Source organism: Flavobacterium sp. YJ01 (assembly GCF_029320955.1).
GTDB lineage: Bacteria > Bacteroidota > Bacteroidia > Flavobacteriales > Flavobacteriaceae > Flavobacterium.
Genome location: NZ_CP119757.1, coordinates 2,076,172 through 2,191,514, shown reverse-complemented (window position 1 = coordinate 2,191,514; position 115,343 = coordinate 2,076,172). Strand labels below are relative to the sequence as shown.

Annotated in this window: 98 protein-coding genes and 2 tRNA genes (2 of these 100 only partly in view); 66 read left to right on the top strand and 34 right to left on the bottom strand. The window is 33.2% G+C overall.

Annotated elements, in window-relative coordinates:
* The 27 genes from P0R33_RS09610 to P0R33_RS09480 all read left to right on the top strand — a co-directional run.
* Positions 1-420: the 3' portion of a DUF3341 domain-containing protein gene (locus tag P0R33_RS09610; protein ID WP_276175231.1), read on the top strand. It extends 105 nt beyond the left edge of the window; the window shows 420 of its 525 coding nt (coding positions 106-525); its start codon lies off the left edge, out of view; it ends in the stop codon at positions 418-420.
* A gap of 8 nt (positions 421-428) precedes the next feature.
* The gene (locus tag P0R33_RS09605; RefSeq protein WP_276175230.1) at positions 429-974 is read left to right on the top strand and encodes a cytochrome c; all 546 of its coding nucleotides are present in this window, start codon (positions 429-431) and stop codon (positions 972-974) included.
* 27 nt (positions 975-1,001) lie between these two features.
* Positions 1,002-2,396, top strand: coding sequence for a quinol:cytochrome C oxidoreductase (locus P0R33_RS09600; RefSeq protein ID WP_276175229.1), 1,395 nt, complete (start codon positions 1,002-1,004; stop codon positions 2,394-2,396).
* A 19-nt stretch (positions 2,397-2,415) separates the two neighbouring features.
* A complete protein-coding gene (locus P0R33_RS09595; protein WP_276175228.1) occupies positions 2,416-3,606 on the top strand; it encodes a cytochrome c oxidase subunit II in 1,191 nt (396 codons plus the stop codon).
* Positions 3,607-3,636: 30 nt separating this feature from the next.
* Entirely contained in the window at positions 3,637-5,439 is a 1,803-nt protein-coding gene (locus P0R33_RS09590) for a cbb3-type cytochrome c oxidase subunit I (RefSeq protein ID WP_276175227.1), read from the top strand.
* Between the two features lie 110 nt (positions 5,440-5,549).
* Positions 5,550-6,575 (top strand): Holliday junction branch migration DNA helicase RuvB, encoded by a 1,026-nt coding sequence (gene ruvB, locus P0R33_RS09585; RefSeq protein ID WP_276175226.1) that lies wholly within the window; start codon positions 5,550-5,552, stop codon positions 6,573-6,575.
* 11 nt (positions 6,576-6,586) lie between these two features.
* The gene (locus tag P0R33_RS09580; protein WP_276175225.1) at positions 6,587-7,936 is read left to right on the top strand and encodes a cytochrome P450; all 1,350 of its coding nucleotides are present in this window, start codon (positions 6,587-6,589) and stop codon (positions 7,934-7,936) included.
* Positions 7,933-8,856: a tRNA epoxyqueuosine(34) reductase QueG gene (gene queG, locus P0R33_RS09575; RefSeq protein WP_276175224.1), complete on the top strand. Its 924-nt coding sequence runs from the start codon at positions 7,933-7,935 to the stop codon at positions 8,854-8,856. Before P0R33_RS09580 ends, queG begins: the two co-directional genes overlap by 4 nt.
* 504 nt (positions 8,857-9,360) lie before the next feature.
* Positions 9,361-18,297: a gliding motility-associated C-terminal domain-containing protein gene (locus P0R33_RS09570; protein WP_276175223.1), complete on the top strand. Its 8,937-nt coding sequence runs from the start codon at positions 9,361-9,363 to the stop codon at positions 18,295-18,297.
* Positions 18,298-18,345: 48 nt separating this feature from the next.
* The gene (locus tag P0R33_RS09565; RefSeq protein WP_276175222.1) at positions 18,346-19,257 is read left to right on the top strand and encodes a type IX secretion system membrane protein PorP/SprF; all 912 of its coding nucleotides are present in this window, start codon (positions 18,346-18,348) and stop codon (positions 19,255-19,257) included.
* Between the two features lie 89 nt (positions 19,258-19,346).
* Entirely contained in the window at positions 19,347-21,275 is a 1,929-nt protein-coding gene (locus P0R33_RS09560; protein ID WP_343592232.1) for an OmpA family protein, read from the top strand.
* A 316-nt stretch (positions 21,276-21,591) separates the two neighbouring features.
* Positions 21,592-22,017: a CBS domain-containing protein gene (locus P0R33_RS09555; RefSeq protein ID WP_276175220.1), complete on the top strand. Its 426-nt coding sequence runs from the start codon at positions 21,592-21,594 to the stop codon at positions 22,015-22,017.
* A gap of 154 nt (positions 22,018-22,171) precedes the next feature.
* Positions 22,172-24,463: an NADP-dependent malic enzyme gene (locus tag P0R33_RS09550; protein ID WP_276175218.1), complete on the top strand. Its 2,292-nt coding sequence runs from the start codon at positions 22,172-22,174 to the stop codon at positions 24,461-24,463.
* 78 nt (positions 24,464-24,541) lie between these two features.
* The gene (gene ruvA, locus P0R33_RS09545) at positions 24,542-25,123 is read left to right on the top strand and encodes a Holliday junction branch migration protein RuvA (protein ID WP_276175217.1); all 582 of its coding nucleotides are present in this window, start codon (positions 24,542-24,544) and stop codon (positions 25,121-25,123) included.
* Positions 25,124-25,147: 24 nt separating this feature from the next.
* Entirely contained in the window at positions 25,148-32,401 is a 7,254-nt protein-coding gene (sprA, locus tag P0R33_RS09540) for a cell surface protein SprA (protein ID WP_276175216.1), read from the top strand.
* Between the two features lie 85 nt (positions 32,402-32,486).
* Entirely contained in the window at positions 32,487-32,867 is a 381-nt protein-coding gene (gene gcvH / locus P0R33_RS09535) for a glycine cleavage system protein GcvH (RefSeq protein WP_276175215.1), read from the top strand.
* Entirely contained in the window at positions 32,860-33,243 is a 384-nt protein-coding gene (locus P0R33_RS09530) for a VanZ family protein (RefSeq protein WP_276175214.1), read from the top strand. Before gcvH ends, P0R33_RS09530 begins: the two co-directional genes overlap by 8 nt.
* Before the next feature lie 117 nt (positions 33,244-33,360).
* Positions 33,361-34,104 (top strand): deoxyribose-phosphate aldolase, encoded by a 744-nt coding sequence (deoC, locus tag P0R33_RS09525; protein WP_276175213.1) that lies wholly within the window; start codon positions 33,361-33,363, stop codon positions 34,102-34,104.
* Positions 34,105-34,120: 16 nt separating this feature from the next.
* Complete coding sequence (locus tag P0R33_RS09520) at positions 34,121-36,244, top strand: energy transducer TonB (protein ID WP_276175212.1); 2,124 nt, start codon at positions 34,121-34,123, stop codon at positions 36,242-36,244.
* Between the two features lie 158 nt (positions 36,245-36,402).
* Entirely contained in the window at positions 36,403-37,305 is a 903-nt protein-coding gene (gene cyoE / locus P0R33_RS09515) for a heme o synthase (RefSeq protein ID WP_276175211.1), read from the top strand.
* Positions 37,306-37,307: 2 nt separating this feature from the next.
* Entirely contained in the window at positions 37,308-37,895 is a 588-nt protein-coding gene (locus P0R33_RS09510) for a cytochrome c oxidase subunit 3 (protein WP_276175210.1), read from the top strand.
* 42 nt (positions 37,896-37,937) lie between these two features.
* Positions 37,938-38,924 (top strand): cytochrome c oxidase subunit 3, encoded by a 987-nt coding sequence (locus P0R33_RS09505; RefSeq protein ID WP_276175209.1) that lies wholly within the window; start codon positions 37,938-37,940, stop codon positions 38,922-38,924.
* Between the two features lie 19 nt (positions 38,925-38,943).
* Positions 38,944-39,294, top strand: a complete 351-nt coding sequence (locus P0R33_RS09500) for a cytochrome C oxidase subunit IV family protein (RefSeq protein ID WP_276175208.1) — start codon at positions 38,944-38,946, stop codon at positions 39,292-39,294.
* Positions 39,295-39,372: 78 nt separating this feature from the next.
* Positions 39,373-40,014, top strand: a complete 642-nt coding sequence (locus tag P0R33_RS09495) for a hypothetical protein (RefSeq protein ID WP_276175207.1) — start codon at positions 39,373-39,375, stop codon at positions 40,012-40,014.
* A gap of 11 nt (positions 40,015-40,025) precedes the next feature.
* Complete coding sequence (locus P0R33_RS09490; RefSeq protein ID WP_276175206.1) at positions 40,026-40,712, top strand: SCO family protein; 687 nt, start codon at positions 40,026-40,028, stop codon at positions 40,710-40,712.
* A 3-nt stretch (positions 40,713-40,715) separates the two neighbouring features.
* Complete coding sequence (locus P0R33_RS09485; RefSeq protein WP_276175205.1) at positions 40,716-41,300, top strand: DUF420 domain-containing protein; 585 nt, start codon at positions 40,716-40,718, stop codon at positions 41,298-41,300.
* Positions 41,301-41,376: 76 nt separating this feature from the next.
* Positions 41,377-41,553, top strand: coding sequence for a hypothetical protein (locus P0R33_RS09480; protein ID WP_343593192.1), 177 nt, complete (start codon positions 41,377-41,379; stop codon positions 41,551-41,553).
* 17 nt (positions 41,554-41,570) lie between these two features.
* Here P0R33_RS09480 and P0R33_RS09475 read toward each other — a convergent pair whose 3' ends face one another.
* Positions 41,571-42,977, bottom strand: a complete 1,407-nt coding sequence (locus tag P0R33_RS09475; RefSeq protein WP_276175203.1) for a DUF4403 family protein — start codon at positions 42,975-42,977, stop codon at positions 41,571-41,573.
* A gap of 177 nt (positions 42,978-43,154) precedes the next feature.
* Here P0R33_RS09475 and P0R33_RS09470 point away from each other — a divergent pair, with 177 nt between their 5' ends.
* From P0R33_RS09470 to tsaB, 7 genes are all read left to right on the top strand, one after another.
* Entirely contained in the window at positions 43,155-43,856 is a 702-nt protein-coding gene (locus P0R33_RS09470; protein ID WP_276175202.1) for an ABC transporter ATP-binding protein, read from the top strand.
* On the top strand, positions 43,849-45,093 hold the full coding sequence (locus P0R33_RS09465; RefSeq protein WP_276175201.1) for an ABC transporter permease: 1,245 nt from the start codon (positions 43,849-43,851) through the stop codon (positions 45,091-45,093). The genes P0R33_RS09470 and P0R33_RS09465 overlap by 8 nt, the downstream gene beginning before the upstream one ends.
* Before the next feature lie 2 nt (positions 45,094-45,095).
* The gene (locus P0R33_RS09460) at positions 45,096-46,361 is read left to right on the top strand and encodes an ABC transporter permease (RefSeq protein ID WP_276175200.1); all 1,266 of its coding nucleotides are present in this window, start codon (positions 45,096-45,098) and stop codon (positions 46,359-46,361) included.
* A gap of 38 nt (positions 46,362-46,399) precedes the next feature.
* Complete coding sequence (locus tag P0R33_RS09455) at positions 46,400-47,521, top strand: efflux RND transporter periplasmic adaptor subunit (protein WP_276175199.1); 1,122 nt, start codon at positions 46,400-46,402, stop codon at positions 47,519-47,521.
* 86 nt (positions 47,522-47,607) lie between these two features.
* Positions 47,608-49,059: a TolC family protein gene (locus tag P0R33_RS09450; protein ID WP_276175198.1), complete on the top strand. Its 1,452-nt coding sequence runs from the start codon at positions 47,608-47,610 to the stop codon at positions 49,057-49,059.
* A 6-nt stretch (positions 49,060-49,065) separates the two neighbouring features.
* Positions 49,066-50,358, top strand: coding sequence for an efflux RND transporter periplasmic adaptor subunit (locus tag P0R33_RS09445; RefSeq protein ID WP_276175197.1), 1,293 nt, complete (start codon positions 49,066-49,068; stop codon positions 50,356-50,358).
* 36 nt (positions 50,359-50,394) lie between these two features.
* On the top strand, positions 50,395-51,066 hold the full coding sequence (tsaB, locus tag P0R33_RS09440; protein ID WP_276175196.1) for a tRNA (adenosine(37)-N6)-threonylcarbamoyltransferase complex dimerization subunit type 1 TsaB: 672 nt from the start codon (positions 50,395-50,397) through the stop codon (positions 51,064-51,066).
* 4 nt (positions 51,067-51,070) lie between these two features.
* Here tsaB and P0R33_RS09435 read toward each other — a convergent pair whose 3' ends face one another.
* The 3 genes from P0R33_RS09435 to P0R33_RS09425 all read right to left on the bottom strand — a co-directional run bounded on the left by P0R33_RS09435 (position 51,071) and on the right by P0R33_RS09425 (position 53,399).
* The gene (locus P0R33_RS09435) at positions 51,071-51,883 is read right to left on the bottom strand and encodes a mechanosensitive ion channel domain-containing protein (protein WP_276175195.1); all 813 of its coding nucleotides are present in this window, start codon (positions 51,881-51,883) and stop codon (positions 51,071-51,073) included.
* Positions 51,884-51,969: 86 nt separating this feature from the next.
* Positions 51,970-52,356: a YtxH domain-containing protein gene (locus P0R33_RS09430; RefSeq protein WP_276175194.1), complete on the bottom strand. Its 387-nt coding sequence runs from the start codon at positions 52,354-52,356 to the stop codon at positions 51,970-51,972.
* Between the two features lie 143 nt (positions 52,357-52,499).
* Entirely contained in the window at positions 52,500-53,399 is a 900-nt protein-coding gene (locus P0R33_RS09425) for a NifU family protein (RefSeq protein ID WP_276175193.1), read from the bottom strand.
* 143 nt (positions 53,400-53,542) lie between these two features.
* On the opposite strand from P0R33_RS09425, the gene P0R33_RS09420 reads away from it, so the two are divergent.
* Complete coding sequence (locus P0R33_RS09420) at positions 53,543-54,532, top strand: type IX secretion system membrane protein PorP/SprF (RefSeq protein ID WP_276175192.1); 990 nt, start codon at positions 53,543-53,545, stop codon at positions 54,530-54,532.
* A gap of 10 nt (positions 54,533-54,542) precedes the next feature.
* Positions 54,543-55,061, top strand: coding sequence for a gamma carbonic anhydrase family protein (locus P0R33_RS09415; RefSeq protein ID WP_276175191.1), 519 nt, complete (start codon positions 54,543-54,545; stop codon positions 55,059-55,061).
* Between the two features lie 85 nt (positions 55,062-55,146).
* Here P0R33_RS09415 and P0R33_RS09410 read toward each other — a convergent pair whose 3' ends face one another.
* From P0R33_RS09410 to P0R33_RS09390, 5 genes are all read right to left on the bottom strand, one after another.
* Entirely contained in the window at positions 55,147-55,860 is a 714-nt protein-coding gene (locus P0R33_RS09410; RefSeq protein WP_276175190.1) for a LytTR family DNA-binding domain-containing protein, read from the bottom strand.
* A gap of 142 nt (positions 55,861-56,002) precedes the next feature.
* Positions 56,003-57,109, bottom strand: coding sequence for a sensor histidine kinase (locus tag P0R33_RS09405; protein WP_276175189.1), 1,107 nt, complete (start codon positions 57,107-57,109; stop codon positions 56,003-56,005).
* A complete protein-coding gene (locus P0R33_RS09400) occupies positions 57,110-57,439 on the bottom strand; it encodes a DUF4907 domain-containing protein (RefSeq protein WP_276175188.1) in 330 nt (109 codons plus the stop codon).
* Complete coding sequence (locus P0R33_RS09395; protein ID WP_276175187.1) at positions 57,429-58,436, bottom strand: kelch repeat-containing protein; 1,008 nt, start codon at positions 58,434-58,436, stop codon at positions 57,429-57,431. Before P0R33_RS09395 ends, P0R33_RS09400 begins: the two co-directional genes overlap by 11 nt.
* Positions 58,437-58,450: 14 nt before the next feature.
* The gene (locus tag P0R33_RS09390) at positions 58,451-59,290 is read right to left on the bottom strand and encodes a DUF6268 family outer membrane beta-barrel protein (protein WP_276175186.1); all 840 of its coding nucleotides are present in this window, start codon (positions 59,288-59,290) and stop codon (positions 58,451-58,453) included.
* 231 nt (positions 59,291-59,521) lie between these two features.
* Between P0R33_RS09390 and P0R33_RS09385 the strand changes: the two genes are divergently transcribed.
* Positions 59,522-60,850, top strand: coding sequence for a DUF4270 family protein (locus tag P0R33_RS09385; protein ID WP_276175185.1), 1,329 nt, complete (start codon positions 59,522-59,524; stop codon positions 60,848-60,850).
* A complete protein-coding gene (locus P0R33_RS09380) occupies positions 60,851-62,086 on the top strand; it encodes an aromatic hydrocarbon degradation protein (protein WP_276175184.1) in 1,236 nt (411 codons plus the stop codon).
* 4 nt (positions 62,087-62,090) lie between these two features.
* Here the strand turns inward: P0R33_RS09380 and murI are convergent, their stop codons facing one another.
* From murI to P0R33_RS09340, 8 genes are all read right to left on the bottom strand, one after another.
* Complete coding sequence (murI, locus tag P0R33_RS09375) at positions 62,091-62,867, bottom strand: glutamate racemase (RefSeq protein ID WP_276175183.1); 777 nt, start codon at positions 62,865-62,867, stop codon at positions 62,091-62,093.
* A gap of 147 nt (positions 62,868-63,014) precedes the next feature.
* A complete protein-coding gene (locus P0R33_RS09370; protein ID WP_276175182.1) occupies positions 63,015-63,518 on the bottom strand; it encodes an OmpH family outer membrane protein in 504 nt (167 codons plus the stop codon).
* A gap of 14 nt (positions 63,519-63,532) precedes the next feature.
* Positions 63,533-64,561, bottom strand: a complete 1,029-nt coding sequence (locus P0R33_RS09365; protein WP_276175181.1) for an OmpH family outer membrane protein — start codon at positions 64,559-64,561, stop codon at positions 63,533-63,535.
* Between the two features lie 42 nt (positions 64,562-64,603).
* Positions 64,604-67,354 (bottom strand): POTRA domain-containing protein, encoded by a 2,751-nt coding sequence (locus P0R33_RS09360; RefSeq protein WP_276175180.1) that lies wholly within the window; start codon positions 67,352-67,354, stop codon positions 64,604-64,606.
* A complete protein-coding gene (locus tag P0R33_RS09355) occupies positions 67,287-68,027 on the bottom strand; it encodes an isoprenyl transferase (RefSeq protein ID WP_276175651.1) in 741 nt (246 codons plus the stop codon). The genes P0R33_RS09360 and P0R33_RS09355 overlap by 68 nt, the downstream gene beginning before the upstream one ends.
* Position 68,028: 1 nt before the next feature.
* Complete coding sequence (locus P0R33_RS09350; RefSeq protein ID WP_276175179.1) at positions 68,029-68,721, bottom strand: DUF6089 family protein; 693 nt, start codon at positions 68,719-68,721, stop codon at positions 68,029-68,031.
* A 173-nt stretch (positions 68,722-68,894) separates the two neighbouring features.
* Positions 68,895-69,779 carry an NAD kinase gene (locus P0R33_RS09345; RefSeq protein ID WP_276175178.1) on the bottom strand — a complete coding sequence of 295 codons (885 nt, stop codon included), beginning with the start codon at positions 69,777-69,779 and terminating at the stop codon, positions 68,895-68,897.
* A 97-nt stretch (positions 69,780-69,876) separates the two neighbouring features.
* Entirely contained in the window at positions 69,877-70,536 is a 660-nt protein-coding gene (locus P0R33_RS09340; RefSeq protein WP_276175177.1) for a CBS domain-containing protein, read from the bottom strand.
* Between the two features lie 116 nt (positions 70,537-70,652).
* Between P0R33_RS09340 and P0R33_RS09335 the strand changes: the two genes are divergently transcribed.
* From P0R33_RS09335 to P0R33_RS09305, 7 genes are all read left to right on the top strand, one after another.
* The gene (locus P0R33_RS09335) at positions 70,653-71,366 is read left to right on the top strand and encodes a pyridoxine 5'-phosphate synthase (protein ID WP_276175176.1); all 714 of its coding nucleotides are present in this window, start codon (positions 70,653-70,655) and stop codon (positions 71,364-71,366) included.
* A gap of 23 nt (positions 71,367-71,389) precedes the next feature.
* Complete coding sequence (locus tag P0R33_RS09330; protein ID WP_276175175.1) at positions 71,390-72,154, top strand: alpha/beta fold hydrolase; 765 nt, start codon at positions 71,390-71,392, stop codon at positions 72,152-72,154.
* Between the two features lie 54 nt (positions 72,155-72,208).
* Positions 72,209-72,553 (top strand): phage holin family protein, encoded by a 345-nt coding sequence (locus tag P0R33_RS09325; RefSeq protein WP_276175174.1) that lies wholly within the window; start codon positions 72,209-72,211, stop codon positions 72,551-72,553.
* Positions 72,554-72,666: 113 nt separating this feature from the next.
* Positions 72,667-73,989 (top strand): trigger factor, encoded by a 1,323-nt coding sequence (locus tag P0R33_RS09320; protein WP_276175173.1) that lies wholly within the window; start codon positions 72,667-72,669, stop codon positions 73,987-73,989.
* Positions 73,990-74,277: 288 nt separating this feature from the next.
* Positions 74,278-74,952 (top strand): ATP-dependent Clp endopeptidase proteolytic subunit ClpP, encoded by a 675-nt coding sequence (gene clpP, locus P0R33_RS09315; RefSeq protein WP_276175172.1) that lies wholly within the window; start codon positions 74,278-74,280, stop codon positions 74,950-74,952.
* 169 nt (positions 74,953-75,121) lie between these two features.
* Positions 75,122-76,354: an ATP-dependent Clp protease ATP-binding subunit ClpX gene (clpX, locus tag P0R33_RS09310; protein WP_276175171.1), complete on the top strand. Its 1,233-nt coding sequence runs from the start codon at positions 75,122-75,124 to the stop codon at positions 76,352-76,354.
* Positions 76,355-76,462: 108 nt separating this feature from the next.
* Positions 76,463-77,098, top strand: coding sequence for a murein L,D-transpeptidase catalytic domain-containing protein (locus tag P0R33_RS09305; protein WP_276175170.1), 636 nt, complete (start codon positions 76,463-76,465; stop codon positions 77,096-77,098).
* A gap of 140 nt (positions 77,099-77,238) precedes the next feature.
* Here the strand turns inward: P0R33_RS09305 and P0R33_RS09300 are convergent, their stop codons facing one another.
* Entirely contained in the window at positions 77,239-78,204 is a 966-nt protein-coding gene (locus tag P0R33_RS09300; RefSeq protein WP_276175169.1) for a helix-turn-helix domain-containing protein, read from the bottom strand.
* A 141-nt stretch (positions 78,205-78,345) separates the two neighbouring features.
* On the opposite strand from P0R33_RS09300, the gene P0R33_RS09295 reads away from it, so the two are divergent.
* The 7 genes from P0R33_RS09295 to serB all read left to right on the top strand — a co-directional run bounded on the left by P0R33_RS09295 (position 78,346) and on the right by serB (position 82,510).
* Positions 78,346-78,756, top strand: coding sequence for a VOC family protein (locus P0R33_RS09295; RefSeq protein WP_276175168.1), 411 nt, complete (start codon positions 78,346-78,348; stop codon positions 78,754-78,756).
* A gap of 14 nt (positions 78,757-78,770) precedes the next feature.
* Complete coding sequence (locus P0R33_RS09290; protein ID WP_276175167.1) at positions 78,771-79,175, top strand: SRPBCC domain-containing protein; 405 nt, start codon at positions 78,771-78,773, stop codon at positions 79,173-79,175.
* Positions 79,176-79,208: 33 nt separating this feature from the next.
* A complete protein-coding gene (locus P0R33_RS09285) occupies positions 79,209-79,613 on the top strand; it encodes an SRPBCC family protein (protein ID WP_276175166.1) in 405 nt (134 codons plus the stop codon).
* Positions 79,614-79,730: 117 nt separating this feature from the next.
* Positions 79,731-80,141 (top strand): VOC family protein, encoded by a 411-nt coding sequence (locus P0R33_RS09280; RefSeq protein WP_276175165.1) that lies wholly within the window; start codon positions 79,731-79,733, stop codon positions 80,139-80,141.
* A gap of 1 nt (position 80,142) precedes the next feature.
* Positions 80,143-80,580, top strand: coding sequence for an SRPBCC domain-containing protein (locus P0R33_RS09275; RefSeq protein ID WP_276175164.1), 438 nt, complete (start codon positions 80,143-80,145; stop codon positions 80,578-80,580).
* Positions 80,581-80,686: 106 nt separating this feature from the next.
* Positions 80,687-81,127, top strand: coding sequence for a VOC family protein (locus P0R33_RS09270; RefSeq protein WP_276175163.1), 441 nt, complete (start codon positions 80,687-80,689; stop codon positions 81,125-81,127).
* A gap of 153 nt (positions 81,128-81,280) precedes the next feature.
* Complete coding sequence (gene serB / locus P0R33_RS09265; RefSeq protein ID WP_184157770.1) at positions 81,281-82,510, top strand: phosphoserine phosphatase SerB; 1,230 nt, start codon at positions 81,281-81,283, stop codon at positions 82,508-82,510.
* A 462-nt stretch (positions 82,511-82,972) separates the two neighbouring features.
* Here serB and P0R33_RS09260 read toward each other — a convergent pair whose 3' ends face one another.
* Entirely contained in the window at positions 82,973-83,215 is a 243-nt protein-coding gene (locus P0R33_RS09260; RefSeq protein WP_229354462.1) for a redox-active disulfide protein 2, read from the bottom strand.
* Positions 83,216-83,236: 21 nt separating this feature from the next.
* On the bottom strand, positions 83,237-84,748 hold the full coding sequence (locus P0R33_RS09255; protein ID WP_276175162.1) for a GH3 auxin-responsive promoter family protein: 1,512 nt from the start codon (positions 84,746-84,748) through the stop codon (positions 83,237-83,239).
* Positions 84,749-84,990: 242 nt separating this feature from the next.
* On the opposite strand from P0R33_RS09255, the gene P0R33_RS09250 reads away from it, so the two are divergent.
* Positions 84,991-85,785, top strand: coding sequence for a DUF2797 domain-containing protein (locus P0R33_RS09250; RefSeq protein ID WP_276175161.1), 795 nt, complete (start codon positions 84,991-84,993; stop codon positions 85,783-85,785).
* A gap of 165 nt (positions 85,786-85,950) precedes the next feature.
* Positions 85,951-86,997, top strand: a complete 1,047-nt coding sequence (locus tag P0R33_RS09245) for a glycosyltransferase family 9 protein (RefSeq protein WP_276175159.1) — start codon at positions 85,951-85,953, stop codon at positions 86,995-86,997.
* A gap of 91 nt (positions 86,998-87,088) precedes the next feature.
* On the opposite strand, the gene P0R33_RS09240 is transcribed toward P0R33_RS09245, so the two are convergent.
* The 3 genes from P0R33_RS09240 to sppA form a co-directional block, all read right to left on the bottom strand.
* Positions 87,089-89,692: an AsmA-like C-terminal region-containing protein gene (locus P0R33_RS09240; protein ID WP_276175158.1), complete on the bottom strand. Its 2,604-nt coding sequence runs from the start codon at positions 89,690-89,692 to the stop codon at positions 87,089-87,091.
* Positions 89,693-89,859: 167 nt separating this feature from the next.
* A complete protein-coding gene (locus tag P0R33_RS09235) occupies positions 89,860-90,807 on the bottom strand; it encodes an alpha/beta fold hydrolase (protein ID WP_276175157.1) in 948 nt (315 codons plus the stop codon).
* 12 nt (positions 90,808-90,819) lie between these two features.
* The gene (gene sppA, locus P0R33_RS09230; protein WP_276175156.1) at positions 90,820-92,577 is read right to left on the bottom strand and encodes a signal peptide peptidase SppA; all 1,758 of its coding nucleotides are present in this window, start codon (positions 92,575-92,577) and stop codon (positions 90,820-90,822) included.
* 138 nt (positions 92,578-92,715) lie between these two features.
* Here sppA and folK point away from each other — a divergent pair, with 138 nt between their 5' ends.
* Positions 92,716-93,849, top strand: coding sequence for a 2-amino-4-hydroxy-6-hydroxymethyldihydropteridine diphosphokinase (gene folK / locus P0R33_RS09225; protein WP_276175155.1), 1,134 nt, complete (start codon positions 92,716-92,718; stop codon positions 93,847-93,849).
* A gap of 110 nt (positions 93,850-93,959) precedes the next feature.
* Here the strand turns inward: folK and P0R33_RS09220 are convergent, their stop codons facing one another.
* The 3 genes from P0R33_RS09220 to P0R33_RS09210 form a co-directional block, all read right to left on the bottom strand.
* The gene (locus P0R33_RS09220; RefSeq protein ID WP_276175154.1) at positions 93,960-96,905 is read right to left on the bottom strand and encodes a T9SS type B sorting domain-containing protein; all 2,946 of its coding nucleotides are present in this window, start codon (positions 96,903-96,905) and stop codon (positions 93,960-93,962) included.
* A 106-nt stretch (positions 96,906-97,011) separates the two neighbouring features.
* Positions 97,012-97,554: an RNA methyltransferase gene (locus tag P0R33_RS09215; RefSeq protein WP_276175153.1), complete on the bottom strand. Its 543-nt coding sequence runs from the start codon at positions 97,552-97,554 to the stop codon at positions 97,012-97,014.
* Between the two features lie 75 nt (positions 97,555-97,629).
* Positions 97,630-98,061, bottom strand: a complete 432-nt coding sequence (locus P0R33_RS09210; RefSeq protein ID WP_276175152.1) for a DUF1573 domain-containing protein — start codon at positions 98,059-98,061, stop codon at positions 97,630-97,632.
* Positions 98,062-98,218: 157 nt separating this feature from the next.
* Between P0R33_RS09210 and mutS the strand changes: the two genes are divergently transcribed.
* The 4 genes from mutS (at position 98,219) to P0R33_RS09190 (ending at position 101,763) form a co-directional block, all read left to right on the top strand.
* Positions 98,219-100,825, top strand: coding sequence for a DNA mismatch repair protein MutS (gene mutS / locus P0R33_RS09205; RefSeq protein ID WP_276175151.1), 2,607 nt, complete (start codon positions 98,219-98,221; stop codon positions 100,823-100,825).
* A gap of 160 nt (positions 100,826-100,985) precedes the next feature.
* A tRNA-Gly gene (locus P0R33_RS09200) sits at positions 100,986-101,058 on the top strand.
* A 14-nt stretch (positions 101,059-101,072) separates the two neighbouring features.
* A tRNA-Leu gene (locus P0R33_RS09195) sits at positions 101,073-101,158 on the top strand.
* Between the two features lie 221 nt (positions 101,159-101,379).
* Positions 101,380-101,763 carry a DUF1508 domain-containing protein gene (locus P0R33_RS09190; RefSeq protein WP_276175150.1) on the top strand — a complete coding sequence of 128 codons (384 nt, stop codon included), beginning with the start codon at positions 101,380-101,382 and terminating at the stop codon, positions 101,761-101,763.
* Positions 101,764-101,884: 121 nt separating this feature from the next.
* On the opposite strand, the gene P0R33_RS09185 is transcribed toward P0R33_RS09190, so the two are convergent.
* Both P0R33_RS09185 and P0R33_RS09180 read right to left on the bottom strand, forming a co-directional pair.
* Entirely contained in the window at positions 101,885-102,100 is a 216-nt protein-coding gene (locus P0R33_RS09185; RefSeq protein ID WP_091492463.1) for a hypothetical protein, read from the bottom strand.
* Between the two features lie 354 nt (positions 102,101-102,454).
* The gene (locus P0R33_RS09180; RefSeq protein WP_276175149.1) at positions 102,455-103,684 is read right to left on the bottom strand and encodes a glycosyltransferase N-terminal domain-containing protein; all 1,230 of its coding nucleotides are present in this window, start codon (positions 103,682-103,684) and stop codon (positions 102,455-102,457) included.
* A 133-nt stretch (positions 103,685-103,817) separates the two neighbouring features.
* On the opposite strand from P0R33_RS09180, the gene P0R33_RS09175 reads away from it, so the two are divergent.
* The 5 genes from P0R33_RS09175 to P0R33_RS09155 all read left to right on the top strand — a co-directional run bounded on the left by P0R33_RS09175 (position 103,818) and on the right by P0R33_RS09155 (position 107,553).
* Positions 103,818-104,948, top strand: coding sequence for a DegT/DnrJ/EryC1/StrS family aminotransferase (locus tag P0R33_RS09175; RefSeq protein ID WP_276175148.1), 1,131 nt, complete (start codon positions 103,818-103,820; stop codon positions 104,946-104,948).
* A gap of 47 nt (positions 104,949-104,995) precedes the next feature.
* Positions 104,996-106,012, top strand: a complete 1,017-nt coding sequence (gene galE / locus P0R33_RS09170; RefSeq protein WP_276175147.1) for a UDP-glucose 4-epimerase GalE — start codon at positions 104,996-104,998, stop codon at positions 106,010-106,012.
* An 82-nt stretch (positions 106,013-106,094) separates the two neighbouring features.
* Complete coding sequence (locus P0R33_RS09165; RefSeq protein ID WP_276175146.1) at positions 106,095-107,000, top strand: EamA family transporter; 906 nt, start codon at positions 106,095-106,097, stop codon at positions 106,998-107,000.
* Positions 107,001-107,050: 50 nt separating this feature from the next.
* Positions 107,051-107,242 carry a hypothetical protein gene (locus tag P0R33_RS09160; protein ID WP_276175145.1) on the top strand — a complete coding sequence of 64 codons (192 nt, stop codon included), beginning with the start codon at positions 107,051-107,053 and terminating at the stop codon, positions 107,240-107,242.
* A complete protein-coding gene (locus P0R33_RS09155) occupies positions 107,227-107,553 on the top strand; it encodes a hypothetical protein (protein ID WP_276175144.1) in 327 nt (108 codons plus the stop codon). The genes P0R33_RS09160 and P0R33_RS09155 overlap by 16 nt, the downstream gene beginning before the upstream one ends.
* Before the next feature lie 97 nt (positions 107,554-107,650).
* Here the strand turns inward: P0R33_RS09155 and fabD are convergent, their stop codons facing one another.
* Both fabD and P0R33_RS09145 read right to left on the bottom strand, forming a co-directional pair.
* Entirely contained in the window at positions 107,651-108,523 is an 873-nt protein-coding gene (gene fabD / locus P0R33_RS09150) for an ACP S-malonyltransferase (protein WP_276175143.1), read from the bottom strand.
* 72 nt (positions 108,524-108,595) lie between these two features.
* A complete protein-coding gene (locus tag P0R33_RS09145; RefSeq protein ID WP_276175142.1) occupies positions 108,596-108,958 on the bottom strand; it encodes a DUF983 domain-containing protein in 363 nt (120 codons plus the stop codon).
* 96 nt (positions 108,959-109,054) lie between these two features.
* Between P0R33_RS09145 and P0R33_RS09140 the strand changes: the two genes are divergently transcribed.
* Entirely contained in the window at positions 109,055-109,915 is an 861-nt protein-coding gene (locus P0R33_RS09140) for a helix-turn-helix domain-containing protein (protein ID WP_276175141.1), read from the top strand.
* Positions 109,916-110,077: 162 nt separating this feature from the next.
* Here P0R33_RS09140 and P0R33_RS09135 read toward each other — a convergent pair whose 3' ends face one another.
* The 4 genes from P0R33_RS09135 to P0R33_RS09120 all read right to left on the bottom strand — a co-directional run bounded on the left by P0R33_RS09135 (position 110,078) and on the right by P0R33_RS09120 (position 113,956).
* The gene (locus tag P0R33_RS09135; protein ID WP_276175140.1) at positions 110,078-110,611 is read right to left on the bottom strand and encodes a YceI family protein; all 534 of its coding nucleotides are present in this window, start codon (positions 110,609-110,611) and stop codon (positions 110,078-110,080) included.
* 250 nt (positions 110,612-110,861) lie between these two features.
* Entirely contained in the window at positions 110,862-111,578 is a 717-nt protein-coding gene (locus P0R33_RS09130; protein WP_276175139.1) for a pirin family protein, read from the bottom strand.
* Between the two features lie 530 nt (positions 111,579-112,108).
* On the bottom strand, positions 112,109-112,468 hold the full coding sequence (locus tag P0R33_RS09125; RefSeq protein ID WP_276175138.1) for a hypothetical protein: 360 nt from the start codon (positions 112,466-112,468) through the stop codon (positions 112,109-112,111).
* A 6-nt stretch (positions 112,469-112,474) separates the two neighbouring features.
* Complete coding sequence (locus P0R33_RS09120; protein ID WP_276175137.1) at positions 112,475-113,956, bottom strand: XRE family transcriptional regulator; 1,482 nt, start codon at positions 113,954-113,956, stop codon at positions 112,475-112,477.
* 197 nt (positions 113,957-114,153) lie between these two features.
* On the opposite strand from P0R33_RS09120, the gene aceB reads away from it, so the two are divergent.
* Positions 114,154-115,343, top strand: partial view of a malate synthase A gene (gene aceB / locus P0R33_RS09115; protein ID WP_276175136.1) — the 5' portion only. The gene runs 412 nt beyond the window's last position; the window shows 1,190 of its 1,602 coding nt (coding positions 1-1,190); it begins with the start codon at positions 114,154-114,156; its stop codon lies off the right edge, out of view.

Genomic DNA, 115,343 nt, shown 5'->3' with positions numbered 1-115,343 from the left:
CCATTCCCAGTTCACGGATTGGATAAAGCAATGGGATTAGCACCAACTAGATTAGCAATATGTGCTTTTTTATACGGATGTGTTGGTATCTCTGTTGCAACAACAATGATGTCTTATATCATGATTCATGATTGGCCTCAAGATATTGGAGGTAAACCAAGTTTTAGTTTTATTCAAAACATGCCTTCATTCGTACCGATTATGTTTGAGATGACTGTATTTTTTGCAGCCCACTTAATGGTAATTACTTTTTACATGAGAAGTAGATTATGGCCATTTAAAGAAGCAGAAAATCCAGATGTAAGAACAACGGATGATCACTTCTTAATGGAAGTTTCAGTAAATGATAACGAGACAGAATTAGTTTCTTTTTTCGAAGCAACTGGTGCTGTTGAAGTTAAAGTAATAGAAAAGAATTAATTGTAGCTATGAAAAGGATATATAAAATAACACTTTTAGTTGGTATAACTATTTTAGTTTCTTCTTGCCACAATAATTCGGCACCGAACTATCAGTATTTCCCAAATATGTATGAGTCTGTTGCTTACGAGCCATACACAGAAGCAAAAATATTTAAAGGAGGAAAAGAAGGACAGCTTCCTGTTACAGGAACTATTAATAGAGGTTTTGAGCCTTATGAATATGAAAATTCAACTGCTGGTTACGAATTGGCAAAAGCTAATTTGAAATCTCCTTTGGATTCTATTGAGAGAAATTCTGGAAAAGGAAAAGAACTTTTCGAAATTTACTGTATCAGCTGTCATGGTGCAACTGGTAACGGTAAAGGTAAATTGGTTGAAAGAGAAAAATTTCTTGGAGTACCTAGCTATAAAGACAGAGAAATCACTGAGGGAAGTATCTTTCACGTTGAGACTTATGGTTTAAATGCAATGGGTTCACATGCAAATCAATTAAGTGCTCACGAACGTTGGTTAGTTGCTGACTATGTTCTGAAACTAAAAAGCCAATTATAATTGTTGAACAAACTGATCGTAATAGATATGTATACATTTTCAAGTAAATTAAAAACTTTTTCTATCATCTTAATGGCCGTTGGTTTATTAGGAATTGGGTATGGTTTTTTAAGTGCACCAAAAGATATTCAAGAAGTTGAAAAAATACTAGCTGCAGATGAACATGGTTCTCATGATGCTGCACATGAAGAAAAAGCGGAGGCATCTCACAAAGAAGCAGGTCATCATGAAGCTGCTGAAGCATCACATGACACACACAAAGCAGCTGGACATGCTGAAGTTTCTGGTGCAAATGAGCACGAAAAACATTTAGAACATGTATTGCACCAATTGCAAAATAAACCTTGGTCTGCTGTATATGTAGCTTGTATTTTCTTTTTACTGCTTTCAATGGGAGTTTTAGCTTTCTATGCTATCCAACAAGTTGCTCAAGCAGGTTGGTCTCCGGTTTTGTTTAGAGTTATGCAAGGTATTACAGCTTACTTACCAGCTGGTTCAGTAATTTTCTTTATACTTTTAGTATTATGTGGATTACATTTTAACCATATTTTCGTTTGGTTAGGTGAAGGTGTAACAGATCCTAAGAGTCCAAACTACGATGCTATTATTGCAGGTAAGTCTGGATACTTAAACTTCCCTTTTTGGATTGTAAGAGCGTTCATCTTTTTACTAGGATGGAATATTTACCGTCATTTTTCTAGAAAAAACTGTTTAGCGCAAGACGAGGCAAATGATGATCTTTATTACAAAAAGAATTTCAAAGCTTCAGCTGGATTTTTAGTATTCTTCATTGTTTCTGAGTCTATCATGTCGTGGGATTGGATTATGTCTTTTGATCCACACTGGTTTAGTACTTTATTTGGATGGTATGTATTTGCTTCTTTCTTTGTAAGTGGTATCACGACTATTGCTTTGGTAACAATATATTTAAAATCAAAAGGATATTTAGAATATGTAAACAATAGCCACATTCATGATTTAGCTAAATTCATGTTTGGAATTAGTGTATTCTGGACTTATTTATGGTTTTCTCAGTTTATGCTTATATGGTATGCTAATATTCCAGAAGAGGTAACTTATTTCGTAACAAGAATTCAATTATATAACTTACCTTTCTTTGGAGCGGTTGTTATGAATTTTGTTTTCCCATTATTAATATTAATCAATACTGACTTCAAACGTCTTAACTGGGTTGTTGTAATGGCAGGTATTGTAATATTATTAGGTCATTATGTTGATTTCTTTAATATGATTATGCCTGGTACAGTAGGAGACAAATGGTTTATTGGAGTTCCTGAAATTGCATCGATTCTTTTCTTCTTAGGTCTATTTATATTTGTTGTATTTACTGCATTAACTAAATCTCCTTTGCTTGCAAAAAGAAATCCTTTCATTGAAGAAAGTAAACATTTTCATTATTAATATTTAAAGAAGTAAACAGATGACAAGTTTGTTGGTAATTATAGTTTTAGTTTTATTAGCAGTTGCATTATGGCAATTGACCAAGATTTTTGATCTTACGCAAGTAGGAACATCTTCGGACGATTCTCAGGTTGCATCAGATAATGACAATAACGTTCAGGGATATATTATGTTTGGCTTTTTGGCTTTCATCTATATCTTTACTATTTATGGTTTACTAAAATGGGGTAATTTAGCGCTTCATACTCCTGCATCAGAGCATGGACTTTTAGTAGATAGTTTAATGAATATTACTTGGGTTTTAATTTTTACTGTTCAAGTTATTACGCAAGGTTTACTATATTGGTTTTCTTTTAAAAACAGAGGGCATAAAGATAGAAAAGCATTATTCTTCGCAGATAGTAATAAATTAGAAGCAATTTGGAGTATTATTCCTTCTGTAGTTTTAGCTTGTTTAATTCTTTATGGATTATATGCTTGGAATAACATTATGTTTGTTGATAAAGATGAAGATGTTATTGAAATTGAACTATATGCTCAGCAGTTCAAATGGACTGCAAGATATGCAGGTGCAGATAATACTTTAGGTAAAGCAAACGTAAGATTAATTGAGGGTGTAAACACTTTAGGAGTTGATATGTCTGATAAAAACTCTCAAGATGATATTGTAGTTTCTGAATTACATATTCCTAAAGGAAAAAAAGTTCACTTTAAAATGCGTTCTCAAGACGTTTTACACTCAGCATACTTTCCTCACTTTAGAGCACAAATGAACTGTGTTCCTGGTATGGTTACTGAATTTGCTTTTGTTCCAACTTACACTACAGCAGAGTATAGAGAACTACCATTTATGGTTGAAAAAGTTGCGCATATCAATAAACTTAGAGCTGAAAAAAGTGTTGAGTTAGTTGCAAAAGGCGGTACAGCTTTAGATCCTTACACATTTGATTACTTATTATTATGTAATAAAATTTGTGGAGCTTCTCACTACAATATGCAAATGAAAGTTGTGGTTGATACTCCTGAAGATTATAAAAAATGGTTAAGTGAGAAAACTACTTTAGCTCAAGATATTAAAGCGGCGGCTGCTGCTGAAAAACCAGCTGAAGGAACTGCACCAGCTACAGATAGTGCTGCAAAAGTAATCGATACTGTTAAGGCGGTTGTTGATACAGTAAAAGCTGCAGTAGCTAAAGTTGCAATGAAATAATATTATTTAGAAAATTTAAAGTACACATATATGTCAGCAGAAGCGCACGATCACGATCACGGACACGATCACGAGCACGAACATCATCATAAAGATACGTTCATTACTAAATATATTTTTAGTATTGATCACAAAATGATTGCTAAGCAATACTTGATTACTGGTATTATTATGGGAATCATTGGTATTGCAATGTCTTTGCTTTTCAGAATGCAATTAGCGTGGCCAGAAGAGTCTTTTAAGATATTTAATGTTTTATTAGGAGATAAATTCGCACCTGATGGTGTAATGGCAAATGATATTTATTTAGCTTTAGTTACAATCCACGGTACCATCATGGTATTCTTTGTACTGACAGCAGGTTTGAGTGGAACTTTTAGTAATTTACTTATTCCACTTCAAATTGGAGCACGAGATATGGCTTCAGGATTTATGAATATGATTTCATACTGGTTGTTTTTCTTATCAGCAGTTATCATGTTATGTTCTTTATTTGTTGAGTCAGGACCAGCATCTGCAGGATGGACTATTTATCCTCCTTTAAGTGCATTACCACAAGCAATTCCGGGATCTGGAACAGGTATGACTTTATGGTTAGTTTCGATGGCTATTTTCATCGCATCTTCTTTGATGGGATCTTTAAATTACATTGTTACAGTAATCAATTTAAGAACTAAAGGAATGTCTATGACTAGACTTCCATTAACTATCTGGACATTTTTTGTAACAGCTATTATTGGTGTTATTTCATTCCCGGTATTATTATCTGCAGCTTTATTATTGATTTTTGATAGAAGTTTTGGTACTTCATTCTTCTTATCAGATATTTATATTGCTGGAGAAGTTTTACATTACCAAGGTGGTTCTCCTGTATTGTTTGAGCACTTATTTTGGTTTTTAGGTCACCCTGAGGTTTATATCGTAATCTTACCAGCGATGGGACTTGTTTCTGAAATTATGGCTACTAATGCACGTAAACCAATTTTCGGATATAGAGCGATGATTATGTCAGTTCTTGCAATTGCATTCTTATCAACTATTGTTTGGGGGCACCATATGTTTATTTCAGGTATGAATCCTTTCTTAGGATCTGTGTTTACTTTCACAACTTTATTGATTGCAATTCCATCTGCTGTAAAAGCGTTTAACTGGATTACAACTTTATGGAAAGGTAACTTACAATTCAATCCTGCAATGTTATTCTCTATCGGAATGGTTTCTACTTTCATCACTGGAGGTTTAACAGGAATCATTTTAGGAGATAGTACTTTAGATATTAACGTTCACGATACTTACTTCGTAATTGCTCACTTTCACTTAGTAATGGGTATTTCTGCACTTTACGGAATGTTTGCTGGTATTTACCACTGGTTCCCTAAAATGTACGGAAGAATGTTAAACAAAAATTTAGGTTATATTCACTTTTGGATTACAGCGGTTTGTGCTTATGGAGTTTTCTTCCCAATGCACTTTATCGGATTAGCTGGTTTACCAAGACGTTACTATACAAATACTAACTTCCCATTATTTGATGATTTACAAAATGTGAATGTTTTAATTACAACATTTGCTCTTGTAGGAGGTGCATTCCAATTAGTATTCTTATACAACTTCTTTAGTAGTATTTTCTACGGTAAAAAAGCAACTCAGAATCCATGGAAATCTACAACTTTAGAGTGGACTACTCCAGTTGAACATATCCACGGAAACTGGCCAGGAGAAATTCCTCATGTATACCGTTGGCCGTATGACTATAGTAACCCAAATCATGATGTAGATTTTGTTCCTCAAAATGTACCTATGAAAGAAGGTGAAGAAGTTTTACACCACTAAAATATTATAAAAAAGACCGTCAGAAATGACGGTCTTTTTTGTTTAGTTAAAGTTTTAAACGTTCAGTTTTACAATTTTACAAAACTAATTAGTTTCTATATCTTTGTAGAATGAATGAAAATCTAGATCCTACAACAAAAGGTTATAATTCGGAAGAATTAGATCTTGAGAAAAGACTGCGTCCACTATCATTTGATGATTTTGCTGGACAAGATCAAGTTTTGGAAAATTTGAAAGTCTTTGTTGCTGCGGCTAATCAGCGTGGCGAAGCGCTTGATCATGCTTTATTTCATGGACCTCCAGGTTTAGGAAAAACGACGTTGGCAAATATTCTTGCTAATGAATTAGAAGTTGGGATAAAAATTACCTCTGGTCCAGTTCTAGATAAGCCGGGAGATTTAGCTGGTTTGCTAACCAATTTAGATGAAAGAGATGTTTTGTTCATTGATGAAATTCATCGATTAAGTCCAGTTGTCGAAGAATATCTATACTCAGCTATGGAGGATTTCAAAATAGATATTATGATTGAATCGGGACCTAATGCGAGAACTGTTCAAATTAATTTGAACCCATTTACATTGATCGGTGCGACAACTAGATCTGGATTGTTAACCGCACCAATGCGTGCGCGTTTTGGGATTTCATCTCGATTGCAATATTATACAACTGAACTTTTAACTACTATTGTAGAAAGAAGTGCCTCTATATTAAAAACGCCCATAGATTTAGAAGCTGCAATTGAAATTGCAGGAAGAAGTCGTGGAACTCCTCGTATTGCAAATGCATTACTAAGAAGAGTTCGTGATTTTGCGCAAATTAAAGGAAATGGTAGAATTGATTTAGAAATTTCTAGATATGCTTTAAAGGCGCTTAATGTAGATGCTCATGGTCTAGACGAGATGGATAATAAAATCTTATTAACGATTATCAATAAATTTAAAGGTGGTCCAGTTGGACTTTCGACTTTGGCTACTGCAGTAAGTGAAAGTAGTGAAACTATTGAAGAAGTCTACGAACCGTTTTTGATTCAGGAGGGTTTCATTATGAGAACTCCTCGCGGACGAGAAGTTACTGATAAAGCCTATAAGCATCTTGGAAAAATAAACACCAATAATATTCAGGGTGGTTTATTTTAATTTGAAATAAAATGTCTGCTATCAAAAAATACAACTATCCTCAAAAACTTTCTATTTTTAGATTTTTTGTTGATGCTGAGGGTATTCGTAAAAATCCGATACCTTATCATAAAAGATATTTTAAAAATTTTGGTGATTCGTTTTCTATAAGAATTGGAAAGTCACAACATATTATTTTGTCGAGAGATAATGAAGTGGCGCAATATATCTTGCAGAAAAATCAGAAAAATTATTATAAGTCTAAATTCCAATCTGTATATCTTTCTAAATATTTAGGAAAAGGGCTTTTGACTGTTGATGGTGAATTTTGGTTAAAACAAAGAAGACTTATTCAGCCTGCATTTCATAAACAAAAAATGAATCAGTTAGTCGAAAATATGAAGTCGACTATTATTGCTGAGTTGGAAGAACTTGTTATAGATAAAGAAATAGATCTTTTTCCTGTAATGAGTGAATTAGCGTTTAATGTTGTGGCTAAATCGTTGTTTCAATTTTGTATTGCCCAAGAAAAATTAGATCGGATTAAATGCATAATTGAAGCTGTACAAAATTTTTTAATTAAAGAAATTAGACTTCCTCACAAAGCGTGGTGGTTTTCATTTAGTGGTCAAGTAAAAAGACATCTTGAGCTTGCAAAAGAAAATGATGAAATTATTAAAGAAATTATTTTAGAACGTGTTGCTTCAAAAGATGAAATAAATGATTTGCTTAATATGTTACTCGAAACTCGTTATGAAGATACTGGTGAGGGAATGTCGGTTGAGCAATTGATAGATGAAATAAAAATTCTTTTTATAGCAGGTCACGAAACCACTGCAAATGCTTTAACCTTTACATTGCATTTATTAGGGAATCACCCTGATGTGCAACAAAAGGTTTTTGAGGAGATTAACAAAATAGAATCAGAAACTGTTGACGTGGTAGAACAGCTTCAAAAAATGATTTACACGAATGCTGTTTTAAATGAGTCTATGAGATTATATCCGCCTGCATGGATTACAGATAGACAGAATGTTGAAGATGATAGTTTAGGAGAGTTTAATATAAAAAAGGGAACATTAATTGGTGTTTCTTTTTACGAATTGCATCGAAATCCAAAATATTGGGAATCTCCAGATAGTTTTAACCCAGAACGGTTTTTAGGAGAACAGAAAAAGCATTCTATGCAATACTTTTATCCATTTGGAGCTGGACCCAGGATGTGCATTGGTGCAGGTTTTGCTATTTATGAAATGTCACTTGCACTTGCATATATCATTAAAAAATACAAAATTAAATCTGTCAATACCCAAGTTGATTTTAATCCATTAATTACATTGAAACCTGTCGGTGTTAAAGTGGTATTTTCCGAAAGATCATGATTAATTCTAAAGAGAAATATTCGAAATTTATTAAAGAAGAAGCGAAAAGACTTGGTTTTTTATCTTGCGGAATATCGAAAGCAGGTTTTTTGGAACAAGAAGCGCCAAGACTTGAAAATTGGCTTAAGAATAATCGTAATGGACAAATGGCTTATATGGAAAACCATTTTGATAAACGATTAGATCCGACATTATTAGTTGATGATGGAAAAAGCGTAGTTTCTCTTTTGCTAAATTATTTTCCTGAAGTTTCTCAAAATGAAGAAAGTTTTAAAATTTCAAAGTATGCTTATGGACAGGATTATCACTTTGTTATTAAAGATAAATTAAAAGAATTTTTACATTCTATTCAGGAAAATATAGGAGAAGTTTCAGGTCGTGCCTTTGTTGATTCTGCACCGGTTTTGGATAAAGCTTGGGCGGCGAAAAGCGGTTTGGGATGGATAGGAAAAAATAGTAATTTAATAACTCAAAAAGTCGGTTCTTTTTACTTTATAGCCGAGCTTATTATAGATTTAGAGTTAGAATATGATTATGCTGTTACTGATCATTGCGGTTCTTGTACAGCTTGTATTGATGCTTGTCCGACACAGGCAATTGTGGCGCCATATATTGTAGATGGCAGTAAATGTATTTCTTATTATACTATCGAATTAAAAGAAAATCTTCCTTATGAAATGAAAGGAAAATTTGATGAATGGATGTTTGGCTGTGATACTTGTCAAGATGTTTGTCCATGGAATAGATTTTCTAAACCGCATTCAGAACCTCTTTTTAATCCAAATCCAGAATTGCTTTCCTTTGGCAAAAAAGATTGGATAGAAATTACAGAAGAAACATTTAAACTTGTTTTTAAAAATTCTCCAATTAAAAGGACAAAATTTGAAGGCTTAAAGCGAAATATCAAATTTTTGCAATAGGATTGTTGAAGTGTAACTTATTGGTTTTTAGTTATTTATGTTTTTGTTTATAAGTTTTAACTTATTTTTCAGCTTCTTGTTTTATTGAGTATTTGTCAATAAATACTGTCAAAATCACTTTTATTCATAATTCTTTAAGAATTTATGACCTCTTCATTATCAAATAATTATATTTTTTTGTTATAAATAACACTGAACAGTTGTTAAATACTGCTTTTTGACGAGTTTCTTTGCCGTTTATCGACTATTGTATTTGATACTTCATGATTTATTTACTTTCGTTCCTCCAAAACTACATTTTATAAACTTAAAACACGATTTTGTGTATTGAACCTATCATGACTATGGTCCAAACGCTACAATGTTCATTTAGAGATCATTCCAAGGTCTTTAATGATTTTTCGAAATCCAATCATTTCAGTTTTTCGTATTTCACTAATACGCTAAAAATGATCATCCATTTTTTAGTGTATTATTTTTCTGTTCCACAAACTCAAGTTGTCTATGCGTAACTTTACTTTTAAAAGGTTTAATTTATTTAAACTGGTTTTTCTTATTTCATTATTTTTTATTACAGCTCAAACTAGGGCTCAATTCCCTTATTCGCAATCGTTTAAAAACTCTACAGCGCCAGGTGTTTTATTTGGCGGAGAACCAATAGCTTTTTTAACTGGCGGAGCCGGTCTAAGAGATGGTTATAATGATGCAAACGGTTCTGGATATTTGCGACTAACAAATAGACAAGGGAGCCAGAAAGGAATTGTTTATTCAGATATGTATTCGTTCCCATCTGCGTACGGAATGACTATTACATTTGAATACTATACCCATAGTGGAAACGGTGCCGATGGTATCGCTTTTATTTTGTTTGATGCAACTGCTTCTCCTGTTGCTGCAGGTGCTTTTGGAGGTTCCTTAGGTTATGCGCAACGAAATTCAGAAACTGGTTTTTCTAAAGGTTATTTGGGTATTGGAATTGACGAATATGGAAACTTTTCTGCCAATAATGAAGGAAAAAGTGGTGGAGCTCCGGGAGGTTTTTTACCAAGTAATGTTACTTTGAGAGGTGCTGGAACGGGAACATCGGGATATCCGCATTTGATTTCTGTGAGAACAACCGATTTAGCAAGTTCTTTTAATGTTGCAGGTGGAGATAGAGATGCTACTGACAATTCGAAATCTGGTTTTAGAAAAATGGAAGTTGTTCTAAAACCGCGATCAGGTGGTGGTTTTTTTATTGATGTTTACTTAACTCATGGTAGTGTAAGAGAGTTAATAATTAATAATTATGAATATAAAACTGAGGCACCATCTAATTTGAAATTTGCTATTTCTTCTTCTACTGGAGGATCTAATAATTTTCATGAAATCCGTAATTTAAATATTACAGTTGATAAATCAACGCTTTTAACTCCAGTGGCTAATTCAGATACTTTTACAGGTTGTATCGGATTACCAGCAACTTCTGGAGATATTACTGCAAATGACAACGGATCAGTAAATACTTTAGGTACAATTAATAAATCTACGGTTGACTTAGATCCAGCAGTGACAGGAGTTCAAATTTCTAAGACAGTTGCTGATAAAGGGACTTTTACATATAATTCATCAACGGGAGCTGTAACTTTTACACCCCTAAACAATACTGTTGTTGGTCCGGTTCAAATCAATTACACTTTTAATGATACTTATGACAAGACTTCTAATTCTTCAACAATAACATATAACACATATACAGCTATTGCTAATAATACGATTACGGCTCCGGCAACTAGCACTTTTTGTACGGCACCGAATGATCCAGGTGTTATAACAGGTTCTACCGCTTCTGGAGGTGGTTCGGGATTAAGTTACCAATGGGAAAGCAGTATAAACAATATAGATTTTAATCCTATTTCAGGAGCTACAAGTGTAAGTTATGATCCGCCTAGTACAAGTGCAACTGCTTATTACAGAAGGGTTGTTTCTTCTACAACTTGTAAAGATGTGAGTAATACCGTTTCTATTGTTTTTGGACAGGCTAGTACTCCAACTGCAACGGCGGCAACAGCAATAACATGTAATAGCTTCACAGCAAATTGGAATGCTGTAGCTAATGCAACTTCTTATGGATTAGCGGTTTCTAGAAATTCAAATTTTAATACTCCCGAAGGAGATTTAGATGGAAGAAATCTTAATTCATCTTCAACTTCTTTTAACGTTACTGGTTTAATTTCAGGTCAAACTTATTATTTTAGAGTTTTATCTTATAATTCATGTGGAGCTGGGCCAACAGCTTCTAATGTAATTACGGTAATTGTTGGAAATGGATCAGTAGCTGGGACAGTATCTGCTGCACAAACAATTTGTTCAGGAACTGCTCCACAAGATTTGACATTAACGGGTTACACAGGAACTATTCAATGGCAGTCATCTGCAAATAATAGTACGTTTAATGATATTATTGGAGCTACAAATGCTGTTTTAACAAGTGCTCAAATGGGAACGCTTACTGCAAATACATATTATAGAGCAGTTGTAAAAAGTGGCTCATGTACGGCAGCAAATTCAGCATCAGTTTTAATTACAATAAGCCCAGTACCAAGTTTGGGAACGATATCGCAAGCTGCAATAACTTGTGAAGGCGCTCCTGCTAGAATAAACTTAAAAGGATTATTGCCAAATACGACATCTACTATTGCGTATTCTATCGATGGAGTTGCACAAACGCCTGTTACTGGTGTAGCCGCAGATGGTTCTGGTAATGGCTTTTTTGAAACTGGGGTTTTAACAGCAGTAAATAATGGTAAGACATTAAGAGTAACAACTGTTACTACAACAAGCGCAACACCAAGTTGTACCAGTACTGTTAATAGAGATGTTACATTAAGTATAAACGCATCTTCAGTTGGAGGAGCAATTGCATCAGTTGCTGCAATTTGTTCAGGAACTTCGCCAGCTAATTTGGTGTTAAGTGGCAATAACGGTTCAGTTTTAAGATGGCAAAAATCAACAGATTCAGGTTTTTCAACTCGAACTGATATTAATATAACTTCAACAACATTAACAAGCGCAAATATCGGAAACTTAACAGCAAACACTTACTTTAGAGCAGTTGTTCAGAATGGAGATTGTGCTGCCGTTTTTTCAGATGCTGTTTTGGTAACTGTTAACGCTTTGCCAGCAGTTCTTTCTTTAACAGGAAGTACTATCTGCGTTTTACCAGGCGGAAATGGAACAATCACTTCTTCAACTTCAGCAAGCGGAATAAGTTATCAATTATACAATTCAAGCAATGCAACAGTTCAATCTGCAAAATCAGGAAATGGAGCGGCTTTGACTTGGACAAATCTTGTTGCAGGAAATGGCTATTATGTAATTGGAAGAAACACGACAACTTCTTGTGCATCTACAAGTGCTACAGTAAATGTTGCTACCAATCCTAATCCAGATGCTCTTGTTTTAACAGGAAGTACAATTTGTGTTTCGCCAGGCGGAAACGGAACGATTACGTCTTCAACTTCAGCAACAGGAATAAATTATCAGTTATATAATTCTAGTAATACAGCAGTTCAGTCTGTAAAATCAGGTAACGGATCTGCATTAACTTGGACAAATCTTGCAGGAGGAACTGGCTATTATGTAATTGGAACAAATACAACAACTACTTGTTCTTCTACTAGTAACAGTGTGAACGTTGCTACTACTTTAAACCCAACAGCACTTGCATTAACAGGAAGTGTGATTTGTGTTTCACTTGGAGGAAATGGAACTATTTCTTCTACAACTTCAGTAAATAATGTAAGTTATCAGTTATTTGATTCAAGTGATGTAGCGGTCCAATCTGCAAAATCAGGTAACGGGTCAGCATTAACTTGGACAAATCTTAATGCAGCAAACGGATATTATGTAGTTGCAACTAATGCGGCAAATTGTACTGTAAAAAGTAATGTTGTCAATATAACAACTAATCCAAATCCGACAATTTCTATTGGAGGTACATTAACGGCTTGTTTAACAACTACTTTAACGACGACAACTAATGCAAGTTCGCCAACTTATGTTTGGTACAAAGATAATGTTGTAATTTCTGGACAAACTTCATCTTCATTAGTGGTAAATTCTGATGGAGATTATAAAGTAAAAGTTACAAATACATCAACAGGATGTGAAGCTACTTCTGCTGCTTCAACAGTAAAAGTTAGTGATACTGAAAAACCAGTTAAACCAGTTTTAGCTGATATTACAGCAGAATGTTCAGCAACAGTAACAGCTCCAACAACAACAGATAATTGTAGCGGAACCGTAACAGGAACAACTAGCGATCCATTGACTTATTCGACTCAGGGGAATTATACTATCAATTGGAGTTTTAATGATGGAAATGGAAGCATAGAAACTGCGACTCAAAAAGTAATAATTAAAGACACTCAAAAACCATCAATTATCTGCCCTGCAACAATTGTGGTTTCTGCTGACGCAAATTCATGTACAGCTACAGGTGTAATTTTAGGAACTCCTGTAACATCTGACAACTGTGGAGGAACTGTAACAGTGACTAATAATGCACCGTCAAGTTTTCCAATCGGAAATACAACAGTAACTTGGACTGCTACAGATGCAGCAGGAAATACGCAAACTTGTACGCAGACAGTAACAGTAAACGATACTCAAAAACCATCAATTACTTGTCCAGCAACAGTTGTGGTTTCTACTGATGCAAATTCATGTGTTGCAACAGGTGTAACTTTAGGAACTCCTGTAACATCAGATAATTGCAACGGAACTGTAACAGTGACTAATAATGCACCGACAAGTTTTTCAATCGGAAATACGACAGTAACTTGGACGGCTACAGACGCAGCAGGAAACACTCAAACTTGTACTCAAGTAGTAAAAGTTGTAGGTCCGATTATAGCTGATAAAGATACAGCTTCGATAAATGGATATAATGGAGGAACTGCTGTTTCAAATGTTTTATCAAACGACTTGCTTAATTGTAATGCAGTAGTTAGAAATGAAGTTGTTTTAAGTTTGGATTCTACTTTACCTTCAGTTTTAACTTTTGATACTGCAAGTGGAGAAGTTAAAGTTAAACCAAATACACCAGTAGGAGTATATACATTTGATTATAAAATTTGTGAAGTTGCAAATACTTCAAATTGCAATTCTGCAACTGTAGAAATTACGGTTACAGCACCGGTAATTTTAGCGGTAAAAGAAAATTTAGGTCCGATTAACGGAAGCATTGGAGGAACAACGTCATCGCTTATCGCGTCAGATAAACTGAACGGCGTTCAGGCAGTAATCGGCACAAATGCAGGAGAAGTTACCTTGACTGGAACAGCTCCAGCAGGATTAACCGTTAATGCAGACGGAACGGTGACTGTAGGCAAAGGCACAAAAGCGGGAGACTACGATGTGGAATATACAATCTGCGACAACAATAATGCAGGAAACTGCTCAACGGCTACTTCGACTGTAACTGTAACGGTAGCGGATCTAGTTGCAAACTTGGACAATGCAGGTTCGGTAGTGGGAGGAAATGCTTCTCAAACGCTTATCAATGTTTTTGAGAATGACACTAAAAACGGAGCAAAATTAGATCCGTCGGAAGTTAAGCTTACGCTGGGCACAGATCCGAAAGGATTTTTAACGATTGATGCAGACGGAAAAGCGGTTTTGGCAGCCAATTCACCGGCAGGAAATTATGAAATCACTTATGAAATCTGCGAGCTTCTGAATCCAGGAAACTGCAGCGCAAATAAAGTTCAGGTTACAGTTACGGCACCGGTAATTTTAGCGGTAAAAGAAAATTTAGGTCCGATCAACGGAAGCATCGGCGGAACAACAGCATCGCTTATCGGTTCAGATAAACTAAACGGCGTTCAGGCGGTTATCGGCACAAATGCTGGAGAAGTTGCCTTAACGGGAACAGCGCCTTCAGGACTTACGGTCAATTCAGACGGAACGGTAACGGTAAGCAAAGGCACAAAAGCGGGAGACTACGATGTTGAATATACAATCTGCGACAACAACAATGCAGGAAACTGCTCAACGGCTACTTCGACTGTAACTGTAACAGCGGCTGTATTAGTTGCGAATTTGGACAATGCAGGTTCGGTAGAGGGAGGAAATGCTTCCCAAACGCTTATCAATGTTTTTGAGAATGACACTAAAAACGGAGCAAAATTAGATCCGTCGGAAGTTAAATTGACACCAAGCACAGATCCGAAAGGATTTTTAACAATCGATTCAGACGGAAAAGCAGTTTTAGGCGCGAATGCTCCTGCGGGAAATTATGAGATCACTTATGAAATCTGCGAGCTTCTGAATCCTGGAAACTGCAGCACGAATAAAGTTCAGGTTACGGTTACTGCACCGTTAATTTTAGCGGTAAAAGAAAATTTAGGTCCGATTAACGGAAGCATTGGGGGAACGACTGCATCGCTTATTGGATCAGATACATTAAACGGTGTTCAGGCTGTTATCGGAACAAATGCAGGAGAAGTTACCTTGACTGGAACAGCTCCAGCAGGATTAACCGTTAATGCAGACGGAACGGTGACTGTAAGCAAAGGAACAAAAGCGGGAGACTACGATGTGGAATATACAATTTGCGACAACAATAATGCAGGAAACTGCTCAACGGCTACTTCGACTGTAACTGTAACAGCGGCTGTTTTGGTTGCAAACTTGGACAATGCAGGTTCGGTAGTGGGAGGAAATGCTTCCCAAACGCTTATCAATGTTTTTGAGAATGACACTAAAAACGGAGCAAAATTAGATCCGTCGGAAGTTAAGCTTACGCCGGGCACAGATCCGAAAGGATTTTTAACGATTGATGCAGACGGAAAAGCAGTTTTAGGCGCGAATGCTCCTGCGGGAAATTATGAGATCACTTATGAAATCTGCGAGCTTCTGAATCCTGGAAACTGTAGCACGAATAAAGTTCAGGTTACGGTTACAGCACCGGTAATTGACGCGGTTGTAGACTCAATAACGCCAATCAATGGAAACATTGGCGGAACAACAGTATCATTAATTGCAAATGACAAATTAAATGGAAATCCTGTAATTGCAGGAACAGCTGCGGGAGAAGTTACATTTAATATTGTTGGAACACTTCCAGCAGGATTAACATTAAACCCAGATTATACTATTACTGTTGCACCAAATACGCCAGCAGGAAATTATAATGTAGAATACCGTATTTGCGATAATACGAATCCATCAAATTGCGATTCAGCAATTACTGTGGTAACAGTTACAGGCGGAAATCTTGTAGCAAATCAAGATATTGTTGCTTCAGTAGTTGGTTCAAATGTTCCTCAAACATTAATTAATGTTTTTGCGAATGATACTAAAAATGGAAATGCATTAGTGCCGTCAGATGTAAATCTTTCAGTTATAGCTGCAGATCCAAAAGGATATTTAACAGTTGATGCAAACGGAAATGCAATATTAGCTCCAAATGCACCAGCAGGAGATTATGAATTGACATATACAATTTGCGAAAAATTAAATCCATCAAATTGTAATTCAAATGTTGTAAAAGTAACTGTTGATCTTCCAGTTATTGATGCAGTTGTAGATTCAGTAAATCCAATCAATGGAAACATTGGCGGAACAACAGTATCATTAATTGCAAATGACAAATTAAATGGAAATCCTGTAATTGCAGGAACAGCTGCGGGAGAAGTTACATTTAATATTGTTGGAACACTTCCAGCAGGATTAACATTAAACCCAGATTATACTATTACTGTTGCACCAAATACGCCAGCAGGAAATTATAATGTAGAATACCGTATTTGCGATAATACGAATCCATCAAATTGCGATTCAGCAATTACTGTGGTAACAGTTACAGGCGGAAATCTTGTAGCAAATCAAGATATTGTTGCTTCAGTAGTTGGTTCAAATGTTCCTCAAACATTAATTAATGTTTTTGCGAATGATACTAAAAATGGAAATGCATTAGTGCCGTCAGATGTAAATCTTTCAGTTACAGCTGCAGATCCAAAAGGATATTTAACAGTTGATGCAAACGGAAATGCAATATTAGCTCCAAATGCGCCAGCAGGAGATTATGAATTGACATATACAATTTGCGAAAAATTAAATCCATCAAATTGTAATTCAAATGTTGTAAAAGTTACGGTTGCAGCATCGACAATGATAAAAGCGAATGATGATGAAGCTGGGCCAGTAAATGTGAAAAAAGGAACAGATACTTCACTTAATATCTTTAATAATGATATTTTAAACGGAGTAAAACCAACACCAACAAGTGTTGTCTTATCAACTGTTGTTGCAAATCCGAATTTAATTCTAAATGCTGATGGTTCAGTAAGTGTTGTTGCAAATACGCCAAACGGAATTTATGAATTGACATATCAAATTTGCGAAGCAGCAAATACATCAAATTGCAGTCAAGCTGTAGTTAAAGTTACAGTATTAAATAGCGCTGATCCTGCTCCTCCAACAACAAACGGAATTACATTAGGAGATGATAATAATGTTACTGCTGACGGAATTAACGGTGCTCTAGAATTTGTTAATGTTTTAGATAATGATTTTATAAACGGACAGCCAATCAATCCTGCAGATGTAACTATCAAACCATTAGGAAACAATTCTTATTTTGAGTGGAATGCAGACGGAACTGTAAATGTTAAGCCAAATACACCTGGTGGAAATTATGCAATTACTTATCAGGTTTGCGAAAAAGCAAATGCATCAAATTGTTCAACAGCAGTTTTAAATGTTTTTGTTGAAGTTCCAGCAATTGCTATTATCAAAAAAGCAGAATTTAATGATGAAAACAATAGCGGTTTTGCCAATGCAGGAGAAACAATAACCTATACGTTTACCGTAACAAATACAGGAAATGTTCCGCTAAGCAATGTAATAGTAAAAGATCCATTAACAGGAATAGTGGTTTCTGGACAAGCAATTTCTTTGGCAGTTGGAGAATCTAACAGTTCTAATTTCTCAGCAGTTTACACGATAACACAAGAAGATATTAATCTTACTAAAGTAACAAATCAAGCTACTGCGCAAGGAAGCAGTTCAAAAGGAGTTGTTGTAGAAGATTTGTCTGACCATTCAAGTAATACTGGAGATAATCCAACTGTAACAGAATTAGATGGTTGTGCAATCAAAGTATTCAAAGCTTTTTCACCAAATGGGGACAACAAGAATACAAGATTCTACATTAGAGGTATCGAATGCTATCCGAATAATACAGTTGAAATTTATAACCGTTGGGGAGTATTGGTTTACAGTATAGACGGATATAATAACAATGACAGAGCTTTTGTTGGATATTCTAACGGACGTTCTACGATCAAACAAACAGAAGGTCTTCCGGTGGGAACTTATTTCTACATCTTGAAATATCAAGATAATGCTAATGCACCACATCAGGAATCAGGATATTTATACATCAACAAATAATATAAGATTACGGCTTAGTAAAGCTAGGCCGTTTTTAAAGCTTTAAAAATGAAAAGATTAATCATATTTTTTATGTTTTTTTCGATTGTGTCAAATGCGCAGCAGGATGCACAGTTTACGCAATATATGTACAATACAATCGAAGTCAATCCAGCTTACGCAGGTTCAAGAGGAGTTATGAGCGTTTTTGGTTTATACCGTACGCAATGGGTTGGGTTAGAAGGTGCGCCTCAAACAAGTACTTTTTCTGTAAATACTCCTTTAAATAATAGCGATTTAGGACTTGGAGTTTCTTTGGTTAATGACAAAATCGGACCAACAACAGAAAACACTTTATCTGCCGATTTATCATATACAATTCCAACTTCAGAATCATGGAATTTGTCTTTTGGTATAAAAGGAACAGCAAACCTATTCAATTTAGATGTAAATAAATTGAGTATGGAAGATCAAGATGATCAGCAATTTCAAAATCTAAAAAACAAGTTTTCTCCAAATGTTGGTGCAGGACTTTATTTTCATTCAGATCGCGCTTATATCGGATTGTCTGTTCCAAATTTTATCGAAACAAACCGTTATGATTCAGATGACACGGCTATCTTCAAAGAAAAAATCAATTATTATTTAATCGCAGGTTACGTATTTAATCTAGATCGATTAGAGTATATTAAGTTCAAACCAGCTTTAATGACCAAAATGGTCGAAGGAGCTCCTTTGCAAGTTGATGTTTCGGGTAATTTTATGTTCAATGATAAATTTGTTTTAGGTCTTGCTTATCGTTGGAGCGCTTCTGTAAGTGCAATGGCAGGATTTCAAGTTACAAAAGGAATGTATTTAGGTTACGGTTACGATCATGAAACAACTCAATTAAAAAAGTACAATTCTGGATCTCATGAAATCTTCTTAAGATTCGATTTCTTTAATAATTATAATAAAATGATATCTCCAAGGTTCTTTTAATGAAAACTATGAAACTCAAGAAAATAATTTTAATCGTTTTACTGTGTAACTTTTTTTCAAATGTGAATGCTCAAAATCCATTCACAAATATGAACGTAAAATATGCAGACAAAAAATATGAAGAGTACGCTTACGCGGATGCTATAAAAGCGTACGAAAGTGTAATTGAAAAAGAAAGTGCAAACGAAGGAGTTGTAAAACGTCTGGCGAATTCGTATTATTTTAATGGAGAATTGACAAGTGCCTTAAAATGGTACGATCAATTATTTCAAATTAATGCAGACCAAGAAGCAGAATATTTTTATCGTTACGCACAATGTTTAAAATCTTCTGGCAATTATCGTAAATCTGACGAAGTTTTAGAAAAATTCAATCAAAAGGCTGCGTTAGAAAAAAGATCCAATTTAATCAGAAATGATAAAAATTATCTTGAAGTAATAAAAGAAAACTCTGGAAGATTTCAAATAGCAGATGCAGGAGTTAATTCTCGTTTTTCAGATTATGGAAGTACGGTTTATAACAACAAAATAATTTTTACTTCTGCGCGCGATACAGGAGGAGTTGTGAAAGCTAATTTTCAATGGACAAACAGATCTTTCTCAAGATTATACAGCGCTGTTTTAATGCCTGATGGAAGTGTTGGAACACCAGAACTTTTTATAAAAAGAAAAAAAGATAAGTTCAATGAGTCAACTCCAATTTTTACAAAAGATGGAAGAACAATGTATTTCACGAGAAATAATTTCACTGATGGAAAAAGAGGACAGAATGATAAAAATGTTACGCTTTTAAAATTATACAAAGCAGATTTGATTGATAACGAATGGAAGAACATCAGAGAACTTCCTTTTAATAGTGATCAGTACAGTACTGCGCATCCTGCTTTAAGTATGGATGAGAAATTTTTATATTTTGCCTCAGATATGCCCGGAACATTTGGTCAGTCTGATATTTTTAAGGTTGCAATTAATGAAGATGGCACTTTTGGAAAACCAGAAAATTTAGGTCCAGAAATTAATACAGAAGGCAGAGAAACCTTTCCTTTTATTTCTGGAGAAAATGAACTTTATTTTGCTTCAGATGGACGTCCCGGTTTAGGCGGTTTGGATATTTTTGCTTCTAGAATAAAAGCAAACGGAAGTTATGATGAAGTTTTAAATGTTGGTGAGCCTGTAAATAGTAAACAAGATGATTTTGCTTTCAGTATCGACAGCAGAAGCAGAAGTGGTTATTTTTCTTCGAACAGACAAAATACTTTAGGTTTAGACGATATTTATAGATTTACAGAAACTAGAAGATTAATTTGTGAGCAAAATTTATCAGGAACTGTTACTGATGCTGAAACAAATGCTGTTTTAGCAAATACAGCTTTGACTTTGTTTAATGATAAATTTGATCCAGTAGGAACAATTGTTACAGACGAAAAAGGAAATTATGTTTTTCCAACCGTAAAATGTGGCAAAAAATATACTATTAGAACTTCTAAAACAGATTATAATGCCAAAGAAGCTTCTGTAAATATTTTGAGAGATCAAGAAACCACTTTAATGATAGCATTAAATAAAGTATTTGTTCCTTTAACGGCAAAAACAATAGCAATAAAAAAAGTGGCTATTAGTCCTGTAAAATTGGGATCAATGAAAGTTGGAGTAGATGTCGCAAAACTTTTAAATCTTCCGATGAACTTTTTTGATTTAGGAAAAGCTACTATCAAAAAGACATCAGAACCGCAATTGATGAAAGTAGTAAATCTTTTAAAAGAATATCCAGACATGAAACTTGATATTCGTTCACATACAGACAGCCGTTCTTCTTCAGAAAGCAATCAAATTCTTTCGGATATGAGAGCGTTGTCAACAAAAAAATGGTTAGTGCAAAAAGGAATTAGTGAAGACCGATTATCAGCAAAAGGTTACGGAGAAACACAATTGGTAAATAAATGTGCAGATGGCGTAAAATGTACCGAACAACAACACATGCAAAATAGAAGAAGTGAGTTTATTATTGTAGCAATGTAAAATGACTTTCTTAAAAATTATAAAAACCCTTTTCTAAAATTTAGAAAAGGGTTTTTATTTTTTAAATATTTATAGAAAAATATTTCTCCACTAAACAATTTCAACTGATTGATGTTGAAAAATTTGTAAACGTTAAAAAAACTAATTTTCATCAAAAAACAATTCTAAACAATTTCATTCTTTACACTATAATTCCGAAAATTTAAATTTTTGTATATTATGTTTAAAATGAGTAAGTTGTGTTTTTAAAAAATCGATTTCGTTGCAGATTGTGTTGGTTTTTGTTTTAACTTTATAAACCTAAAAATTTTTCATTATGACTGTAGATCAAATACTTAAAGCAAAAGGAAGAAATGTTTATTCGATTTTCTCTAATTTAACAGTTTATGATGCCTTAAAGGTAATGGGAGAAAAGAATATCGGAGCAATTTTAATTATTGATGATAATGTTTTAAAAGGCATATTGTCAGAAAGAGATTATGCCCGTAAAATCGTTTTAAAAGATAAATCTTCTAAAGAAACTTTGGTAAATGAGATTATGGAAAGCAATGTTTTTACAGTAAAACTTTCAGATAATCTTGAAGATTGTATGCAATTGATGAGTGAAAAAAGAATACGACATCTGCCTGTTGTAGAAGATGAAACGGTTGTTGGAATAATTTCAATCAGCGATGTAGTGAAGGCGATTATAGAAACTCAAAAAGATACCATTCAGCATTTGAATTCTTATATTTCTCAATAAAAAGGATATAAAAGCAATAAAAATTTAAAAGGAGTCCAATTTCTATTGGACTTTTTTTATTTCTCAAAATCAATTTTCAGAAAAGAAAATACTAAAAATACGCCATTTTAAAACAAGACTTATATCTTTGTAAGCTAGAATAAAAGCTAAAATAATGAACAAAGAGAGTAAAAAAAGAGAAGCGTTACTGTACCATTCAGAGCCGACTCCAGGAAAAATTCAGGTAGTTCCAACAAAAAAATATGCAACCCAGAGAGACTTATCATTGGCTTATTCGCCAGGAGTTGCAGAACCGTGTTTAGCAATTGCAGAAAACATTGACGATGTTTATAAATATACAGCAAAAGGAAATTTAGTAGCCGTAATTTCAAACGGTACAGCGGTTTTAGGACTTGGAAATATAGGTCCAGAAGCAGGAAAACCTGTAATGGAAGGAAAAGGTTTATTGTTTAAAATTTTCTCTGATATCGATGTTTTTGATATCGAAATAGGTACCGAAAATGTTGAAGAATTTATTCAGACTGTAAAAAATATTGCTCCAACTTTTGGAGGTATTAATCTAGAAGATATTAAAGCTCCAGAATCTTTCGAAATAGAAAGAAGATTGATCGAAGAATTGGATATTCCAGTAATGCACGACGATCAGCACGGAACTGCAATTATCTCTTCTGCAGCTTTAATTAATGCTCTTGAATTAGCAGGAAAAAAAGCAGAAGATGTAAAAGTGGTTGTTTCTGGCGCAGGATCTGCAGCAATTGCTTGTACAGATTTATATGTTTTATTGGGCGTAAAAGTAGAAAACGTTTTAATGTATAACAGTAAAGGACTTTTAACAAAAGACAATCCTTCACTATCAGATTTACAATTAAAGTATGCTATTGACGGACCTAAAATTGCTTTGGCAGACGCTGTAAAAGATGCTGATGTTTTCATCGGATTATCTTCAGGAGATATTCTTTCGCCAGAAATGTTACTTTCTATGGCAAAAAATCCTATCGTTTTTGCAATGGCAAATCCAAATCCGGAAATTGATTATAATTTAGCTGTAGAAACGCGTAAAGACGTTATTATGGCGACAGGACGTTCGGATTTTCCTAATCAGGTAAATAACGTTTTAGGTTTTCCATATATTTTTAGAGGAGCATTAGACGTTAGAGCGACTAAAATTAACGAAGAAATGAAAATGGCAGCTGTAAAAGCTTTAGCCATTTTAGCGAAAGAACCAGTTCCAGAACAAGTTAACGTAGCATACGGTGCAACAAAACTTGGATTTGGACAAGAATACATCATTCCTAAACCATTTGATCCTAGATTGATTACGGTTGTAGCGCCAGCAGTTGCAAAAGCGGCTATGGAATCTGGAGTTGCAAAAAATCCAATTACAGACTGGGCGGCTTATGAAGATGTACTTCGTGAACGTATGGGGAATGATAATAAAATGGTTCGTTTAATTACAAACCGCGCTAAACTTGATCCAAAACGAATTGTTTTTGCAGAAGCAGATCAATTAAATGTATTAAAAGCGGCACAAATAGTTTACGAAGACGGAATCGGTTTTCCGATTTTATTAGGAAACAAAGAACAGATTTTAGAATTAAAAGAAGAATTAGGTTTTGATGCTGATCTAGAAATCATTGATCCAAAAACAGATGAAGAAGCAGAAAGACGAAATCGATTTGCAAAATCATTCTGGGAAACAAGAGTACGCAGAGGAGTTTCGAAATTAGACGCTGAGAAATTTATGCGCGAAAGAAACTATTTTGCAGCAATGATGGTTAATGAAGGAGAAGCAGATGCATTAGTAACAGGTCATTCAAGAAGTTATCCTTCTGTTGTAAAACCAATGATGCAGCTTATTCCGAAGGCACAAAACGCCTCTCTTATTGCAACGGCAAACATGATGCTAACTTCTCGCGGGCCAATGTTTTTATCAGATACTGCAATTAACATTAATCCATCTGCTCAAGATTTGATTAATATTGCAATTATGACTTCTAAAACGGCAAGGATGTTTGGTATTGAGCCAGTTATTGCAATGGTTTCTTTCTCTAACTTCGGATCTTCAACAAGCGAAAGTGCTTCAAAAGTAAGAGAAGCGGTAGCTTATCTTCATAAGAATCATCCTGAGATGATTGTTGATGGAGAAATTCAGGCAGATTTTGCTTTAAATCAAGAAATGCTTGAAGAGAAATTTCCATTCTCTAAATTGGCTGGTAAGAAAGTAAATACATTGATTTTCCCTAATTTAGAGTCGGCAAATATCACTTACAAATTATTGAAAGAACTGTATAAAGTAAATTCAATTGGACCAATTATGATGGGAATGGGCAAACCAGTTCACATTTTTCAATTAGGAGCAAGTGTTGAAGAGATGGTAAACATGGCTGCAATTGCAGTTATTGATGCACAGGAAAAAGAAAGCAAAAAGAATAAAATAGCACAATAAACGTGCTAACAAGGATTGAGCAAATTTGTCGTAGTTTTATGGCATTTTTGTTATATTTGATACTAAGAAATTACATTTATGATAGCACATTTGCAAGGCAAATTAGTAGAAAAAAATCCTACAGAGGTTGTGATTGATTGTGGAGGTGTTGGTTATCAGGTAAATATATCCCTGCATACCTTCTCCTTGATTCCAAATTCTGAAAATATAAAATTGTATACGCATCTTCAAATCAAAGAAGATGCGCATACTTTATATGGTTTTGCCGAAAAATCAGAAAGAGAGATTTTCAGAATGTTACTTTCTGTTTCAGGAATCGGAGCAGGAATTGCCCGAACGATGCTTTCGTCGATCGAGCCAAAACAAATTATTAATGCTATTGCGTCGGGAGATGTTGGTATAATACAATCTATCAAGGGTATAGGAAATAAAACTGCACAAAGAGTTATACTTGATTTAAAAGATAAAGTGTTAAAGTTGTACGATTTGGATGAAGTTTCGGTAGTTCAAAACAATAGAAATAGAGATGAAGCGTTATCTGCTTTGGAAGTTTTAGGTTTTGTTCGAAAAGCTTCTGAAAAAGTAGTAGAAAAGATTGTAAAAGAAGATCCAGAAGCTACTGTAGAAACAATCATTAAAAAGGCTTTAAAAAGCTTATAAATTCATTTTATATAAAAGAATTCTATGCGTAAAATTTGTATTTTGTTGCTGGTTTTGCTCTGCGGTACAGTTTTGCGTGCGCAGGTAAACCCGCCAACTCAAGATACAACTAAAACTCAGTTTTCAGTTGGTAAAATTGAGCTTGAAGATCCTCCAAGTGTAATGTCGGCTTATCGATACGATCCAATTACAGATCGTTATATCTACACCAATTCAGCTGATGGTTTTTCTATAAACTATCCTTTAATTTTAACTCCAAAAGAATATGAAGATTTAGTTCTAAAGGAATCCAGAAGGAATTATTTTAGAAAAAAATCTGATGCAATTGATGGTAAAAAAACAGGTGCCGAAGCTGCAAAAAAAGATTTGCTCCCTAGATATTATGTAAATTCAAGTTTGTTTGAAAGTATTTTTGGAAGTAATACAATAGACGTAAAACCTACAGGATCAGTAGAAATGGACTTAGGTTTACGGTATACTAAACAAGATAATCCTTCTTTTTCTCCTAGAAACAGATCCAGCCTAACTTTTGATTTTGACCAAAGAATCAGTATGAGTTTGATGGGGAAAATTGGAACACGTCTTGAAGTAAATGCAAATTATGATACACAATCAACCTTTGCTTTTCAGAATTTATTTAAACTAGCTTACACACCTTCAGAAGATGACATTGTTCAGAAAGTTGAAGTTGGTAATGTCAGTATGCCATTAAATAGTACCTTGATTAGAGGTGCTCAAAGTTTATTTGGTGTCAAAACACAATTGCAATTTGGTAAAACAACCATAACAGGAGTTTTCTCAGAACAGAAATCTCAAACCAAAAGTATAGTCGCAGAAAGTGGAGGGACAGTACAGAACTTCGATTTGTTTGCATTGGACTATGATAATGATCGTCACTTTTTCTTATCTCAATACTTCAGAAATAAATACGATGCATCTTTAAGAAACTATCCTTTAATTGACAGCCGAGTTCAAGTAACAAGAATTGAAGTTTGGGTAACTAATAAACAAAATAGAGTTACAACGAGTAATAATAACTTAAGAAATATTATTGCACTTCAGGATTTGGGAGAAGCTCAGATATCTGGTGTGCCTGATAATGAAGTGGTTGTAATTACTAATCCTACAGGGTTTTTTAATGCAAATACTTTAGATTCTCCAACAGATAATACAAACAACAAATATGATCCTGCATCGATAGGAAAGGCAGAGGGCTATTTGAATAATAATATTAGAGAAATTGTTACTGCAAAAACTGGATTTAATAATGCAAACGTTGCAGAAGGTACAGATTATTCTATTTTAGAAAATGCTAGAAAACTAACCACACAAGAATATACTTTTAATCCGCAACTAGGTTATATCTCATTGCAGCAACGTCTGGCAAATGACGAAATTTTAGCTGTAGCTTTTGAATATACAGTTGGAGGTAAAGTTTATCAAGTTGGAGAATTTGGTAGCGATGGTGTAGATGCAACCTTAGTTACTGGAAGTAATACGAATGGAAACCAAGCTATTGTTACACAAAGTTTAGTTTTAAAAATGCTGAAAAGCAGTTTGACAAACGTTAATAATCCGGTTTGGAATTTGATGATGAAAAACGTTTATCAGATTCCGCAAGCTTATCAAATTAAACAGGAAGATTTTAGACTTAATATTCTTTATACAGATCCTTCGCCAATAAATTATATTACGCCAGCAACAGGAAGTACTTTTCCGCCAAATCCTGCGCCGAATGATGTGGTAGAAAATACACCTTTACTTAATGTATTTAATTTAGATCGCTTAAATTACAATAACGATCCACAGACTGGCGGTGATGGTTTCTTCGATTATGTTCCAGGAGTAACTGTAGACGTTCAGAATGCTCGAATTATTTTTACTACAAAAGAACCTTTTGGAGAGCTTTTATTTAGAAAATTAAATACAGGATCTGGAGAAAACTATAACGATCCAACGACGTACAACGCGAATCAGCGTAAATATGTATTCCGAACCATGTATAGGAGTACACAAGCAGGTGCATTACAAGATAGCGATAAAAACAAATTTTTATTAAGAGGAAAATACAAATCTTCGGGCAGTAATGGTATTCCAATTGGAGCATTTAATGTTCCTCAAGGATCTGTTGTTGTGACCGCAGCAGGAAGAGTTTTGGTTGAAGGAATCGATTATAGTGTCGATTATCAATTAGGGAGAGTACAGATTTTAGATCCTTCCCTTCAAGCTTCAAATACGCCTATTGAAGTTTCTTTGGAAAACAATTCAATTTTTGGACAGCAGACCAGAAGATTTATGGGATTGAATGTTGAGCATAAAATTTCAGATAAATTTGTTGTTGGAGGAACTTTCTTAAAAATGACAGAGCGTCCGTTTACACAAAAATCTAGTTATGGACAAGAGTCTGTAAATAATACTATTTTTGGTTTCAACGGAAATTACGCAACTGAAGTTCCATTTTTGACAAGGTTGGCTAACAAGCTTCCAAATATTGATACCGATGTTCCTTCCAATCTTTCTATTCGTGGAGAAGTTGCCTTTTTGAAACCCGATGCGCCAAAAGCTAGTGATTTTGAAGGAGAAGCAACTATTTATATAGACGACTTTGAAGGTTCTCAAACGACAATCGATATGCGATCTGCTTATGGTTGGAGTTTGGCTTCAACACCTTTTATAAATTCTGCTACAGATAATACCTTTAATGCAGGATCAAATACATTAGCATACGGTTACAAACGTGCAAAATTAGCTTGGTATACCATCGATCCAATCTTTTATACGTCTAAGCCATCAGGAATTTCTAATGATGATTTGTCTCTTAATACAACAAGAAGAATTTATAGCAGAGAACTTTATCCTAATACAGATATTGCTCAAGGACAGATTCAGGTTGTAAATACGCTTGATTTATCTTATTATCCATCAGATAGAGGACCTTACAACAATAATCCAGATTTTGCGACAATGAGTCCTTCTACAAATTTTGGAGGTATTATGCGTGCTTTGAATTCCACAAATTTTGAACAAGGAAACGTTGAGTACATTCAATTTTGGGTACTAGATCCGTATGTTGGAAATGGAGAAGCTCAAGCAAGCAATACAGGAAAAATCTATTTTAACTTAGGTGAAATTTCCGAAGATATTTTAAAGGACGAAAGAAAACAGTACGAAAACGGATTAGGCCCAGGTCAAATCATGGTAAATCCACAGCCGCAATGGGGAGATGTGCCAGCATCGCAATCTCTGATTTACGCATTTGATACTAATCCAGAAAATCGTAGAAATCAAGATGTTGGTTTAGATGGTCTTCCGAGTTCGAGAGAAGGAGCAATCTACACCAATTATGCTGGTGAAAATGATCCTGCAGCAGATGATTATACTTATTATCTAAATACAGACGGCGGCATTTTAGATCGTTATAAAAATTACAACGGTACAGAAAACAATTCAGCAGTTAGTGTAGATGATCCAAATCGTGGTTCTACAACACTTCCTGACGTAGAAGATATTAACCGTGATAATACCATGAGTACAATTAATGCTTATTATGAATATAGTATTGATTTAAGACCAGGTATGCAGATTGGAGAAAATTACATTACAGATATTCGTGAACCAGAAGACGTTGGGAATGTAGAATTGCCAAACGGATCGACTACACGCGCAAGATGGATTCAGTTTAAAATTCCGGTTTCTCAACCTAAAAATACAATTGGAAATATTACAGATTTTAGATCGATTCGTTTTATGAGAATGTTCATGACTGGATTTAACGATCAGATGACGGTTCGTTTTGGAGCATTAGATTTAGTAAGAGGAGAATGGAGAAGATATACTGGTACATTAGATGCTAATGATACAACTCCAGATGATGACGGAACTGAATTTGATGTTGCGGCAGTTAATATTCAGGAAAATGGAACAAAATGTCCCGTAAATTATGTTATTCCACCAGGAGTTCAAAGAGAACAGCTTTATAATAATAACACGATTATAAATCAAAATGAACAGTCTTTAGCGGTAAGAATTGCAGGTACTGGATTAGAATATCGAGATTCGAGAGCTGTTTTCAAAAATGTGAGTGTTGATATGCGTCAGTATAAGAAATTGAAAATGTTTCTTCACGCAGAATCACTTGTAAATGAAACTCCGCTTGAGAATGACGAAATGGTAGGTTTTATTCGTTTTGGTAACGATTTTACGCAAAACTTCTACCAAGTTGAGATTCCATTAAAAGTTACGGCAACTGGTGGTTCTTGTACGATAAGTCCAGATCAGGTTTGGTTAGACCAAAACAATATTGATTTGGCATTGTCTTTATTAACAGCAATGAAAATTAAGGCGATGACTATAGATCCTACTTCTTCAAAAAGAGATATTAACGGTATCTATTATCCTGATGATGATCCAGAAGCAAGCGGAGGTGATGGTGACAGTAAATTAAGATTGGGTATTAAAGGTAATCCGAATTTTGGTTTAGTTCGAAATTTAATGGTTGGAGTAAAAAGTACTGCTGAACATAAAAATATAAAAGGGGAAGTTTGGTTCAATGAACTTCGTATGTCCGATTTGGAAAACAAAGGCGGGATGGCGGCTTTATTGAATATTGATAGCAATATGGCCGATTTTGCAACCTTATCTGCTTCTGGAAAAAAGAGCACAATAGGTTTTGGTTCGCTAGAACAAGGCGCAAATGAAAGAGATAGAGAAGATATTCAGCAATATAATATCGTTACCAATATGAATCTTGGAAAATTGCTGCCTAAGAAATGGGGAATCAATCTTCCGTTTAATTATGCAATTGGAGAAGAAGTTATTACGCCAGAATATGATCCATTTAATCAAGATATTAAGCTAAGCCAGTTAATAGCTGAAACTACTGATCCAGCTGAAAAAGATAATATAAGAACTCGTGCGGTTGATTATACAAAACGTAAAAGTATCAATTTTATCGGAGTGCGAAAAGATAGAGCTTTAGAGCAAAAACCTCATGTTTATGATGTAGAGAATTTTACATTCTCGCAATCTTACAATCAAGTAGAAAGACATGACTATGAAGTGGAAAATTATAACGACGAACAATCAAATACGGCTGTAAATTATGCTTATACATTCCAGCCGAAAGAAGTGGTTCCGTTTAAAAATACCCAATTCATGAAAAAAAGTGATTATTGGAAAATGTTAAGTGATTTTAATTTTAATTATTTGCCATCTAATATTTCCTTTAATAGTAATATTTTAAGACAAAGTAATCGTCAGCAATATAGACAGGTTGAATCTGTAGAAGGAATTGCACTAGATCCGCTTTATAGAAGAAATTTTGCATTTAATTATCAATATGGTTTTGGATTTAATTTGACAAAATCATTGAAATTGAATTATACAGCAGCTTCTAATAATATTGTAAGAAACTTTTTGAATGATGATAATACGCCAAAAGAAGACTTTAATATTTGGGATGATTATTTTGATATTGGAACACCAAATCAGCATTTACAGCAATTGATTGTAAATTATGATATTCCAATTAATAAAATTCCAATTTTTAGTTTTATAAAGGCAAACTATTCGTATACCGCAGATTACAACTGGCAGCGTTCTTCTACTGCATTTTCTCAATATGTAGAGGATGATACGACATATAATTTAGGAAATACAATTCAAAATGCCAATTCGAATACTTTTGCGGCAACTTTGAACATGAATTTGCTTTATAAATATTTAGGTCTAACTCCTGGCGCAAAACCTGCAAAAGCAAAACCTGCAGCGCCGCCAAAACCAGGCGAGAAAATTGTAAATACAGCTAAACCAACGGTAAGCAGAAGTCCTTTTTATGATGGAATGATTGGAGTTCTGACAAGTATCAAAAATGTTCAGATTAATTATACTGAAAATAGCGGAACAGTTCTGCCAGGATATATACCTGGAGTTGGTTTCTTCGGAACATCAAAACCGTCATTAGGATTTGTTTTTGGTAGTCAGGACGATGTTCGTTATGAAGCAGCTAAAAATGGTTGGTTGACCGATTATCAAAATTTTAATCAAAATTTCTCGCAAGTAAATACTAAGATGTTAAAAGTCACGGCCAATCTTGATGTGCTTCCTGATTTGAAAGTAGATTTATCTATGGATCGTTCTTATTCTGAAAATTCTTCAGAACAATACACAGTTAGAGATTCTATTGGAAGATTGTTTTATCAGCCATTATCTCCTTATACTTATGGAATGTTCTCTATTTCTACGGTGTTGATAAAAACTGCTTTTTCAACTAGTAATGAAACACAGTCGGCAGCTTTTGATGATTTTAGAAATAACCGTTTGATAATAGCAAACCGTTTGGCAGAAGAACATTATGGGCCGGGTATGCCAATACCGAGATACGATGCATCGACTCTTCCTCCAGAAGATACTTCTGTACCAGTAGATAATATTGCAAATCCTAATAATACGGAAAGAAAGTTAATTCAGTCCAATGATGGTTATCCGATTGGTTTTAGTAAAAGTAATCAGGCCGTATTGCTTCCTTCGTTCTTAGCGGCCTACACAGGAAGTGATGCTTCAAATGCTTCAACGGGTATTTTTAGAAGTTTCCCTATTCCAAACTGGTCGATAAAATATAACGGATTAATGCGCTATAAGTACTTTAAAGATCATTTTAGACGTTTTTCATTACAGCATAATTATAGAGCTTCTTACACGGTTAGCCAGTTTAGATCGAATTTTGATTACCTTGAAAATCCAAATGGACAAGATGTAAATTCAAATTTCTTCAACAAAACAGTGATGTCAAATGTCAATTTGGTAGAGCAGTTTAGTCCGCTTATTCGAGTTGATTTTGAATTAAAAAGTTCACTTCGATTGCTGACTGAAATTAAGAAAGATCGAGCTTTATCAATGAGTTTTGATAATAATTTGTTGACAGAAGTGAAAGGAATAGAATATGTTGTCGGATTAGGATATCGTTTTAAAGATGTCATTATATCTTCTCGACTTGCAGATAATCCAACGGGAATTATTAAAAGTGATATTAATATAAAAGCAGATTTTTCATATAGAAATAATGAAACATTAGTTCGTTATTTAGATTACGATAATAATCAGCTTGCAGCGGGACAGAATATTTGGACATTAAAACTAACAGCTGATTATGCTTTCAGTAAAAACTTAACAGCAATATTCTACTACGATCATTCGTTCTCGAAAGCAGTTATTTCAACTTCATTTCCTCTAACGAATATTAGATCAGGGTTTACGCTACGTTATAATTTTGGAAATTAATTTTTGGTTTCTAAACTAGATTTCATTAGAAGATTATTACATTTGTGGCTTAAATTTTAAATTATCAATTTTCAAACATACTATTATGAGCATACCAGCAAATTTAAAGTACACAAAAGATCACGAATGGGTTAGCATCGAAGGAGATGTTGCGACTGTAGGAATTACTCATTTTGCACAAAAAGAGTTAGGAGATATCGTGTATGTTGAGGTAGAAACTTTAGATCAGACACTTTCAAAAGATGAAGTTTTTGGAACTGTTGAGGCTGTAAAAACAGTTTCGGATTTATTTTTACCATTAACAGGTGAAATCATTGCTTTTAATGAAGATTTAGAAAGTGCTCCAGAAACTGTAAATTCTGATCCTTATGGAGCAGGATGGATGATTAAAATTAAAATTTCAGATGCATCAGAAATTGATTCTTTATTGTCTGATGAAGCTTATAAAGAATTAATCGGTGCCTAAACAGCTGCTATTAATTTGGGCAATTATCTGCTCTGGAATTATTGCTTATCTGTGTCTAACAGATTCGGGAAATTTACCAGTAGTTAATTTTCCAAGTTTAGATAAAATTGTACATTTCTGTTTTCATTTTGGATTTACAATTTCTTGGATTTTGTTTTTCAAAAAAGAATTGAAAGGAAAAGAAGCAGATGATTATAAGGCTTATTTGATTTCGTTTATATTCTCTGTTTTTTTTGGAATTACAATCGAGATTCTGCAAAATGCTCTTACAGTTACCAGAGCGGCAGATATATCGGATGTTTTAGCAAATGCTCTTGGAGCTTTCGCAGCAGTTTTTTCTGCTATCGCTTTTAAAAAGCAGATGGATAAGATATAAATATTGGAAAAACCCACTTCGGTGGGTTTTTTTGTACGATAAAATCAAGCTTTTAAAAGCTGTGTTTTTTGAATATAAAATGTACTTTTGTGCTGGTTTTCTGCAATTTCGATCATTATGAATGTAAAACAATATTTAGATTCTACTTATTTAAAAACGGCTTCGCAAGCTGGACTCTCTGATACAGAAAATGTTTTAGTGGTAAAAAATACCATTGTTGAAGCAATTAAGGAAGAATTTAAATTGGTAATGATTCGCCCAGAATATGTGGCAATGGCGAAAGAAATGATCGCAGAAGCTAAATCTGTTTTGCTGGTCGGAACTGTAATCGACTTTCCAGAAGGGAAGTCAAATCTTGAAACTAAGATAAAAGAAGCCAATGAAGCGATTGAAAATGGAGCCGACGATTTGGATTTTGTTTGTAATTACGAAGCTTTTAAAAATGGGGAAATAGATTTGGTAAAAAACGAAATCTTAATAGGAACCCAGATTGGCTTGGCTCATAACAAAACAGTAAAGTGGATTATAGAAGTTGCGGCTTTGACTGATAAAGAAATCATACAATTATCTGCTTTGATTAAAAATGTTGTGGTATCTCATTTCGATGAAGAAGATTTTTCTTCTGTGTTTGTTAAGTCATCAACAGGATTTTATAAAACAGAAAACGGAATTCCAAATGGAGCAACTGCTTCTTCTGTCATTATAATGCTTGAAAATGCGTCGCCTTTGCCGGTAAAAGCTGCTGGAGGCGTTCGTTCGTATGAGGAGGCAGTAGAAATGATTAATTTAGGCGTGCAGCGAATTGGCACTTCGGCTGCTAAAGCAATTGCAAACGGACAAATTTCCCCAAATCAATATTAAATAAATACCTGTTTTAGTGAATAAGTTTTTTTTATCCCTTGTTTTAATTTTTTTGTTTTTAAATGCTTCGGCACAGCAAAATGGCAATACTTCAATTCAGCCTGGTTTTACTGCTGAGATGTTTCCTGTTTTTCCAAATTGTGAAAATTTGGATGGAAAAAAATTAGAGAATTGTTTTTATAAAGAAGTTCAGGATTTTGTATTTGGTAATTTTCAAGTTCCTGAAAATTTAAAAGAAAAAAAATACAAAGGAGACGTAAAAGTTCTTTTTGAAGTTGATGCGGAAGGTGTGTTTAAAGTAATTTATGTTTCGGCGGCAAGTGAGGAATTGTCAGCAGAAGCAAAGCGAGTTTTTGGAAAGTTTCCAAAAATAAAACCGTCAACTTATAATGGAAAACCAACTTATTCAAAATATACCATTTCAATTGATATACCTTTAAAGAATTCAGAACAAGTCGCTGCTGAAGCTTTGGCGGCTGCAGAAATTTTAAAACCAATTGAAAAACCTATGACAGAGTTGGATAGCATTGTTTATAAAAAATACAATAATCCAGAATTCGAAAGTCATTTAAATATTCCATTTTCACATAGTTATTATGCTCAGTTTGATGGCGCAATGAATCAGGTTGGAAGTAATAACCATACTGCTTCTAAACCATTTACTTACGAAGAAGTTTCAAAATATTATAATTTGAAAGCGGTTAATCAATCGTTGCAAAAAAATGTTTCGAGTTGGTTGGGAAGAAAATGGTGGAATGAAAATATGGTGCAGATTCAAGGCGAAGGATATTGGCTTGCTTTAAACCCGATTGTGGATTTGCAATTAGGAAAGGCTTCGGATATTGATGCATCTTACACTTACGTGAATACTAGAGCATTGAATTTTAGAGGAGGTTTAGGAAAGCAGATCAATTTTACAACAACATTTTTTGAAAGTCAGGGAAGATTTGCAGGATATTTTAATGATTATGCAGAGTCTATAAAGCCTTCTGGAGGAAATCCGGCGATAATTCCAGGTGTTGGAATTGCGAAAAGATTTAAAACCGATGCATACGATTTTCCTTTAGCGGAAGCTAATATTACCTACACCCCAAGTAAAATTTTCGATTTGCAATTGGGTTATGGAAGAAATTTTATCGGAGATGGATATCGTTCTCTTTTAGAAGGAGATGGTGCAAGTCCATATCCTTACTTTAAAATTAATACCAAGTTTTGGAAAATAAAGTACACCAATACCTATATGTGGCTGAAAGATGTTCGTCCAGATGTAACAGTTGATAGGACCTATGCAACTAAATTTATGGCGAACCATTATTTAAGTTGGAATGTTTCGAATAGATTAAATTTAGGTTTCTTTGAGTCGGTAGTTTGGACAGATACGAATAATAGAGGTTTTGATATCAATTTTGTGAATCCGATTATTTTTTATCGTGCCGTAGAATTCGGTTCTTCTTCTAGAAGCGGAAATGCTCTTTTAGGAATTACAGGAAAATATAAATGGAATAACAGTATTAACTTGTACTCACAATTCTTGATCGATGAATTTTCTGTTTCTGATGTTGGAGCTGGAAATCAAAGCTGGAAAAATAAATTCGGATTTCAGTTAGGAGCGAAATATTTTAATGCGTTTAATGTAAAAGATTTATTGGTTCAAGTAGAATTTAATCATGTGCGCCCTTATGTATATTCTCATAGTGCCGTTATTACAAATTATGGACATAATAACCAAAGTATCGGGCATCAATGGGGAGGTAATTTTAAAGAGCTTATCTTAATTGGACGTTATCATAAAGGACGTATTTTTGGAGATGCAAAAATCACGATGGGAACCAGAGGTTTGGATTTTGATACAGCAGAGGATTCATATAATTATGGAGGTAATATTTATAAAAGTTACGACGAAAACCGTCCTTATGATACTGGTGTAAAAGTAGGGCAGGGAAACAAGACGAGTGTTTTTATTGCAGATATTCAAGGTGGTTACCTAATTAATCCAATGACTAATTTAAAATTATTTGGAAGTCTTATTTACCGAAATTTTGATCCGACACAAGAGACAGCGTCTACTTTTAAACAAAGTACAACGTGGTTTAGCATCGGTTTGAGATCTGATATTTTTAATTGGTATTTTGATTACTAGGATTTTTAATAAGATTTTTCGAAATAATAGTGTTAAAGAATGCTGAGATCTTAGTTTATAAAGGTTTTATTGAAAAAAATCTAATTTTATAGGCCTAAATTCTACAATCTAATTTGTACATTTGCACCACTAAAAAAAATACACAAATATCAACGATATTGAACGCTGCAAAAAATACATTATCAATCAAATCAATATTTCTAGACTTTAAAGAGATTACTAAAGCCGGCTTGGCTATTAGTGTTTTGTTCTCTTCTATAGCAGGATATTTATTAGGTGTTGATTCAGAACATCCATTTAGTTGGAGTGTTTTAGCTGTTTTAGCAGTTGGAGGATATTGCATGGTTGGAGCCTCAAATGCTTTTAATCAAGTAATTGAGAAAGATATTGATTCTTTAATGGATCGTACTAAAAATCGTCCAGTTCCTTCAGGACGTATGAGTCCAAAAGTTGCTTTGTTGGTTGCGAGTTTGCTAACTATTATTGGTATAGCACTACTTTATACTATAAACGCTAAGTCGGCAATGTTTGCCGCAATTTCTATATTTTTATATACAAGTGTTTATACGCCATTAAAAACAGTTACTTCATTATCTGTTTTTGTTGGAGCATTCCCTGGTGCAATTCCGTTCATGTTGGGTTGGGTTGCGGCAACTGGAGAATTTGGTATTGAGGCAGGAACTTTGTTTTTGATTCAATTTTTTTGGCAATTCCCACACTTTTGGTCTATTGGATGGTTCTTGTATGAAGACTATGAAAAAGCAGGAATTTTTATGTTGCCTACAGGCAGAAAAGATAAAGGAACTGCATTGCAGGTTATTTTGTATACAGTTTGGTTAATAATTGCATCTTTATTGCCTGTCTTAGGTTTTACAGGACAATTGTTTATTTCGCCAATTGCAGCAGTTTTAGTATTTCTTTTAGGAATCTGGATGCTTTTTTATGCAGTAAAACTGTATAAATTAAGAACAGCAAAAGCAGCAAGAACATTAATGTTGGTTAGTGTTTCTTATATTTCGCTTTTACAGATTGTATATATAGTAGATAAATTTTTAAGATAGTTATGGAAATGACGTTGAAAACAAATGATGAACAAGCACAAAAGTCAAAATCAGCAAAACTGATTCTGCTTTTTGCAATGGTTAGTATGACCATGATGTTCGCAGGATTAACAAGTGCATTTGTAGTAAGTAAATCAAGAGCGGATTGGTTGAAGGACTTTCAGCTTCCTTCTGCATTTTATTGGAGCACAGCAGTGATTATCGCTTGTAGTGTTACCTTTCATTTGGCAAAAAAAGCCATTCAGAAAGATAATAGAAGCACAGTTACAAGCTTGCTTTTAGGAACTTTGGCTTTAGGGATTTTATTTATTGTGCTTCAATTTCAAGGATTTGGACAAATCATTGAAGAAGGGTATTATTTTACAGGACAAGGTAGCTCAATTACTACAACTTTTCTTTATGTGGTAACAGTTACGCACTTGTTGCACTTAGCTGGCGGATTAATTTCACTTTTAATTATAATTTATAATCATTTTAAACAAAAATACAATTCGACTCAAACTCTTGGTATAGAACTAGGTGCGATGTATTGGCACTTTTTGGATTTATTATGGGTATATTTATTTTTATTTTTATTTTTCTTTAAATAAGAAAAAAACGTAAATTTGGGAACTTTTTAACGAATATCTTTTATGGGAGCGACAGTTACTACTGCAAACAACGACGAAAAAACTTGGGGAGGCGGTCATGAGATCCAGCCACTAGGATCAAGTTATGGTAAAATGATGATGTGGTTTTTTATCGTATCAGATGCCTTAACATTCTCTGGATTTCTAGGAGCTTACGGTTTTTCTAGATTTAAATTTATTGAAACTTGGCCTTTGGCTGATGAAGTGTTTACTCACTTTCCATTTATGCATGGTGTTGCGGCTCCAATGTATTATGTAGCATTAATGACTTTTATTTTGATCTTTTCTTCTGTAACAATGGTTTTAGCTGTTGATGCAGGACACCAATTGAAAAAGACAAAAGTTGCTATTTATATGTTCTTAACTATTATTGGAGGTCTTATTTTCGTTGGTTCTCAAGCTTGGGAATGGAAAAACTTCATTAAAGGTGAATATGGAGCAGTTGAAACAGTTGGGGGAAGTTTACTTCAATTCGTGGATAAAGACGGAAAAAGAGTTGCTTTAGCTGATTTTGCTGTTAAATTACCAGAACAAAGAGAAGCTTTAACAAGAAGCCATTCAACTTGGTTTATGGAAGATGCTCAATCACTTCCAACTTATACAGTAGCTGAAGTTCAAGCTGGATTTAAAGCACATCCTGAAATTTTAATTAGAACAGAAAAACTTACTGATAAGAAGAAAAAAACGGTATTATCAAGAGAAGAGTCTGAAGCACATTTAGCATCTGCTAAATATGTTGTAGAAGGAGCTAACTTGATCAGAAACGAATACGGTAATAAATTATTTGCTGATTTCTTCTTCTTTATTACAGGTTTCCACGGATTCCACGTATTCTCAGGAGTTATTATCAATATCATCATTTTCTTTAATGTATTGTTAGGTACTTATGAGAAGAGAAGAAGCTACGAAATGGTAGAGAAAGTTGGTTTATACTGGCACTTCGTAGATTTAGTTTGGGTATTTGTATTTACAGTTTTCTACCTAGTTTAATTTTTAGCATTTAATTATTATGTCACACGAGCACGTATCAAATACAAAAAGAATCTGGTTTGTTTTTGGATTACTTTCATTAGTAACTACAGTAGAAGTTATTTTAGGTATCTACAAGCCTGCATCATTAGAGTTTACGCATTTTATCGGTTTGAATTTGTTAAACTGGATTTTCTATATCCTAACAGTTTTCAAAGCATACTATATTGTATGGGCATTTATGCACATGGAAGGTGAAAAAAGCAGCCTTAGATGGTCTGTGGTTTCTCCTGTTATCTTCCTAGTTTTATATTTATTGTTTATTCTGTTAACAGAAGGGCATTATATTTATGGGGTTTTTAAAGATTCTACTATTAAATGGAATTTTTAACATGATATTAATTCGAAAAGAGTCCCGATAACATCGGGATTTTTTTATTTTTGTACCTCAATTATTTCCGTTAATACAATGAAAAAAAATATAGTTCTATTTGTACTTTTTGTTCTTCCAATTGTAGCTTATTTATTTTTTGCTTCTGGTGTAAATAGTTTTACGACACTTCCTGTAATAACACCAAAAGTTGCTGACTTTGGAAATTGGAAATCCCTAAACGGAAAAAAAATCTCATTAGATAAAAAAATAACTGTTCTTGGTTTTGCAGGTTCAAATATTTTAGAAAATCGAGGAAACTATTTCAACTTAAATGAGAAAATCTACAAGCGTTATAATGGTTTTGAAGATCTTCAGTTTGTAGTCTTGTGTCCGCTTGGAACAGAAACTGAAGCGCAAAAAATTGTTGATGCCTTATCACCTTTTACAGATGTAAAAAACTGGAACTTCGTATTTGCATCCAAAGAAGAAATTCAAAAATTCTATGATGGACTTCATTTAAAAGAAAAACTAAATGAAAATCTTGGCACCTCAAATGTTTATATTATCGATAAGGAACGTAATCTTAGAGGAAGAAAAGATAAAAAAGAATACAAAGAAGGTTATGATACTTTTCACCCATCAGAGTTAAGCAATGAAATGTTGGATGATTTTAAAATTATCCTGTATGAATACCGTGCAGCTTTAAAGAAAAATCATAATGCTACAAAACAACTTTAAAATCATTTATAATGTTTAAGAATAAATCATATATCGGAATCTCTTTTATCATTTTGATTTTTGGGATTTACGCCATTCCTAAAATTGTCGATCGTGTTAAAAATGGTGATGTTGTTAAAGGAAACCGTTTGGATAACGTTGGAGCTAAAACTCCAAAAGACACAAAACTTTTGACAATTGGTCCAGCTCCAAAATTCGAATTAACAAATCAGGATAACGCAAAGGTTTCTAATGAAACGTATAAAGGAAAAGTATATGTTTTGGAATTTTTCTTTACAACTTGTCCATCAATTTGCCCAAAGATGAATATGAGTATGTTGGAGATTGAAAAGACTTTTTTTGGAAATCCTAACTTTGGTATTGTTTCGATAACTATTGATCCAAAACACGATACTCCGCAAGTTTTAAAAGACCACGCTAAATTATTGGGCGCAAAATCGTCAAATTGGAATTTCTTAACAGGCGATAGAGATGTAATAATGGACTTGTCTAATAAGGGATTTAATCTATACGCGGGTGCAAATGATAAAGTAAGTGGAGGATTTGAGCATTCAGGTTTGTTTGCTTTGATTGATAAAGAAGGTAATATTCGTTGCAGAAAAGATGAATTTGGGAATCCGAATATTTATTATGACGGTTTAGACAAAAAAGGTGTACGCGATATTCAGGAGGATATTAAAATTTTATTAGCAGAATAAGTGATGGAAGATAATTCTTTAGAAAAAAAATATAATAAATTAATTGTTGCAGTTTCAATTATAATACCAGTTGTCGTTGCAATTTTGTTTGGAGTTAAGCTTAAAGATTTTGGTTTTAATGTTGAACCATTATCATTTTTACCTCCAATTTATGCTACTACAAATGGAATTACTGCAGTAGTTTTGGTTTGGGCGGTTTTGGCAATCAAAAACGGGAAACAGAAATTACATGAAAGGCTAATGACTTTTGCAATTGCATTGTCTGTTGCTTTTCTAGTTATGTATGTTGCTTATCACATGACAGCAGATTCTACCAAATTCGGTGATTCAAATCATGATGGAATTCTTGATGCTGTAGAAAGCGCTAAAGTTGGATCGCTGCGATTAGTGTATTTTATTATTTTGATTACGCATATTTTGCTTTCGATAGCAATTATTCCGCTTGTTTTGATTACCTATGTAAGAGCGCTTGGGCAGCGTTTTGATAAACATAGAAAAATAGCTAAAATCACTTTTCCAATTTGGCTTTATGTAGCTGTAACAGGAGTAGTGGTATTTTTAATGATTTCTCCATACTATGCACACTAAAAATAATATTCAAAAGTCAAAAGTCAAATTTCAAAGTTTTGTTTTTGGGATTTGTTTTTTCTTCATTGGAATTTCAATGAACGCGCAATGTGCGATGTGTCGTGCAGCTTTATCGGGAGATTCTAATATTAAAAAAGCTGAAGCAGTAAACGATGGAATAGTTTATTTAATGGTAATTCCTTATCTACTGGTAGCGGTAATTGGCTATCTGATTTATAAAATGTATACATCTAAAAAGAAAAAAGCAGTGTAATTTTACACTGCTTTTTTTTATTTCAATCCATTTACAGAAACATTAACCGTTCCGTTTATTTTAATGAAAGCGATAATTGCCTGATTGGTTAATTGAATTTTGTCAAACTGTATATCTTCCATTTTTCCATTTACAAAAACACCTGGCATCGGAGAATAATTTTTCAAGTAACCTGCCATGTTTTTTTTGCCTTCTTCTAAATTGGGTTGAATGGAATAGCGACAGCTTTCTTCCATTTTCCTTAAAACATATCCTTGAGCAAGCCAATTTGCTGTTCTCATTAATTTGCTTTTAGTGTCTAAAACATAATCTAATTTGTCAAAGTAAATTTCTTTAGTCTGAGGATTATATTGTGGGGAGCCATTTAAGTAAAGTGTGCCATTTATCGAACCTAAAACATCTAAAGCGATCACCATTTTTCCGTTTTTATGCCAAATAGTAACATTTTTTACGGTTACTTTTTTGCTTCCTGAACCAAATTCTTGTCCAGCAAAATTCTTAGTCATAATTTTCGAAGCATCAACATAACTTGAAATTGCGGCAATGTTGGCTGAAATTTGGTTTGGAATTTTTGTAACAGGTTTTAGAATGATTTTATTAGCATTAAATTTTGATTCTGGCTGTTTACCAACAATAGTTTCCATATTGCACTTCATTCCCATGTCTAACAAAAATGAATCGTTTTTAAGTTTGGCATTAGTCGAATAAATCTCGATTGGAACAATTCTTAACCAGCTTTCGTAAGTGTCACTCATTTGAAAAGGAGTACAAATTTTTTCAACAGCCTGAAGAACATTCGGTTTAAAATCCATTGATTTTTCAATTGCTTCATCAATTTTCTTTTCCAATTTATTTTTGAAAATAGAAATTGCAGGATTAATTAAGTAGGTAATCGGCATATTTTTACCAAAAACGTTCATCGTTGGGCTTTCGCTCCAATCGATAGATTTAAATTCAGTTTTTGTGGTAAGTTTCCAATTTGTTAAAGCGGCTTCGCTAGACAATGTGATAGTTCCGTTTAAGTTAAACTCTCGAATATCGTATAATTCTACACCTAGTTTTTTGGTTCCGATTCGATATTTAATATTCGCTTTAAGCGGTAAAATGGTTTTAAGTTTTTTATCTGGATTTGAAGGATCGTTTTGAATCTTAATTGGAGCTTGTTTCCAAATTTTCATTTCGATATCATCGTCATCAATTGTATTATCTTCGTAAATCAATCCGTTTAAAACTGCATTGGTTTGGTTTTCAATATCAGTCAATTTTATAGTAATCGGCAGATTTATAAATGAAGGGTTGATGTCGTAAATCAGTGGACTTGCGTCGTCTGGTTCTGGTTTTAATGTTTCTAATTTTTGAGAGGAAGAACAGCCAGTAAACAAGATATAGGCAGTAAGTATTGTAATGATTGAAGTCAGTTTCATTAATATGAATTTTTAATACTGGAGTAAAATTACAAAAACAATCATATTTTATTAAAAAAGTGTAACATTTAGTAAATATTGAAGTCTTATACAAGAATGCTAACGAAAGTATTAACTTTTTATTATCATAAATTACTTAATAAAAATGTTATTATTGTCTAAAAATTTAACAATACCATGATTGAAATTAAAGATTTACACAAGTCCTACAAAATGGGAAGTTCCGAATTGCACGTATTAAAAGGTATAAATTTTAATATTGAAGAAGGTGAATTAGTTGCAATCATGGGTTCATCTGGTTCTGGTAAGTCGACACTCTTAAATATCTTAGGAATTTTGGATGAAGCAGATTCAGGAAGTTACATTTTAGACAAAACACCAATTAAAAAATTAAACGAAACAATCGCTTCAAGATATCGAAACAAATTCTTAGGTTTTGTTTTTCAGTCTTTTAATTTAATCAATTATAAAAGTGCATTAGATAACGTTGCAATGCCTTTATATTATCAAGGTGTAAAGAGGAAAGAACGTTATGAGATTGCCATGAAATATTTAGAAAAAGTTGGTTTAGGAACTCATTCGCATCACTTGCCAAGTGAACTTTCTGGAGGACAGAAACAGCGTGTGGCAATTGCTAGAGCATTGGCTTCAAATCCGAAAGTTTTGTTGGCAGATGAGCCTACAGGAGCTCTTGACACGAAAACTTCTTACGAGGTTATGGAACTTATTCAGGGAATTAATGATGAAGGAAAAACAATTCTGATTGTTACACACGAACCTGATATTGCAGCAATGTGCAAAAGAAATGTGGTCCTAAAAGACGGACTTATTATTGACGATAAAAAAGTAGAACAAGTTAGAGCTTCGTCTTATGTTTAATATCGAGCGTTGGCAGGAAATATTTGAAGCCATTTCTAAAAACCGTTTAAGAACATTCTTAACCGGAATTTCTGTGGCTTCGGGAATCTTCATTTTGGTAATTTTACTCGGAGCTGGTAAAGGTCTTCAAAACGGAATTGAAAAACAATTTGAACGCGATGCTGCCGGAATTATTGAGGTTTGGTCTGGAACAACAACTAAAGAATATAAAGGATTAAATCCTGGACGCCAAATTCAGTTTAGAAATAGCGATTACAATCAATCTGTTCAGAAGTTTGAAGATAAATTAGATTTGAGAGCTTCGACACAAAATTACTGGGGACAGTCTTTTGCCTATGGTAAAGAATCTGGTAATTATCAGTATCGTGGAGTTAACCCAGATTATGGCGGAATTGAAAATTTAACTATAGTTCAAGGTCGTTACATAAATGCTAAAGACTTGGAAAGCAACGCAAAAGTGGCTGTTATAGGAATGAAATTAAAAACAGATTTGCTTAAAGATAAAAATGCTATCGGAGAAGAAATCTTAATAAACAATATTAGTTTCAAAGTAGTAGGAGTTTTTACCGATCCAGGAGGAGAAAGAGAAGAAACTCGTGCGTATCTGCCATTGACTACTGTTCAGAAAACGTTTGGTGCGGGCGATAAGATTAGCAATTTGTTTTTTACATTAAAAAAGACAGATAACTATAATGAAGCATTAGCACAATCTGAAAAGTTTACCCAAGATTTAAAAAATCTTCTAAAAAGCAAAAACATGGTTGCACCCGAAGATGATAGTGGTATTGGTGCGTATAATTCGGTTAAAGATGCTAAGCAATTTTATGATCTGAACTTATATATCAGACTCTTTTTCTGGTGGGTTGGTATTTGTACCATTATTGCTGGAGTTGTAGGAGTTAGTAATATTATGCTTATTATAGTGAAAGAACGTACAAAAGAAATTGGAATTAGAAAAGCACTTGGCGCTTCTCCATTTTCTATCATTTCTATGATTCTTCACGAATCGATATTTATTACAACAATTGCTGGTTTTGTTGGTTTACTTGGAAGTTTGCTATTATTAGAATTTGTTGGGCCGATGGTTCAAAGCGAATTTTTTAGAAATCCCGAAGTAGATTTTAGTGTGGCATTAACCACCTTAGTAATGCTTGTTTTTGCAGGCGCAATGGCTGGATTTTTCCCAGCTTACAGAGCGGCCAAAATTAAACCTATTGTAGCACTTAGAGACGAATAATTATGTTTAGTAAAGATAATTGGGACGAAATTTTACAGGCTTTAACGGCAAATGTATTCAGAACTATACTGACTGCTTTTGGTGTATTTTGGGGGATATTTATTTTGGTAATATTACTTGCGGCAGGGAATGGTCTGGAAAATGGTGTGAAAAAAGGATTTGACGGAATTGCCACAAATACAATGTTTATGTGGAGTCAGACAACATCTAAAGCATATAAAGGTTTGCCAAAAACGCGCCGTTACGATTTTAGAAATAGTGATGTCGCAGCGTTAAAACAAGCGATACCAGATTTGTTGTATGTTTCGCCAAGAAATCAACTAGGAGATTTTAACGGAACAAATAATGTTGTTAGAGGAACAAAAACTTCTGCTTTTACAATTTATGGAGATTATCCAGAATTGATTAAACAGCAGCCAATGGACATTATTAAAGGGCGTTTTGTAAATCAGCAAGATATTAATGAACGAAGAAAAGTAGCTGTAATCGGGAAAGGTGTTATTAGCGAACTTTACGGAAAAGAAGAAGAAGCTGTTGGGACTTATATAAAGATTAATGGGATTAATTTTATGGTTGTTGGCGTTTACAGATCTAAACAGCAAGGAGGTAATGCCGAACAAGAGCAAAAGAATATTTTTATTCCATTTACAACCTTTCAGCAGGCTTTTAACTATGGCGATAAAGTTGGTTGGATGGCACTGACGGCAAAAGATGAATCTTCTATAACAGAGTTAAAGCCCAAAATTTTAGAGATTATAAAAGCTTTACATTCGGTTAATCCGACTGATGAGCGTGCAGTTGGGAATTTTGACTTGTATGAGCAATTTAACAAAGTACAAAGTTTATTTAATATCCTAAAAGTGATTGCTTATTTTGTTGGAACCTTAGTTCTGATTTCTGGAGTAATCGGAATTTCAAATATTATGCTTATCGTGGTTAAAGAGCGTACAAAAGAAATTGGAATTAGAAGAGCTCTAGGAGCAACACCAGCAAATATTAGAGCGCAAATATTATCAGAATCTATATTTTTAACCATCATTTCTGGAATGCTAGGAATAGCCGTCGCCACAGGAATTATTGCGCTTCTCAACATGGCGTTAGATTCTATGCCTCCCGGTGGAGATACTATGTTTGCCAATCCGAGTGTAGATTTAAGAGTAGTGTTTGTGGCGCTATTAATATTGGTTGGTTCAGGATTGCTTGCCGGATTTATTCCAGCGCAGACTGCCATTAATGTTAAACCTGTAGATGCTTTAAGAACAGAATAAAATTATCAATCAAAATAAATCGATTAAACCAAAAACAAATGAAAAAAGGAGTAACGGTAACCATTTTAATATTTATTGCAATTGTATTTTTTGGCGCACTTTATTATTTGTATGCTAAAAATCAAGAACCGCCAGTTGTATTTAAAACGGAGAAAGCAGAAATTAAAACTATCGTAAAAAATACTATTGCGACAGGAAATATTCAGCCTGATGAGGAAGTTCTAATCAAACCAAATATCTCAGGAATTATTGAAGAAGTTTATATCAAAGCAGGAGAAAAAATCAAAGCTGGAGATATGATTGCTAAAATTAGAGTTGTAGCAAACGTTTCTAATGTAAGCAGTACTCAAAATCAAGTTACAACGGCAAAAATTGCTTTAGATAATCAAGAAAAACTTTATAAAAGACAAAAAACATTATTTGAGAAAGATGTTATTTCTGCAAATGATTTTGATGCCGCTCAAGTTGCTTATAATCAAGCAAAACAAACGTATTTGGCAGCAAAACAAAGTTTGGATATTGTGAAAACAGGAACAACTTCTTCATTTGGAACTTATGCAAATACTTTGATTCGTTCGACAGTAAACGGAATGGTTTTAGACGTTCCGGTAAAAGTTGGAAATCAGGTAATTGAAAGTAATAATTTTAATGAAGGAACAACCATTGCTAGTGTTGCAGATGTTGGAAGAATGATTTTTATTGGAAAAATCGATGAATCTGAAGTTGGAAAAATCAAAGAAAAAATGCCAATTGAGATTACAATTGGAGCTATAGAAAATAAAAAATTTGAAGCGGTTTTAAACTACATTGCACCAAAAGGAGTAACCGAAAATGGCGCAATTCAGTTTGAAATAAAAGCACAGATGATCAATAGAGATGATACTTTTATCAGAGCTGGATTGAGTGCAAATGCTTCTATTATTTTAGAAAAAGCAGATAAAATTCTAGCTATTAAGGAATCATTGGTTCAATTTGACAAAAAAACACAAAAGCCTTATGTGGAAATTGAAACAGCTCCGCAAAAATTTCAGAGAAAAGATTTGGTTCTTGGAGTTAGCGACGGAATCTACGTTCAAGTTAAAAGTGGAATAAAAGATACAGATAAAATAAAAATCTGGAATCAGGGCCTAATTAACGAAACGGATAAGGAAAAAAAATAAGCTAATTTGAAAGTTTAAGGATCTTTTTGGTTTTAAAAAATGTTAAATTTGCGTGGTTCGGTTTACTGCGCTTTCATTAAAAAAATATGAAAATAAACAAATATAATAGTCTGGTTTTTGCAATGTTATTCGGTTTCGGATTAACTAGCCAAGCGCAATCAAAAAAATGGACTTTGGAAGAATGTGTTCGATACGCATTAGAAAATAATATTACGATAAAATTGACAGAGTTAGATTTGAAATCTGCTGCAATTGATAAAAAAGGCGCAATTGGAAATTATCTTCCAGCTGTAAATGCAAATGCTTCTCACTCTTGGAATATCGGTTTGAACCAGAATATTACAACAGGTTTACTAGAAAATCAAACTACACAATATTCTTCTGTTGGAGCTTCTGTTGGCGTTGATATTTACAAAGGACTTCAAAATCAGAATAATTTAAGAAGAGCAAATCTTTCTATTGTCGCTTCAAAATATCAATTGTTAAAAATGCAAGAGGATATTTCTTTGAATGTTGCAAGCGCATTTTTGCAAATTTTATCTAATAAAGAAGATTTAAAAGTTAAAAAAGAACAATTAGCGATTGATGAAAAACGCTATACGCGTTCTGAAGAAATGGTAAATGCCGGAACAATTCCGCGTGGAGATTTGTTCGATTTAAAAGCGACTGTTGCTACTGATAAGCAAAATATTGCAGTTTCTGAAAATAACTTATTGATTTCGAAATTAAGTTTAGCACAGCTTTTACAATTAAAAGAATTTGCTGATTTTGATGTAGTTGAGGACAATAAATTGGACGATGAGAATAATATTTTATCGCAATCTCCAATTGAAATTTATGATAAAGCGAAAGAAATTAGAACAGATTTAAAATTAGCTCAAACCAACCTTGAAATTGCAGAGAAAAATGTGGCAATAGCAAAAGGAGCTTATCAGCCAACGTTAAGTGCTTTTTATAATTTTAATACCAGAGCTAGTTATTCTGATATCATAACTGGTTCTACATTAAACACGGCAAATCCAACCACTCAGATTGGATATGTACAGGGAACAAATCAACCTGTTTTAAGAGATAATTATTCGTCTGTTTTAGGTAATGCACAACCTATTTTGGATCAGTTTAATGATAACAAAGGGCAATCTTTTGGATTACAGCTTTCTGTTCCAATTTTTAATGGTTTTTCGGCAAGAAATAATGTTGAAAGAAATAAGGTAAGTTTAGAGAAATCTAAAATAGATTTAGAACAAAAAAGTTTAGATTTACAGCGTAATGTTTATACTGCATTTACAGATGCAAAAGCGGCTTTAAACACTTACGAGGCTTCGACAGTTACTTTAGAAGCGAGACAGCAAGCATATAATTTCGCTAAAGAAAAATATGATGTAGGTTTGATGAATGCATTCGATTTTACGCAAGCGCAAACATTGCTGACTAATGCACAATCTGATGTAATTCGAACAAAATACGATTACATGTTTAAAATTAAAATACTTGAATTTTATTTCGGAATTCCAATTGTTCCAATTATTACAAAATAATTTATTATGTCAAAAAAAACAATTTATTTCTTAGTAGGTGGAGCTGTGGTGCTCATTATAGCTTTAATCGGTCTTTCAAAGGCAGGAGTGATAGGAAATAAGGAAGAAGGAAAAGAAGTAGAAACGTCAAAAGTAATGGCTTCAACAATTGTTGAAACGGTTTCTGCAACAGGAAAAATTCAACCAGAAATTGAAGTTAAAATCGCTTCAATGGTTTCGGGCGAAATTATTGCATTAAATGTAAAAGAAGGACAAGTTGTTAAAAAAGGTGATTTATTGGTTAAGATAAATCCTGATTTATACACTTCTGGATTAGATCGTTCTGTTGCAAATTTAGCAGGAACCAAAGCCAGCCTTACGCAATCTGATGCTAGTTATAAAGAAGCTAAAGCAAATTATGAACGTAATAAAACATTATACGATAAAGGTGTAATCTCAAAATCTGATTGGGACAAAGCTATTTCTACTTATGAAGTTGCGAAAGCTACAAAACAAAGTGCTTATTACAATGTTCAGAGTGCATCTGCGTCAGTTACAGAAGCTAAAGATAATTTAGGGCGTACAACTATTTATTCTCCAGCAGACGGAACAATTTCTGTTTTGAATGTGGAATTAGGAGAAAGAGTTTTAGGAACTCAGCAAATGGCAGGAACAGAACTTTTGCGTGTTGCAAACCTTAATAATATGGAGGTTGAAGTAGATGTAAATGAAAATGATATCGTAAAAATTAAAATTGGAGACGAAGCAAATGTTGAAGTAGATGCCTATTTAAAAAAGAAGTTTAAAGGAATTGTAACTAGCATTTCTAACTCTGCAAGCACAACGCTTACTTCAGATCAGGTAACTAATTTCAAGGTAAAGGTTCGTATTTTAAAAGAATCTTATCAGGATCTTTTAGAAGGAAAACCAAATACATATTCGCCTTTTAGACCAGGAATGACTGCAACGGTTGATATTATTACAACAACAAAAGCGAACGTTTTGGCAGTGCCTATCAGTTCTGTTGTTGTAAAATCGGATACGGCAGCAGTAAAAGCAATTACCGTAGAACTTCCAGACGAAGAGAAAAAAGCAACTCCAAAGAATGATAAAAAATTCGAGTGTGTTTTTGTTAAAGTTGGTGACAAAGCTCAAATAAGAGTAATTAAAACAGGAATTCAGGACGATACAAACATTGAAGTAATGTCTGGATTAAAAGCTGGAGATGTTGTAATTACTGGACCTTATACAACTGTTTCGAAGGATCTTAATTCTGGAGATAAGGTAAAGCTTAAAAAAGCAGAAGCTCCTAAAAAATAATAAAAAGAATTCAATAATATTTTAAAATTTAATACTTTGTCTTTTATTCTCAACATCGAAACGGCTACTAAAAATTGTTCTGTATCTGTCGCAAAAGATGGAAAAACAATTGCTTGCAACGAGCTAGCTGACGAAGGATATTCGCATGCAGAAAAACTTCATGTTTTTATCGAAGAAGTAATTGCAAAAGCAGGAATTTCAGTTCAAGATTTAGTCGCAATCGCTGTAAGTCAAGGTCCTGGATCTTATACAGGATTGAGAATTGGTGTTTCGGCAGCAAAAGGTCTGTGTTATGCTTTAAATATTCCTTTAATTGCTGTAGATACACTTCAAACGTTGGCTTCTCAAGCTGAAGTTACAGATGGAAAAATTATTCCGATGTTAGATGCTCGCAGAATGGAAGTTTATAGCGCCATTTTTAGTTCAGATTTGACAATCGATAGAGCTATTAAAGCGGAGATTATAGACGAAAATTCATTTCAAGAATATACTGATAAACTCTACTTTGTGGGTGATTGCGCCGAGAAATGTAAACCTGTTTTAACTAAAGGGAATTTTATATTTTTAGAAGATGTAAAATATCCTTCTGCAAACGCAATGAGTAAAATCAGTTATGATAAGTATCAAAAAAGCGACACTGTAGATGTCGCTTATTTTGAGCCTTATTATTTGAAAGATTTTATGATTGCTCCTCCAAAAAAGCAATAATATTTTATTTCTGTATCGTATACGGCTGGATTGAAATTCCAGCTTCATCCAAAGCAGTTTTGCAGTTTTCTAAGGTTTCAGAAAAAACAGCTCCGTAATTGGCATTTTTAGCCCAAGGACGAACTGCAAAATCTATTGAACTTGCAGATAAATTTTTTACAAAAACTTCTGGTGCAGGCGTTTTCAATATTTTTGGATTCTTATTTAAAACATCCAAAAGAACATCTTTAGCTTTTTTAATATCTGAGTCGTATGAAATTGAAAAGGTCAAATCAGCTCTTCTTTCTCCCTGCATAGAATAATTGATAATATTTCCGTTTGATAAAGCTCCATTTGGAACAAAAACCGTTTGGTTATTTCCCGTCAGCATTTTAGTTACAAAAATCTGAATTTCAAGAACTGTTGCAATAACACCTTGTGCTTCTATTGTATCTCCCACTTTAAATGGCTTAAAAACAATAATAAGCATTCCGCCCGCAAAGTTGGAAAGAGATCCTTGTAATGATAAACCAACTGCAAGTCCCATTGCTCCTAAAATAGCCACGAAAGACGAAGTTTCAATGCCTAATTTAGAAATAAAGGTTACAAACAATAATATTCGTAAAGCCCACAATAAAATATCGGCTAAGAATTTTGTTAACGTTGGATCCAGATTTCGCTGAATCATGATTTTTCTCATAATGCGATTGATCAATCTGATGGCGTATAAACCAATAAATAAGATGATGAATGCAGAGATTAATTTTGGAGAATAATCAACTAAAATATCAATAAATCTGCTAATGTATTTACTGACTTGTTCTGGGCTAAGGTTCATGATTTTAAAATAAAAAAACCTTCTCAAAAGAGAAGGTAGATTGGTACTGCAAATATAAAAATATTTACATTATGAGAAAATTGTGTTTATGCTTTACCGTCGTCTTCGTCGCCAATTTCGCTTGCATCAACTACGGTTTCTGTTATAACTTTTGGACTTTCGTCACTAGTTAAAGCTGCTGCTTTTTCTTTAACAGAATCAATAACATCGCTTACAGCTTCCGTAGCTTTTTCGGCGTATTCTGTCACTGTTTCTTTTGCCTTGTCAGCATAATCAGATGCGCGGTCAATAATTGGTTCCGAAACTTCTTTTACTTTATCGATAGTTTCTTCTGCAAATGTTTCGGCTTTTTCAATATATGGCGCAGCGGCTTCTTTTACTTGTTCAAAAGTATTTTCGGCACTAGTAGCCAATTCTGCAGCAGACTCTTTTGTCGAGCCAAATAAATTTTTAAAAAATGAAGATAATCCCATGGTTTTTAATTGATTGGTTATAAGTACAATATTAATTAATTTTATAGAATTAGTCGTTTTTTTATTGGTAAATAATTGATAATAAGTGATTAAAAACGAAAAGCGCCTTATTTAAGGCGCTTTTCGTTTTATGAGATCAAAAATTAAGCATTAGAAGCTTCAACTTTAATAGCCTCATCATTCAACATGCTTTTTAGCATATTTTCGATACCACTTTTTAAAGTAAATGTTGAAGAAGGACAACCGCTGCAAGCACCTTGTAAAAGTACTTTTACCGTTTTATCCTCTTCATTATAAGATTCAAAAGCAATGTTTCCACCATCTGCGGCTACAGCTGGTTTTACATATTCTTCTAAAATATTAATGATTTGTTGAGAAGTAACATCTAATTTGTCAAATGCTTCGTCTTTTGTAACTTCATTTTTAGTAGTGGTTTGAATCAGACTTTCGTCTAAAACTGTCCCTCCGTTTTCGATAAATTGTTTAATGAAAGTTCGTAATTCTAAAGTAATTTCAGACCAATCGTTGATTTCGTATTTTGTAACTGAAATATAGTTTTCGTCAATAAAAATTTCTTTTACATAAGGAAATTTAAACAATTCCTGAGCTAATGGAGAAGAAGCCGTTTGATCGATATTTTTATATTCTACTGCGTTGCGAGTCAACATTCTGCTAACCACAAATTTTAAAGCTGAAGGATTTGGAGTTGTTTCTCCGTAAACCGTAATAGGCTGTTTTTTTGCTTTGTTTTCGTCAACTTTAATAATCACACCACCTTTTTCAACAAAAGCACTAATTTGTTCAGCTACAGCATCTTTTACATCATCCCAATCTACAATGCTATATCTTTCTATAGCGATAAAATTTCCAGAAATGTAAACGGTTTTAACAAACGGTAAGTAGAATAACTGCTGCGCTAGAGGAGAAGCTTGAGCTTCATCAATGTTTTTAAATTCAAAATTTTGATTCTGTGTAATAAAGTCTTCAAACTCAAACTTTAAAATAGTTGGATTTTGAGTCTCTTTTATAGTGATTTTTGTCATGATTGTATATTTTTTGCAAATTTACTAAAGTTATTTTCTACTAATAACTATATTTGATTTTTTAATGAAATAATTAAGACTCTTCTCAAAGAAATCGTGTTAAATTGCAGGAGTGAAAATTATATCGATACAAAATTGTCTTTATGAAATTAAAAATCAGGGTTTTATTAATTTTTCTCATTATAACATTTTATTCTTACTCTCAAGAAGGAATACCTGTTTATTCTGATTATTTGTCTGACAATTACTACTTAATTCACCCGTCTATGGCTGGTGCGGCGAACTGTGCTAAAGTTCGATTGACCGCCAGAAAACAATGGTTTGGGCAAGAAGATGCTCCAACTTTGCAGACTTTAAGTTTTAACGGAAGACTTGGTGAACGTTCTGGAGCTGGTATAATTATTTTTAATGATAAAAACGGGTATCATTCTCAAAAGGGAGTAAAATTAACTTACGCGCATCATATTATGTTTTCTAGAGACGAAGTTGATTTGAATCAGTTGTCTTTTGGGATTAGTGGCGGTTTGATACAAAATCAATTGGATGAAACTAAATTTGGAGGAACTTTTGATCCTGCTGTTTTCGGTTCAATTCAAAAAGATTCTTATTTTAATGTAGACGTCGGAGCTTCTTACAACTATTTGGATTTTTATGCACATGCAACGGTTCAGGGATTGTTAGAAACTAGAAGAGAGTTATATACAGATTATGAAAGTGATAATCTGAGAAAGTTTTTATTGAGCGCAGGTTATGTTTTTGGTAAGAATGATAATTGGACTTGGGAGCCTTCAATTCTTTTTCAGTTATTTGACCAAACGAAAGAGAAAACGCTCGATTTGAATATGAAAGCCTATAAAAACATGGATTTTGGAAGTTTATGGGCGGCATTATCTTACAGAAGAAGTTTTGATGGTGCTCAATATCTTTCGGGAACGGGAGTTGCATCTCAAAAATTACAATATTTTACTCCGATTGTTGGAGTTAACTTTAAGAATTTCATGTTTGCTTACACTTATTCTCAAGTAACGGGAGACGTGAAATTTGATACAGGCGGTTACCATCAAATTACTTTAGGAGTTAACTTATTCTGTAGAAAAGAACGTTACGATTGTAACTGTCCAGCAATTAATTAAATTTTATTTTATGCTGATTAAATCTGTAAACGGAAAATCACCTTCAATTCCAGAAGATTGTTATGTTGCCGAAAATGCGACTATTGTTGGAGATGTAACTTTTGGAACATCTTGTAGTGTGTGGTTTAATGCCGTTATTCGTGGAGATGTTAATTTTATCAAAATCGGAAATAAAGTAAACATTCAAGACGGTGCTGTTGTTCATTGCACTTATCAAAAACATCCAACTATTATTGGAAATAATGTTTCAATCGGACATAATGCAATTGTTCACGGTTGCACAATTCATGATAATGTTTTAATAGGAATGGGCGCGATTGTTATGGATAATTGTGTTGTCGAAAGTAACGCTATTATTGCTGCTGGAGCTGTGGTGACTCAAAACACAGTTGTTGCTTCAGGAAGTATTTATGCAGGAGTTCCGGCTAAAAAGGTAAAAGATATCGATCAGTCTGATTTTGCAGGAGAAATTGAGCGTATTTCTAATAATTATGTAATGTATTCTAGTTGGTTTAAAAACGAAGAATAATTATAAAAAAAATAAATAAAAAAATTCCAAATTCCAGAAGCTAGACTCTTGGAATTTGGAATTTTTATTTTTTGGAATTTAAAAACTAAAGATTGATTTTTTCAAAGAAAGTGTTTTTGTAACTTTCACTAATTGGAATTCTCTTATCGCTTATTAAAACCTTATTTTTCTGAATCGATTTTACGTGTTTGATATTGATAATATACGATCTGTGAATTCTGGCAAAACCTTTACTAGAAAGTAGATTTTCAAGCTTAATCAAGCTAATTAAGGTTAGCGTGAATTTGTTGTCAGTTGTATAAATTTTTACGTAATCCTTCAATCCTTCGATAAAAAGAATATCTGCGAAGTTTAATTTTACATTTTCATATTCGGCTCTCACAAACATGAAATCTTGTTCGATTTCTGGTGCATTTGTATTCTCAGAAATCGCCTGAGGAGTTAATGGCTGCAGAACTTGCTGTGCTCTAACAACGGCTTTTAAAAAGCGATGAAAAGGAATTGGCTTAACTAAATAATCAACGGCTCCAAGATTAAATCCTTCTACTGCATAATCAGAATAGGCAGTTGTAAAAATTACTAAAGGTTTTTTTTCGATTGTATTTAGAAAATCAATTCCTGAAAAATGTGGCATCTGAATGTCCAGGAAAACTAAATCAACATTGTTCTGATTGATAAATGAAACGGCGTCAATTGCATTATTAAAAGAATTAATCAATTCTAATGAGTCTACTTTTTTGACAAAATCCTGCAATAATTCTACTGCTAAAGGTTCATCATCAATAATTACACATTTCATTTTTTCAGAATTAGGTTTATAATTTGTTTCGGCATTCAAAAGTAATTTTAAACCAATGAATTAAGTTTTAAAATTTTCCTAAAATACGTAATAAGAAATTAAAATTACGCATTAACATTAATAGATATCCTAATTAGCTTTATTAATGCGTTGGGGTTTTTATTTCATCTAATTTTAAATTCAAATGAACTCGATAATAGGCACTATCCTGAGTAATAGTTAATTCATGGGCATTTGGATAAAGCAAATCAAGGCGATTTTGGATATTTACTAATCCAATTCCTGAATTTTCAGGATCTTTGACATAATTTTCGATAGAATTTTCAATCCAAAAATCAAGATTGTTATCAGTAATCAGAATTTTTATTTTTACGTGAGCAGCGCCTTTGTAGTCAGTTCCGTATTTAAAAGCATTTTCGACAAAAGAAATCAGTAATAATGGTTCAATAAACTTGTTTCTAGTATCGCCGTGCACATTAATCACAATGTCTTCAATATTGTTTAATCGTAGTTTTTGTAATTCTATATAGTTCTGAATGTAATTGACCTCTTTTTCTAAAGCCACCGTTTTATTGTCTGTCTCATAAAGCATATAGCGCATAAGCTCAGACAAAGTCACGATGGCATCAGGGACCAAATCAGATTTTTTGTGTGCCAAAGAATAAATACTATTTAAAGAATTGAATAAAAAATGCGGATTGGTTTGTTTTCGCAAATAGATTAATTCAGTATTTGTTCTGTGTGTTTCGGCAATCAGTTTATTTTGTTGATTATTATAAAATTCAGTTAGTGTTCTAATAATAGCAGAAATAGTGATAATCAAGATATAGAAAAATGATGGACCAATTTTAAAGAAAAGTGGTTGTCTCATTTCGATTCTTCTGTGTGGGCCTTTATCAAAAATCCTCACATCGTTGGGCATCATTCTTGGCGTTATATTCTCAGGTCTTAAATGTCTAAACTCTGGAATGAAATAATTCAGTCGAATAATCATAAATACAGCAATTAGAATAAAGACAGATGAAAAGTAAAGCCAATATTTTTTTTGCAGTAAATAATTTGGAACCAAATAAAAATAGTTCAGGTAAAACAATACAATTCCAGTTGACCATTGAGCATAAAAGTCATTATTTATCTTAAATGGACTTTCGTAAAATTGAATTAAAGAAGTCAAAATAAAGAATATCCAAATGGCGCAGTGGAATAAAATTTTGTTATAGCCCGTATTTTTAATGGTATCGATCTGCATTTAGAATTTTATTTTTAATAAAATTAAGTCATTTTTGGTTACCGTTGGAGATAAGTTTTGTTTGAGTTTTTGCTTTACAAAATCGGCTACTTTTAGAGCGTCGCTTCCTGTTTCAAAACTTTTATTATCGCTTATTACCGGAATAACCGACTGCTTAATTAGAACTTTTTCTTTGTAAGCAATGGTATATCCCCATCCGGAATTTGTTTTAAAAACCGATGTTGTCAAAACTTCTTTTTTAGTGCAAGAAACAAAAATTAGAAGGATTGTAAAAAGCATTAAATTCTTCTGGATTTTAATCCAGAAGAATTGTTTAGTATTAGTTGTCATCGTCATTTTGTTCTTCTAATGGTTTAAATTCCCATGCATCATCAAAGTAAGTAGAACCAACTCTTCCTAACATGTAAAAACCACGATTATTGATTGCAAAACCAACAGCATCAGTTCTTGTAGCACCTTCCATTGGAGTTCTTTCAGTCCATAAGTCAGTTGTCGGATTATATTCCCAAACAGTTTTGATGTTTTCTCCGCCAACAATATAACCTAGACCGCTCATAGAAAAACTTGAAGCATTTGCACGTACAATTGCATATTCGTCATTATATGTGTAATCGTCGTCGGTATCTTTATCAACATCTCTTTTTCTTGTCCAAGTATCGTTTGAAGGATCAAATTCCCAGAAATCTTCTTGATAAGTTCCGTTGTTTACACCCGTTACTAAGTATGCTTTGTCTGCAATTACAAAAACGGTAGCGTTACGTCTTTTGTTTCCGCTAAAACCATTTACAAGAGTCCAAGTATTGGCTTGATCATCGTATTGATAGAAATCTTTAAGATAATTTCCGTCATAACCCGTTCCAAAATAGGCTTTTCCTCCAACTTGAAAACCAACAGCTGCATAACGAGCTGTTCCGCCAAAATCTGCTTTTTGTGTCCAGCTGTTTGCAGAAGGATCGTACTGAAAGAAATCTTTTAATTTGTTTGTTCCATCATAACCAAGTCCTACGTAGCCTTTTTCATTTAAAGCAAAACTAGAAGCAGAACTTCTTCCTACGCCTGTAAAATCGGCTTTTTGTTCCCAGTAATCGCCATTCGAATTATAAATCCATAAATCTTTTAAATAGACATCTCCTGTATAACCGCCAACGATGTAAGCGTAATCTCCAATAACAAAACTTGTCGCACTAGATCTTGCCGGGCCATCAAAAGCTGATTTTTTTATCCAGTTCCCAATTAAATCATCGTCATCATCGTCATTGCTGCAGCTTACAAAAAAGAGGCACGAAAAAAGCGCTGTGAATAAAATTCCTTTTTTTAGATTAATCATAGTGTATTTAATATTTATTGTTTGTATTTGATCCCTATTCCTAAAACGTAACCATTACCGCTATTATAGTCGTAAACTTTGTGGTCACTACTGTCTAACAAATTGTATTTTTTATTGAAATCGTAACCAGCTTTAAAATTTAAAAACCAATTATTGCTAACATTTCTTTCGTATTCTAACAATGATGTCATTTGAGACAAAACAGCTTTTTCTGCTTTATCGGTATTGTTTATTTCATTTAAATGATAAAAATTCCCATTAAAACTATTTGTCAAACTGAACTTATTTCGGTCATTATTTGAGTAAGAAACTTTCGAATCTGGAAACCCAATTCTGAAATTTGTTTTCTCATTCATTTTATAATCAAAAGCTGCAATTGGAGTAAATTTTGGTGCTCCAAAAACAGATGTTCTTCCAGCTCCAAGTATTGCTTTTATTTTAGAACCTAATTGTTGTTCGACTTCTAGATTTCCTAAAACGGTTATATCTTTAAAATCTAAATTTTCCTGAAAATTTGCTGTCGGTATAACAGAGATTCTCAGTTTTGTTTTTTCTAATAATTGATTCGAATATTGAAAGTTGTTTTGAATTTGAGTAAATCGTTCCTGATCTGCATAAAAATCATATTGATTTAAATCATAATTTACTTTCAGACTAGAATATTCTAGTGTATTCGAGATTTGATTTTTTGTTCCCAGTTTTTTTTGATAGAAAACACCAATGTTGGTTTCGCTGAAATTTATTTTTTCTGTCGGCTCTATTTTAATGTTCGCGTAAGCGGCAAAATTTTCCTGAGCCTTCATACTTAAAACAGAAATCAAAAAAAGAGAACAAATTAAAAACCTTACTTTCATTATTTATTTTATTGGCTCAAAATTAGGCGTATGACCGTCTTAAAAAAAAGAAGATATATATATGACGTGTTTTGATAGACAAATCAGGCTTTTTTAAGGTCGAATTAATTTTTATAAACGCAATACCGCTCATAGATGGTTTTCTATGATTTATAGCCAGAAAAAGGGCGGTAGTATATGTTATAGTGTGTCACGAAAGCTTGCATTTTATATTTGCTCAAAAAATAAATTATGCACAAGTTTATATTGATATTGCTTTTTGTACTAACACTATTTTCATGTGGTACAGATACCGATGCAGGTGAGTTTACAGTTGGATCAGATTATTTGGCGTTAAGCAATAAAGTTATTATGATTGATACCGTTACAGTCGAAATGTCAACTATTAATTTTGATTCGCTTGTAACCTCAAACCGATCAAGAATTTTAATTGGTAATTATGAAGATCCTGTTTTTGGAAAAGTAAAATCAGATAGTTATTTCCAGCTTTCTACAACTACTTATGCCTTAAATAATACGGGTTCAGATACACAAGCTGTAAATTATGTTTTCGATTCAATTTCGATGATTCTTAAATATGATAATTATTATTATGGCGACACTACTAAGGTGCAAACTTTTAATATTCATCGATTAACGCAGAAAGTTAAGCCTAATACCGATGATAGTAATTTTTATAATAATTCGACTTTAGCATACGATTCTCAAAGTTTAGGAACTATATCATTTAAACCTAGACCAACAGAAAAAGATTCTATCAATATTAGAATGAACGATGAATTTGGTTCGGCTCTTTTTCAAAAAATAAAAAAAAGGGAAATTACAGATTTTGACAGTTTTACCGAATATCTAAAAGGATTGGTTTTAGTGCCAGAAACTTCTAATTCTGCTAATGTTATTGGTTTTAACGTTTCTACAAGCAAAGTCAGAATGTATTATTCAAAGTATCAAGCAGAGGCAGATGAAGAACCCTACATAATTGATTTTACCATTGCAGACGTGGCAAAACAGTTCAATTCGATTTCTTTGGATAGGACGGGAACAATTCTTCAAAATCTCCCCATTTCGAGCAGCAAATTATCAAGCACATTGACAAATAATCAGGGATTTATTCAATCTGGAACAGGTGTAGCCTGTAAAATAGATTTCCCAAACATTAAACAGTTTAAAAACATCGCAACCAATGGAGCTATTGTTGATGCGCAATTAATTCTGAAGCCTGTAAATAATTCTTATTCAGATCAATATCCGTTGGCGGATTCTTTAAGTGTTTATGTTGGAGACAATTTAAATAGGATAAGTTCAACATTAGTAAACTCTGCAAATTCTACAGTTTATGGAATATTAAATAAAAAGAGTGATGAGTTTAATGAAAATATCGGGTACACAATTCCGATTGGAAGTTTTCTGCAGAAAGAAATGCTGAAACAGTCAGATTCAAGGTCTTCGCTCATATTAACCTTGCCCTCAATTTCTAAATCGGTCAATAGAATTGTTTTAGGCGATCAGAAACATTTGAACAATAAAATTCAGCTCAAAATTTATTACATCTCTTACTAAATGAAAAATAAAATTATTTTATGGAGCTGCTTCATCTTAATGTCGTTGACTTCATTTTCTCAAAGCATTTCCAGTTCGCCATATTCTTTATATGGAGTTGGAAGCTTGTATGATTCTAATTTTGGCTATTTGTCTTCAACCAGTTCTTCTGGAATGGCTTTGCCTTCTGATAGTTTTATAAATAATTTAAATCCAGCATCGCTTGGATTTATGTATCAAAACCATTTCCTTTTTGATATTGGAGGAAAGGCTATCGTAACCACTTATCAGAGTAGCTCGCGTACAGAAAAACGAAATAATTTTCAGTTTTCGCATATAGCTTTGGCATTTCCCGTAACTAAAAACTCTGGTTTCAGTTTTTCGCTTCAGCCTTATTCTAGTTCTGTTTTTAAAATTTCAAATTTGAAATTGCCAATTGCAGACAGCCAGGAATATTATTATGTAAGCGCTCAAGGCTCAGGCGGATTGAATAATCTAGATTTTTCATATGGTTATCGATTTGGAAAAAAACTAAGTTTAGGAGTAACGGCAACGGCACTTTTTGGAAACACGGTTGACGAACGTGCTTTTTTAATTTCAAATGCGATTACAACAATAAATAAAAAAACAAACTACTCAGGAGTTCGTGCTACTTTGGGAGCGCAGTTTAAAATAGATTCAACCTTTATTATTGCATCTACATTTAAGGCTCCAACAAGAGTAAAAGCATCCAAAATTCAATCGGTAACAAGTATTGCAGATGAAGTACAAACAACTGTAGAGTCTGAAAAGCCTTCAGATACCGACGATTATTACATGCCGCTTGAAATTGGTTTTGGAGTTAGTAAAAGATTCAAAAACAATTTAAATGCAACTCTAGACTATGAGAAAAGTTTTTGGAACGATACAAAACAATCTGAGTTGTACGGTAATTTTGTAAATCAAGATCGTTTTGCATTTGGATTTACGTATAGTGCTAAAAAGAATATTCGAAAATACTGGGATAGAGTAGGATATGCTGCGGGTATAAGTTATGATACAGGATATCTAGAAGTAAATAAAGAGCGTATAAATAATGCTTCTTTTTCTATTGGACTTAATTTACCAATCGAGAACACTTTTTCTTCTTTAAATGTTTCGTATTCTTATGGACAAAAAGGAAGAATTGCCAATGATTTAATAAAAGAAAATTACCATAAAATATCACTCAATTTATCTTTAGACGGAATTTGGTTCGTCAAGCGAAAAATTGAATAATACTCTAAAAGTCCTTTTTGATTACCGGATATTTATGTTCTAAAATTGATTCTAAAACCTCAGGGTTAGAATTAACATAAAAAACGGGATCATTTTCTAAACTATCTGAAAACCCAACTTTATCTCGAAGTAAATTTTTAGTTTGTCTAGCAACAGCTTCTCCTGAATCTATTATTTTAATATGATCTGGGAGAATTTTTTTTATCTGCGGAATCAAATAGGGATAGTGGCTACATCCTAAAACAAGATAATCGATGTTAGCATCAATCATTGGCTGTAAGTAGGATTCTAGCAATTGTGTCATTTCTGGAGAATACAAATTTCCATCTTCAATAAGCTGTACAAGTCCATAACCCACTTGCTCAATAATTGTGGTGTTTTGAAACATTTCTGCAGTCTTGTTAAATAACTCACTGTTTAAAGTTCCTTTTGTTGCCAAAATTCCAATAACTTGTGTCTGTGAGTTGTTTGCAGCAGGTTTTATAGCAGGTTCAATTCCAACAAACGGTATATCATAATCGGCACGTAATTCTCGTATTGCATTTGTTGTAGCAGTATTACAAGCAACAACAATTAATTTGCAATTATTATCGAGTAAAAACTCAACATTTTTTTTACTCAACGCAACAATCTCATCTTTACTTTTTTGCCCATAGGGAGCATTTTTACTGTCAGCCAGATATATAGTTTTTTCGTTAGGAAGCAAGTCATGAATGGCGCTCCAAATGGAAGTTCCTCCAATACCAGAATCAAAAACGCCTATAGGATTGTTGTTTGTCATAAAGCAAATTTAATATTTTTTACAATAATTTATTACTCTAAGTTAATTCAAAAATTGAAATATTATTGTAGCTAAGTTTTAATTTTTTGTAAAAAAAAACTGCTCAAATTATAAAATTGAGCAGTTTAATTTTGAGGATTTAATTTCTTAGAATCCTAAATCTTTTTTCACATCAGCAGTAATGTTTGGACCATCAGCTAATAATAAAGTAGAACCATCTAAAACGTATTGGAAACCTTTAGCTTTTCCAACTTTTTGGATAGAAGCTCTTACTTTCTCCATTAAAGGTTTTACGATATCAGTTTCTTTTTGTTGAAGTTCTTTTTGTGCATTGTCTCTGTAATCAACAATTCTTTTTTGCATGTCTTGAGCTTCTTTAGAACGATCATTATTAACTGCTTCTGTTACAGTAGTAACTTCAGCTTCATACTTTTTCATTTTTGTTTGGTATTCATCAACCATTTTTTTGTATTCAGCATCGTATGTACCACTTAATTTTTGCAGTTGATTTTGAGCATCTAGCATAGCAGGCATTTTCGACATGATCTCGCTTACATCAACATGAGCTACCTTCGCTTGTGCGTTCATTGTGTTACTTGCTCCTAAAATAAGAATTGCAGCAATTAGTAAAGTTTTGATTTGTTTCATCATTTTTAAAATATTAATTAATTATTGGTCGTATTTGTTTTTTGTGTTTCGGCTTCTTTTGCTTTTTTAGCCGCTTCTCTTTCTTCTAAAATTTTCTTTCTTTTCTCTTCCAACTCTTTTTTACGCTGTTCATAAAGCATCTGTCTTTCTTCTGCTTTTGTCATAGTTGGTTCAGCGGTTTGCGTTTGCTCTGTTCCAGTTGCTGCAGGTTTAGCAGTAGTGCTAGTTTTTGCGGCATCCGTTGCTGTTTGAGTTTCTGTTGCTGTTTTAGCTGTTCCAGAAACCGTGCCATTTTTTTTAGCTTCTCTTTCTGCTGCTAAAGCATTTCTTCTATCCTCATATTCCTTTCTCTTGGCTTCCTGTTCTAGCTTTCTATCTTGAATCAGTTTTTCTCTAGCCGCTTTTTTCTCATCTAGTGCTTTTTGACGGTCTGCCATTGCTGGATTTTCATCAATTGCATTTTCAAGATTTTCTTTTGCTTCCTGATCTTTTAATTGTTTTTTAGTAAGCTGTTCACGTTTTTCAGAACGATTTATAACTCTTAAAACTTGATCACTGATGTCAAATCTTTTATTGCTAAAAAGCATCGTCAAATCTGATGATTTATCAAAAATGAAATCGTAATTTTTAGCTTCTGCAATATCTTGAACAGCTGTGAAAACTTGATCTTGAATTGGTTTTGCTAAAGCTGCCTTTTGTCGCATCAAATTACCGTCAGAGCCAAATTGTTTCTGCTGATAATCTATCATTTCTTGTTCAAGAAACTTGATCTCAGTTTCTCTTTCTTCTATTAATTCTTTGGTAAGTAAAGCTTTTTCTGTCTTTAAACTTTCCTTTAATGTATTTATATTTAATTTTTTAGCCTCAACTTCTTGTTTCCACTTTTGAGCTTTTTGCTCTAATTGTGATTTGGCTTCTTTGTAATCGGAAACATTTTCTAAAATATATTCCATGTCGATGTAGCCAATTCTAGTCGTCTTACCTTGTGCCTGACTTGTATTTGCTACAATCAAGGCTAAAAATATAAATAAAAATTGTTTTCTCATAACATAACTTTATTCGATGATTTTTAACCAAACGTAATTTCTTTAAAATTGTTGTCCAATAATAAAGTGTGTTTCCCAACCATTAGCTTTTGTCTGTCCTGGAAGAGCGTCAAATCCGTAACCAAAGTCAATTCCTAATAATCCAAATGCAGGCATGAATACACGTAAACCAGCGCCAGCAGAACGATTTAAGTCAAACGGGTTGTAATCTTTAAAATTAGCATATGATGAACCTGCCTCTAAGAATGTTAATGCAAAAATAGAAGCCGATGCTTTTAGCGTAATTGGATAACGTAGCTCCATTGAGAACTTGTTATAAATAGTTGCTCCAATTGCATCTCCTGCAGCATTTACTGGAGTTAAAGAGTTGTTTGGATAACCTCTCAACTGAATAGTCTCTCTACCATCCATTGAGTAATTCGCCATACCATCACCTCCTAAGTAAAAACGTTCAAAAGGAATTACACCTCTATCTTGATTGTAAGCTCCTAAGAAACCAAATTCTGTTAGAGTTCTTAATACTAATTTTCCATATACTTTAGTATACCAGTCTCCTTTAAATTTAATTTTATAATATTCAAGCCAATTGTATTTCTTCTGATCGACTTTAGCAACATCTGTGTCTGCACTTGAAAAATCCGAACCTACACTTACAGTTCCCGATTGACCATTTACTGTTTCAGTTTTGATATAATCACCCGGGTTTATTGCTTGTCCGTCAATACCAGTAGTTGTTGTCGTTCCTGTATATTGTGTTTTGTATTCTTTTTGGTTCTGTAAATCAGCATAATCAATTCCGTTAAACAATGAATAAGGCGGAGTTACTTTAGCAGAAATACTGAATTCAGATCCATAAGTTGGGAAAATTGGATTTACCCCTTTGTTACTTCTTGAAAGTCCAATAGTGTACGCTAAGTTTCTAGATGCACCATTACCAAAAGTAAATAGACCTGTATTATAATTGTTCAAATCATAATGCTGATAACTTACAGATTGTGATAATACGAAGTAATCATCAGGCACAGTTAACCTTTTTGCTAAACCAACTTGTACTGTAAAAATATTAAAACTTTTGCTTTTATCAACAGTTCTAGTAATGTAATTGTTAAGAAATTGCTTACTGTATGAAATGGATGAACTAAATTGTACTGGTTTTTTTCCTCCAAACCAAGGCTCTGAGAACGATAAACTATACGTTTGGAAATAGGTACTTCCTTGCAAACGAAGGGCAACTTTTTGCCCATCTCCCATTGGTAAAGGTTTGTAGGCTTCTTTATCAAATAGTTTTCTTGCCGAGAAGTTGTTAAATGAAAGTCCTAATGTTCCAATGAAACCTCCACCGCCGTAACCTCCTTGGAGCTCTACTTGGCTAGATCCTTTTTCTACAACATTATATTCAATATCAACAGTTCCTGCTCCAGCATCAACATTTTTAAATTTAGGATCAATAGCCTCTGGATCAAAGAAACCTAATTGTCCGATCTCACGAATGGTTCTTACTAATTGTTCTTTGCTGTATTTTTCTCCTGGTTTTGTTCTTAATTCACGATAGATTACGTGGTCATTTGTTTTGTCATTTCCAACAACAGTAATTTTGTTGAAATAAGCGATTGGCCCTTCTGTTACTCTAATTTCGAAATCGATCGTATCATTAACCGTTTTTACCTCCACAGCGTTAATGTTTGAGAACAAATAACCGTTGTTTTGATATAAGTTGGTAATATCTTCTGCGTCTGGTTTTGACTTGTCTGCAATTCTTTTTTCTAATAAAACTCCGTTATACGTCTCTCCCTTTTTAATACCTAAATAACGGCTTAAAAGCTGATCTGAATAAACGGTATTTCCTAAGAATTTAATATTTCCGAAGTAGTATTTGTTTCCTTCTTCTACATTAATTTTGATGGCAAGAGTGTTTTTTTGTTTGTTATATTTAACAGAGTCGTATATAATACGAGCATCACGATATCCTTTTTCTTTGTATGCTGCAATTACCTTTTCTAAATCGGTTTTATATTTTTCTGGGATAAATTTTGAAGCTTTGAAAACGCGAATGAAATTCTTTTGCTTAGTATCTTTCATAGCCGCGCGTAACTGAGTGCCAGTTAGTTGTTTATTTCCAGTAAAATCAATACTGCTGATTTTAACTTTATCTCCTTTATCAATTCTCACAAGCATATTAACTTGGTGTCCATTGATGGTGTCTGGAGTATTAGTTATGGTAACTTTTGTGTTATAAAAACCTTCTTTTTTATATTTATTTTCAATGTAGTTTTTTGTCGTAGTAATTAAGTTTTCGTTAACAATCTTGTTCTTTGTCAGGTTGTTGTCTTTAATTAAGCCTTCTATCTTACTCTTCTTAACACCAACGATTTTAACTTCGTTTAATTTTGGAAGCTCAACGATATCTAAGTCTAAATAGATACTGTCGTTTTCTACCTTATTAACGTAAAAAGAGATTTCGTCAAAGAGGCCTAGTTTACCTAATTTTTTAATTGCACTACTGATTTCTTCTCCAGGAACTGTAATTTCCTGACCTTTTTGCAGACCAGAAAAGGTTACAACCGTCTGCTCGTTAAAGCTTATTTTACCAACAACAGAAACTTTTGCTAGAATATATTTTTTCCCTTGATCAAAAGGAACTCTTTCTTGTGCTTTAATTTGTGAAAAACTACCCAAAAGTAAAAGGGTAAGGACTATTTGTATTTTTTTTTGCAACACTAAAAAATTATTTAATTTGTTCACTGGTTTTTCCAAATCTACGTTCTCTTTTTTGATAACTAATAATAGCCTCATATAAATCTTGGTCTTTAAAGTCTGGCCACAAGACATTAGTAAAATATAATTCTGCATAAGCGATCTGCCACAGCAAAAAATTACTTATTCTATGTTCTCCACTTGTTCGTATTAATAAATCTACGTCTGGTAAATTTTGCGTGTAAAGATGCTCATTTATAATTGAATCGTCAATAGTGTCTATTGAAATTATATTATTTTTAACTTTATCGCTGATGATTTTCACGGCATTTACCAATTCTTCTCGTGATCCGTAACTTAAAGCCAGTGTTAGTGTTAATCTCGTATTATTTTTGGTTTTTTCCATTACATCCAAAAGTTCTTTTTGGGCTGTTTTTGGCAATTTTTCAAGATTTCCAATTGCATTTAGTCTTATATTGTTTTCTTGAAGAGTAGTTAGTTCTTTTTTTAATGAATTGATCAATATTTTCATCAATGCCTGAACTTCTAATTTAGGGCGATTCCAGTTTTCTGTAGAAAAAGCATATAGCGTTAAATATTCAATTCCGAGCTTTGCAGAGGTTTTGATTATTTCTTTTACAGATTTTGTTCCATTTTCATGGCCAAACGCACGCAAAAAGCCTTGCTGTTTTGCCCATCGTCCGTTACCGTCCATAATAATGGCTAGGTGTTTAGGTAAGTTTGTGTGATCTATTGATTCTAGTAAATTCATTTTATTCTGCGCAATAGCAAGGTTTTTTTCCAAAGGTATACGTTAAGGTAAGACCCGAAAAAACGTACCAGTCATTATTATTTAGATTTCCAAATTTTAAAATAGTCGAACTGCTCGTGTTAGGATTGCTTCCGTCTATGTTATCCGTAAAAGTATAACGAACTCCCGCTTCGGCCGCTAAAATAAGACGTGGCGTTATATTCGATTTTATACCTAATATAATAGGTATAGCAAAAGAATGCGTATTCTTTTGAATATATATTACATCTGGAGCAGTGTCGTATCTGTATAAATTATCGTAGAGAAAGAAACTTAATCCAGAGAATATATAGGGTGTTATTTTTGGATGATAATCGTGCAGGTTGAAATCAAAAAAATTAAATTCTAATCCAGCAGAAAGCTCTTTAATGTCATTATCAAAACGGTATCCTCTTTGGTTTCTTCCTGTTTCATCCGATTTAAAATCATTTCCGCTAACATTTGATTGTGTGTAAGAGAAGCGCCATGAATGTCTCGGACTTCTATTCCATTTGTAAAGAACACCAAAAGCTAGTTTTTCTGGTGCAATGTAAGTTGTTTTACCTACGTCACCAACAAAGTTGCTTCCGCCAAGAAAAACACCTATCTCGTTAATCTGAGCGTTAAGTGTAATAAAGGGGAAAAAACATAACAATAAATTAAAAATTTTCTTCATTTAATTCAAAATTGCGTGCAAATATAATAATTATCAATACGAATCAAAGTTCCTTTGGTTAAATGTGCTTTTTTTTCAATTTATAATATGATTTTGAGCCATTTAATGATGATTCACTACAAGCAGAACGAGAAAATGTGCTATTATCGTATAGTAGGTATTCAGAAAAGATTTTAATTTCTTTTATCCTCTCCCCAGAGCAATTTATTTCTTAAAGTTTTTAGGAAAGTTTCGCCTGGTATTTCGACCATTTTAATTTTGTAATCTGTCTTTTTTATTTTTAAAATAGATTCGTTTTTTACCGAAGAAATTCTAGAGTCTAGAGAAACTAAATATTGATCTTCTCTTCCTGTTACTCGCAAAGTAATTTCGGTATCATCTGGAATAACAAGTGGTCTGGCGGTTAAATTATGTGGGGCAATAGGTGTAATTACAAGGCTTTTTACATCTGGAGTCAAAATTGGTCCGCCACAGCTTAAAGAATATCCTGTAGAACCAGTTGGCGTAGAAATGATTAGTCCGTCTGCCCAGTATGAATTTAAATATTCATTGTTTAAATAAGTTTCTACAGTAATCATCGAGGTTGTATCTTTTCTGCTTACTGTAACTTCATTCATTGCAAAATTAAGTTCTTCAAAAGCATCGTTTTTAGGATCAGCGGTTAATCCTAATAAGGTGCGTTCTGAAGTCGTATAATTTTGATCAATTACATATTGAAGTAAAATGTCAATATTCTCCTTCTGAACTTTGGCAAGAAAACCCAGTCTTCCTGCATTAATACCTAACAAAGGAACACCCGAATTACGAACAAATGCGGCAGCTCTCAAAATAGTACCATCGCCTCCGATGCTAATAAGCATTTCGAAACTGTTGTCTAAAGCAGAATTGGAAGGAAATGTTTTGTATTCTTTTTTTACCAGCTGCTTTTCATAAAGCATTTTCAGAAAGTTTTCTTCAATTACCATTTCTACGTTATTGGAATTGAAAAACTTGAAAATGTCTTTTATGATTGGTTCCGTACTATTTTGATAATATTGTCCGTAAATGGCTATTTTCATTAGTTTTAAATTAGATAATTTGTCAATGTGTCGATTAGATAATTGGAAATGCGAAAATTGTCTAATTAACTAATTTTCTCATTGGCACATTCATAACTTATATATTAAGGTACTTGTCTAAATAATCTGAGCGTTCTTTTAGGCTATTAATATAGGTGTCTTCTTGGTGTTCTGAAATAATTTCATATCCATATCTTCTATAGGTTTGAATAATTTCGTTTATCGCGCCTAAACCAATTTTTACAGTGATTTGAACATTTTCTGTATCCGCTTCAGAAACGAAGCATCCTAAAACCCTTCCATTATTGCTTTCTACAATCTGATTTACTTCACTCATAGAATAATCTAAAAGACCTTTTTGAACGATTATAATAGCGCCTGGTTCTTTTAAAAATGGAGTTTCCTGAAAAAACTTCATAATGTCTTCCATTTCATAGTAACCAACGTAAATGTTGTTCTCATCAAGAACAGGAATTGTGTTGGTGTGGTTTTTTGAAAAAACCTCCAAAACATCTAGCCAAATCATAGATTTTCTGGCAAAAAATCGCTCTAATGTGTATTTGTAGTCAATTGCTTTTTTATCGACATCAAATGTTTCAACATCATCAGAAGAAATGCTTCCGATAAAAATCCCATCTTCTAAAATCGGAAAATGAGAAAAATTTACATCAATAAAAAAGTCCTGAATCGATGCTATCGTTTCTTGACTATCAATCGCTCTGAAATCGTTTGTGATATAGTTCGTAATTTCTGTCATAAATCAATTGAAGATATTTAGATGCAAAATAATCAAAAAATACCGAAAACCGCTCTGTTTTACTTTGTATTTTTGTCGTAACAAATATAAGTTACTAGAATTAATTATCTATTTATATGACAAAGTTAAGTGTAAATATCAATAAAATTGCAACCCTTAGAAATGCTAGAGGAGGAAATGTTCCTGATTTATTAAAAGTTGCTGCAGATATTCAGCGTTTTGGTGGGCAAGGAATTACGATTCACCCGCGTCCAGACGAGCGCCATATTCGTTATCAGGATGCTCGCGATTTAAAAGCAGTTGTTACAACCGAATATAATATTGAAGGAAATCCGCAGCATAATTTTATTGATTTGGTTTTAGAATGCAAGCCAGATCAAGTAACCTTGGTTCCAGATGCAATTGGTGCCATTACTTCTTCTGCAGGTTGGGATACGATTAAAAACCAAAATTATTTAACCGAAGTTATTCAGGAATTTCAGAGAAACGGAATAAGAACTTCAATTTTTGTTGATCCTGTTTTAGAAATGATAGAAGGCGCAAAAAAGACAGGAACAGACAGAATCGAATTGTATACTGAAGCTTTTGCACACCAATACGATTTAGGAAACAAACAAGGAATAGAGCCTTATACCAAAGCTGCCGAATTGGCAAATGAATTAGGTTTAGGAATTAATGCTGGTCATGATTTAAGTTTAGAGAATATCCAGTTTTTCAAACAAAATATTCCTGGATTATTGGAAGTTTCAATTGGGCATGCTTTAATTTCAGAGGCACTTTATCTTGGTTTAGATAATGTTGTAAATATGTATTTGAATAAATTGAAGTAATTCTCTTAACTAAAAAATAAAATATGCTTTACTCAAAAATAGAAGGCGAAGGAAAACCATTTATCATCATGCATGGATTTCTTGGAATGTCTGACAACTGGAAAACTTTAGCAGGTCAATATGTAGAAGCTGGGTTTCAGGTTCATATTTTAGATTTAAGAAATCACGGTCGCAGTTTTCATTCTGATGAATGGAGTTATGAAGCAATGGTTCAGGATGTTTACGAATATTGTCAAGCTAATAATTTAACTAGAATTGATATTCTCGGTCATTCGATGGGCGGAAAAGTAGCGATGCTTTTCGCAACAACTCATTCTGAAATCGTAGATAAATTGATTGTGGCAGATATTGGTCCGAAATTCTACAAACAACATCATCAAGATATTCTGGCTGGATTAAATGCAGTTGATTTTTCAGGAAAACCAAGCAGAAATGATGTCGAAGAAATTGTTTCGCAATATGTTTCTGATTTTGGAACACGTCAGTTTTTATTGAAAAATCTATATTGGAAAGAGCCAGGGCAATTGGCTTTCAGATTTAATCTTGAAGTTTTCAATAACAATCTTGATGCAATTGGAAAACCTTTGCCTGAAGGTTTAGTTTTTGATAAATCTACATTATTTATTCGTGGAGGAAATTCGGGTTACATTCAAGATTCTGATTTGGATGAAATTCGTAAGCATTTTCCAAATTTTAAATTAGAAACAATTCCAAACGCGGGGCATTGGCTTCATGCCGAAAACCCAAAAATGTTTTTCGAGCTGACAACAGAGTTTTTAAAAGAATAATCAAATTTGATAAAAATTTTAGTATTTTTAAATAAATTTTAAACCTGAAAAACCATGAAATTATTACTTAGACTCCTTGTTACTGCGGCCCTTGTTTTATTGTTGTCTAATATTTTAACTGGAGTGCATGTTGCAAGTTTTGGTACAGCTGTAATTGTTGCAGTAGTTTTAGGATTGCTGAATGTTTTTATAAAACCAATTTTAGTATTGCTGACTTTACCGGTTACTTTCGTAACGCTTGGATTATTTTTATTAGTAATCAATGCTATAATTATTTTATTATGCACTAAAATTGTTGGAGGTTTTGAGGTCAATTCTTTCTGGACAGCATTGATTTTTAGTGTTATTTTGTCGATTCTGCAATCTATCACTTATAAAATACTGGGAGACGATAAATAAGACAAATCGAGCAGATTAAAACTGCTTCAAATACAATAAATTAAAAACTTGGTTGGGTTGCAAAAATTTTATAATTTTGCAACCCAATTTTATTATGTAAATTAAAGAAGAAGATGGATATTAAAAGAGTAGCAATAGACGCTGTTAACGAGACAATTGTATTGAACGTTGTTCATATGGATTATAAAGGTCAAGTAGCAAAAAGAATTAACGAAAAAATGCCTTTAGCGCAAGTAAAAGGATTTAGAAAAGGCGCTGTGCCTAAAGATCTTGTTGAAAAACAATACGGAAAAGGTATTAAACAAGAAGAGATTAAAAAAGTAGTTGATTTGGCTTTAGAGCGTTATATTCAATCTGAAAGATTAAATCTTTTAGGAACTCCTCTTGCAAAAGTAAACGAAGATTTTAACTGGGATGCTGAAGAATTAACTTTCGAATACGAAATTGGTTTAGTGCCAAACTTCGAAATTGATCTTGAAGCTAAAAATAATATCGTAAAATATATCGTTACTGCTGACGATAAATTAATCGACGGACAAGTTGAGCGTATCCAAAAACAATTTGGTAAAGCAATTCCGCAAGAAGTATCTGATGCGAAATCTGATTTAACTGGAACTTTCTCAAACGAAGCAAACGGAATCAATAATACAACTACAATCTCTGTAGATGCATTCAGCAAAAAAGCTCAAAAACAATTCGCAGGTAAAAAAGTTGGAGATGTTGTTACAGTAAGCACAAAAGGTTTATTTGAAGACGATCACCAATTAATGGATTACTTAAAAGTAGGTCACGAAGGTGTTCACGGTTTAGATGTTGAAGTTAACTTTACTATCGAAGCTATCAACGGATCTGAGCCAGCAGAATTAAACCAAGAATTATTTGACAAACTTTTTGGTGAAGGAAAAGTAGCTTCTTTAGAAGATTTAAAAGCTAAAATTAAAGAAGATGCTGAAGCTCAATTCGCACAACAAGCAGACCAAAAATTATTATTAGATGTTCAAGATTTCTTAATCGAAAACACAAAATTCGATTTACCAGCTGAATTCTTGAAAAAATGGTTGCAAACTGTTGGAGAGAAAAAATTAACTGCAGAAGAAGCTGAAGTTGAATACGCAAGATCTGAAAAAGGTTTACGTTTCCAACTAATCGAAGGAAAAGCATTAGCGCAAAGCAATATCCAAATTACATTTGAAGATTTGAAAGAGTTTACTTCAAACGCTATCAGACAACAAATGGCTCAATTTGGTCAAACAAATCCAACTGACGAAGAAGTTCAAGGAATCGTGGCTAGAGTTTTATCTAACCAAGACGAAGTGAAAAGACTTTCTGAGCAAGTTGTAGCAGCTAAAATGTTAGATATCTTCAAAGAAAAAGCTAACCCAACTACTAAAGAGGTTACTTACGAAGAATTTATTGCTGCTTCTTACGGAGAATAAATTCAGTCTAAAAGGCGAAATTTATAAAGTCAAAATTTAAGATTTTATTACAGAAACCGAAAGATAAAAAAAGTTATATTTGAGCGTCAAAAGTTTTTTTGACGCTCTTTTTTTTTGTTTTATATTTTAAGTTTCACGTTATTTATATAACTTGAAATTAAATTAACTTGAAACCTGAAACAAAATAAAAAGTAGACAAATTGGCATCCTTTATAAAAAGGTATGAACTTTGTTTAATTCGTTTAAGTCACTTGTTGACTTTAGACTTTTCAACTTTAAACTAAAAATATGAACTACGGTAAAGAATTCAAAAATTTTGCTACAAAGCACCACGGAGTAAATAGCTTATATTATGATAAAATCATCAGCGCAATGACGCCGACGAATTTAACTCCAAATATAATTGAAGAACGTCAATTAAATGTTTCAATCTTAGACGTTTTCTCAAGATTAATGATGGACAGGATTATCTTTTTAGGAACAGGTATCGATGACCAAATTGCAAATGTTGTACAAGCGCAATTATTGTTCTTAGAAAGTGCTGATGCATCAAAAGATATCCAGATTTATTTAAATTCTCCTGGAGGAAGCGTTTATGCTGGTTTAGGGATTTACGATACAATGCAATACATTAAACCAGATGTTGCTACAATTTGTACAGGAATGGCAGCTTCAATGGGTGCCGTTTTATTATGTGCAGGAGCAGCAGGAAAACGTTCTGCTCTACCACATTCTCGTGTAATGATTCACCAACCATCTGGAGGAGCACAAGGAGTTGCAACAGATATGGAAATCAACTTACGTGAAATGTTGAAACTAAAAGACGAGTTGTACCATATTATTTCACAACATTCTGGCCAGTCTTTCGAAAGAGTTCACAAAGACAGTGAGCGTGATTACTGGATGATTGCTGACGAAGCAAAAGAATACGGAATGATTGATGAAGTATTGAGAAGAAGCTAAAAATTAGTTTCAGGTTTCAGGTTTCAAGTTGCTTTGGCGAATCTGAAACCTGAAACTTTAAACTTGAAAAAAAAATAAATATTAAGCTGTAAAGAAGTTAAGTTTTTAAGTTTTAGATTAAAAAGCTTAGAAACTTAGTATCTTTGCAGCTTAGTAACTTAAATAAAGAATGGCAAAAGTAGTATTAGAATGTTCGTTTTGTGGAAGAAAGAAGCCAGAAACTAATTTATTAATTGCAGGTATCAATGCCCACATTTGTGATAAGTGTATTGAACAGGCGCACGGAATTGTTTTAGAAGAATTAAAATCTAGCGGAAGCACAAAATTAGTTGGTGACTTAATTTTAAAGAAACCAAAAGAAATTAGGGCTTTTCTAGATCAATATGTTATTGGTCAGGATCAGACTAAAAAAGTGATGTCGGTTGCGGTTTACAATCATTACAAACGTTTAATGCAACAGCAATTAGACGATGAAGTTGAGATTGAAAAAAGTAACATTATCATGGTAGGTCAAACGGGAACTGGTAAAACATTGGTTGCAAAAACTATTGCCAAAATGTTAGACGTTCCATTGGCTATTGTTGATGCAACGGTATTAACAGAAGCGGGTTACGTTGGCGAAGATGTTGAAAGTATTTTAACTCGTTTGCTTCAAGCGGCAGATTATGATGTTGCTAAAGCAGAAAGAGGAATCGTATTTATTGACGAAATCGATAAAATTGCTCGTAAAAGCGATAATCCATCAATTACGCGTGACGTTTCTGGAGAAGGTGTTCAACAAGCTTTATTAAAATTATTAGAAGGAACAGTTGTAAACGTACCGCCAAAAGGAGGACGTAAACACCCAGACCAGAAATTTGTTGAGGTTAATACTCAGAATATCTTATTTATTGCAGGAGGTGCTTTTGATGGAGTTGAGCGTATTATTTCTAAACGTTTAAATCGTCAGGCAGTTGGTTATTCAACTTCTAAAAATGTTGATAATATTGACAAAGACAATTTGTTGCAATATATCATTCCAAAAGATATTAAAGATTTTGGATTGATTCCAGAGATTATTGGTCGTTTGCCAGTTTTGACGCACATGGATCCTTTGGATAAAGAAACACTTCGTGCCATTTTAACACAACCTAAAAATGCTTTAATTAAACAGTATCAAAAGTTATTTTTGATGGATGATGTTGAATTTACGATTACAGACGAAGCTTTAGATTTTATTGTAGATAAAGCTTTAGAATACAAATTAGGAGCTCGTGGATTACGTTCTTTATGCGAAGCAATCTTAACAGATGCGATGTACGAATTGCCAACTTCAGATGATACAAGTTTGTCAATTGATAAAGAATACGCAGAACATACTTTGAGTAAAAACTTATTGAAGCGTATGGAAATTGCTTCTTAAAGTTTGAAAAATATATTTTAAAACCTGCTCATTTTGAGCAGGTTTTTTTTTATACTTTTTGAGTTCAATTTTCGTTTAACTTTTTGTGTAAATTTAAACATGAAAAAAATGTTTTTTATAATTTATCTTTCTCTGATTTTTTCTTGTAATAAGGGAAATAAAGAAGTTATTGTTACTCAAAATGAAAAAGAAATAGTTTCAACAGCAGATTCTCGAGTAGAAATAAATTACAATGAATACTATAAAGAAGCACAACAATATTGTAAGACAAATAATCTCAATCAGAATCAATTTATTTTAATTGATTTAGGTTTGCATTCTGGTTACAAGAGATTCTTTGTTTACGATTTTAAAAAGAAAGTGGTTTCTAAATCTTATATGGTAAGTCACGGCTGCGGCGATAATCAATGGGGAAGAACTTCATCAAAAGAAAAACCACAGATTAGTAACGAATTTGATTCGCATTGTTCGTCACTAGGGAAATATGTGATTTTAGACCGCGGTGTAAGTCAGTGGGGAATAAAAGTCAATTATATTTTGCAGGGAAAAGACAAAACAAATTCAAATGCAAGAAGTCGTGCAATCGTTTTGCATTCTTGGGATGCAATTCCAAATAATGAAGTTTTTCCTGAAGGAACACCAGAAGGCTGGGGTTGTCCGGCGGTTTCAAATGAAGCAATGAAAGAAATTGACGAATTACTGAAAACCAACAAAAAAATGCTGATGTGGGTTATTAAATCCTAAGTTTTTTGGTGTTTTGAAAATGATCTTTCTATAATAGCCCTGATCGAAACGGCATCCTTTTGCTCTGGTGTTCAGAGCAAAAGATATAGTGTAGAGCAGGACAGAAGGTCTTTTGAAAACGAAATTTCTGCTCGTGAAAATTATTGAACCCTAAATTTTTCTCTGTATTCAATTGGTTTCATTCCGACCATTTTATAAAATACTTTTCTAAAAGCTTTTGGATCATTATAACCTGTTTTTTCGATAATTTCTGAAATCGAAAGTTGTGTTTGTTCCAAATATTTCTTTGAACTTTCAACTCGTATATTTTGCAGATATTCGATTGGAGGAATTCCTGTCACTTGTTTAAAACGTCGTGTCATGTTTCTGGCGCTTGTCGGAATGTCTTTGGTGATTTCTTCGAGCTTTTCTATAGAATGATATTGGCTTTCAATTTTTTGCTGCAACATGGCAACCAAAGAATCATTATGCAAATGATTCGGTCTAAAAGTGCTGAAATAGCTTTGTTTGTAGCGATTCAAATCAATCGAAAATATTTTGGCAATTTTGACAGCCATTTCGTTTCCGCAGAATTTTTGAACCAAAAGAATTAATAAATGAAAAGTTGAGGTCGATCCGCCGCTGGTGTATAAACTTCCATCGGCTGTTAAGGTTTCTTCAGCTTTTAATTTTACCATCGGAAAAGCTTTCGTAAAAGCACTGCAAGCGTCGACATGCGTTGTGGCTAATTTTTCGTTCAATAAACCAGAAGCAGCAAACAAAAATGCTCCCGTACAGAAACTTGCCAATTCGGCTCCGTTTTGATGCTGTTTTTGAAGCCAAGGAATGAAGTTTCGATTCTTCTTTATCATTTCGCTCATATTATCAGTCGTAAAAGCTGGAATCAAAATCAGATCTAAAACAATATTTGAAGTTTCAATTTCGTTAGAACTATAACCAAAAATATTTCCTTGATCCGATTGTTCTTTAGATTGAAAAATCATGATTTCGAATGGTTTTTCGATTCCCGAAGTCAATTTATTGGTCGTTTCGAATACTTCTAAAATAGCCGCAATACTTAATAATTTATAGTCGTGAGGCACGATTAATCCTAATTTCTTGCTCATGATTTTGATTGTTTTTGAAATTTCACATCAAAACAAAAATAATCATTTTGTCTCAAATGCCCCTAAAAATGACTTTTATTGTCGTTTTAAACTAATCTTAAAAAATTAAATTTGTTTTAATTAATTCGTAATTTTATAAAGATGAAAACAAAAATCTTCTTAAATCTTGCTGTAAAAGATTTAAACAAAGCAGTATCATTTTATAATGGACTTGGTTTTTCGACCAATCCAAAATTCACAAACGATAAGGGAGCTTGTATAGTTATTGACGAAAATATATTTGTGATGATTTTGGTAGAAGAGTTTTATCAGACTTTTACAAATAAAAAGATTTGCGATTCTGCAACAACTAGCGAAGTTCTTATTTCGATTTCTCTGGATTCTCGCGAACAAGTTGATGAAATGCTTGATAAAGCTGTTAAGGCTGGTGGAGCAGATTATATTCCTGCAAAGGATTATGGATGGATGTATCAAAGAACTTTTCTTGATTTAGATGGACATCATTGGGAAGTTTTTTATATGGATGAAAGCCAGATTCCTCAGGATATGTAAATTAAGCTAAAGACATGATAAAAGTTCAAAACAATATAAATGCTTCAATAGAAAAAGTTTGGAAATTGTGGACATTGCCTGAACATATTATGAATTGGAATAATGCTTCTCAGGATTGGCATACTCCATATGTCGAAAATGATTTGAAAGTAGGGAGTAAATTTAAATTTACTATGGCTCTTAAAGACGGCAGTGATAGTTTTGACTTTGAAGGTATTTATACTAAAATAGAAAAGTTTTCACTAATAGAATATAAGCTTTTTGACGATAGAACTGCAAGTGTACGTTTTGAAAGTGACAATGATGTAGTAAGAATTACAGAATCATTTGAGCCAACAACACCAGAAAACGCAGATATGGAAAAACAATTTTGTTCTGCAATTATTCAAAATTTTAAAAACTACGTCGAATCATTTTAAGAAATAAATTTTATAAACATAAAAACAAGAATAATGATAACAATAAAAAGTACTGTAAAAGCTTCATTAGATAAAGTTTGGAATTTCTGGAATACGCCTGAACATATTACAAAATGGAGTTTTGCTTCTCCAGATTGGCATACGCCTTATGCAGAAGCTGATTTAAGAGAAGGAGGAAAATTCAAATCGACTATGGCGGCGAAAGACGGCAGCATGAGTTTTGATTTTGAAGGCGAATTTACTTTGGTAAAGCCAAATGAAGCACTTTCATACGTTATGGCAGACGGAAGAAAGGTTGAAATTACTTTTAATGAAACTGCAGAGGGAGTTGAAATAATTGAAAGTTTCGATCCAGAATCGCAAAATCCAGAAGAAATGCAACGTGAAGGCTGGCAAGCAATTTTGGATAATTTTAAAAATTACGTAGAGAATAATTAAGGTTCAACGTTGCAAAGTGACAAAGTTTCAAAGATTAAAAACTTAAAATAGCTTACATTACTTATATGGTTTAAAAAAGAAAAAAATAAATATCTAACCCAACAAAAAAAACAAAAAATGACAAAGCAAATATGGTTGAATCTTCCTGTAAAGGATGTAGCAAAAGCGAAAGATTTTTTCTGGAAAATTGGTTTTTCGTTTAATGAACAGCACGACACGCCAAGTTCGACGTGTATGGTTGTAGGTGAAGGGCATTTTGTAGTAATGCTTTTTGAAGAAATGCTTTTTTCAAGCTTTTCACAAAACAGTATAACAGATACGAAGTCAAGTTCTGAAGTGCTGATTTCGATAGATGCAGAAAGCAGAGAAGAAGTAGACGAATTAGCAGAAAAAGTCAAAGAAGCCGGCGGAACTGTTTTTGCTCCTCCTGCCGAAAGTCAAGGTTGGATGTACGGCTGCGGTTTTGCCGATTTAGATGGTCATCGTTGGAATGTTTTATTTATGGACTTTAGTAAATTACCAAGTTAAAATGGAAAAATTAGTATTTAATATAGATATAAAAGCTTCTAAAGAAAAAATTTGGAAGGTTTTATGGGATGACGAAACGTACAGAAAATGGACAAGTGCATTTTGTGAAGGAAGTTATGTGGAAACGAGCTGGAACGAAGGAGATAAAATCTATTTTTTAGGCCCAACTGGAGAAGGAATGAATAGTATTATTGAAACTAAAATTCCAAATGAATATATGGCATTTAAGCATGTTGGCGAAATCAAAGATTTTAAAGAAGTTCCGCCTACAGAAGAAACCTTGAAATGGGTAGGAGCAATGGAAACTTACAGATTGACTCAAAAAGGTGATGTCGTAGATCTTCAGGCAGAAGTAGATGTAATTGAAAAACATATCGATTATTTTAAAGAAGCTTTTCCAAAAGGGCTGGAAAAAATAAAGGAATTATCTGAGGAATAGAATAAAGAATAAAGAATAAAGAATAAAGAATAAAGAATAAAGATTTTCTGTTTTAAGACAATTACAAGACATTAACAATTTATAATCAACAATTAACAATTAAAAAATGGCAGCAATTAATCCTTATTTAATGTTTAACGGAACTTGCGAAGAAGCATTTTTGTTTTACAAATCAGTTTTTGGCGGAGATTTTCCATACATTGGAAAATATAAAGATGCACCAGCAGAAGAAGGAGAAGTACTTTCTGAGGAAGCTCTAAACCGAATTATGCATGTTTCGCTTCCAATTGGAAATACTATTTTAATGGGAAGTGACAGTCACCCAAGATACGGAGACGTAGGTTTTGGAGATAACTTTTCTATTTCTGTCAATACAGAAAGCAGAGAAGAAGCAGATAAAATCTTTAGTGGACTTTCGGCTGGAGGACACATAGAAATGGCGATGGATGACACTTTCTGGGGATCTTATTTCGGAATGTTTAAAGATAAATTCGGAGTAAACTGGATGGTAAGTTTTGATAAAAACCCGCCAGCAGGAGAGTTTTAAAGTTACGTTATTTTAATACTAAAGCATAATTGTTAAATTACTCAAAAAAGCACATGTAAATGTGCTTTTTCGTTTTAAAAAAACAATGATTATTCTTTTTTATCAACAAGAGATTGCCGATTTTTGTCGCTTCATAAAATCAAGAAAGATAAAATGGCAGCAGAAGATAAAGAGATAATTTTATTAAAAGTTTCTGGACACGATAAAATTGGGGTTACGGCAGGTTTAACAGCTGTTTTGGCAGCTTACGACGCTAATATCTTAGATATTGGTCAAGCCGATATTCACGACACACTTTCTTTAGGAATTTTATTCGAAATTGAAGCAGGATCTTCTTCTGCACCTGTTTTAAAAGATCTTTTGTTTAAAGCTTACGAATTAGAAATCAAAGTAAAATTTATTCCGATCTCTATCGAAGATTACGAAAAGTGGGTAAAATCACAATCTAAACAGCGCTACATCATCAATATTTTGGGCGAAAAACTGGCGGCTTCTCAATTGTCAGCAGTAACTCAAATAATGTCAGATCAAAACTTAAATATCGATTCGATTATTCGTTTAACAGGAAGAACTTCTGTTGTCGAAAAAGAAGAATATCCGCGTTCTTGTATTCAATTGTCTGTAACGGGCGAAATTGTAAACAAGATTATTATGACAGCAAGTTTTATGGAAATTTCCAGAACGCTTAATGTTGACATTTCTTTCCAAGAAGATAATATTTACAGAAGAAACCGCCGTCTGGTTTGCTTCGATATGGATTCAACTTTAATCCAAACCGAAGTAATCGATGAATTGGCAGAACTAAATGGAGTAGGAGATCAAGTTCGTGCAATTACAGAATCTGCGATGAACGGTGAAATTGATTTCAACGAAAGTTTCAAAAAACGTATGGCTTTGTTGGAAGGTTTAAGCGAAGAAGTTTTGCAAAATGTTGCGATTAATTTACCAATTACGCAAGGCGCACATCGTCTAATGAAAGCCTTGAAATATTACGGTTATAAAACCGCAATTCTTTCTGGAGGATTTACTTATTTTGGAGAATACTTGCAAAAAGAACTCGGAATAGATTACGTTCACGCCAATCAATTAGAAATAAAAGACGGAAAACTAACTGGTAAATATATCGGAGATATTGTAGACGGTCAGAAAAAAGCAGAATACTTAAAAGCAATTGCCGAAAAAGAAGGAATTCATATCAATCAGACAATCGCAGTTGGTGACGGAGCAAACGATTTGCCAATGCTAAATCTAGCAGGTCTTGGAATCGCCTTTCACGCAAAACCAAAAGTAAAAGAAAGCGCTTCAACGTCTATCTCAAGTTTAGGACTTGATGGTGTTTTATATCTTTTAGGTTACCATGACAGATATATTGATATGATGTAATACAATTGTCACCCTGAGCGAAGTCGAAGGATTCAACAGAATATTGTCATTTCGACGAAGGAGAAATCTCCGCAAGAAACTCGACAATTAAAATAAAAACAAAAACCTCAGTCTTTCAATTAAGAGCTGAGGTTTTTTTATTTGGGCATGTCCCGCCAGAAAAAGGCGGGCCGGGCTATCCGTTGCAATCTTTTTGTCCGCCGCGGCGTACAAAAAGGATTTCCACTTCTATCCCTCATGCGGGCTTAGTGGAATTATCGGTTTTTAAAGTCCTGTAAAATTTATATTGTGATTTGAATTGCCTCCTGCTTTAGCTGGAGGAAAATTGATTGAAATTGATTTTCGGCTTTAGCCAAATTAACAATCAAAGTGAATTTTGGCTAAAGCCAATAACAATTCTATTTTGAACCACTAGCTAAAGCTAGTGGCAATTGAAGAGTTAATAGAATAAATTTTATATTCTTATTTTCTCGATTCCAATTCTTTTTTAATCTCCTTTAAATTACTAATATTCAAAAATAGAATAGGTAACAAAGCAATCGGAACAACATTCATAGCACTAAAACCTTTGTTGAAAACAATGAAAATATTAAGAGCAAAAAGCATAAATAACACGACAGCAAAAATAGTATTAACTGTTTTCAATGTTTTTTGGTTTTTAATGAGTTCTTCCGTACTCATATCGCTGAATTTTGTATTCTTCATGTTTCTATTAAATATAATTGTTTAACACATTTCCTTCAATTGCTCCAAATAATCCCTCTGATTTGAAAGTCTCGGAATCTTATGCTGTCCGCCCAACTTGTCTCTTTCTTTCAGCCAATCATAAAATAAATTCTCACGCGCAACATTAATCACCAAAGGATTTAAAGTCATATTGTTGTAGCGTTTTGCTTCGTAATCTGAATTTAAAGTTTGCAAAGTTTCATCCAAAACTTTTTGGAAAAGACCAACATCGGCAGGATGTTTCTTAAATTCAATCATCCATTCGTGTGCACCTTTTTCTTTGTCTTGCATAAAAATTGGGGCAACCGTGTAATCAATGACTTCTGTCTGAGTTACCTGACATGCTTTTGCAATCGCCTGATCGGTATTTTCTACCATTAATTCCTCTCCAAAAACATTAATATGATGTTTGGTTCTTCCTGTGACTCTAATTCGATATGGATTTAAAGACGTAAAACGAACCGTATCACCAATTAAATAACGCCATAAACCAGAATTGGTTGTAATAACAATGGCATAGTTTTTATTCAGTTCAACATCTGCCAAACGAACCACTTTTTGATCAGGAGTTCCAAAAGTATCCATCGGAATAAATTCGTAGAAGATTCCGTAATCCAGCATCAGCAATAAATCACTAGAATAATTTAAATCCTGAATGGCGAAAAAACCTTCAGAAGCATTGTAGATTTCGTAATATTTAAAATCTGAACTTGGCAGAATTTTTTTGTATTGTTCTTTGTACGGAGAAAAACTCACGCCACCATGAAAATAAACTTCAAGATTTGGCCAAAGTTCCAGTAAGTTTTGTTTGCCAGTATTTTCTAAAACTTTATTCATTAAAACCAGCATCCAAGAAGGAACACCAGCAAAACTTGTTACATTTTCATTTTTAGTTTCATTAATAATGGCAGCAATTTTAGTTTCCCATTCGCTCATTAACGAAGTTTTACTGCTAGGCGTACTGCTAAATTCGGCCCAAATGGGCATATTTTCAATCAAAATTGCCGATAAATCTCCGAAGAAAGTATTGTTGTTTTCGTAAATCTGAGAACTTCCGCCCAAGCGAAGACTTTTTCCTAAAAACAATTCAGAATCTTCATTGTTGTTTAAATAAAGACATAATAAATCTTTACTTCCTTTATAATGGCAATCTTCTAAGGCTTCGTTACTTACAGGAATAAATTTGCTTTTTGCATTGGTTGTACCGCTCGATTTTGCAAACCACTTAATTGGAGTTTCCCAGAAAACGTTTTGTTCGCCCAAACGCGTGCGTTCAATTAGCGGTTGTAATTCTTCGTAAGTCGAGATTGGAACTCTTTCTGAGAATGTCTGATAAGAGTTGATGCTAGCAAAATCATATTGTTTACCAATAATCGTATTTTCTGATGCCGTCAATAAGTTGTGCAATAATTCTTCCTGAACTTCATTTGGGTATTTTAAAAAAAGCTCTATTTGATGAATTCTCTGTTTAAGAACCCAAGAGGCAAACGAATTGATTATAGATAAAGGCATGAATTTGGTTTTTAGTTAACTGATTTTAGGTTTTAAGTTACGCAATTAACGTAAAAACAGAAAACTTAAAATTTGAATATCGAGAGACAAATAGTAACTTTGTCTTCATATCAAAAATAATGTTTTTTTGTAAAAAACCATCCGATTTGAAGTAAAGATTCTACCTAATAAGTCGAATTTTAACACAAAAAATTTTAATTCTTTTGATAAGTCTAAATCAGCAATAATAAATAAAAATAAGAATGCAATATCAAGGTGTACTGACAAAAATGCAAACCGAACTTGGAAGTCCAATTCAATATTATTTGGTTTTCGAAGATAGTTTTTTAAATGTCAATCAGTTATTAGATAAAGAAATCGAAATTAACTTTATTGGTTATCAGTGTTTGAATTGCGGTAAAAAGAAAAAAATATACCGACAAGGTTTTTGTTACGACTGTTTTTATTCAAGTCCAGCTGTTGGAGACTGGATTATGCGACCAGAATTAAGTACGGCACATTTAGGAATTGCGGATAGAGATTTAGATTATGAATCTAAAGTTCAATTACAGCCTCATATTGTTTATCTGGCAGCGGCTTGCGAAATAAAAGTTGGTGTTACACGCAAAACGCAAGTTCCGACACGTTGGATCGATCAGGGCGCTTCGCAAGCAATTGCAGTTGTTGAGGTTCCAAATCGATATTTGGCAGGAATTACCGAGGTTGCCTTAAAAGATCATTATACAGATAAAACCAATTGGAGAAAAATGCTACAGAATTCGGTTGAAGTTTTTGATTTGGTTGCCGAAAAAGTCAAAATTGAGAGTTTAATTCCAGATGATGTTAAAGAATATTTCTACTCGCAAAAGAATGACCTTTATGATTTACAGTATCCTGTTTTGAGTTATCCTGCAAAAGTAAATAGTTTAAATTTGGATAAAACACCTTCTTTCAGCGGAAAATTAACTGGAATTAAAGGCCAGTACTTATTGTTTGAAAATGGTACTGTATTTAATGTGCGTGGTTCTGAAGGATATGTTGTAACGATAAATGTGTAAGGTTTTATTATTAAATTGTTATCTTTTTTTAGATTAAAATTATTTTAATTTAAAAATTACAATTTATTTCATGGTTTTGTGTTAATTAATTGATGAATAATTATAGCTTTGGGTTGCTAAAGCAAATGAACGTTTCAAAAACAATTAGTACAAAACAAATACCACATGAGCAGCAAAAAAAAAGTCAACGCTTTTAGGCGTTCTCTAATGCAGAGTTTAACCAAGAATGTTGGAAATTTAGACATTAGAAATATTGAGCCAATTGATAAAAGCAAAATTAAAAAAGTTCTAATCTGCAGACCAAACGGCAGGTTAGGAAACATGCTGTTAATTACTCCATTGGTTGAAGAAGTGACGAAAACTTTTCCTGGATGTACAATTGATGTATTTGTAAAAGGTTTTCTAGCTCCTATTGTTTTTGAAAATTATGATAATGTAGATAAAGTTATCCCGTTACCTAAAAAGCCTTTTAAAGAATTAGTAAAATACTTTAAAGTTTGGACTTTAATTAGAAAACAAAATTATGATCTCGCCATAAATGTAGATCAGAATTCTTCATCGGGAAGGCTTGGTGTGAAATTTTCTACTGCAAAATATAAGTTTTTCGGAAATCTACCTGAAGGTGTTAATTTAAATCATTCAGATTACGAACACATTGCAAAATATCCAGTTTACAATTTCAGACATTTTTTAAGTCAGGTTGGAGTTGAAGATAAAAGTGAACCTATTGCGCTAATTGATTTAAAATTATCAAAAGAAGAAATTGCAAACGGTAAACAAATTTTAGATAAAATTATTGATCCAAACAAAAGATCAATTGCGATTTTTACCTTTGCTACAGGAGAAAAATGCTACAGTACAGATTGGTGGGCAGAATTTTATACCGCTTTGAAAAACGAATTTCCAGACGAGAATATTTTTGAAGTTTTACCGGTAGAAAATGTTTCTCAAATCAATTTTGAAGCACCTACTTTTTACAGTAAAGATATTAGAGAAATTGGTTCTGTTTTAGCAAATGTAGATGTTTTTGTTGGAGCAGATAGCGGGATTATGCATTTGTCAAGTGCTGCAAAAGCGCCTACATTAGGTTTGTTTTCTGGCTCGAATATTAAAAAATATGAACCTTACGGAAACGGAAGTAAAGGCTTAGATACAAACGTTTTAGGTGTTCCTGATTTTATAAAAGCTATAAAAGAAGTTTTGAAAAAGTAAAATTAAAAGAAAATCCTGTTCGAAAGAACAGGATTTTTTTATGATAATAAAATCTTAGCGCCTCAGCCACTTAGAACCTTAGCACCTCAATTTAGGGATTCTTTTTCTTAAAAAGACCATTCAATAAGTCACTTGCTTTTTTGGTAACTTCTTGAGTTTTTTGTTCTTTTTCTGCTTTTGCAGCTTGCGTTGTATCTTTCGCTTTTGTGTTTTTATTGATTAAATCTGTGAGCGCTGAAGTTCCTTTTTGAGTCAGTTTTTCTTTCTGTTGATTCACCAATTGGGTGGTTAAATTACTTACAGCAGTTTTCATGTCTGTACTCACTTTAGGATTTGAAAAGTTTCCAGTCAAAGTCGCATTAATCGGAATGTTATCTAATTTTGCAGCATCGGCAGGAGATAATTTTGCTATTAAATTATTGGCTTCAGTACCTAAATATTTAGCAGGAACATCAAATTTTAAATTATAATTCATCGTTTGGTCAAAACCGTGAGTTCCGCCAACTGTTACTTTAATATCTTGGTATTTAATATCAAAAGGTTTGATATTTACTTTTCCATTATCAAAAGTCAAAGCCGCTTTAATGTCGTTTAGATTTACTTTATTTAAATCAACAAATTTTACATTTGAACTTAAAGCTTTCAGTAAAGTTGAATTTTGAGAATTTACAGTTGTCGAAAGCAATTGACCAATTAAATCCCCAGAAATAGATTTTAAATCTGGCGTTAATTCTTTTGCGTCTAAATTTCCATTCAATTTAATAGTCGAATTCAATTTTCCGTTAATAATTCCAGCAATCGGAGCGATTTTTTTCATCATATCCAATTGTGTAAAAGTCTGTGCAATATCAACTTGATTGAAACCTAAATTCATATCAAAAGTTGGCACTTTTTCTTTTGTAGAAACGGCTCCATTAAGCCCAATTGATCCTCCAAAAATATTAGTTTTGAAGTTTTCTAAAGTTGCTTTTTCGTCTTTAATCAACAATTTTCCAGAAACATCTTTCAGTTTTAAATTGTCATATAAAACTGTTGTTGCTTTTGCATTCAAAGTACAGTTTAAGAAAGCAGGAATCTTCATAGCTTCTGCTGGTTTTGCAGCAGTTTTGGTTTCTGCTTTTGCAGGTTCTCCAGCAGTCATAAAATCATCAACAGCCAATTGATTTGAACTCATGTTGAAGTTTCCTCTCAATTCTTGTTTTTTAAACATAAAGCCATAGAAATTCTCTAAAACTCCATTAATGCTAATGTCACTTTTTCCAGTTGTAGCATCAAATTGTTTTAGATTAATTCTGCTTGGATTAAATTCAACCAAAGCCGTACTAATGTTCATGGATTTATTGTTTTCATCAGTGTATTTAAATCCTGACAAACTCATTGTACCCGCATTTTTGATGTTTTGATATTGACTTTTTTCAACAGAAGCCATATCAAAATTGGTAGTAACATCTGCTTTTAAAATACCTGCCAAAGGTTTGTCCATTTTAATTGGATATGCTTTTGAAAGATTAGCCAAGTTGATTGTTCCTTTCAAAGCTGCATCAATTATTGGATTTACAGTAATGTTTTTGATATTCGCTTTAGCGTTAAAAACATCTTGATCAATTCTAAAAGACAGCTTATCTAAATTCACGTAAGTGTCATTTAAAATTCCTGTTTCATTGATGATTTTAGTGTCAATAACAATATTTTGAACCGATTTTGGAAGGTTCGGATATTGAAAAGAAGCATTGTTTGATGCAATTTCTACATTAAATTTAGGAACTGTAGTTTCTGTCAATTCTCCTTTTGCAAAACCTTTTACCGTAAAATCTCCAGTAGTTTTTACGCCATCTAAACTTGAGGCATAAGCAGAAGGAATTAAACCTAAAAAGTTTGTAAAAGAAGAAGTCGGAGTTTTAAATTTCAAATCGTAAATCTGTTTGTTTTCTGCCATTTGAATAAATCCGTCAAACTCTAGAGGCAATTGGTTGATTAAAGCTTTATTTTCTTTAAAAGTATATTTGCTTTTATCCAAATCAATTCCAAGAATTGCGTCTAAAGTAAGTTTTACATTTTTCATGTAATTCATTTTATCCATGTCTAATGAAACTTTAGCCGTTGTTTTTGTATTCAAATCCAGTTTTGAATTGGTAAAATCTCCAGTTCCTTCGTGGTTTAAACTGTCAATTACCATTTTAATTTTAGAACCTTGATCGATGTATCTAAAAGTAAAATTCTCGATTTTGTAATTTTGGATTTTTAAAGAAAGCGGTTTGCCTGCTTCGTCTTTTTTGTCTTCTTTTTTATCTTTTAAGGCGATATCAAAGTTGCCGACACCATCTTTATTAAAAATAATATTTACTAATCCGTTTGTAGAACTAATTCCTTGAATGTTTAATGGTTCGTCTTTTCCTTTAAAAAGTTCTTTAACACTCATTTTTAAGTTTAATTCGCCAAGAGAAACCAAAGTGTCACCTTCAAAAGGTGCTTTGTTTATAATAACCAGTTTTTCAATCCCAACGGTTGCGTTCGGGAAATTTTTAAACAAACTTAAATCAGCATCTGTAAAACTAACTTTAGCATCAACACTTTCGTTAATAGCTTCGACAATTTTGGCTTTGATCTGATCTTTAAATAAAAAAGGTAAGGCAAATAATGCGGCAACAAGAACCACAATTACAATGGCGCTTATTTTTAAAACTTTCTTTAGCATATAATTAGATTTGAGGGTTTCTTAAAATCGACCTTGCAAAAATAGTTTTTTTTACTAGAGTCCCAAGATAAAGTTTTCTTAAATTGTAAGAATATTACTTTATTTTGTTAAATAAAAAAATCCGTTTGAAACTACTTCAAACGGATTTTAGATCTTGTTTATTTTAATTATTTCTTTATAAATGAAACTATTTTCTCTACGAGTGTTTCCGAAAGCGGAAGTGTTTCATTATTATAACTTGCCATATTTGCATTTTGATCGCCGTCAATGATTTTCATCATATGATTCATTTTGTCAATAATTGCCATTTCAGCACTTTTATTGGCTTTAGATAAATTTTCAGCGTCTTTAACAGCAATCTGCAAATCATTATTTCCTTGTAAAATTAAAACTGGAATTGTCAATTTACTAATTTCTGTCTGCGGATTGTATTTGAACCAAGAAATTAAATAAGGTTGTACGCTTGGTCTGAAAAGCGCATTCAGCATTGGATCTACTTTTTTTACTTCAAATCCGTTTTTTAGACTATCAATAATCGGAAAAGTCATGTCGTCCAATTGTTTCATTTTTTTTGCAGCAATCTGCGTTTTTATAATCTTATCTGCTGGTTCTCCAGCGCCTGCAATCGAAACAAATTTGTCGGCTTTTGCACTTGCAACCATTCCGATTAACGAACCTTCGCTATGACCAATTATAATAATTTTAGAAAAACGTTTGTCTTGTTTTAAATAGTTTATCCAGCTTTTTGCGTCTTGAATATAATTTTCAAAAACCAAACTGCTCTCAGAGCCTCCAGCTGCTTTACTTTCTCCAATGGCTCTTTTATCATATCGTAATGATGCAATTCCGTTTTTTGCTAATGCTTCTGCGAGCATTTTCAACGAATTGTTTTTCATCATCGGATTATTTCCGTCTCTGTCTGTTGGTCCAGATCCAGCAATAATTAAAGCAACAGGAAATTTCGCAGTTAAATCTGGCGTAGTCAACGTGCCGTAAATTTGGTCGTTGTTGATTTTAAGTATCGCCGGACTTTCCTTAAAAGTGATTTCTTTTTTGGTTTGAGCATTTAAAACACTCAAAAACAAAACCGTAAGAAAAAGAATTATTTTGTTCATTTTTTAATAGAATTAATAAATGTTGATTCCGTATGGCATTATAGCTTGAATACCTTTTTGTTTTTGAAGCTTCTTAACCTGTTCGATAAGAAGATAGTTTTCCTCTCCAATTTCTTCTTTCAAGAAAGCTTCTTTAGACTTCGCAAAAGGTAAACCTGAAACCAAATCGTTAAAAGTTTTTTCGTATTCTGGATAATTCTGAGTACTGTAGTTTTTTACTTTAGCAATTCGAGCAGCTTCTGCAATGGCATCATTCAATCCTCCAATTTTGTCTACTAAACCTAATTTTAAAGCTTCTGTTCCGGACCAAACTCTTCCTTGAGCAATAGCATCAACTTGGTCAAAAGTCATTTTTCTTCCTTCCGCTACATGCGTAACAAAAGTGTTGTATATTTTCTCAACTCCTTCTAAAGTAAAGGCTTTAAATTTTTCGTCAACAGGCACAAACGGACTATAATTTGCTGAATTCTCGTGTGTTTTAACTTGTTCAGAATTAATTCCTAATTTATTAGCAAGTGGACTAAAGTTTGGAAGTATTCCGAAAACTCCAATTGAACCTGTAATTGTATTATTTTCGGCAAAAATTGTATTGGCATTACAAGCAATGTAATAACCTCCAGAAGCTGCATAATTTCCCATAGAAACCACAACTGGTTTTACTTTTTTAGTAATTTCAATTTCTCTCCAAATCAAATCAGAAGTTAGAGCGCTTCCGCCCGGACTGTCAATTCTTAGTACAATTGCTTTTACATCGTCATTTTTTCTTGCTTCTTGCAAAGAACGACGCATTGAGCCTTCTCCAATAGTATTTACATCGCCTTCTCCACTTCCAATTTCGCCTTGAGCGTAAATAATCGCAATTTGATCGGTTGCAGTATTTGCCAAAGCAGTCGTAACGTTGTTTTGAGTGTAATCTGAGATTGAAATTTTATTATAATCTTCATCTTCTTTTACTTTCAGCGCTTTTCTAATGGCATTGTGATAAACATCTTCGTAAGCAACGATATCTACTAAATGTTGTTGTTTTGCCATTTCTGGAGTTCTAGCAAGAAGTCCGTTTGCGATTTCGTTTAATTTCGGTAACGGAATATTTCTGCTTTTTGAAATATCAGTTGAAACAGTTGTCCAAAGAGAGTTTAAAAGCGCAGTCATTTGTTCTCTATTGGCGTCGCTCATTTTATTTTCTAAGAAAGGTTCAACGGCACTTTTGTATTTTCCGTGACGAATAACTTCCATATGAATCCCCGATTTATCTTGAAAATCTTTGAAAAACATTACTTCAGAAGAAAGCCCTTTAAAGTCTAAATCTCCTGCTGGATTTATGTAAATCGTGTTGGCAACAGAATTTAAATAATATTCTTTCTGCGAGTAAGTATTCGCGTAAGCCCAAACAAATTTTCCAGATTTTTTGAATCTTTCAAGCGCATTTCTCAAGTCTTTATATTGCGCTAGACCAAGAGAAGATTCATCATTTAAAATCGAAATTCCTTTGATATTGTCATCCGTTTTAGCAGCATCAATAGCATTGATAACATCAGTTAAACCAATTCCTTTTTTATCTGAAAAGATGCTTACCCAAGGATCTTTATATTTTCCTGCATAATCGTTATTGATTTCTTTTAAATTTAATTCAATAACCGAATCAGATTTAACCGAAACGGTATCATCACCGCCAAAAAGAGCGCCGATAAAAATTACTCCAAAAAAGAAGAGCATCATAAAAACAAAAATACCAATAACAGTGGCAAGTACATTTCCTAAAAACTTCATATGTATATTTTTTTAATAAGTCGCGAAAAAGGGTAAAATGTTACAAATTAGAAATCTAAAATTTATGATAAAATCTCGACGTCGTTTCACAAATATATTGGTTAATTCTAAAATAGTTTTAGTTAATTTGCATTAATTATGAAATTACAGCATCAAGTCGTTTTATCGATAGGCAGCAACCAAGGCAGCAGACTAGAAAACATCCAAAATTGTATTGATTTAATTCATCAAAAAGTTGGATCTGTTGTAAAAGTTTCTAAACTTTATGAAACTCCTGCGTGGGGTTTTGAAAGTGATGCGTTTTATAATTGTGCACTTCTCTTATATACGAATTCATCTGCGCAAAAGATTCTAAATCAGATTTTAAAGGTTGAAAAAGAATTGGGTAGAATCCGCTTGAATCAAGAAGGTTATCAATCTAGAATTATCGATATTGATTTGATTGTTTTTGATGATGAAATTATTGATTCGGAAAAATTGAATGTTCCGCATCCTTTAATGCAGAATAGAAATTTTGTTTTGCTTCCGATGCAGGATTTGAAATTAAATTGGAAACATCCTATTCTGCAAAAAACAATTTCTGAGCTAATTGCAGTTACACCAGATGAAAGTGTTTGCACAATAGTTCAAAATTTAAAAAGTCCGCTTGACGAAATTCCGTTAAATCAATTTAATTATGTTGCTTTTGAAGGAAATATTGGAGCAGGAAAAACTACTTTGGTTCATAAAATTGCTGAAGATTTTAATGGGAAAACTGTTTTAGAAAGATTTGCTGATAATCCGTTTTTACCTAAATTTTACAAAGATCAAAATCGATATGCCTTTCCATTAGAAATGTCATTTCTGGCAGATCGTTACCAGCAATTATCAGATGATTTAGCGCAATTTGATTTGTTCAAAGATTTTATTGTTGCCGATTATCATATTTTTAAATCTTTGATTTTTGCTAAAATTACGTTGCAAGAAGATGAATATCGTTTGTATCGAAACCTTTTTGATATTATTTATAAAGAAATGCCAAAGCCAGATTTGTATGTTTATTTATATCAAAATACAGAAAGGCTTCTTCAAAATATAAAAAAACGCGGACGTTCTTACGAACAAAATATTGAAGCTGCTTATTTAGAAAAAATCAATAACGGATATTTAGAATACATAAAATCGCAAACAGATCTAAATGTTCTAATCATTGATGTTTCTGATCGTGATTTCGTAAAAAAACACGAAGATTACATTTTTATTTTAAATGAAATAAAGAAAAAGTTGCGCTAATGTGTTAATTAGAGAATGAGTCAATTAGAGAATGAGTCAATTAGATAATTTCCTAAAAACACTGTTTTGAATGATGTAATTATCAAATTGACATACTCTCTCATTAAAAACTATCTTTTTAGAGTAAAATGTCCTCTTAAAATAGGCATAGAATCATCTACTTTTAAAGCATACCAATAATCTGAAGCGGGAAGCGGAACTTGGTTTGAAGTGCCATCCCAGCTCATTTTAGATTTGCTTAATACAGCAACCAATTTTCCGTATCGATCAAAAATGGTTACTTGTGCTTGAGGATAATTTTCCATTCCTGTTACTTCCCAAACGTCATTGAAAGTGTCATTGTTTGGAGTAAAAAATGGAGGAAAAACAAGAACAACAAACTGTTTGGTAACTTCTCCGCATCCGTTTTTTTCTCTTATATATGCAGTTTGCAATCCTGCAGGAACATCATAAAAAACGTTATAAGCTTGGTAGTTAATTCCGTCTACAGAATATTCAAAATATTCTTCAGCTTTTACAGGAAAAATAATAGCTCTTGTTCCTTCAACATTTATGCGATCTATTTGCGGAATTTTGTGTTCTTCAACAACAATCGTTTTTCTGCTTGTACAATTTTCTGGTGCTGGGCTTGTTACATCAACGGTATAAGTTCCTCCTGTATTTACGGTTGTAGTTTGAGTTGTCGCTCCATTTGACCACAAATAATTCATTCCAGAAATTCCAGCATCAAGTGTTATAGTTTCAAACTCGCATAAAGTCAAATTTTCATCGGTAATAACAGGCGGTGTATAGATGGTAATATTTACAGCAGTTCTATTAGGATTTACACATCCATTGCTTGAAGCTTCTGCATAATAAGTTGTATTCGAAGAAATAGAAGGAGTTGTGAAATTGCTTCCTGAAAAAATGCTAGTTCCGCCACTTGGAGCATTAAACCAGTTGATTGTTCCGATATTCGATGTGGCTTCTAGAGTTACTGTTCCAGCGCCACATCTTGAAACAGTTGTGTTAGTTGCGGTTGGGGCATTTGGAGTTTGATTTATAGTGGCAATAACAGGCTTACGATTTACTTCGCAGCCAGCATCTACATAATAAGTTGTTGTTGCGGTTATTGTTGGAGTTGTATAAGTATTTCCAGTTCCTAATAAATTTCCTCCAGTTGCTGCATCGTACCAACTAATTGTTGCTCCAGCAGTCGCAGTTGCGCTAAGATTAAAACTTCCAGAATCACAAAGCGGACTCGGATTCGCAGAAGGCGTTGCAACTGGAATTGTGATTTTGGTACTCGCGGCAATTTTCACTGGAGCTTCGCCAGGCATTCCTCCAAACTCAACAACATAGCCTTTTGGCTGGTAATTATCTCCAGGAATCAATGATCCTGTATCTGATAAATCATTCCATGAACCTTTTATTCCAACTCCGGGCTGAGTAATGTGTGCGTAATCTTCATTACCTTGATTGTTTGGTTCTCCAGTATTCCAAAAAGTATAACTCATTATAGTTCCTGCTTCAGGACCTGTAACCCATTTCCAAACACCTTCAGTTTCGGCATCGCTTCCGCCAATCCATCCAGTTCCAGAAGCTTGTTCTCCAACTAATTTAGCTTCATCTGCGGATAAAATTGTTGCTAAATATCCTTTAAGTCCGTAATATACAAGAGTTTCTGCTTCTGCCCTTGCAGTTGTCCATCTAATGCCAACGGTAGGAATGTACATGTAAAAGTGCCCGGTAGAGGCCAAAAAATTAGCTTTTCCAATTGTTATTGAAAAAGATTTTGTGCCAGATATTGTTGCAGAAGGATTTGAAAACACAACGTCTTTTATAATCGATTCTAAATCAGAGTATAAAATCTCGCTTCCGTTTGATTTGGTAATTGTTAATTTTCCAGCAACAGGATCCCATTGCGTTACAATTGTTGGATACGCAGTCGAATTTGAAAGCGTAAGCAGATCTCCACTAGAATAACCAGAAGAAATTTGAACATAACCAGCTGTTGTTCCTTTTTCATTTGGATCATGGGTAATAGAAAATGTTTCTACAATTTTTATTTCAGAACCGGGACAGTACGTTTGGTCTCCTGTTGCGTTTAATTCTGGTATGCTGTAAATAACTTTGCTGCAATCGTTAGAATAAAAAGCGGTTCCATCTTTATAAGTTGACCAATTTGTCATAGAATAAATCTCGTTATCAACATCTATGCAAGTAAGGGAACTATTTATTTTAAAATTACCAATAGAAAGCAAAGTGTTTTTCCCGTTTCTTAAATCCAATTTAGTAAGCTGGTTGTCATCTATTAATAAACGTTCAATAGCTGTGTTTTTTGAAAAATCTAATGCAGTTATTTGGTTGTGGCTACAATAAATATTAATTAAATTGGGGTTTTTAGTAACGTCTAAGCTTGATAATTTATTATTACTACAATCTAAATTGGTTAAAATTGTACTAGAAGTTAAATTAAGACTCGTTATTAGATTATCACCACAGTTTAAATGATTTAAAACGGCACAAGTCGAAACATCTAAGGCGGTTATTTGATTTTTGTTACATTGCACAAAATCTAGCAATGTGTTTTTAGATAAATCTAAAGAAGTTAATTTATTCTCTGCGCAATATAGTTTTGTAAGGGCGATGTTTTTAGAAAGATCTAAACTGGTTAAATTGCTTTTTTCGCACTCAAGTTCTTTTAAAGCAATATTTTTAGAAAGATCTAAACTTGATAATTGAGTTAAACTGCAACTCAAATTGGTCAAAGCAATATTTTTTGAAAGATCTAAGGTAAATATTGGATTTTGAACACAATACAATTCTTTTAAAGAAACAAAATCTTCAATACCACTTAAGTTTGTAATTCCTCTATTAGAAATATTTAAACTAATTACGCTTGCGACACTTGCTGTTAAGACTTGCCCATCTCTAGGGCCAACATCAATCCCGAAATCAATTAAGGCTTGTTCAAAGTTGGCATCAGGAATGGATGTATATTGTGCAAATCCAACAGAACTGGAAAGCAGTAAGATAAATATAGTTGATATTTTTAAGAAAATGTATTTTTTCATTTTATAAAAGTATCAATTTTATAATAATAAAAAAATATTTTTATATTTCTAACATTTAATGTATTATAAATATGTTAAAATCACATTTATAATGTAAAAATATTCTTTAATTGTTATTTGGCCAATTTATTTTCTGAAACAAATCCCAAACGACAATTCCTGCACTTACAGAAATATTAAGCGAATGTTTAGTTCCAAGTTGCGGAATTTCGATGCATCCGTCGCAAATTGCAACTGCTTCTTGAGAAACTCCAAAAACTTCATTACCAAAAACTAAAGCATATTTTTGGTCTTTTTTAATTTCGAAATCCTGAAGAAAAACAGAACTTTCAACTTGTTCAATTGCCATTGTAAGAACATTTTCTTTCTTTAAGTTCTCAATTACTTCCAAAACATTTTCATGATGTTCCCACGTTACAGTTTCGGTAGCACCAAGAGCGGTTTTGTGAATTTCTTTATTTGGCGGAGTTGCAGTAATTCCGCATAATATTATTTTTTCAATCAAAAACGCATCGGCAGTTCTAAAAACAGAACCAATATTATGCAGACTTCTAATATCGTCTAAAACTAATATTAGAGGTATTTTTTCAGATTTCTTAAAATCTTCAATTGATTTGCGGTCTAGTTCACTGTTTTCGAGTTTTCTCATTTGGTTTGAATTCAAGTCATAAAAAAAGCTTCCAAAGGTAAGGAAGCTTTTTGATTATTTTAAATGTTTTTCAGATTAGCTTTTTACTGGATCTGGTAAAACAGTACCTTTAATAGTAAGGATTTTTGTTGGTTGTCCTTCAGCGTTAGAAGTGATAGTTACAGTTTTTGTAAAAGCACCAACTCTGTCAGTAGCATATTTTACACCAATAACACCTTTAGCTCCTGGAGCAATTGGTTCTTTTGGAGAAGTTGGAACTGTACATCCGCAAGATCCTGCAGCATTAGTAATAATTAACGGTTTTGTTCCGTTGTTTACAAAAACGAATTCACGTTTTCCATCAGCATTGTGAGCGATAGTTCCATAATCGATAGTTTCGTTTTCGAAAACCATTCCAGCGCCTTCAATTTTAGCCACTTTAGTAGCCTTAGCTTTTTTAGTTGTTTGCGCATTAGTAGCTGTGATACCAGCAACAGCTAACATAGCGAATAAGATTATTTTTTTCATCTTTAAGGGTCTTTTTTTAAATGATAAACAAAGCTATGTAAAAAACTTAAATCACAACCTAAAAATATCTTAAAATATTTTAATTTTTGAAGCTTTCCATATTCCTCCAAAAAATCATAAATTCGCTGTCTTAATTTTTCATTTAAAACATAATAATTTGGCAGCTAAAGAGAAAGTGGTGAAGGAAACACCTTTAATGAAACAGTACAATGAAATCAAGGCGAAATATCCTGATGCATGTCTGCTTTTCAGAGTAGGAGATTTTTATGAAACCTTTGGAGAAGACGCCATTAGAGCTTCTAAAATTTTAGGTATTACTTTAACTAAAAGAGGCGCGGGCTCTGATACTGAAACTGCTTTGGCTGGTTTTCCTCATCATTCTGTAAATACTTATTTGCCAAAGTTGGTAAAAGCGGGACTTCGTGTCGCAATCTGCGACCAATTAGAAGATCCAAAAATGACAAAAACAATCGTAAAAAGAGGCGTAACGGAACTTGTAACTCCTGGAGTTTCTTTGAATGATGAAGTTTTGCATTCTAAATCAAATAACTTTTTAGCATCGGTTTATTTTGCTAATAAAAATATCGGAATTTCTTTTTTAGATGTTTCAACGGGAGAGTTTTTAACAGCTCAGGGAAATGCAGAATACATTGATAAATTATTGCAGAATTTTAATCCGAGCGAAGTTTTAGTTCCAAAGAATAATAAAAGTGATTTTAAAACTGCTTTTGGAGAAGATTTTCATAGTTTTTATTTAGAAGATTGGATTTATAAAGAAGATTATGCTTTAGAAACCTTGACAAAGCATTTTCAAACCGTTTCTTTGAAAGGATTTGGAGTTGAAGAATTAAAAGAAGGAATTATTGCTTCTGGTGCAATTTTATATTATCTGTCAGAAACACAGCATAATCGAGTGCAGCATATTACGGCAATTCAGCGTATTGCAGAAGATGCTTATGTTTGGATGGATCGTTTTACGATTCGAAACTTAGAATTATATCACAGTTATAACCCGAATGCAGTTACGCTTTTGGATGTTATTGATAAAACGCTTTCTCCAATGGGAGGTCGTTTGTTGAAACGCTGGTTGGCATTGCCTTTAAAAGATTCGAACAAAATTAAAAGTCGTCATGAGGTTGTGGCGTATTTAAAGTCGAATCCTGAAATCCTGCACAATATTCAGTATCAAATCAAGCAAATTTCAGATTTAGAGCGTCTGATTTCTAAAATTGCAGCGGGAAAAGTTTCTCCTCGTGAAATAGTTTATTTGAAAGAATCTCTAGATGCAATTATTCCGATAAAAACTCTAGCGCTTCAAAGTCCACAAGAGGCAGTAAAAGTTATCGGAGACAGTCTACACGCATGTGATTTGCTTCGCGAAAAAATTAAAAACACACTAAATCAAGACGCGCCAGTTGCCATTGCAAAAGGAAATGCAATCGCAAGTGGAATTAGTGCAGAATTAGATGAATTAAGAGCAATTTCGACTTCAGGAAAAGAATTTTTAGAAGGAATTGAAAAAAGAGAATCTGAAAGAACAGGAATTTCATCTCTTAAAATTTCTTTTAATAATGTTTTCGGATATTATATCGAAGTTAGGAACACGCATAAAGATAAAGTTCCTGAAGAATGGATTCGTAAACAAACTCTGGTAAATGCAGAACGCTATATTACAGAAGAGTTAAAAGAATACGAAACCAAAATTTTAGGCGCTGAGGAAAAAATATATAAAATAGAAAGTGAGCTTTTTGAGCAATTAGTCGCTTGGATTTCAACTTATATTAAGCCAGTTCAAATGAATGCGTATTTGGTTGCACAATTAGATTGTTTGTGTTCGTTTACGCAAATGGCTGTCGAAAACCAATATGTTCAGCCAGAAATTGACGAAACATTCGAATTAGATATCAAAAACGGAAGACACCCAGTAATTGAAAAACAATTGCCAGTTGGAACTCCATATATTGCCAATGATGTTTTCTTGGATAGAGAAACGCAACAGATTATTATGATTACCGGTCCTAACATGTCGGGTAAGTCGGCTATTTTAAGGCAAACGGCTTTGATTGTGCTTCTAGCTCAAATGGGTAGTTTTGTTCCTGCGGATAGTGTGAGAATGGGAACCGTAGATAAAATTTTTACCAGAGTAGGGGCTTCGGATAATATTTCGATGGGAGAATCTACTTTTATGGTCGAAATGAATGAAACTGCCTCTATTTTGAATAATATTTCAGATAGAAGTTTGGTTTTATTGGATGAAATTGGAAGAGGAACTAGTACTTACGATGGTATTTCCATTGCTTGGGCAATTGCGGAGTTTTTGCACGAACATCCTTCAAAAGCAAAAACGCTTTTTGCAACGCATTATCATGAATTAAATGAGATGACCGAATCGATGCCGAGAATTCAGAATTTTAATGTGGCGGTAAAAGAATTGAAAGACACGGTGCTTTTTGTTAGAAAGCTTGTAAAAGGTGGAAGCGCCCATAGTTTCGGAATTCATGTTGCTAAAATGGCGGGAATGCCTCAGCTTGTAATAACGAAAGCGCAAAAGCTTTTGAAGAAACTAGAGAAAAATCATTCAAGTGATGCTTTGAACGGAATAAAAGCAGCCAACGATGAAATGCAAATGAGTTTCTTTAATCTTGATGATCCTTTGTTGGAAGAAATAAAAGAAGAAATTTTAAGTCTCGACATTAACGCCATTACTCCGGTAGAAGCGCTAATGAAATTGAATGAGATTAAAAGAATGTTGGTTAAAAAATAAATTCTAGAAAATTTAAATTTTAAAGTTTAGGTTATCAGAATGTTATAAAATAAGTAGATTTTTTTTTCGAAAAACGCTTGTGTAATTGAATAAATGTCCTAAATTTGCACTCGCAATACGAAACAAATCAAGTGTTGCGAGTTCTTTTAAGATTTAAAATGCGAAAATAGCTCAGTTGGTAGAGCGCGACCTTGCCAAGGTCGAGGTCGCGGGTTCGAGCCCCGTTTTTCGCTCAAAACCATATAATGCTCGGATGGTGAAATTGGTAGACACGCTGGACTTAAAATCCAGTGAACAGCAATGTTCGTGCGGGTTCAAGTCCCGCTCTGAGTACTAAAGCCTCTTCTTTTGAAGAGGCTTTTTTTATTTGCAGACTTGCAGATAATAAATTTGCGCAGTAAATTTATTGGAATCTCAGAATCTCAGAATCTCAGAATCTCAGAATCTCAGAATCTCAGAATCTCAGAATCTCAGAATCTCAGAATCTCAGAATCTCAGAATCTCAGAATCTCGAAAAAATCTAAAATCAACAATTTAAAATCTAAAATTTATAAATGGGTGCTTTTGTAATTAGCAGGCGGTTTAATGACGAATATAAATTTACTTTTACTTCGCGAAGAGGTAAAATTATTTTTACGAGTTTGAGTTATGAATTAAGATTTGAATGTGAAGAAGATATTGAAAAGTTTAAAGCTAACATTGAACTTGCTAGATTCTTGAAATTTAAAGGCTCTGGAGGAAAGTATTTTTTTAAATTGATGTTAGGGGATATTCATTTTGCAACAAGTCGAAAATACAGTACAGAATTGCTTTTGCAGAAAGGGATAAAAGAAATTGTAACTTATGCTTCGAGATCGGAAATTTTGGATTTCTCATCAAATGAATTGATTTTTGACGACGAGGAATCTGAAGAAGAGTTGGAGGAAGCGGCAGAATAATAAAAAAAGCGTTTACAATTTGTAAGCGCTTTTTTTATTTGAAGTTGACTTATTTTGCAATTAGTCCAAAAAAAAAACCATCTCAATGATGGTTTTAAAATCGTTAGAACTTAGGTTCTAATTATTTTTTTACTTCTTCTACTTTAGCAGCAGCAGAATCAACTTTAGCAGCAGCAGAATCAACAGTTGCAGCAGCAGAATCAACAACAGCAGCAGCAGAATCAACAGTTACAGCAGTAGAATCTACAGCAGCTTCTGTAGCAGCAGCGTCAGCTTTTTTACAAGATACAACAGTTAAAACAGCAACAACAGCTAAACTTAAAAATACTTTTTTCATCTTACTTTATTATAAAAGGTTAATTATTAATTCGTGGCAAAGATATAAATTTTTTAATATGTAAAATATTTTTTCACTTTTTTTTTAAAATATTTTCCTTGCTCACGATTATCTTATTTATCAAATAATATGCCAAAATAGGAAAAATAATTGATATTGCAGTATGTTTTGTCAATTTTATTTTTCATTGAAAATTCTACGGTGTTTTTGGCTCTTTGAATGTATTTGTTGTAGTTTGTTTTGTTTTTTGGGAATTTTTTCGATTTGTAAGTAATTGCAGAATGATGATTTTGGGTTCTTTAAAAAGACGAAAAATGTCTTTTAAATGAGTTGTAAATCAAAATTTATAAGAAATTATGAAATGTTTTTCATAATTGTTTCTGTTGCGCCTTTATTGTTTTGGATAAAAGAACGGCAAATTTCGCTCTTTTCCGCAAAGTAAGATTGGTCAGATAAAAGTTTGTCTAGTGCTTTTTTCAGCTCTTCACTATTGCTGATTACGTTGCAGCCTTTTAAATCGACAAGAGAAATTGCTTCTGCAAAATTAGAGTAGTTAGGTCCAATTACAATTGGAATTCCGAATGTTGCCGGTTCTAGGATATTATGAATGCCAGGATTTCCAAAACCGCCTCCAACATAGGCGATAGTTGCGTAACTATATACTTTAGTTAATAAACCAACTGTATCAACAATCAAAACATTGTATTGCGCTAAGTCTTTGTTTTCTTTTTCAGAATATAATATAGTAGATTTTTTTATCTGAGATTTGAGATTTGAGATTTGCTCGTCTTTAATATTGTGCGGCGCAATGATGAATTTTACGTTTTCTGTCGCTTGATTAATATATTCGGCAAGAATAGCTTCATCTTTTGGCCATGAACTTCCAATAACAATTACGGGTTTATTGTTTTTGAAGTTTTCTATAAAATCTAGCGTATTGTCGCGTTCTAAGATGGCATTTACTCGATCAAATCTTGTGTCGCCAGAAACAATGACATTATTAAAGCCTAAACTTTCGACTTTTTGTTTCGATTTTTCGTTTTGTACAAAGAAATAAGTAAATGCTTTTAATGCTTTTCTGTAAAATCCGCCATACCATTTAAAAAACATTTGATTGTCTCTGAAGATTCCAGAAATCAGATAGGTTGGAGTTTTCTTTGTTTCTAATTCTTTTAAATAATTTAGCCAGAATTCGTATTTGATAAAAAAAACAATTTCAGGATGAACTAATTTGAGAAATTTTTTTGCATTCTTTTTTGAGTCCAAAGGAAGATAAACAGTGAAATCTGCAACTGTGTTATTTTTACGCACTTCGTATCCAGATGGTGAAAAAAAGGTTACAATTATTTTGTGAGAAGGATATTTTTCTTTTATTTTTTCGATAACAGGAAGTCCTTGCTCGTATTCTCCTAAAGAGGCTGAGTGAAACCAAATTGTTTTGTCTTCTGGTTTTATTTTTTCTTCTAAAATTGAAAATACGTTTTTTCGCCCTTCAACAAAAAGCTTAATTTTCGGACTAAATAAGGCTATGATTCTTAAGAAAAATCCTGCGACGTGTATGGCTAAATTATATAAAAAAAGCATGTAATTTTTTTTGCAGCTAAATTACATTTCTTTCGACTATTTTCATTGGTTTGAAGCTATTAATAACTATTTTTGTTCCTCCTTTTAGAGATTTCTGTATGAAAACGGTGTCTTTAATTTAAATTAATTCAAAATGAAAAAAATTCAAATGGTTGACTTAAAAAGTCAATATGAAAAAATAAAATCTACTGTAGATGCTTCTATTCAAGAAGTTTTAGACACAAATACTTATATTAACGGACCTTTAGTTCATCAGTTTCAAAAAAATCTTGAAGATTATTTAGGTGCAAAGCATGTTATTCCATGTGCAAACGGAACTGATGCTTTACAGATTGCAATGATGGGACTTGGTCTTCAGCCAGGAGATGAAGTTATAACTGCCGATTTTACTTTTGCGGCTACAGTTGAGGTTATTGCTTTATTGCAATTAACTCCAGTTTTGGTTGATGTTGATATGACTAATATGAATATCGATATTGATGCAGTAAAAAAAGCAATTACTCCAAAAACAAAAGCAATTGTTCCGGTACATTTATTTGGTCGCGCTGCTAATATGGATGCGATTATGGAAATCGCGGCACAATATAATTTATACGTAATTGAAGATAATGCGCAAGCAATTGGAGCAGATTATATTTCTAAATCTGGGACAAAATCAAAAGTAGGTACAATTGGCCACGTTGCTGCGACTTCTTTTTTTCCATCTAAAAATTTAGGTTGTTATGGAGACGGTGGAGCAATTTTTACAAACGATGATAATTTGGCTCATATCATCCGCGGAATCGTAAATCACGGAATGTACGAGCGTTACCATCACGATGTTGTTGGTGTGAATTCACGTTTAGACAGTATTCAAGCTGGAGTTTTGAATGCAAAATTGCCTTTATTAGATGAATATAATAAAGCACGTCGTTTAGCGGCAACAAAATACAATGCAGCTTTTGCTGGAAACAAACATATTATTACACCAGAATTTGATGCAAACGAAAATGATCACGTTTTTCATCAATATGTATTAAGAATCATTGATGCAGATCGTAATGCTTTAATGCAACATTTATTAGATAAAGGAATTCCATGTGCGATTTATTATCCAATTCCGTTGCATTCTCAAAAAGCTTATTTGGATCCGAGATATAAAGAAGAACAATTTCCTGTTACAAATCAATTAGTTCAAGAAGTAATTGCGTTGCCAATGCATACAGAACTTGATGACGAGCAGATTAAATATATTACTGACAGCGTAATTGAATTTTTGAAATAAAAAAAACAGCTTATTAGCCGAAAAATAACCACAAACAAACCCATAAAATGAAAGTATTAGTAACAGGAGGATTAGGATTTATAGGTTCTCACACCGTTGTCGAATTGCAAAATGAAGGCTTTGAAGTTGTGATAATAGATAATCTTTCAAACTCTTCAGAAGATGTTTTAAAAGGAATTACAGCCATCACAGGAAAAACGCCTTTATTCGAAAAAATTGACTTAAGAGAAAAAAGTGCCGTTCGGGATTTCTTTAAAAAACACAATGATGTTACTGGTGTGATTCATTTTGCAGCTTCAAAAGCGGTTGGTGAAAGTGTTGAGCAGCCTTTATTGTATTATGAAAATAATATTAGCAGTTTAGTATATCTTTTACAGGAATTACAACAAAAACCTGAGGCAAGTTTTATTTTTAGTTCTTCTTGTACGGTTTACGGTCAAGCCGAAAAAATGCCAATTACAGAAGATGCGCCAGTTCAAGCAGCGATGTCTCCTTATGGAAACACAAAGCAAATTGGTGAAGAAATCATTACAGATACAGCTAAAGTTACCAATATTAGCGCTATTTTATTGCGTTACTTTAATCCAGTAGGAGCACACGAATCTGTTGAAATTGGAGAATTACCATTAGGAGTTCCGCAAAACTTAGTTCCATTTATTACACAAACTGGAGTAGGATTGCGTCAGGAATTATCGGTTTTTGGAAATGATTATCCAACGCCAGACGGAACAGCTGTTCGCGATTATATTCACGTTGTAGATTTAGCAAAAGCACACGTAATTGCTTTGCAACGTTTGTTGAACAAAAAGAATTTAGCAAAAGTTGAAACTTTCAATTTGGGAACAGGAAAAGGAAGTTCTGTGTTGGAAGTAATTCATAGTTTCGAAAAAGTAAGCGATAAAAAATTACCATACGTCATTAAGCCACGTCGCGAAGGTGATATTACAGAAGCTTATGCAAACACAGATAAGGCAAATAATGTACTAGGATGGAAGTCTGAACTAAGTTTAGACGAAGCAATGGCTAGCGCATGGAAATGGGAACAAAAAGTGAGGAATAAATAGTTTTTTTATAAAATTATAAATTTTTAAATCCCAGATTATAGCAATATAGTTTGGGATTTTTTTTTAATGGTATTTGATTTTTATGAAACAAAATCTAGATTATAAATTAATTTTTGCTCTTGCGGCAGTTGGAATTATTTGGGGAACAACCTTTTTAGGAATTCGTGTTGCGGTTGAAACGATTCCGCCTTGGTTTGTAACTTCAATTCGACAGGGATTGGCGGGAATAATCATGATGATTATTCTATTGTTTAAAAAAGAATTGAAATGGATTGGCTGGGAAAATTTAAAACATCAGCTCGTTCCTTCTATTTTGATGATCGTAGTAGCGAATGGTTTTACAACCGTTGCTGAACAGACTGTGCCAAGCGGACTAGCTTCGGTAATTAGTGCTATGGCACCTATACTTATTTTTTTGGGCAGTATTTTGTTTAAATTACAAAAGCCAAGTTTAAGAGGATTTATTGGGGTTATAATAGGATTTTCGGGAGTCGTTTTTATATTTAAAGACGGATTGGGATCTTTTTTAGATGCCGATTACAGAATCGGAATGATGTTTATGGGATTTGCGATTACTGCTTGGGCTGGTGGAACAATTTATACCAAAATTCATGGTAATAAATCTAAAAATATAGTTCTTAATTTATTTTACCAGTTTACAATGGCTTCATGTATTCAGATTGTTTTGGCATTTATTTTTTCACCCACTATTGATGTGAATTTATGGAGTTCTAAAAGTATTTTAGCAGCATTATATTTGTCGATTTTTGGATCTGTAATTGCTTTTTTTAGCTATAATTACGCTCTAAAGCATGTTACTCCGGTTCAGGTTTCTATTTTAGCGTATATCAATACCATAATTGCGGTGTTTTTTGGTTGGCTGATTTTGGATGAAAAAATTACAATTGATTTTATAATTGCAACAATCCTGATTATTTTGGGAGTTTTTATTATTAATTACAAAAAGAAGGAAAAGAAAGCTTTATAAATTTTGATTAAGTTTATTTTGTAAATTTGTAAGATTAAAATGTAGGAATTATGGATTCGGATAAAGAAAATAAAAAAGATAAGATTGAAGAACCAAGAGTAGAATATGAAATTCGAAAACCGAAAATTCAGGGAATAGATCCTGAAACTTTTGATTTTGATGCCGAGTTTGCGAAAGGTTTAACTCTTGAGGAAGCAAAAACTGAAGCAAAAAGAAGGATTAGAGAATGGTGGGGCAAATAGAAGTTGTTTTTACTCCATCCGTAATTAGTTATCTTGATGATTTGGTCGTAATATTATATAAGAAAGAATACTTTGGTTTTATCGAATCTGCGGAAGAATATGTTGATGCTATTTATGACGCAGTTCCTGAAAGGATTAAAAAATCTCTACATAAGAAAACTCCAAAATCACTTAAGCACTTAGGTTCAGAATATATTTTTTATAAACCCAATACAAGAACAACCTGGTATGCATTTTTTGAAAAAAGAAATCAAAATTATCTGATTACTGGAATTTTGAATAATTACAGTGAAGAAGCAAAAGAGTTATAAAAACAAAATCCTCATAAACAATTAGTTCATGAGGATTTTTTGTGCGTATAGTTTTCAACTGATCACTAAAAACTGAATACTGAATACTGAACACTAATTATGCGTTAGCAGTAGCAGCTTCTTTATCTATTTTATTAATCAAACCAGCTAAAACTTTTCCGGGACCAACTTCAGTAAACAAAGTAGCACCATCAGCGATCATTTGCTGTACAGATTGCGTCCATTTTACTGGCGCAGTTAATTGAATGATTAAGTTCTTTTTAATTTCGTTTGCATCAGAAACCGCATTTGCAGTTACGTTTTGATATACCGGACAGATAGGAGTAGAGAAATTAGTTGCTTCAATTGCAGCAGCCAATTCTTCTCTTGCTGGCTCCATCATTGGTGAGTGAAAAGCTCCACCAACAGGTAAAATTAAAGCGCGTTTTGCTCCCGCAACTTTCATGGCTTCACAAGCTTTTTCAACAGCTAAAGTTTCTCCAGAAATAACTAATTGTCCAGGGCAGTTGTAATTTGCTGCAACTACAACTCCGTCGATAGAAGCACAAACTTCTTCTACAACATTGTCAGCTAAACCTAAAACCGCAGCCATTGTAGATGGAGTGATTTCACATGCTTTTTGCATAGCAAGAGCACGTTGAGAAACTAATTTTAAACCATCTTCAAAAGATAAAGTTCCGTTTGCAACCAAAGCAGAAAATTCTCCTAATGAATGTCCTGCAACCATTTCTGGTTTAAAATCTTCTAAAGTTTTAGCTAAAATAACAGAGTGTAAAAATACAGCTGGCTGTGTAACTTTAGTTTCTTTTAGTTCTTCGGCAGTACCTTCGAACATAATATCTGTAATTCTGAAACCTAAAATTTCATTGGCTTTTTCGAATAATTCTTTGGCTAGAGCCGAGTTTTCATAAAGGTCTTTGCCCATTCCTGTAAACTGTGCGCCCTGACCTGGAAATACGTATGCTTTCATTTGTCTAATTTAATTTTTACTTTTTTTAAAACTGAAAATTAGTTTCAATTGGAAGGCAAAAGTACTATTTTTTTATTTCGAATAATCCTTAAACATGTAAATCCATGCTAATCTTGAAAATCGGAGATTAAAAGAGGTCAGTAAAGTAATAACAACAGCAATAATTGGAATGATTCTCAAATCAAAATTTTTCTCAAAGAAAAACTGTGCAACGCAATAAGTTGCGATTCCCTGAGCAACTGTTAGTCCATAATTTACATACATGGCGCCAAAGAAATAACCAGGTTCTTTTTGAAATTTATAATGGCAATGACTGCAGTATTCATTCATTTTTGGAAGACCGAAAGTCAAGAAAATATTTTTATCTGTAAAAACTTTTCCTTTATGACAAACAGGACATTCGTTACTTAAAATATGAGTTAATGAATTTGACATGACGTTGATGTTTTTTATTTATACAAAGGTAATTTAGACTAGCATGAAAGTCTTTTTAGTATCTTCGCTTATTGTAGCACAATAAAGACATTTTTTATGAAGCGATATCCAATTTATAGTGTTCAGAATTTTAGCTGTAATGACATTCATCGTGATTTTTATGTGAATACTTTTAAAGAACATTTAAAAAGCCACAGTTTTGTTGAAGAACCGCATCGGCATGATTCTTATTTAATGGTATTTTTTACAAAAGGATCGGGATTGCACGAAGTTGATTTTGATCAGTTTGATATTAAAAGAGGAAGTCTTTTTGTGCTTCAACCAGGACAAATGCATCATTGGAGTTTATCCGAAGACATTGAAGGTTTTGTAATTATCTTTTCGCAGGAATTGTACAATTTGTATTTCGGACAAAAAAATATAAACGATTATAATTTTTATCATTCCATTCATAACCGACCAGAAATGGTTTTTGAAGAAAAGGAAATCCCGAAAATCCAGCCTTATTTCGATTTGCTGATTCAAGAGAGTATTCAAAATAATAAATATCAATTAGATAAACTGTTGAATTTATTGGATTGCATTCACATTGAAGTAGCAAGAAAATATGGAGAAACTTATTCGCATCAAACGCATTCGTACAATATAAAAATCAACAAGTTTGAGTCACTTTTGGAAGAATATTTCAGAACCGAAAAATTGCCGTCTTTTTATGCCGAAAAACTAAATATAACGCTGAAACATTTAAACAGAATCTGCAATGAAATTCTCCAAAAAACAGCTACAGAAGTTATTACAGACCGAGTAATTCTAGAAATTAAAAGAATGCTGATCGATAAACAATTAGCCGTAAACGAAGTAGCTTTCAAAGTTGGTTACGAAGACTATTCCTATTTCTCCAGATTCTTCAAAAAACAAACGGGATTATCACCAACAGAATTTCGAAATATAAAGTAAAAAAGGGCTACGACTTCGCTCAGCCTGACATACGATATCTTAAGAGTACGATTGTCAGGCTGAGCGAAGTCGAAGCCACGCTCCTAAAAGGAAAAAAGCCTGCACTCCCGAGAAAAAGTGCAGGCTTTTTTACCAACCAAATTAAAACCTATTTTTAAAGTATTAAGCTTGTTTTACAAATTGTAATTCAATGTTTAAGCGAACTTCTTCTCCAACCAAAACACCACCAGTTTCAAGAGCTGAGTTCCAGTTTAAACCCCAATCTTTACGATTAATTTTTCCTTCTATGCTTAAACCTACTTTTGTATTTCCCCAAGGATCAGTTAAGATTCCGCTATATTCTACAGGAAAAGTTACGCTTTTAGAAACACCTTTAATGTTTAAATCTCCAGTAATTTCATAGCTTCCTTCGTTGATTTTTTTGAAAGAAGAAGCTTTGAAAGTTAGTTTTGGATGATTTTCAGCATCAAAGAAATCGCCACTTCTTAAATGTCCGTCTCTGTCTGCGTTTGCAGTATCGATTGAAGCGACATCAGCAGAAAATTCGATTGCTGCATTTTCGAAGTTGTCTCCGTCTGTAGTGATTGTAGCGTCGTATGTTCCAAATTTTCCTGAAACATTAGTAAACATCATGTGTTTAACTTTAAAACCAATTTCTGAATGTGTTGGGTCAATTGACCATTTTGTAGTTGCCATAATTTTATTTTTTTAATAATTAATTTATTTCATTTTGATAGGACAAAGTTACGATGACAGTTGTCCTGAAGCACTTAACCTAGATTAAGAAATGAAAGATTTAGATTTCTTTAAAGAAACTTATAGCTATAAATTTAAGTTTTCTTTTTCGGTTTAGTGTAAAGTTTAAGTAAAAAAAGAAACGATAATAATCTGATTTCCAGATTTATTATCGTTTCAGCGTTACAGGTATTAATTGTTTTTGTTTGAATTAATAATTCATCGGAATGTCCATTAATAAAAATTCAGCATCTGTGTTTGCTGTAATATTCAAAACATCAGTTCCTGAAATTCCAACTGCATCACGAGAATTTAATTCCTGACCGTTGAAGGTTACATTTCCTTTCAAAACGAAAGCGTAAACTCCGTTTCCTTCTTTTTTGATTTTATATTCTGCAGTAACTCCAGCATCAAAATTACCCATATTAAACCACGCATCTTGGTGAATCCAAACTCCTTCATCATCTGCATTTGGAGATAAAACTTGTGCCAATTTATTATGTCTGTCAGCAACATCCAAAGTAATCTGCTGATAACGTGGTGTAACATTTCTTTTATTTGGAAACAACCAAATCTGCAATAATTTAGTTTGCTGATCTGCATTTGGGTTAAACTCGCTATGTTGAATTCCTGTTCCTGCACTCATAACCTGAATGTCACCATTTTTGATTACTTCAGTGTTTCCCATGCTGTCTTTGTGAGCCAAATCACCTTCTAATGGAATCGTAATAATTTCCATATTATCGTGAGGGTGAGTTCCAAAACCCATTCCGGCAGCAATTGTATCATCGTTCAAAACACGAAGCGCTCCAAACTGAATTCTATCTGGATTGTACCAGCTCGCAAAACTAAAGCTATGATAAGCGTTTAACCATCCGTGATTTGCATTTCCTCTTGATTCTGCTTTGTGCAATACTATATTTTCCATGATTTTGTCTTTTATTGATTTTGATAGTACAAAGATACGGTCGATGTAAACGAAAAGCACTTAATGTAGATTAAGAAAAGATTCTGAGGTTCTAAGTGGCTGAGATGCTAAGTTTTTTTTTGGAGCACAAGTATCATTTTCAGAAGACGTTTAGTCCCGCTATTCGTTTCAATCTTTTGTGTCTCATTAAAGGAACGAGAAACAAAAGGATTTCCACTTCTATCGGGGCTATGCGAGAAGTTTTATTTTTATAAGAAGGTTCAAAGGCACAAAGTTACAGAGGTTCAATGGTTTTACCTCAAAGTAACCAAATGGTTTGTCATTTCGACGAAGGAGAAATCTTCGCAAGTAACTCTACAAAGATTAGAAATTACAATGTTTTTTACCTCAAAGTAACCACATAATTTGTCATTCCGAGGAACGAGGAATCTCCCCCAAGTGGCTCGACAAAGATTGGCGACATACTGTGGGGGAGATTCCTCGTTCCTCGGAATGACAAAAAAAAGGGTGTGGTAAAAGACCGAAATAAATTATTTAATCCTAATCAATTTCCCTTTCCCAACAACTTCATCAAGATAATTCGCAGCAGAACTTTTCTTATCATGCATAAAAAAAGGAATTGTATCTTTTGTAATTTGATCTTTCGGAATGCTTATAATCAAATCAGTATTGATAAAATTATCTAACAGTATTATATTTCCATAAGAAACTTTTCCTTTTGGCAGGTATTTGTTGTCAAATGCAAAAATGCTGTCCTTGAAAGTAATTTTATCTTTCTGTATATAAGTGCCTTCATCTTCAATCAAATAATTATAACGGCCAGTAAGTTTGTCCGTTTTCTGACTGAAGTTAATAGTAAGCAAAGTAAAAAGTAAGGCAAAATATTTCATGGCACTCTAACTATATTGATTCATAAATTGCTGAACAACAGCATCCGTATTCTCATGGCGTTTCTTTCTTTCTAAAACAATTGGCGGAGCAGCTCTTTCTAAACAATCCTGAACAGCGCAAGTTTCGCAAGTTACGCCGACAATTCTTTTTACTAAAGGTTTTCCTTCAATAAATTTGAACTTCTTTTTCATTGTCGGATTGATTAAAATTCCAACCGAAATACTTCGGATGGTATCATGTAAAAAAGGATCTTTTGTGGCCGATGAAAAAACTAAATATTCGTTTCCGCTATTCGCATAACTTGAAATTTGAGCATCAAAAAAATGAGATTTATTTTGTTTGATGGCTTCATCAATCGTTTTTACCGAAACCCATCTTCGGCAATAATGTTCGTTGGTTTCGTTGGCGTGCGGTTCCTGTTGATGCGTAATATGTAATTCTTTATTAATTTGGTAAACATCAGAACCAATTCGGTGAGATAATCTTAAGAAAAAGAGGTTTTTTAGCTGAAAATCTTTTGGCAATAAATTGGTCAATCGCTGATAAAAAGATTCAGGCGAAACTTCAAAACTTTCAATTAATTGAACAAATTCTTCCGGTTTCGGATTTTCATTTTCTAAAAAAAAATTGATTTTATCCACCACTAATTTTCTCGGCAATAATAAAGCACCAGCAAAATAAGAAGCATAAAAGTTGTGCAAAACCTGATCAAAATTTTCAAACTTAATCCAACTGAAAGTCAATAAGCGATCGGAAATTTTTAGATAATTATAAGCTATTTCTTTAGCTAAAATAAAAGCTTTTTGCGGAGCGTCAAGTTCGGTAGAAAGTAATAAAGTTTTGCTTTTAGGAACATAAATCGAACGAAGATCACCCAAAGCTTCTTGATCTGTAAAAGCAATTTCTTTAATGTTGTATTCGTATTCTTCTTTTAAAATTGCTTCCAGTTCTTCAATACTGATTTTAGAATCCAGGTTGATTTGAAACGACTTTGAAAATGCAATTACTTTTTCTTCTAAATCTTCAAAATAATTGCTATGCGCTTCCTGATATGAACGCAAAGCGGCCAAAAAGAAACTTTCGCGGCTTAAATTATAATGCTGTGCAATTTCGATAATCGTACTAATAAAAGCATTGACTTTTGCAGGAGCATTAGCAATAATATCAATTAAATCGGCTTCCTGAATTCCGAAAAGCTCTAGCGGAATTTCTTTTAAAATCCCAGATTTCAAGATTTCGCCAATCGGCGCGAGGTTATTGTCAAGTTTTAAAGACACCATTTGGTCGTAAGTCACGTCCAAATGTTCACAAAGAAGCAGAATTTTATCTGTTTTGGGATATTTTTTTCCCTTTTCAATCTCGTTTAAATACGATTTTGAAAGATTGGTCAGTTTGGCCAAGCCAAAAAGAGACAGATTTTTTTGCGTTCTGACTTGCTTCAATTTTAATCCGAAGATCAGCTTTATATAGTCTTTTTCGATATCCATGAACCAAATATAGGTATTCTAAAAATAATCGCCAAAAAATTATTTTTCATTTTTAGCGAACGTTCGCTTGTTTTGTAAAAAACTTTTTTCTAATATTGTGGTGTAGAAAATATTAATTATCAGTTTGTTATGTATTTGTGTTTTTGAAAAACATAAAATCGATTCAATTGCTGCTAATGAAATTAAAAACCACAGCTATGAAAAACCAATTAGAAATTACCGAAACGGCAATGGAATTTTTAGCCGAAAAGAAGCTTCGTTATCCAAAAATCTGGACAGAAGAAGCGATTGTTTTTATAACTGAATTGCATAGAAAATTCGAATCACAGCGAAAACTATTGCTTTTACAGAGAGAACAAAAACAAGTCACTTTTGATCAAGGTATCATGCCGGTTTTTATTCCTGAAACTAAAAACATCAGAGAAGGAAATTGGACAGCTTGTGAAATTCCGAAAGATTTATTGGACAGAAGAGTGGAAATTACTGGACCCGTTGATCGTAAAATGATCATCAATGCTTTGAATTCTGGTGCCAAGACTTTTATGGCCGATTTTGAAGACAGCACTTCACCAACCTGGCAAAACTTGATGGACGGACAGGTAAATTTGATTGATGCGGTAAACAAAACGATCACGTTTACTGATTTGGTTAAACAGAAATCGTATCATTTAAATGAAAAAATAGCAACGTTAATTGTACGTCCGAGAGGTTTGCATCTGCCGGAAAAACATGTTCTAATTGAAGGAAATGAAGTTTCGGGTTCTTTGATAGATTTTGGGTTGTATGTTTTTCATAATCATAAACGACTTTTAGAAAACAATTCTGGACCGTATTTCTACATTCCGAAATTAGAACATTATCTGGAAGCGCGTTGGTGGAATAATGTAATTGATTTTACAGAAGATTATCTAAATCTAAAACGAGGAACCATTAAAGTAACGGTTTTAATTGAAACTATAACGGCAAGTTTTCAGTTGGACGAAATTATTTACGAATTGAAAGAACATATCGTTGGCTTGAACTGCGGGCGTTGGGATTATATTTTCTCTTACATCAAAAAGTTTAGAAAAAATCCAAAATTCATTGTTCCTGATCGTGATCAGGTAACTATGACTTCGCCTTTTATGAATGCCTATTCAAATTTGGTAATCCAAAGATGTCATAAAAGAGGCATTCATGCGATTGGCGGAATGGCAGCTCAAATTCCAATCCGAAATAACGAAGAAGCAAATGCAATTGCTTTCGCAAAAGTAAAAACGGATAAAGAACGTGAAGTTAGAAATGGTCACGACGGAACTTGGGTAGCGCATCCGGATTTAGTTGCAATTGCAAAAGAAATTTTTGATAAAGGAATGCCAACTCCAAATCAGATTCACATTAAAAGAGA

Bases quoted from the DNA above. Each gene is read 5' to 3' on its own strand.
- P0R33_RS09580 (WP_276175225.1), top strand. From the start codon at position 6,587: ATGTCTGCTATCAAAAAATACAACTATCCTCAAAAACTTTCTATTTTT.
- P0R33_RS09410 (WP_276175190.1), bottom strand. From the start codon at position 55,860: ATGAAATGTGTAATTATTGATGATGAACCTTTAGCAGTAGAATTATTG.
- P0R33_RS09260 (WP_229354462.1), bottom strand. From the start codon at position 83,215: ATGAAGAATACAAAATTCAGCGATATGAGTACGGAAGAACTCATTAAA.
- P0R33_RS09400 (WP_276175188.1), bottom strand. From the start codon at position 57,439: ATGACAACTAATACTAAACAATTCTTCTGGATTAAAATCCAGAAGAAT.
- P0R33_RS09510 (WP_276175210.1), top strand. From the start codon at position 37,308: ATGGAAATGACGTTGAAAACAAATGATGAACAAGCACAAAAGTCAAAA.
- P0R33_RS09215 (WP_276175153.1), bottom strand. From the start codon at position 97,554: ATGAGAAAACTCGAAAACAGTGAACTAGACCGCAAATCAATTGAAGAT.
- P0R33_RS09390 (WP_276175186.1), bottom strand. From the start codon at position 59,290: ATGAAAGTAAGGTTTTTAATTTGTTCTCTTTTTTTGATTTCTGTTTTA.
- P0R33_RS09555 (WP_276175220.1), top strand. From the start codon at position 21,592: ATGACTGTAGATCAAATACTTAAAGCAAAAGGAAGAAATGTTTATTCG.
- P0R33_RS09355 (WP_276175651.1), bottom strand. From the start codon at position 68,027: ATGAATTTACTAGAATCAATAGATCACACAAACTTACCTAAACACCTA.
- P0R33_RS09470 (WP_276175202.1), top strand. From the start codon at position 43,155: ATGATTGAAATTAAAGATTTACACAAGTCCTACAAAATGGGAAGTTCC.
- P0R33_RS09240 (WP_276175158.1), bottom strand. From the start codon at position 89,692: ATGCTAAAGAAAGTTTTAAAAATAAGCGCCATTGTAATTGTGGTTCTT.
- P0R33_RS09405 (WP_276175189.1), bottom strand. From the start codon at position 57,109: ATGCAGATCGATACCATTAAAAATACGGGCTATAACAAAATTTTATTC.
- P0R33_RS09425 (WP_276175193.1), bottom strand. From the start codon at position 53,399: ATGACAAAAATCACTATAAAAGAGACTCAAAATCCAACTATTTTAAAG.
- P0R33_RS09185 (WP_091492463.1), bottom strand. From the start codon at position 102,100: ATGAAAAAAGTATTTTTAAGTTTAGCTGTTGTTGCTGTTTTAACTGTT.
- P0R33_RS09345 (WP_276175178.1), bottom strand. From the start codon at position 69,779: ATGAAAATAGCCATTTACGGACAATATTATCAAAATAGTACGGAACCA.
- P0R33_RS09590 (WP_276175227.1), top strand. From the start codon at position 3,637: ATGTCAGCAGAAGCGCACGATCACGATCACGGACACGATCACGAGCAC.
- gcvH (WP_276175215.1), top strand. From the start codon at position 32,487: ATGAGCATACCAGCAAATTTAAAGTACACAAAAGATCACGAATGGGTT.
- P0R33_RS09550 (WP_276175218.1), top strand. From the start codon at position 22,172: ATGAACAAAGAGAGTAAAAAAAGAGAAGCGTTACTGTACCATTCAGAG.
- P0R33_RS09330 (WP_276175175.1), top strand. From the start codon at position 71,390: ATGCTTTACTCAAAAATAGAAGGCGAAGGAAAACCATTTATCATCATG.
- P0R33_RS09560 (WP_343592232.1), top strand. From the start codon at position 19,347: ATGAACGTAAAATATGCAGACAAAAAATATGAAGAGTACGCTTACGCG.
- P0R33_RS09480 (WP_343593192.1), top strand. From the start codon at position 41,377: ATGAACGCGCAATGTGCGATGTGTCGTGCAGCTTTATCGGGAGATTCT.
- P0R33_RS09250 (WP_276175161.1), top strand. From the start codon at position 84,991: ATGCAATATCAAGGTGTACTGACAAAAATGCAAACCGAACTTGGAAGT.
- P0R33_RS09415 (WP_276175191.1), top strand. From the start codon at position 54,543: ATGCTGATTAAATCTGTAAACGGAAAATCACCTTCAATTCCAGAAGAT.
- P0R33_RS09490 (WP_276175206.1), top strand. From the start codon at position 40,026: ATGTTTAAGAATAAATCATATATCGGAATCTCTTTTATCATTTTGATT.
- P0R33_RS09605 (WP_276175230.1), top strand. From the start codon at position 429: ATGAAAAGGATATATAAAATAACACTTTTAGTTGGTATAACTATTTTA.
- P0R33_RS09395 (WP_276175187.1), bottom strand. From the start codon at position 58,436: ATGATTAATCTAAAAAAAGGAATTTTATTCACAGCGCTTTTTTCGTGC.
- P0R33_RS09275 (WP_276175164.1), top strand. From the start codon at position 80,143: ATGGAAAAATTAGTATTTAATATAGATATAAAAGCTTCTAAAGAAAAA.
- serB (WP_184157770.1), top strand. From the start codon at position 81,281: ATGGCAGCAGAAGATAAAGAGATAATTTTATTAAAAGTTTCTGGACAC.
- P0R33_RS09600 (WP_276175229.1), top strand. From the start codon at position 1,002: ATGTATACATTTTCAAGTAAATTAAAAACTTTTTCTATCATCTTAATG.
- P0R33_RS09385 (WP_276175185.1), top strand. From the start codon at position 59,522: ATGCACAAGTTTATATTGATATTGCTTTTTGTACTAACACTATTTTCA.
- P0R33_RS09505 (WP_276175209.1), top strand. From the start codon at position 37,938: ATGGGAGCGACAGTTACTACTGCAAACAACGACGAAAAAACTTGGGGA.
- P0R33_RS09245 (WP_276175159.1), top strand. From the start codon at position 85,951: ATGAGCAGCAAAAAAAAAGTCAACGCTTTTAGGCGTTCTCTAATGCAG.
- P0R33_RS09180 (WP_276175149.1), bottom strand. From the start codon at position 103,684: ATGCTTTTTTTATATAATTTAGCCATACACGTCGCAGGATTTTTCTTA.
- P0R33_RS09220 (WP_276175154.1), bottom strand. From the start codon at position 96,905: ATGAAAAAATACATTTTCTTAAAAATATCAACTATATTTATCTTACTG.
- P0R33_RS09380 (WP_276175184.1), top strand. From the start codon at position 60,851: ATGAAAAATAAAATTATTTTATGGAGCTGCTTCATCTTAATGTCGTTG.
- P0R33_RS09360 (WP_276175180.1), bottom strand. From the start codon at position 67,354: ATGAGGCTATTATTAGTTATCAAAAAAGAGAACGTAGATTTGGAAAAA.
- sppA (WP_276175156.1), bottom strand. From the start codon at position 92,577: ATGAAGTTTTTAGGAAATGTACTTGCCACTGTTATTGGTATTTTTGTT.
- P0R33_RS09290 (WP_276175167.1), top strand. From the start codon at position 78,771: ATGATAAAAGTTCAAAACAATATAAATGCTTCAATAGAAAAAGTTTGG.
- P0R33_RS09570 (WP_276175223.1), top strand. From the start codon at position 9,361: ATGCGTAACTTTACTTTTAAAAGGTTTAATTTATTTAAACTGGTTTTT.
- P0R33_RS09210 (WP_276175152.1), bottom strand. From the start codon at position 98,061: ATGAAAAAAATAATCTTATTCGCTATGTTAGCTGTTGCTGGTATCACA.
- P0R33_RS09485 (WP_276175205.1), top strand. From the start codon at position 40,716: ATGGAAGATAATTCTTTAGAAAAAAAATATAATAAATTAATTGTTGCA.
- P0R33_RS09435 (WP_276175195.1), bottom strand. From the start codon at position 51,883: ATGAACCTTAGCCCAGAACAAGTCAGTAAATACATTAGCAGATTTATT.
- P0R33_RS09140 (WP_276175141.1), top strand. From the start codon at position 109,055: ATGAAGCGATATCCAATTTATAGTGTTCAGAATTTTAGCTGTAATGAC.
- P0R33_RS09270 (WP_276175163.1), top strand. From the start codon at position 80,687: ATGGCAGCAATTAATCCTTATTTAATGTTTAACGGAACTTGCGAAGAA.
- P0R33_RS09280 (WP_276175165.1), top strand. From the start codon at position 79,731: ATGACAAAGCAAATATGGTTGAATCTTCCTGTAAAGGATGTAGCAAAA.
- P0R33_RS09160 (WP_276175145.1), top strand. From the start codon at position 107,051: ATGGATTCGGATAAAGAAAATAAAAAAGATAAGATTGAAGAACCAAGA.
- murI (WP_276175183.1), bottom strand. From the start codon at position 62,867: ATGACAAACAACAATCCTATAGGCGTTTTTGATTCTGGTATTGGAGGA.
- P0R33_RS09155 (WP_276175144.1), top strand. From the start codon at position 107,227: ATGGTGGGGCAAATAGAAGTTGTTTTTACTCCATCCGTAATTAGTTAT.
- P0R33_RS09495 (WP_276175207.1), top strand. From the start codon at position 39,373: ATGAAAAAAAATATAGTTCTATTTGTACTTTTTGTTCTTCCAATTGTA.
- P0R33_RS09350 (WP_276175179.1), bottom strand. From the start codon at position 68,721: ATGAAGAAAATTTTTAATTTATTGTTATGTTTTTTCCCCTTTATTACA.
- P0R33_RS09340 (WP_276175177.1), bottom strand. From the start codon at position 70,536: ATGACAGAAATTACGAACTATATCACAAACGATTTCAGAGCGATTGAT.
- P0R33_RS09125 (WP_276175138.1), bottom strand. From the start codon at position 112,468: ATGAAATATTTTGCCTTACTTTTTACTTTGCTTACTATTAACTTCAGT.
- P0R33_RS09430 (WP_276175194.1), bottom strand. From the start codon at position 52,356: ATGGGATTATCTTCATTTTTTAAAAATTTATTTGGCTCGACAAAAGAG.
- P0R33_RS09295 (WP_276175168.1), top strand. From the start codon at position 78,346: ATGAAAACAAAAATCTTCTTAAATCTTGCTGTAAAAGATTTAAACAAA.
- P0R33_RS09325 (WP_276175174.1), top strand. From the start codon at position 72,209: ATGAAATTATTACTTAGACTCCTTGTTACTGCGGCCCTTGTTTTATTG.
- P0R33_RS09450 (WP_276175198.1), top strand. From the start codon at position 47,608: ATGAAAATAAACAAATATAATAGTCTGGTTTTTGCAATGTTATTCGGT.
- P0R33_RS09475 (WP_276175203.1), bottom strand. From the start codon at position 42,977: ATGAAACTGACTTCAATCATTACAATACTTACTGCCTATATCTTGTTT.
- P0R33_RS09255 (WP_276175162.1), bottom strand. From the start codon at position 84,748: ATGCCTTTATCTATAATCAATTCGTTTGCCTCTTGGGTTCTTAAACAG.
- P0R33_RS09175 (WP_276175148.1), top strand. From the start codon at position 103,818: ATGAAAAAAATTCAAATGGTTGACTTAAAAAGTCAATATGAAAAAATA.
- P0R33_RS09165 (WP_276175146.1), top strand. From the start codon at position 106,095: ATGAAACAAAATCTAGATTATAAATTAATTTTTGCTCTTGCGGCAGTT.
- fabD (WP_276175143.1), bottom strand. From the start codon at position 108,523: ATGAAAGCATACGTATTTCCAGGTCAGGGCGCACAGTTTACAGGAATG.
- P0R33_RS09365 (WP_276175181.1), bottom strand. From the start codon at position 64,561: ATGAGAAAACAATTTTTATTTATATTTTTAGCCTTGATTGTAGCAAAT.
- folK (WP_276175155.1), top strand. From the start codon at position 92,716: ATGAAATTACAGCATCAAGTCGTTTTATCGATAGGCAGCAACCAAGGC.
- P0R33_RS09145 (WP_276175142.1), bottom strand. From the start codon at position 108,958: ATGTCAAATTCATTAACTCATATTTTAAGTAACGAATGTCCTGTTTGT.
- P0R33_RS09120 (WP_276175137.1), bottom strand. From the start codon at position 113,956: ATGGATATCGAAAAAGACTATATAAAGCTGATCTTCGGATTAAAATTG.
- P0R33_RS09335 (WP_276175176.1), top strand. From the start codon at position 70,653: ATGACAAAGTTAAGTGTAAATATCAATAAAATTGCAACCCTTAGAAAT.
- P0R33_RS09455 (WP_276175199.1), top strand. From the start codon at position 46,400: ATGAAAAAAGGAGTAACGGTAACCATTTTAATATTTATTGCAATTGTA.
- sprA (WP_276175216.1), top strand. From the start codon at position 25,148: ATGCGTAAAATTTGTATTTTGTTGCTGGTTTTGCTCTGCGGTACAGTT.
- clpX (WP_276175171.1), top strand. From the start codon at position 75,122: ATGGCAAAAGTAGTATTAGAATGTTCGTTTTGTGGAAGAAAGAAGCCA.
- P0R33_RS09500 (WP_276175208.1), top strand. From the start codon at position 38,944: ATGTCACACGAGCACGTATCAAATACAAAAAGAATCTGGTTTGTTTTT.
- queG (WP_276175224.1), top strand. From the start codon at position 7,933: ATGATTAATTCTAAAGAGAAATATTCGAAATTTATTAAAGAAGAAGCG.
- deoC (WP_276175213.1), top strand. From the start codon at position 33,361: ATGAATGTAAAACAATATTTAGATTCTACTTATTTAAAAACGGCTTCG.
- P0R33_RS09595 (WP_276175228.1), top strand. From the start codon at position 2,416: ATGACAAGTTTGTTGGTAATTATAGTTTTAGTTTTATTAGCAGTTGCA.
- P0R33_RS09465 (WP_276175201.1), top strand. From the start codon at position 43,849: ATGTTTAATATCGAGCGTTGGCAGGAAATATTTGAAGCCATTTCTAAA.
- ruvB (WP_276175226.1), top strand. From the start codon at position 5,550: ATGAATGAAAATCTAGATCCTACAACAAAAGGTTATAATTCGGAAGAA.
- ruvA (WP_276175217.1), top strand. From the start codon at position 24,542: ATGATAGCACATTTGCAAGGCAAATTAGTAGAAAAAAATCCTACAGAG.
- P0R33_RS09300 (WP_276175169.1), bottom strand. From the start codon at position 78,204: ATGAGCAAGAAATTAGGATTAATCGTGCCTCACGACTATAAATTATTA.
- galE (WP_276175147.1), top strand. From the start codon at position 104,996: ATGAAAGTATTAGTAACAGGAGGATTAGGATTTATAGGTTCTCACACC.
- P0R33_RS09135 (WP_276175140.1), bottom strand. From the start codon at position 110,611: ATGGCAACTACAAAATGGTCAATTGACCCAACACATTCAGAAATTGGT.
- P0R33_RS09130 (WP_276175139.1), bottom strand. From the start codon at position 111,578: ATGGAAAATATAGTATTGCACAAAGCAGAATCAAGAGGAAATGCAAAT.
- clpP (WP_276175172.1), top strand. From the start codon at position 74,278: ATGAACTACGGTAAAGAATTCAAAAATTTTGCTACAAAGCACCACGGA.
- P0R33_RS09460 (WP_276175200.1), top strand. From the start codon at position 45,096: ATGTTTAGTAAAGATAATTGGGACGAAATTTTACAGGCTTTAACGGCA.
- P0R33_RS09320 (WP_276175173.1), top strand. From the start codon at position 72,667: ATGGATATTAAAAGAGTAGCAATAGACGCTGTTAACGAGACAATTGTA.
- P0R33_RS09285 (WP_276175166.1), top strand. From the start codon at position 79,209: ATGATAACAATAAAAAGTACTGTAAAAGCTTCATTAGATAAAGTTTGG.
- P0R33_RS09370 (WP_276175182.1), bottom strand. From the start codon at position 63,518: ATGATGAAACAAATCAAAACTTTACTAATTGCTGCAATTCTTATTTTA.
- P0R33_RS09445 (WP_276175197.1), top strand. From the start codon at position 49,066: ATGTCAAAAAAAACAATTTATTTCTTAGTAGGTGGAGCTGTGGTGCTC.
- P0R33_RS09190 (WP_276175150.1), top strand. From the start codon at position 101,380: ATGGGTGCTTTTGTAATTAGCAGGCGGTTTAATGACGAATATAAATTT.
- P0R33_RS09305 (WP_276175170.1), top strand. From the start codon at position 76,463: ATGTTTTTTATAATTTATCTTTCTCTGATTTTTTCTTGTAATAAGGGA.
- P0R33_RS09235 (WP_276175157.1), bottom strand. From the start codon at position 90,807: ATGAACAAAATAATTCTTTTTCTTACGGTTTTGTTTTTGAGTGTTTTA.
- P0R33_RS09420 (WP_276175192.1), top strand. From the start codon at position 53,543: ATGAAATTAAAAATCAGGGTTTTATTAATTTTTCTCATTATAACATTT.
- P0R33_RS09565 (WP_276175222.1), top strand. From the start codon at position 18,346: ATGAAAAGATTAATCATATTTTTTATGTTTTTTTCGATTGTGTCAAAT.